We start from the raw sequence: 115343 nt of genomic DNA on the forward strand, positions 1-115343 counted from the left end.
GATTGACCTGCCCCCACGATTAGATACAACACTCAGTTAGTAACGTCGGAATCTTCATTCTCAGAATGACCCTTTCTCCAGCCCGCTGCAAATTCAGACGGTGTCTGATAATTCAGCGTGGAGTGCGGGCGGCATTCGTTATAATCCTGCCGCCAGTCATTAATAATTTTCCTGGCATGAACGATATCGCTGAACCAGTGCTCATTCAAACATTCATCGCGAAATCGTCCGTTAAAGCTCTCAATAAATCCGTTCTGCGTTGGCTTGCCCGGCTGGATTAAGCGCAACTCAACACCATGCTCAAAGGCCCATTGATCCAGTGCACGGCAAGTGAACTCCGGCCCCTGGTCAGTTCTTATCGTCGCCGGATAGCCTCGAAACAGTGCAATGCTGTCCAGAATACGCGTGACCTGAACGCCTGAAATCCCAAAGGCAACAGTGACCGTCAGGCATTCCTTTGTGAAATCATCGACGCAGGTAAGACACTTGATCCTGCGACCGGTGGAAAGTGCGTCCATGACGAAATCCATCGACCAGGTCAGATTGGGCGCCGCCGGACGGAGCAGCGGCAGACGTTCTGTTGCCAGCCCTTTACGACGTCTTCTGCGTTTTACGCCCAGGCCACTGAGGTGATAAAGCCGGTACACGCGCTTATGATTAACATGAAGCCCTTCACGGCGCAGCAACTGCCAAATACGACGGTAGCCAAAACGCCTGCGCTCCAGTGCCAGCTCAATGATGCGCCCTGATAAATGCGCATCAGCAGCCGGACGGTGAGCCTCATAGCGGCAGGTCGACAGGGATAAACCTGTAAGCCTGCAGGCACGACGTTGCGACAGACCGGTCGCATCACACATCAACATCACGGTTTCCCGCTTCTGGTCTGTCGTCAGTACTTTCGCCCAAGAGCCACCTGAAGCGCCTCTTTATCCAGCATGGCTTCGGCAAGCAGCTTCTTGAGTCTGGTGTTCTCTTCCTCAAGCGACTTCAGGCGCTTAACTTCAGGCACCTCCATACCGCCATACTTCTTACGCCAGGTGTAAAACGTGGCATCGGAAATGGCATGCTTGCGGCAGAGTTCACGGGCGGGTACCCCAGCTTCGGCTTCGCGGAGAATACTGATGATCTGTTCGTCGGAAAAACGCTTCTTCATGGGGATGTCCTCATGTGGCTTATGAAGACATTACTAACATCGGGGTGTACTAATCAACGGGGAGCAGGTCAAGATTACTGAAAAAATAGCGGTCGTAACGACCAAATTATCAAGGCAGTATTATTCACCTATTTATGAATATCAATTGTCCAAAGAAAATGATACCTGGTATCTATCTCAGATCTTTTTAGTTGATGACGATGGAAAATATCCGAGTTTGTAATAACAGTGTACTTGTACTCATTGTTTCCATACTGCCTGAGACTGTCAATCGCTGGACGACTCTGAGCGTGAAGCGGACCAGACTATCTGATGAAAAGTCTGATGAAAAGCTTCACTCATACTGTCGGGACAGCGATAAGCGAGGAACTCACGTTGTGCTTGCATCAGGATGACCTGGAATGATGGAGTTAACATCTCAATTGTTCATAGCAGCGCTGAGTGGATTCAGGATATCGCGGGGCGTATTGGACGTATAACGTTTATCGCGTACCTAAGAAGTTAAGGCCAGAGATTTTAATTATTACATTTTCTTTTTTAAGATAGTGGTTTTTATCTATTTTTTAGAATAAACATATCTGGCCAGACATTCTTCTTCATAACAACCCTATGAGTTAAAAAAATCTGCCATAATGACAGATTCTTTTAATCTATCATTAGAGATTTGCAACGTTATGATATACTTTTTGAACATCATCGTCATCTTCAAGGGCATCAACAAGCCCTGCAAAGACTTCTAAATCTTCTGGTGAAAGTTCAATTTCTGATTGAGCAATCATCTCTAATTCTGTGGTAGTGAATTCAGTAATCCCTGCGGCTTTTAAAGCTGCAATGCCTTTGTGAAGATCTGTAGATTCCGTATAAATAACGATGTTTCCTTCTTCTTCGGTTACATCACGAACATCTACTTCAGCATTAAGCAAAATTTCAAAAATGTGGTCAGGATCTGTCCCTTCAAATACAATCACTCCGGTATTGTCAAACATATAGCTGACAGAACCAGCCGCTCCGATATTCCCGCCTTTTTTATTAAAAATTGAGCGGACATTAGCAATCGTACGGTTAACATTTGAAGTCAATGTTTCAGCGATAATCAGTGAGCCACTGGGACCAAAGCCTTCATAACGCCCTTGCACGAACGTTTCATCGCTGCCGCCTTTGGCTTTATCAATAGCTTTATCAATAACGTGTTTTGGAACCTGCGCTTGTTTAGCACGTTCAATAACGAATTTTAAAGATGTATTTAATTCTGGGTCTGGTTCGCCTTGTTTAGCAGCAGCATAAATTTCTACACCGAATTTTGCATATACATTAGACGTTGCTCCGTCTTTAGCTGTTTTTTTAGCAACAATATTTGCCCACTTACGTCCCACTGGAATGATCTCCTCAAAAATTCATTTACATAGCCGACAAGTAAATAACCTAGCATTACATTATATCATGACGTATAAATCCTCGTCCATGAAAAATAAAATATCCAAATTTTACGATATGTTACTTTAATTTTATCAATAGTTAACATTTTGGATAAATTATCCCCTGACTATCTTCAGGTTTTTTGTGCGTAATAAATGAACCGCAACAATAATGCATAAGAGAAGAGAAACAAAAGTGATATTCCAGATAAACACACTTGCTATTAAAGTTAGCGCAGTACTGCTTATAGCGAGGTATCGACACACAAATTTTGTCAGGCCAGAGGCGCAAAATAATGGCCGTTCAAGACAACGACACGTGTGGAAAAGAATGGAAAAACTGGCCATTTGATGACCAGTTTTGCAGGGGGTTTGCAGAAAAACTTAAAAGCGATAACCCGCAGAGAACATAAACACCCACGGATCAAGGCGTACGCTGTCTCGCTGCTGTACACCGCCCATTTTATAGCTTGCGGTGGTGTCGATATCCATGTACCACACCGACATGTTAATCAGCCAGTCACGGTTAATCAGATAGTCCATACCAACTTGCCCTGCTGCGCCCCAGGAATCTTTCAGACTCAGGTCCGATAACCCCGCTTCTTTACCGTTATCGTTAAAGCCTTCATCGAAGAAGGTCGTGTAGTTCACCCCAACACCTACGTACGGACGCAGTTTACTGCTGGAGTCACCGAAGTACCACTGCGCCATTAGCGTCGGCGGTAAATGATGTACGGTGGCAATATCACCCGTTGCAGCAGTACCGATTTTATGGCGGAACGGCGTAGCTGCCAGTAATTCAACACCGATATTGTCGGTTGCCATGTAGGTAAATGTCAGACCCAACTGCGTGTTATTGCTGACATCAAAGCCACCTAAGCTGCCCAGCGTACCACCTGCACCTTCCGTCGGCCTGACGGTGGCAGAACCTGCACGAATAAAGAACTCTCCAGCTTCATGCGCAAATGCGTTACCAGAGAGAAGAGTTGTTAAAGCCAATGCTGCAACTGTTAATTTTTTCATGTCCGCTCCATCGTTATGGTTATAAAAGCGGAACGAATATACCCACATTGGAGTAATAAGTGATCTAACATTGATCACATTGACTTTGATAATTTAACATTTATTGATCCAGATTAAGTTAGAACTTGCATTCAAAATCCTGGTTAAATTAATTCAGATCAATTTTGATATATTTTCAATGTGCAAGTACCTCCAGCTCATTGCTGATGGGTGATGGATATCTGCTCGTGATGCGCAGATAACAAACAGCGTTCATGCACGACGCTGAAGTCATAGCCAAAAATTACTGCAGCTTTACAAAGATATGCTTTTCCATACATCGCGCGATGCTGCCACTGTAGAGTTATCCAGGGTACAATTGCCCGCAAATGAACACCTGCAAAACTCAAGGAGAGTGCATGTCTATCACGGCGAAATCCGTTTACCGTGACACGGGAAACTTTTTCCGTAATCAATTCATTACCATCTTGCTGGTATCGTTGTTGTGCGCGTTTATCACAGTGGTGTTAGGGCATGCCTTTTCCCCCACTGACGCACAAATTGCGCAACTCAGTGAAGGCGATCAGTTAACCAGCAGCGTGGGGCTGTTCGATCTGGTGCAAAACATGACCCCGGAGCAACAGCAAATTTTGCTACGCGCTTCCGCGGCGTCGACGTTTTCCGGTCTGATTGGTAATGCCATCCTCGCCGGGGGTGTCATCCTGATGATTCAGCTGATTTCAGCAGGTCATCGCGTCAGCGCATTACGTGCCATCGGCGCCAGTGCGCCAGTGTTACCGAAGCTGTTTATTCTGATTTTTCTGACTACTCTGCTGGTGCAAATCGGTATTATGCTGGTTGTTGTACCCGGTATTCTGCTGGCGATCCTGCTGGCACTCGCCCCTGTGATGTTGGTACAGGACAAAATGGGTGTCTTTGCCGCGATGCGCAACAGTATGCGTCTGGCGTGGTCGAATATGCGACTGGTTGCGCCGGCAGTGATCGGTTGGTTGCTGGCAAAAACGCTGCTGTTGCTTTTTGCGCCAAGTTTTGCAGTACTTACGCCGAATGTAGGCGCGGTATTGGCGAATACGCTGAGCAATATGATCTCCGCCGTGTTGCTGATCTATTTGTTCCGCCTGTACATGCTGATTCGCCAATAAACCCTGAACGCATTCCGGGCTTGTACCCGGTGCTTTTGATGACGGAATCGAAGAATGAAGCAGTTTCTTGATTTTTTACCGCTGGTTGTCTTTTTTGCTTTTTATAAGCTTTATGACATCTATGCGGCGACCTCGGCGCTGATTGTCGCGACGGCTGTAGTGTTGATTTACAGCTGGGTTCGCTATCGCAAGGTCGAGAAGATGGCGTTAATCACCTTTGTCCTGGTGGCCGTATTTGGTGGCCTGACTATTTTTTTCCACAACGATGAATTCATTAAGTGGAAAGTAACGGTGATTTACGGGCTGTTTGCTGGTGCTCTGTTGGTTAGCCAGTGGGTAATGAAAAAGCCGCTAATTCAGCGCATGTTAGGTAAAGAGCTGACCCTGCCGCAGCCGGTGTGGTCGAAACTTAATTTAGCATGGGCCGTCTTTTTCATCCTGTGTGGTCTGGCGAATATCTATATTGCATTTTGGCTACCGCAGAACATTTGGGTCAACTTCAAAGTGTTCGGCCTGACCGCCCTGACTTTATTCTTTACGCTGCTGAGTGGAGTCTATATTTACCGTCATCTGCCGCAAGAAGATAAATCGTAATACATGCTCGCCAGATCTGCGGATCTGGCGAATTTTTATCCCCTCGCGTTCCATTGTGCTGACAACCTGGCTTACATCTGCTCTGCACGCCGCATCCCCTCTATTCTCAACGCACAAATTCTAGTAGCATCGCGCCTGTAATCTTTCTCTATAGTCGGTTCTACAATGACAACAACGAATAACACTCCCCAGGGTGAACTGGTTTTACGTACTCTGGCCATGCCTGCAGATACCAACGCGAATGGTGATATTTTTGGCGGTTGGCTGATGTCACAAATGGATATAGGTGGCGCGATTCAGGCCAAAGAGATCGCACATGGTCGTGTGGTAACGGTGCGGGTTGAAGGAATGAGCTTTTTGCGGCCGGTCGCCGTTGGTGATGTAGTGTGTTGTTACGCGCGCTGTGTGAAACGCGGGACAACCTCAATCAGCATCAATATTGAAGTTTGGGTGAAGAAAGTCGCTTCTGAACCTATTGGGCAGCGCTATAAAGCCACCGAAGCTCTGTTTATCTACGTTGCCGTTGATAAAGACGGGAAACCGCGTCCAATTCCCACGTTGGCCTGATAGCACACGCCAGTAATGCTATCCGGCAATGATCAAGAGTGATGATTGCCGGACGGCCTGATGCTTACTCGATTTGCGTTGTGCCGTTTAATTTGAAAACAATATTCACCACGAGTCCGGAACCGGGTTTACCTGCCTCATAACGCCATCTACGCATCGCATTTTTCACTTCACGCTCAAACATATTGGCAGGCTGCGCAGACAGGATCTCCACATTTTCAACCCGACCATCCGGCGTTACGTTAAATTTGACCTTTACCCGTCCTTCAATGCGCAGCGCCTGAGCTCGCGCCGGATACTGAGGCTGATTACGGCTTAAAGCGCGTGGACCTGATGGCGCACTGACCACCGGTTTGCTGGTAGTTGCCGGCGCGGTATTGGTCATTGTGCGAGTAGGTGCCGTATTTTCCAGTGGGGAGGCCGGGCGCGGTTCTGCTGGTTTAACATCGCGTTTCGGTTGCTCTTCCACCTTTTTCACCGGTTTTGGCTTCGGTTTAGGCTTGGGCTTCGGTTTTTCAATCACCACCGGTGCCTCTTTTGGTGGCTCTGGAATCGGTTCTGGTTCCGGTTCAGGCTCGACAACGGGTTCCGGCGGCGGCTGAACGGCCTGAGGCGGTTCAAGGTCGGCAGGCGCGACCATCGTGACAGAGATCGGCTGCGCTGGCGCAGGCAGTTCAATAACCTGATGTACCGAGGTATACAGCAAACCAGCCACTACGGCACCATGAATGCCGACAGACAGTAACGTTGGCCAGGGAAAGCGACGAGGTAAATCAAGGGTCATTGAAGTCATAATCGTTTCAGTAAAAAAACCAGGCCCTGATTTTAAATGCAAATAGCAATCATATTCAATAAGCCCGTGGCGGTAACTGACATTTAAAACGCGATTTTATGATAAAAAACCGCTTTCAGAGTATGGCCTTAACATATCAGTTATCTTTCCGTTGCAGTTGTTAGGCCTTTCCAATAACGTTATTAACGACTTTTACCGTTCAAGGAGCTCTACCCGTGCTGTATGTTATTTACGCTCAAGATATTGCAGACTCTCTCGAAAAACGTCTCTCCGTGCGCCCTGCTCATCTGGCTCGCCTGCAACTCCTTCATGACGAAGGTCGTTTGCTCACGGCGGGCCCCATGCCAGCGGTCGATAGTAACGATCCCGGTGCGGCGGGTTTTACCGGCTCGACGGTGATTGCCGAATTTGAATCTTTGGAGGCGGCACAGGCGTGGGCGGAAGCCGATCCGTATGTCGCGGCGGGCGTGTATGCGCAGGTTTCAGTAAAACCTTACAAAAAAGTATTTTAAAAACAGAACGCAAAGCAGACATTGGGCACCGCCAGCGGTGCCCTTTTGGGATCAGATGCTGTGGATCGCAAACAACAACGAGTTACGCTGGTGGTTGAGAATGCACTTTCTGATAGTGTGGATACGCATATTACGACGCGATTGTCCTTCAAGCCAACGTGCTTTACGGCGGCTAGCCTGACGCAGCATCCGCCAACGTCCCACTTCCGTTCTACTACGCTTCATGTTTACTACTCTTTCAGTCACTGAGCGGCCATTATAACGCCAGACCGAATGCAGACCAGTGGTTTTCCCTTGTTTTTATTTGCCAGATTAATCCTGATGCGTAAACTCTTAACAATACGCTTTCAAAAGGATTTTTAAATTTATGACAACCTTCTACACCGTGGTGAGTTGGCTGGTCATTCTGGGTTACTGGGTACTCATTGCTGGCGTAACATTACGCATTCTAATGAAACGACGCGCAGTGCCCTCCGCAATGGCCTGGCTGTTGATCATCTATATTCTGCCATTGGTAGGGATCATTGCTTATCTGTCCTTTGGTGAACTCCACCTGGGTAAGCGACGTGCCGAACGCGCCCGGGCAATGTGGCCGTCAACGGCCAAATGGCTGAACGATCTCAAGGCCTGCAAGCATATTTTTGCCCAGGAAAACAGCAGCGTCGCCTCTTCGTTATTTAAACTGTGCGAGCGCCGTCAGGGAATAGCCGGGGTTAAGGGAAACCAACTGCAGTTGCTCACCAGTTCAGATGACGTGATGCAGGCGCTGATCCGTGATATTCAACTGGCGCGCCACAACATCGAAATGGTGTTCTACATATGGCAGCCTGGCGGTATGGCCGATCAGGTAGCCGAGTCGTTAATGGCTGCCGCGAGACGTGGCATTCACTGTCGGCTGATGCTGGACTCCGCTGGCAGCGTGGCGTTCTTTCGCAGCCCTTGGGCGGCGATGATGCGTAACGCAGGTATCGAGGTTGTAGAAGCGCTGAAGGTGAACCTGATGCGTGTATTTTTACGCCGTATGGACCTGCGTCAGCACCGCAAAATGATCATGATAGATAACTACATTGCTTATACCGGCAGCATGAACATGGTCGACCCGCGTTTCTTCAAACAGGATGCGGGTGTCGGGCAATGGGTTGATTTAATGGCGAGAATGGAAGGTCCTGTCGCCACTGCTATGGGCATTGTCTATTCCTGCGACTGGGAAATTGAGACCGGAAAGCGCATTTTGCCTCCGCCACCAGACGTCAATATCATGCCGTTTGAGCAGGCCAGCGGCCACACCATTCACACTATCGCCTCAGGTCCTGGTTTCCCTGAAGATTTGATTCATCAGGCGCTGCTTACCGCTGCTTATTCAGCGCGTGAATATTTAATTATGACCACCCCCTACTTCGTCCCCAGCGACGATCTGTTGCACGCGATCTGCACGGCAGCGCAGCGTGGGGTTGACGTCAGTATCATTCTTCCACGTAAAAATGACTCCCTGCTGGTTGGCTGGGCAAGCCGGGCCTTTTTCACCGAGCTGCTGGCAGCTGGCGTTAAAATTTATCAGTTCGAAGGTGGCTTGCTGCACACCAAGAGCGTACTGGTCGATGGCGAGCTGAGCCTGGTCGGGACGGTTAACCTGGATATGCGCAGCCTGTGGCTCAATTTTGAAATCACGCTGGTCATTGATGATGCCGGATTCGGTGGCGATCTCGCGGCAGTGCAGGATGATTATATTTCGCGTTCACGCCTGCTTGATGCCCGTTTGTGGGTAAAACGACCACTCTGGCAGAGGATAGCAGAGCGACTGTTTTACTTCTTTAGTCCGTTGCTGTAAAACGTGCCCATCAGACAGTAAACAGGTAGTCATTATGGATATGGATTTGAACAATCGCCTGACCGAAGACGAAACGCTTGAGCAGGCTTACGACATTTTTCTCGAACTGGCTGCGGACAATCTGGATCCAGCCGACATCATTCTGTTCAATTTGCAGTTTGAAGAGCGTGGCGGTGCCGAGTTGTTCGATCCGGCAGAAGATTGGCAGGAGCATGTTGATTTTGACCTGAACCCTGACTTCTTTGCCGAGGTGGTGATTGGTCTGGCAGATACAGAAGACGGCGAGATTAACGATATTTTTGCGCGCGTTTTATTATGTCGCGAAAAAGATCATAAGCTCTGCCATATTCTCTGGCGCGAATAATCAAACAAAAAAGCTGCTCTCGCAGCTTTTTTCATTTTTACCCCGGTAATTTGCTTCCGCAACGATTACAAAACTGCGCGCTATTTTCGTGCTGCGCCTGCTGACACTGGGGACATTTTCGTTGGTGCCCACGCTGCTGGAACGCACTGCTCATGTGCGTGGTAATCAACCCCGTCGGTATGGCAATCACCGAGTAACCAATCAGGATAAGCACGGACGCGACCATGCGCCCCAACGGTGTGTGCGGCGTGATATCGCCATAGCCGACGGTGGTTACAGTAACAATCGCCCAATACACCGACGCATTCAGCGTAGTAAACCCATATTTTGGCCCTTCAATCAGATACATCATCGCGCCAAAAACCACCATCAGGATGGCGATAAAGGAATAGAACAGCATCAGCTGATGTCGGGCGCTTTTTAACGCATTCCAGAACACCCGCAGAGAAGGCATGAAGCGCAGCAGCTTGAGAATACGCAGAACGCGCAGGACACGCATCGCTCGCCAGGCGAAAACATAGCTAAGACTGATTTCCGGCCATAGCCACATCACATACAGCGGCAGAATGGTGGCAAGGTCAATTATCCCCCAGAAGCTGAACACATATTTAGCGGGGTTGGCCCAGCAACATAAGCGCAGAAGATATTCGAGGGTGAAGACCAGAGTAATAAAGATCTCCAGCCAGACAAAAATGCGCCATTCCTCAAAGGTTAAATGGTATTGCGTCCCTACTCCGGACTCAATGAAGATAACGATAACGCTGAGCAAGGCAAATAGTGCGCACATACCTTCAAAGCGACGCCCTGAACGGGTATTTAAATCAAATAATTTGCGATAGAGCGCACGGCGGACAGAAGAGACTAAACCTGGCACAGAAACCTCACCAAAAAAAGGGCTGACCTTTGTCAGCCCTCAGGATTATAGCGGGTCTACTTTCAGGCAGGAAACTGCATGTCGGAAACTTCCTTCCAGAACCGGGCGCGTTTTTGCGCATTCCGGTCCAGCAATCGGGCAGCGCGTACGGAACACGCAACCGGAAGGAGGATTAATCGGGGACGGTAACTCGCCTTCCAGCAACTGAATAACCTTATTCCTTTCCTGATCCGGATCGGGGATTGGCACCGCAGACATCAGCGCTTTGGTATAAGGATGCAGCGGGTTATGGTACACCTCATCATAGGTCCCTAATTCCACCGCGTGTCCGAGATACATAACCAGCACACGGTCGGAGATATGTTTAACCACCGCGAGGTCGTGAGCAATGAAGATTAACGATAATCCCATTTCGCGCTGAAGCTGTTGCAGAAGATTAACCACCTGGGCCTGGATTGATACATCCAGCGCTGAAACCGGTTCATCGCAGATAATCAACTTCGGTTCGAGGATCAGCGCGCGGGCAATACCAATACGCTGACACTGGCCACCGGAAAACTCATGTGGGTAGCGGTTAATCAGGTTAGGCAATAGTCCAACCTTCATCATCATCGCCTTCACACGGTCGCGGACTTCCTGACCAGGAAGATTCGGATGATAAGTTCGCAGCGGTTCAGCAATGATTTCACCAATAGTCATGCGCGGGTTTAACGATGCCAGAGGATCCTGGAAAATCATCTGGATATCGCTGCGTACTTCCCGCCACTCATCGGGTTTCATGCCCAGTAAATCTTTACCCAGCCAGGCAACCTTTCCATCGGTGGCCTTCACCAGGCCGATAATCGCACGGGCAAAGGTCGATTTTCCGCAGCCTGATTCACCGACCACGCCCAGGGTTTCGCCCTCATACAGTCGCAGGGTTACGCCATCAACCGCCTTCAGGGTTTTAGTCGGTTGCCAGAACCACTGTTTGCCATCTTTAATATCAAAATGGACTTTAAGGTCGGCAATCTCAAGGAGCACTTTACGTTGTTCGGTCACCGCATTCATACCAGTTCCTCCACCGGCTTAAAGCAGGCACGCAGGCGGCCTGGACTAAATTCCTCCAGTGGCGGAGCACTGCTACAGATTTCCATCGCATGCGGGCAACGCGGCTGGAATGGACAGCCTTTTGGTAGACGCAGCAGGTTCGGTGGGTTACCCGGTATAGTGAGCATCTCTTCCCCTTCTGCATCCAGACGAGGTACGGCATTTAGCAAACCAATCGAATACGGATGAACGGGCTTATAAAAGACATCCCGCGCACTGCCGTATTCCATAGTACGTCCGGCGTACATCACCAGGACTTTATCGCAAATACCGGCAACAACCCCCAGATCGTGGGTGATCATGATAATCGCGGTGTTGAATTCGCTTTTCAGTTCATTCAGAAGCGTCATAATTTGCGCCTGTACCGTTACATCAAGCGCAGTGGTCGGTTCATCGGCTATCAGTAATTTGGGCCTGCACAACAGTGCCATGGCGATCATTACGCGCTGACGCATACCACCGGAGAATTCATGCGGATACATTTTCATACGCTTACGCGCTTCCGGCATCTTCACCGCATCCAGCATTCTGACTGACTCTTCAAAAGCTTCCGCTTTGCTCATGCCTTTATGCAGCATCAGAACTTCCATCAACTGCTCCCCGACCCGCATGTATGGATTGAGGGACGTCATCGGGTCCTGGAAAATCATCGAGATTTGCTCGGCGCGCAGTTTGTTCAGTTCACGTTCCGGTAAATTCAGAATTTCACGCCCGTTGAACGTTGCGGAGCCCCCGATACGACCATTTGCCGCCAACAGGCCCATCAGGGCAAAGGCCGTTTGCGATTTACCCGAACCGGATTCACCGACAATACCCAGCGTTTCTCCAGCTCGCAGAGAAAAGTTTAAATCGTTGACCGCAGTTACATCGCCGTCGGGGGTCGCAAACGTCACACGCAAATCTTTTACGTTTAGCAGTGCGTTAGCCTGTTGTTGCGCGAGCGGCGCGGTTGAGGTTTCAATTACGCTCATGGCTGCACTCCTTAACGGTCTTTCGGGTCGAGGGCATCACGCAGGCCATCGCCAATAAAGTTAAAACAGAACAAAGTGACCACCAGGAAACCAGCCGGGAACAGCAGCAGCCATGGTGAGACTTCCATAGAGTTGGCACCATCACTGAGCAACGCGCCCCAGCTACTTAACGGCTCCTGCGTACCTAATCCCAAAAAACTCAGGAAGGATTCAAATAGGATCATGCTCGGCACCAGCAATGAAGCGTAAACCACCACCACACCCAGCACGTTCGGCACAATATGGCGGATAACGATACGCACGGTAGACACCCCACCCACTTGCGCCGCTTCAATAAACTCTTTGCGCTTGAGACTTAGCGTTTGCCCACGCACGATACGCGCCATATCCAGCCAGGAGACCATCCCGATAGCGACAAAAATCAGCAGAATATTTTGCCCAAAGAAGGTGACCAGCAGGATCACGAAGAACATGAACGGGAAGGAGTTGAGGATTTCCAGCAGACGCATCATCACCGAGTCGATTTTTCCGCCGAGGTAGCCCGACAGAGAACCGTACAGCGTACCAACAACCACCGCGACTAACGCCGCCGCAATGCCGACCATCAGCGAAATGCGCCCGCCAATTGCCACACGCACCAACAGGTCGCGTCCCGACGAGTCAGTACCGAAATAGTGGCCTGATTCCGTATCCGGCGCACTGGACATCATGCCCCAGTCGGTATCGAAGTAGGTAAACTGCGACAACATCGGTGCCAGCGTTACGAACAGCGCAATAATTACCAGCACCACCAGGCTTGCTACCGCCGCGCGGTTATGCATAAAGCGTCGACGCGCGTCCTGCCACAGGCTACGGCCTTCGACCTCCAGCTTTTCACTGAAATTCTCCAGCGCCTCGCTGTTTTTCTTACTTAACATCATAGCGAGCTCCAGTATCAGTAACGAATTTTCGGGTCGATAACGGCATACAGCACATCGACAATCGCGTTAAACACGATGGTCAGCGTACCCACCAGTATGGTCAGACTAAGAACCAGCGAATAGTCGCGGTTTAACGCCCCATTGACGAACAACTGGCCAATACCCGGCAAACCATAAATGGTTTCAATAACCATCGAACCGGTGATAATGCCGACAAATGCCGGTCCCATATAGGACAGCACTGGCAACAGCGCTGGTTTTAACGCATGACGGAAAATAATCCGCCGCATCGGCAGCCCTTTAGCGCGCGCGGTACGAATAAAGTTAGAGTGCAGTACTTCAATCATCGAACCGCGAGTAATACGGGCGATACTGGCGATGTAGGCCAGTGACAAGGCCACCATCGGCAGGATCATAAATTTCAGCGCCCCGCCGTTCCAGCCCCCGCCGGGTAGCCATTTCAAGGTTATGGCAAATATCATGACCAATAAGGGAGCGACCACGAAACTGGGGATAACCACCCCGGTCATAGCCACCCCCATCACCGTATAGTCCCAACGTGTATTTTGCTTCAGCGCGGCTATCACTCCGGCGCTAACACCGACGAGTACCGCCAGAATAAAGGCTGCCGCACCCAGCTTCGCAGAAACCGGAAAGCTCGAGGCAACGAGGTCGTTAACCGTATAGTCTTTATATTTAAAGGATGGTCCAAAATCGCCGTGCGCCAGCTGTTTCAGATAGCTGAAGTACTGCGTCGAGATGGGATCGTTAAGATGATATTTCGCTTCAATATTCGCCAGCACCTCTGGCGGTAACGCGCGTTCCCCGGTGAATGGGCTTCCGGGCGCAAGGCGCATCATAAAGAATGAAATCGTAATAAGAATAAACAGCGTCGGAATCGCTTCCAGACAGCGACGTAATATAAATTTTAACATTGCCCGTACCTTCTGGCGTGTGCCTTTATACCCGTCATACTTCAAGCTGCAAGTGCGTTGGCTTTACTCGCTCACACCAGTCACTTACTTAAGTAAGCTCCTGGTTATTCGCTGCGTTGCCGCCTTCCTGCAACGTGAAGTATTTAGGGTATACCTCTCTTTGTCTAAAGAGGTATTTATAGTTCGAAGAAAAAGACACTGTGGGGCAACATGATTGCCCCACGTCTTGCCATTAATGCTTGATAATATACAAGTCTTTAACGTGGATATTATCCATCGGGTCTTTACCGGAGTATCCGCCAACCCATGGTTTCACCAGGCGGGCGTTAACATAGTAATAAACCGGTACAATCGCAGAATCTTTATCCAACTGCTGTTCCGCTTTCGAATACAGTTCGCTGCGCTGCGCTTCATCCGTCACTTTCAGCGTATCCGCAATCAGCTTATCAAATGCCGGGCTCTTATAGTGGACGGTATTATTGGAGCTGTCGGACAGCACCATATTCAGGAAGGACGTCGGTTCGTTATAGTCTGCACACCAGCCCGCACGCGAAACATCATAGTTGCCCTGATGGCGCGTATCGAGGAACGTTTTCCATTCCTGGTTTTCCAGCTTCACATTAGCACCCAGATTTTTCTTCCAGATAGATGCCGCGGCAATAGCCAGCTTCTTATGCAGGTCTGAGGTGTTATACAACAGATCAAAGGTCAGCGGTTTCTCAGCGGTATATCCGGCCTCAGCCAGCAGTTTCTTCGCTTCTTCATTACGTTTTTCCTGAGACCACTTGAACCACTCTGGCTCAACCAGTTTCGCACCATCAGTGTATGGAGGAGTAAAGCTATATGCCGGCAGGTCACCCTGGTTTTTCACTTTATTGACGATAATGTCACGATCCAACGCCAGCTTCAGGGCGGTACGAACACGAACATCGTTGAACGGTGCTTTCTGGTTGTTAATTTCGTAATAATAGGTGCACAGATAGGGGTCAACGTGGACTTCGTTCGGGATCTCTTTTTTCAGTTTCTGGAATAACTCAATCGGCATGTTGTTATAGGTCATGTCGATTTCACCGCTGCGATAGCGGTTAACGTCAGTCACTTCAGAAGAAATAGGCAGGTAGGTTACCTGGTTAATAACCGTTTTGGCGTTGTCCCAATAGTTGGTATTACGCTCAAGCACAATGCGCTCGTTGACAACCCAGTCTTTCAGTTTATACGCACCGTTAGTAACGATGTTAGCGGGCTGGGTCCACTTCTCGCCGAATTTTTCAACAGCAGCTCTAGGAACCGGTGAAACGGATGAGTGCACAAGCAGTTTGTAGAAATAAGGAACTGGTTCGCTGAGGGTGACTTCAAAAGTATGATCGTCGAGAGCTTTTACACCGAGATCGGTGATCGGCTTTTTACCGGCGATAATATCATCAATATTGACAATATGACCGTACTGCAAATAACTGGCATACGGTGATGCAGTATTTGGATTAGCCAAACGTTGCCAGCTATACACGAAATCTTGCGCGGTAACAGGCGTGCCGTCAGACCACTTTGCATCTTTACGCAGATGGAATGTCCAGACTTTAAAATCTTTATTTTCCCATTTTTCAGCCACGCCAGGCGATGGTTTGCCATCGACATCACTGATTAATAAACCTTCAAACAGGTCACGGTTAATGTTGGATTCAGGTACACCTTCGATTTTGTGGGGATCGAGTGACTGCACTTCCGAACCGTTATTGCGTACCAGAGTCTGCTTTTCAGCAAGCTGCACACCCGCTGGCACTTCTGCCGCCGTGGCAACATTTCCAGCGACTAGCGCAGTTAAGATCCCCGCAGCTACTAAACTTTTTTTAGTGATGTTAGTCATTGTGTTGTACTCCCTCATTATTATGGCTGGTTTTTTAACCAGACTGTTAATCCTGTCAGGATCCCTGTACGGCACCGGAGATTTTCTGCCGTCAGGTGGTTTATTGTTTTACTGCTTGCTATCACCGACTTTATTTATTCTGGCGATTCGTATGACCGCCTTGCGTCGATTCTCTACGTGCCTCCCCTGCCGGAAACACGCTATTACCCTGTTGAGAGAAACTAACTGCAAATGATTCTCATCAACGTGAATTCTTCTGCATATTATCTGGCCGGAAAGTATCAAATGCGTTTCTTAACCGCCAATACATTTTACAAATTTGTTAACCAATTCTCTTTTATTGGAAATAAATCTCACTTAAAAAGTCTTACGAATGAAGATTCGTTATGGGAAATTCACAAAAATCAATACATTATGTCGACTATGGTGTTAACCATCCTGTCCGAAGTCAACGCCATGTCAAAATGCACATAAATTTAACAATTGGTTATTAATTAGCACATTCATCTGAAATTAAGGCTGAAATAACTAATAACATTTCGATAATCCTTCAGCAAGCCCCAGAGTATGATGTTAATAAAATAACAGCAGTATCGGTCTTCACCGGGCGCACTGAGACGTGTTATATCTTTAGAATCAATGACTAACAGGAGAGTTAATCATCAGCATTTTTTATTATTGCTCTGCTGATTTTCAACTTTAGTGAGAAGTTTTACTGATAATGAAATGAAACGGAGCCGGACACGACTCCGTTTGCACAGAAGAGAGGTTTCAGGCCAGCAAACCAGGGAAAATGGATTTGATGCCTGTAACGATAAATTCGATACCCAAAGCCATTAACAGCAGCCCCATAATACGCGTAATGACGTTGATACCGGTTTGGCCCAACAGGCGCACTAACCATGGTGCCATGCGGAACAGCCCCCAGCAGCACAGGGCAAACAACGCAATCGCTACAAAAAAGCCAAACAGGTTAATCGCGCTATGATATCGCGTACCCCAAACAATAGTTGAGCTTATCGCCCCCGGCCCCGCCATCAACGGCAATGCCAACGGCACAACGCCGATACTTTCACGGATTGCGGTTTCTGATTTTTCCTGTTTGTTTTGTTTATCTTCCCCTAGTTTTCCGCTAATCATTGACATCGCGATAGTCACAACCAGAATGCCGCCAGCGATCCTGAACGAGTCAATTGAGATGCCGAAGAGTTGCAAAATACCATCACCAAGAAACAGCGAAGTCCACAGGATGATTGCGACAGAAAGGTTTGCCGTGAGGTTGGTTTTGTTTCGTGCTGCGGCAGTTTGATAGCTGGTCATACTGATAAAGACGGGGATGATCCCTACCGGGTTGACCAACGCAAATAACCCAATGAAAAATTTAAAATAGACAGGAAAATCAAATAGCGTTTGGATCACGGTTAGCTCCGAAGCGTTAGCCGGATAAAATGAGTCATAAAAATTGATAAAATCCGCGCTGAAGATACGCCTTTTGTCAGCATACTTCACCTTCTATCTGCGTATATCAATGTAAATACGCTACCAATACTCAGTGTTATTAATATGTATTAAATATGCTAATGTTATTAGCATTCATCACGCCAATTTATTAACACTTAACGAGAAACGCTAAAAGGGCCTGCTGAAAGGTGTCAGCTTTGCGAATTTTTGATCCAGATCACGCAATTACTACTCAGAAGTGAGTAATCTTGCTTACGCCACCTGGAGGTAACGCGTTAGAGTTAACAGGCGCTAGCGTATAAGCTCTTTTAGTAAATCAAAGTAAAGTGGACGTTAATTAACCGTTTGATTTTCAAACCATTACACAAATTTTCGTCGGTCTGTCTATACTCTCGTATCGAGCAGATGATTTACTAAAAAAGTTTAACATTATCAGGAGAGCATCATGGCTGTTACTAATGTCGCTGAACTTAACGCACTTGTAGAGCGCGTAAAAAAAGCCCAGCGTGAATATGCCAGTTTCACTCAAGAACAGGTTGACAAAATCTTCCGTGCCGCCGCTCTGGCTGCCGCAGACGCTCGAATTCCTCTCGCGAAAATGGCCGTTGCCGAATCCGGCATGGGTATTGTCGAAGATAAAGTGATTAAAAACCACTTCGCTTCTGAATACATTTACAACGCTTACAAAGATGAAAAAACCTGTGGTGTGCTGTCTGAAGACGACACTTTTGGTACCATTACCATTGCTGAACCGATTGGTATCATCTGCGGTATCGTTCCAACCACTAACCCTACCTCTACTGCGATCTTCAAATCACTGATCAGCCTGAAGACCCGTAACGCCATCATCTTCTCTCCGCATCCGCGCGCAAAAGATGCAACTAACAAAGCAGCTGACATCGTTCTGCAAGCAGCTATCGCTGCTGGCGCACCGAAAGATCTGATCGGCTGGATCGATCAACCTTCCGTTGAACTGTCTAACGCGCTGATGCACCACCCGGACATCAACCTGATCCTTGCGACCGGTGGTCCAGGCATGGTTAAAGCGGCATACAGCTCCGGTAAACCGGCTATCGGCGTAGGCGCAGGTAACACCCCTGTTGTTATCGACGAAACCGCTGATATCAAACGTGCTGTTGCATCTGTTCTGATGTCTAAAACCTTCGATAACGGCGTAATCTGTGCTTCTGAGCAGTCTGTCGTCGTGGTTGACTCCGTATATGATGCAGTACGTGAGCGTTTTGCGACTCACGGCGGCTACATGCTGCAGGGCAAAGAGCTGAAAGCAGTCCAGGACGTTATCCTGAAAAATGGCGCGCTGAACGCAGCTATCGTTGGTCAGCCGGCATACAAGATTGCTGAACTGGCAGGCTTCTCCGTACCAGAAACCACTAAGATTCTGATCGGTGAAGTGAAGGTTGTTGACGAAAGCGAACCGTTTGCTCACGAGAAACTGTCTCCGACGCTGGCAATGTACCGTGCGAAGGACTTCGAAGACGCAGTCATCAAAGCTGAAAAACTGGTTGCGATGGGCGGTATCGGTCATACCTCTTGCCTGTACACTGACCAGGACAACCAGCCAGAGCGTGTTGCTTACTTCGGTCAGATGATGAAAACCGCACGTATTCTGATCAACACCCCGGCTTCTCAGGGTGGTATCGGTGACCTGTACAACTTCAAACTCGCACCTTCCCTGACTCTGGGTTGTGGTTCCTGGGGTGGTAACTCCATCTCTGAAAACGTTGGTCCTAAGCACCTGATCAACAAGAAAACCGTTGCTAAGCGAGCTGAAAACATGTTGTGGCACAAACTTCCGAAATCTATCTACTTCCGTCGTGGCTCTCTGCCAATCGCACTGGATGAAGTGATTACCGATGGTCACAAACGTGCGCTGATCGTGACCGACCGCTTCCTGTTCAACAACGGTTATGCAGACCAGATCACCTCCGTTCTGAAAGCTGCTGGCGTTGAAACCGAAGTGTTCTTTGAAGTTGAAGCTGACCCGACTCTGACCGTTGTTCGCAAAGGTGCTGAGCTGGCTAACTCCTTCAAACCAGACGTAATCATCGCACTGGGTGGTGGTTCCCCGATGGACGCCGCGAAAATCATGTGGGTTATGTACGAGCACCCGGAAACTCACTTCGAAGAACTGGCACTGCGCTTTATGGACATCCGTAAACGTATCTACAAGTTCCCGAAAATGGGCGTAAAAGCGAAGATGATTGCAGTTACCACCACTTCCGGTACCGGTTCTGAAGTGACTCCGTTTGCGGTCGTTACCGACGATGCAACTGGGCAGAAATACCCGCTGGCAGACTACGCGCTGACTCCGGATATGGCGATTGTTGACGCTAACCTGGTTATGGATATGCCGAAGTCACTGTGTGCGTTCGGTGGTCTGGATGCCGTCACTCACGCTCTGGAAGCTTACGTTTCAGTACTGGCTTCTGAGTTCTCTGATGGTCAGGCTCTGCAAGCGCTGAAATTGCTGAAAGAAAACCTGCCAGCGTCTTACCATGAAGGTTCTAAGAACCCGGTAGCGCGTGAGCGTGTACACAGTGCAGCAACTATCGCCGGTATCGCGTTTGCTAACGCCTTCCTGGGTGTATGTCACTCAATGGCGCACAAACTGGGTTCTCAGTTCCACATTCCTCACGGTCTGGCGAACGCCCTGCTGATCAGCAACGTTATTCGTTATAACGCGAACGACAACCCGACTAAGCAGACTGCATTCAGCCAGTACGACCGTCCGCAGGCACGCCGTCGCTACGCTGAAATCGCAGACCATCTGGGTCTGAGCGCACCGGGCGACCGTACTGCCGCGAAAATCCAGAAACTGCTGGGCTGGCTGGAAGAAATCAAAGCTGAATTGGGTATTCCTAAGTCTATCCGTGAAGCTGGCGTTCAGGAAGCTGACTTCCTGGCACACGTGGACAAACTGTCTGAAGATGCGTTTGACGACCAGTGTACTGGTGCTAACCCACGTTACCCGCTGATTTCTGAACTGAAACAGATCCTGCTGGATACCTACTACGGTCGTGAGTATAGCGAAGGTCAGACCGCCGCTAAGACTGAAGCAGTAGCTGCACCGAAAGCAGAAAAGAAAGCGAAGAAATCCGCTTAATTTGCTCAGATAAGTTTTAGTTTCATCATAAACGGTCCCAATTGAATTGGGGCCGTTTTTTTTCGTCTTGTGTTATGAAAATCGGGGAATACACAATTTAACCATGTGAATAGAATGGCAGTGTAAGAGATGTATTCAGGAAGATGTGAGACTAGCCGTCAGAAGAGAGTCTGACAGGGTAGAGAACATTGACGAAGGTTCCGGCCTACCCTGTGTTTATAAGCGCTCAGAAGCGTACAGGGTTAATCGTGGCTGTGTCGTTCTTGTATCGCCGTCAGAGAGCCCTCAGACTGCGCTTGTTTGTAGTGTTTACGACATACCGACACATAGCGTTCATTCCCGCCGATAACCACCTGCTCGCCCTCGTTATAAGGTCTTCCAGCCTGATCAAGGCGTAATACCATGCTGGCCTTACGGCCACAGAAACAAATGGTCTTTAATTCAACCAGTTTATCTGACCACGCAAGCAGGTATTCGCTGCCACCAAATAACTCACCACGAAAATCAGTACGTAAGCCGTAACACAAAACAGGAATATCCAGTTGATCGACAACTTCAGATAATTCATAAACCTGTTGTCGGGTCAGAAACTGAGACTCATCGACCAGTACACAGTGAATTCTTTGCTGCGCATTCTCGGCGCGAATCTCTTCGAACAATGATGAATTTTGGTTAAACAATTTTGCAGGTGACGACAGACCTATACGTGAACTTACTTTTCCAGCACCAAAACGGTCATCAATTTCCGCTGTATATACAACGGCACGCATCCCACGTTCCTGATAATTGTACGAAGATTGCAACAATGCAGTCGACTTACCTGCGTTCATTGCAGAATAGTAAAAATATAGTTGTGCCATTGACCGAAGGCCCTCACCCGGGGAAATAAATATGGGCTGGATTGTATCATATTTCACGAACATGTCGGTGTAGCGTTGGCCGCCAAGGCGTATAAATGAGCGGGCAAGCTCGCACAGTGCCACCTGAATTTAAGTAACGGGTAGTGAGAGAGCATACAACCATCGACCAAACAGCCTGAGCTCGGACGCGTATATACACACTCTTTCACAAATAGTGCTCATGAAATTTATCAATGTCACTTATCATCATACGGCAATAAAGAACCCCTTCCCATATTGTTATTGAATCTACCTACTGTCGCCATGTATTAGCGAATTCACGTAAGCAAAACTAATACAAAAGGTTGAAATCACTGCAAAGAGATACTATTTGTACACCATAAAATGTGACCTGAATCTTGAATTTTTACTCTCAGCCGCTGAGAAGCCCCCTCGCCAATAAGCCTTTTTTATGCCCAACATCATGGGGAATTTAAGACAGGAGAATTAATTCTGATACTAAATAAAGCGCAATTTTGAATTCCTTACATTCCTGGCTATTGCACAACTGAATTTATCGCTCTATTATTAGCTCAACAAACCACCCCAATATAAGTTTGAGATTACTACAATGAGCGAAGCACTTAAAATTCTGAACAACATCCGTACTCTTCGTGCGCAGGCAAGAGAATGCACTCTGGAAACGCTTGAAGAAATGCTGGAAAAATTAGAAGTTGTAGTTAGCGAGCGTCGCGAAGAAGAAAGCGCTGCTGCTGCTGAAGTTGAAGAACGTACTCGTAAACTGCAACAATATCGTGAAATGCTGATCGCTGACGGCATTGATCCGAACGAATTGCTGAATAGCATGGCTGCTGTTAAATCTGGCACCAAAGCTAAGCGCGCTGCACGTCCGGCTAAATATAGCTATGTTGACGAAAACGGTGAAACTAAAACCTGGACTGGCCAGGGTCGTACACCGGCAGTGATCAAAAAAGCTATGGAAGAACAAGGTAAACAACTGGACGATTTCCTGATCAAGGAATAATTCAGAAATAGTTTGTTTAAAATCCCGCCACTGGCGGGATTTTTTTTACCGGTACTTCGCTCAAACCTACCCGGATTAGGTATAAAAAAACGGCGCTGTTAATACAGCGCCGTTCTGACCAGATAATACCAGAAGGTTACTTCTTAATACCCATCTCGTCTTCCAGCCAGGCTTTAAATTCGGCGCCGAGAGTATTATGGCGAATACCATATTCAACGAACGCCTGCATATAGCCCAGTTTATTACCACAGTCGTGGCTTTTGCCCTTCATGTGATAAGCTTCAACCGTCTCTTTTTCAATCAGCATATCGATAGCATCTGTCAGCTGAATTTCATCACCCGCTCCCGGAGGGGTTTTAGCCAGCAGAGGCCAGATATCGGCACTAAGAACGTAACGACCCACAACAGCCAGATTAGAAGGCGCAACATCAGCTTTTGGTTTTTCAACCACGCCAACCATCGGGACGCTTTCGCCCGGGGATAATTCAACGCCTTTACAATCCACAACGCCATAAGCCGTAACATCTTCTACCGGTTCAACCATAATCTGGCTGCTACCTGTTTCATCAAAACGATGAATCATTTCGGCAAGGTTGTCGCGGGATAAATCAGATTCGTATTCGTCAAGAATTACGTCCGGCAGGATTACAGCTACCGGTTCATCGCCAACCACAGGGTGCGCGCACAATACCGCGTGGCCCAGACCTTTAGCCAGCCCCTGACGCACCTGCATAATAGTCACATGTGGCGGACAAATAGATTGCACTTCTTCCAGCAGCTGACGTTTTACACGTTTTTCCAGCATCGCTTCAAGTTCAAAACTGGTGTCGAAGTGGTTTTCAATGGAATTTTTAGACGAGTGAGTTACAAGTACAATTTCAGTGATGCCCGCAGCAATACATTCGTTTACGACGTACTGAATTAATGGCTTATCAACCAACGGTAGCATCTCTTTCGGGATTGCTTTCGTAGCCGGTAACATCCTGGTTCCTAATCCCGCAACTGGGATAACGGCTTTTTTGACTTTTGAATTAAGGGCAGCCATTTAAAACTCTCCTGGACTGTTCATGTATTGAACGTGTTCATCATTCTGTATCGCATCCGAGTATATCAGTACAGCGACAAGCTTCTGGTCTGAAAAGGACGCGCGTCGGTATAATTAAGATAAATACGAATAAATCTGGCGCTGATAGTAGCACTCACAACATGGGGAGGGTGAACCAATTTCATTTGCACGCCTCTCAATTGTTCATTCCGCAGACAACATCAAGCGCAGGCGACCTCCCGCCCCCCAAATCTGGCATTGCCATGACTCACAATGTTGGCTCAGCTGATTAAGATACGTATTACCTAAGGTACCCAGCGGAACGCCATTGCTGATTTGCACTTGGTGGGAACCGGTATTTAATGTCGCATTCAGCCCTGCTGATACCAGAATTAGATTTTTTAATCCGCTGTGGTAATACCCTACCAGCAAGGGAAACTGCCCTGGTAAATTGGCTTGCCGCAACAAATGATTTACCTGTTTCAATAACGTACCTAGCTCTGGCAACCGTTGATTTTGTTGTGTCAGTTGCTCCTGCAGTAAACCATTAAATAGCGCTCGCAGTAATAATGCAGCCAGCACGCCATTATCCCCTGCCCGCGTCACATCAAGGCAATAGAATGCAAGGTCATGATCCGACAGCGGCGCAATATCCAACACCAGCCCCGGTTGGTCGGCTGCCACCAATTGTCGATAGTTAATGCGACAGTGCGAGAGCACTTGCGACACTGGAGGCTGTAATTCTTTTAGCAACTTCGCAGCAGCAGCAGGATCGTCCACCATCGCATCCCAGTCGCGAAACAGCCGTTCTTCTTCTTCCACGCGTGAATTAAACATGTTGGGATAAAGACAGGCAAAGACGGTTTCTCGCAAGCGATTAAGGTCTTTCACCGGCTTCAACAGGACATCATCCACACCGAGTCGTAGCGCTTTGGCTATGTCGGACATGTTTTCCGTCGCAGAAATCACCAGTATCGGGGTCTGATCGCCACGATTGCGTAAATACTCAACCAGTTTGAGACCGTTCATTCTTGGCATAGCCAGGTCGCAGATCATCAGGTCGGGTTTAAAATGCCCAAGCAAGTCCAATGCTTCAAGTCCGTCACCAGCTACCGCCGTTGTCGCTCCCAAAGAGGAAAACCATGAGTCCATGAGTGAGCGAAATACCGGCTCATCCTCAACGATAAGAATCTGTTTTCCGACCAATGGCTGCGTCATATTCTCCCCCCTGACTGGCTTTAATAAATAGTGGCATGCTATTGCCACTCACGCCTGTCAGAATTAGCTTAAGTGTTGATAAAAAATGCGTTAGACGTTGGTTTTCACCAGGGGTAGAAGCTCATCCATTTTCTTCTCGACCGCTAACTGCCCGGCAGCAATTGCCGCACTGGCGCGGTGAAAATCCAGCGTGGATATTTGTGGACAAAACGGCTGAATCAGAATGTCTGGAGGGTCACCGGCCATGCGGTTACGTTTCAGTCGGTTTTCCAGAACCTGAATAGACGTCGTCATAATCTCCATCGCCGTGGGCGCAGTTACTGCACGCCTGGCCGTAATGTTGCTCAAGCGTTCTTTCAGACGGGCATGCCATGAGAGTTCGTCACCATCATCACCCGATTCGGCATCGCTATTGACGTTGAAGGAGAGTAAATCTTGTTGCATGAGATGCGCATCGTGTTGCAGGTCGACCGCAATAACAATATCGGCCCCCAACGCGCGAGTCAGGGAGACAGGGACAGGATTCACCACCGCACCATCGACCAGCCAGTAACCATTGTGCGCCACAGGTGACATCAGGCCAGGAATACTGCAGGAGGCCCGGACAGCCAGATGTAAATCACCTTCGGTGAACCAAAGTTCCCGACCCGTACTCAGATTGGTGGCCACTGTTGCGAAACGGCGAGTACATTGCTCAATTGCTTCTACCGGCATCACATTACGGTACTGATTGAATACCCGTTCACCGCGCAGTAAACCTCCCCTGCGCCACGAGAGATCCATCAACCGCAAAACATCCCAATAGCTGAAAGAACAGACCCACTTTTCGAGAGCAGGCAGCTTATTGCAGGCGTAGGCAGCGCCAACCAACGAACCGATGGAGCACCCTGCCACGATATCAACATCAATACCCATATGCTTAAGGGCTTTAATAACGCCAATATGCGACCAACCTCGCGCCGCGCCGGAACCTAGCGCCAGCCCAATTTTTATTTTTCTCATTATACGTACAAACTTCCCCTGGCTTGCAGACGTAGCAACATCGCTACCGCTCAGTTAACATAGTGCCACTCTGGCGTTTTTACGCCGTTTTTATATTCCAGGGAGTACTTTGTGTCTCAGCTTTGTCCCTGTGGTAGCGCTGTCGAGTATAGCCTATGTTGCTACCGTTATGTGTCCGGCGCGCAAGTAGCACCTACGCCGTCACACCTCATGCGTTCTCGTTACTGTGCTTTTGTGATGAAAGACGCAGATTACCTTATCAGGACCTGGCATCCGAATTGTCATGCGGCCGAGTTTCGCGACGACATTATCGCAGGATTTACTCATACCGAATGGCTTGGACTGACCGTTTTTGAACAAGAGACGGCAGACACAGAAAATATCGGCTATGTCAGTTTTGTCGCACGGTTTTCTGAACAAGGTAAAACAGGTGCAATTATCGAGCGCTCTCGTTTTTTAAAAGAAAACGGTCAGTGGTACTATATAGATGGTACACGCCCTCAAATTGGACGAAACGATACCTGCCCTTGTGGCTCAGGTAAAAAATTTAAAAAGTGCTGCGGCTAATCAACGCCCGACAGTATCAATTTTGCAAACATTCTCAACAGGATCACCGCTGCAAATGCATTCATTACAACGAAAAGTGCTGCGTACTATTTGCCCGGACCAAAAAGGTCTGATCGCGCGCATTACGAATATCTGTTACAAGCATGAACTGAACATCGTGCAGAACAATGAGTTTGTGGACCACCGTACCGGACGCTTTTTTATGCGCACCGAACTGGAGGGCATTTTTAACGACGTCACGCTGCTTGCCGATCTGGACAGCGCCTTACCTGAAGGCTCGATTCGTGAATTAACCCCAGCAGGCCGCCGCCGCATCGTCATTTTGGTCACCAAGGAAGCGCATTGCCTGGGCGATTTATTAATGAAGGCCAATTATGGCGGGCTGGATGTTGAAATCGCCGCGGTGATCGGCAATCACGAGACCTTGCGTCCTCTGGTTGAACGGTTTGATATTCCGTTTGAGCTGGTGAGCCATGAAGGTTTAACACGTGACGAACATGATCAGAAAATGGCTGATGCTATCGACGCCCACCAGCCGGACTATGTCGTGCTGGCTAAATACATGCGCGTTCTGACCCCGACATTTGTTTCACGCTTTCCGAATAAAATTATCAATATTCACCATTCATTCCTGCCAGCATTCATTGGTGCTCGTCCGTACCATCAAGCTTATGAGCGTGGCGTGAAGATCATCGGCGCGACGGCCCACTACGTGAATGATAACCTCGATGAAGGCCCAATCATTATGCAGGACGTGATCCATGTTGATCACACCTATACTGCCGAAGATATGATGCGCGCGGGTCGCGACGTTGAAAAAAATGTATTAAGCCGTGCGCTGTATCAGGTTCTGGCTCAACGCGTCTTTGTTTACGGTAACCGAACGATTATTCTGTAATCGATTGATAAGTTAATTGGTTACCTTTACATCTTTACGTGTAAAAATCAGGCAACCAGTTCTTTTTTATCAACGGAATGCTTTACAGGGGCGCATCATTTGATATGATGCGCCCCGCTTCCAACGGAAGCAGGCCAGTAATTAGCATTACCCCGTGGTGGGGTTCCCGAGCGGCCAAAGGGAGCAGACTGTAAATCTGCCGTCATCGACTTCGAAGGTTCGAATCCTTCCCCCACCACCATCTTCTAGCACTGCCTACAATTTGAATTACCCCTGGTGGGGTTCCCGAGCGGCCAAAGGGAGCAGACTGTAAATCTGCCGTCATCGACTTCGAAGGTTCGAATCCTTCCCCCACCACCATCACTTCATAAAGCACCAACAGCAAATCAATCTCTAATGCCCCATATTCTGCCCATGCGGGAAGGATGAGAAGCTTCGACTAAGGTTCGATTCGAGCGAAGCGAGAAAGCGTTGCCGCAGGCAACGACCCGAAGGGCGAAGCGCACTGCGCTGAGTAATCCTTCCCCCACCACCATCACTTCATAAAGCAACACACTCAATTCCTCTGCAATGCCCTTTATTTGCCTGATGCGCTTCGCTTATCAGGCCTACGAACTCGACACGTGCCCGCTATTTGTCTGCTGCGCTGCGCTTATCAGGCCTACAAACTCGATACGTGCCCGCTATTTGTCTGCTGCGCTACGCTTATCAGGCCTACAGCACTCGCTGATACCTTCGTAGGTCGGATAAGGCGCTTGCGCCGCCATCCGGCAAACAGGCATAAAAAAACCCCGCCGAAGCAGGGTTTTGTCATTCTCAAATATACGATTAGTGACGCGCGCGAACAATCTGGTATTTGCGTGTCAGATATTCGACCGGGACGCTCCAGATGTGTACCAGACGCGAGAATGGGAACAACAGGAACAGCGTCATACCCAGCACCAGGTGCATACGGAAAATGAACGCAACACCATCCAGATATTGAGACGCTCCGCCCTGGAAGGTCACCACTGTCTGCGCCCAGTTCACCAGCTTCATCATCTCACTACCGTCCATATGCTGGGCGGAGAACGGAATGGTCAGCAGGCCCAGCGCACACTGGATCACCAGCAGTGAGAGGATCAGAATATCCGCTCCGGTGGTGGTGGCCCGCACGCGTGGGCTGAACAGACGACGTTTCAGCAGCAGTACGCCACCAATCAGACACATCAGGCCACTGGCACCGCCCGCAAACATTGCCATCTTTTGTTTCACTTCAAGCGGTAGCCAGGCTTCATACATCCAGTGCGGCGTCAACATGCCAAGGAAGTGCCCTGCAAAGATACCCAGGATCCCGATGTGAAACAGGTTTGACGCCAGATTCATCCCTTTGCGATCCAGCATCTGACTGGAAGCCGCACGCCATGTATATTGCCCATAGTCATAACGCAGCCAGCTGCCGATTAGAAAGACAGAACCCGCGATGTACGGATAGATGTCAAAGAAGAACGTATTCAGGAAGTGCATTATTGCTGTCCTCCGGTGGTGATATTCAGATACTGCGGCGCAACGGCCCCGGCAAAACGACGCTGGTGAGCGGAGATTTCCGACTCGCCACACCCCTGATCGGCGAAGAATTTCACCTGCTCTTCTTCCCAGACCGCATCCAGCGCTTGTGGAGTATCGTCACGGGCTTCATCCGCAATTTTTTCAGCCACTTTATCGCTGTCGATAACGGTATTCGCCAGTTTTAACAGCAGATCGAACAGCACCGCATAACGGCTTTCACGCTGTTGCAAACGAGCGCTGAGCAGCGCCAGAATCGGCGCAATATCCTGTAAGCCACCTAGCGCTTCGCTTTTCGGCAGTTGCGCAAGGTATTCCAGATACAGCGGCAGATGATCGGGAAGTTCGCGGCTGTCGAGCTGCAAACCGTGCTGCTCATACTGTGCCATCAGGTCAACCATAGCCTGACCGCGATCGCGGGATTCACCGTGAACATGTTCAAACAGCAGCAGCGATGTCGCGCGGCCACGGTCAAACAGTTCGCTGTAGGCGGCCTGCACATCCAGCATGTCCTGCGCGGTTAGATCGCGCAGGAAAACGCCCAGAGCCTGGGCATCCTCTTTATCCAGGTTCTCAGATGACGCGAGTGCATCGAAAAGTTCCTGCTGATGCTGCCACAAGGCAGCATCCGGGTACTCGAGCAGACGCGAAACAATGACGAGTTCAATCATTGGTGCGGCTCCGTTTTGCTGGTCACATCGACAGCGTCGATGCGGCGGCTGTTGAACAGATTGAATTTAGTATCAGAACCGTGGCAACCGTCGCCGAAGGTAAAGCCACAACCGCTTTTCTCCGGGAACGCGTCACGCGCCAGTTCACGATGGCTGCTCGGTACCACGAAACGATCTTCGTAGTTCGCGATTGCCAGGTAACGATACATTTCCTGTGCCTGTGCTTCGCTTAAGCCCACTTCTTCCAGCGCACGGGTATCAACTTTGCCGTCAACAGTTTCCGCACGTTTGTAGTGACGCATTGCCAGCATACGTTTCAGCGCCAACAGTACTGGTTGGGTGTCACCTGCGGTCAGCAGGTTCGCCAGGTACTGAACCGGAATACGCAGGCTGTCAACATCCGGCAGAATACCGTTGCTGCCCAGCTCGCCCGCATCAGCAGCTGACTGAATCGGTGACAATGGCGGCACGTACCAGACCATCGGCAGTGTGCGGTATTCCGGATGCAGCGGCAGCGCCAGCTTCCAGTCCATCGCCATTTTGTAAACCGGAGACTGCTGTGCGGCATCAATGACGCTCAGCGGAATACCATCTTTCAGCGCCTGTTCAATAACAGCCGGATCGTTCGGATCGAGGAACACGTCCAGTTGACGCTGGTACAGATCTTTCTCGTGCTCGGTGCTTGCTGCACTTTCGATCGCATCTGCGTCATACAGCAGTACGCCGAGGTAACGGATACGACCTACACAGGTTTCGGAGCAAACGGTCGGCTGACCGGCTTCGATACGCGGGTAGCAGAAGATGCACTTCTCAGATTTCCCGCTCTTCCAGTTGAAGTAGATCTTCTTGTACGGGCAGCCGGTGATACACATACGCCAGCCGCGGCACTTGTCCTGGTCGATCAGCACGATGCCATCTTCTTCACGCTTGTAGATAGCGCCGCTCGGACAGGTCGCCACACACGCCGGATTAAGGCAGTGCTCACACAGACGCGGCAGGTACATCATGAAGGTGTTTTCGAACTGACCGTACATCGCCTTCTGCATGTTTTCGAAGTTCTGGTCTTTGGCGCGTTTTTCAAACTCACCGCCCAGAATTTCTTCCCAGTTCGGACCGCTGGTGATTTTATCCATTCGCTGACCGGTGATCAGCGAGCGTGGACGAGCAATTGGCTGTGCTTTGCTGTCTGCCGGGGCGTTATGCAACGTCTGGTAGTCAAAATCAAACGGCTCGTAGTAATCATCCATGCCCGGCAGATGCGGGTTAGCAAAGATTTTACCCAACAGCAGCGCTTTGTTACCCATGCGCGGCTGCAGTTTGCCGTTGATTTTACGGATCCAACCGCCCTTCCATTTTTCCTGGTTTTCCCAGTCGTTCGGGAAGCCAACGCCAGGCTTACTTTCGACGTTGTTGAACCAGGCGTACTCCATACCTTCACGGCTGGTCCAGACGTTTTTACAGGTCACTGAACAGGTGTGGCAGCCGATGCACTTATCGAGATTCAGCACCATGCCGACTTGTGAACGAATTTTCATTTTACGCTCTCCTGTACCTGGTCATTGCCTTCGCCATCCAACCAGTTAATGTTCTTCATCTTACGTACAACTACGAACTCATCACGGTTTGAACCGACGGTACCGTAGTAGTTAAAGCCGTAGGCCAGCTGCGCATAGCCGCCGATCATATGGGTCGGTTTCGGCGTAATACGGGTCACCGAGTTGTGGATCCCGCCACGCTGCTGGGTGATTTCTGAACCCGGCAGGTTAACGATACGTTCCTGCGCGTGGTACATCATGGTCATCCCGGCCGGTACACGCTGGCTGACAACTGCACGTGCCGTCAGCGCACCGTTGCTGTTGAAGACTTCGATCCAGTCGTTATCTTCGATTCCCAGATCCTTCGCATCGACTTCGCTCATCCACACAATCGGGCCACCGCGTGACAGCGTCAGCATCAGCAAGTTGTCGCTGTAAGTGGAGTGGATACCCCATTTCTGGTGCGGCGTCAGGAAGTTGAGCGCTTTTTCCGGGTTACCGTTTGATTTCTCGCCGATCACCGCTTTCACCGAACGGGTGTCGATTGGCGGACGGTAAACCAGCAGGCTTTCACCAAAGTCACGCATCCACTGATGATCCTGATACAACTGCTGGCGACCAGACAGCGTACGCCATGGGATCAGCTCGTGAACGTTGGTATAGCCGGCGTTATAAGACACGTGTTCATCTTCCAGTCCTGACCAGGTCGGGCTGGAGATAATTTTGCGCGGCTGCGCCTGAATATCGCGGAAGCGAATTTTTTCGTCTTCTTTATTCAGCGCCAGATGCGTATGGTCACGACCGGTAAATTCACTCAGCGCAGCCCAGGCTTTAACGGCTACCTGACCGTTAGTTTCCGGCGCCAGCGTCAGGATCATCTCGGCTGCATCAATTGCGGTATCCAGCATCGGCTGGCCTTTTGCCGGACCTTCAGCCTTGGTGTAATTGAGCTTACGCAGCAGATCCATTTCGCTCTGGGTATTCCAGGCAATCCCTTTACCGCCGTTACCGATTTTTTCCATCAGCGGGCCGATGGAGGTGAAACGCTCGTAGGTTGCTGGATAATCACGCTCAACGGTCATGATGTGCGGTGCGGTAACACCAGGAATCAGGTCACATTCACCTTTTTTCCAGTCCTTCACGTCCAGCGGTTGTGCCAGTTCTGCGGCAGAGTCGTGCTGAATTGGCAGCGTAACGACGTCGGTTTCTTTACCGAGATGACCCACGCAAACTTCAGAGAATTTCTTGGCGATGGCTTTGTAGATTTCCCAGTCGCTCTTTGATTCCCAGGCCGGGTCAACGGCCGCAGACAGAGGATGAATAAACGGATGCATGTCCGAGGTATTCATATCGTCTTTTTCATACCAGGTTGCGGTCGGCAGCACGATGTCGGAATACAGACAGGTGCTCGAAAGACGGAAGTCCAGCGTAACAACCAGATCCAGTTTGCCGTCCAGGCCGTTATCCTGCCATTCCACTTCTTCAGGCTTCACGCCGCTCTGCTGGCCGAGATCTTTGCCCTGAATACCATGTTCAGTACCCAGCAGATACTTGAGCATGTACTCGTGGCCTTTACCGGAAGAACCGAGCAGGTTAGAACGCCAGATAAACAGGTTGCGCGGATGGTTTTTACCGTTTTCCGGCTGCTCTGCCGCAAAGCGAATTGAACCTTCTTTCAGGGATTTAACGGTGTAATCTACCGGCGTCATACCTGCTTTCTGCGCTTCTTCGGCGATACGCAGCGGGTTAGTCCCTAACTGCGGCGCAGATGGCAACCAGCCCATACGTTCAGCGCGAACGTTAAAATCAATCAAATGACCGCTGTAGCGGGATTTGTCTGCCATCGGGGAAAGCAGTTCCTGCGCAGTAACCGTCTCATAGCGCCATTGGCTGGAGTGGTTATAGAAGTAGGAAGTGCTGTTCATATGACGAGGCGGACGCTGCCAGTCAAGAGCAAACGCCAGCGGCTGCCAGCCGGTTTGCGGACGCAGTTTTTCCTGGCCGACATAGTGGGCCCAACCGCCGCCGCTCTGACCGATACAACCGCAGAACACCAGCATATTGATCAAGCCACGATAGTTCATATCGAGGTGGTACCAGTGGTTCAGGCCCGCACCGACGATGATCATCGAACGACCGTGTGTTTTATCGGCGTTATCCGCAAATTCACGGGCAATGCGCACGATCTGAGAGCGAGATACGCCAGTGATTTTTTCTGCCCATGCCGGCGTGTACGCTTTCACGTCATCGTAGCTGGTCGCGCAGTTTTCGTCGTTCAGACCACGTTCCAGGCCATAGTTAGCCATGGTCAGGTCGTAAACGGTGGTCATCAGCGCGGTAGAGCCATCGGCCAACTGCAGGCGTTTAACCGGCAGTTTGTGTAACAGAATATTTTCCAGCTCTACTTTACTGAAGTGCTCGGTGCCTTCGCCGCCAAAGTACGGGAAGCCCACTTCAGCGATATCGTCCTGGCTACCCAGCAGGCTGAGCTGCAGTTCAGTTTCATCACCGGACGTACCGTCGCGTTGCTCAAGGTTCCATTTGCCCTTTTCGCCCCAACGGAAACCAATTGAACCGTTTGGCGCAACCATTTCGCCGTTGCTGTTGATAGCGACGGTTTTCCATTCTGGGTTATTTTCCTGGCCCAGAGAGTCGACCAGATCCGCCGCACGCAGCATACGACCAGCAGCATAGTAGCCGTCACGCTCTTCGAGCATCACCAGCATTGGCATGTCGGTATAACGACGAACATAGTCGGTGAAGTACTGGCTCGGGTTATCGAGGTGGAACTCGCGCAGCATGACATGGCCCATCGCCATTGCCATCGCCGCATCGGTTCCCTGCTTCGGTGCTAGCCACAGGTCGCAAAGTTTGGCAATTTCTGCGTAGTCCGGAGTAATCGCTACCGTTTTGGTGCCTTTATAGCGAACTTCAGTAAAGAAGTGTGCATCCGGAGTACGGGTCTGCGGTACGTTAGAGCCCCATGCAAGAATGTAGCTGGAGTTATACCAGTCGGCAGATTCCGGTACGTCGGTTTGCTCGCCCCAGGTTTGCGGGGAAGCCGGCGGCAGGTCACAGTACCAGTCGTAGAAGCTCAGGCAGGTACCGCCAATCAGCGACATATAGCGTGCGCCGGAAGCATAAGAAACCATCGACATCGCTGGGATCGGAGAGAAGCCTGCAACGCGGTCAGGGCCATAGGTTTTGATGGTGTAAACGTTAGATGCAGCAATCAGTTCATTCACTTCCTGCCAGGAAGAACGAACAAACCCACCACGACCGCGCGCTTGTTTGAAGCTTTTTGCTTTGTCGGCGTCTTCGATGATGGATGCCCATGCGTCTACCGGATCGCTGTGCAGTCTTTTTGCTTCACGCCACATCTTCATCAGACGTTTGCGCATCAGCGGGTATTTCAGACGGTTAGCGCTGTAGAGATACCAGGAATAGCTTGCACCACGTGGGCAGCCGCGAGGCTCGTGGTTAGGCATATCTGGACGCGTGCGTGGGTAGTCAGTTTGCTGGGTCTCCCAGGTCACCAGACCATTTTTCACATAGATTTTCCAGCTGCATGAGCCCGTGCAGTTTACCCCGTGGGTTGAACGCACGATTTTGTCATGCTGCCAACGCTGGCGGTATCCGTCCTCCCAGTCCCTGTTGGTATTGAGAAGCTGGCCATGCCCATCGGCAAAGGTTTCGCCCTTCTGTTTGAAGTAGCGAAACCGGTCCAGGAATTTACTCATCGGTTTTCTCCTGTAGGAGCCTGACGGCTCTCTGATAAATCGACATTGCTTGATTGAGAGCGAAGGTAACGCTCTGAAAGGGCGTGAGAATTGATAACGATCAAGGCATGCAGGGATGAAAAATGAAGGTTGGTTTTTACATACCCCCAAAGTGGGATATTGTTTTTTAACGTAATATTTTGAATTTAAAGGATTTTAAATAATTCACTTATCATACAAATGTTAAATTCTTTATAAGTGGGTATTAAGGGGTATCCCCCCTGCTTAGCATATTGCGAGTACCGTTCTCACAGGCTGTTGTCATTTCACAATACCAAAGTATGTTGTAACTAATTACAGATAAAAAAAAGCGCGGTCTAACACCGCGCAATGGATAATCAACCTACACGTCATCATTCAAACGGCTTCTGCGTTGGCTGAGCTTGTTCTCCCCAGTCACATACTTCAGTAAGCTCCTGGGGAATCCTCACTTGCCGCCTTGATGCAGTTCGAATGATTTTGTGTATACAGCTTTTTTACTTTTTAGAATGACGTCCGTACACCGCCCAGGTGATGACCACACAAGCGACATAGAAGATCAGAAATACTTTCATCGCATCGACCGGCGAACCGGTTAACGCCAGAGACGTACCAAATGCTTTCGGGATAAAGAAGCCGCCAATCGCACCAATGGCTGAGATAAAGCCCAACGCTGCCGCAGTGTCTGTTGCTGCTTCGCGCATTGCTTTCTCTTCTGAACCGCCTTCAGCTTTCACTCTGTCCATCGTCAGCTTGCGGAAGATAACGGAGATCATCTGGAAGGTTGAACCACTCCCCAGACCAGCCGTCAGGAACAATGCCAGGAACACCGCGAAGAAGGCGATAAAGTTGCCGCCAACGCCGTTTGATGGCAGCGTCAGGAACAGTAAGGCACTGAAAATTGCCATCAGCACGAAGTTCACCAGCGTTACACGGGTTCCGCCCAGACGGTCAGAGATTGCGCCGCCCGCTGAACGAGCCAGCGCGCCAATCAACGGTCCAAAGAAGGCGTAATGCAGGATCTGTACCTCAGGAAACTGCGTTTTTGACAACATGGCAAAACCGGCAGAGAAACCGATGAATGAACCGAAGGTTGCCAGATACAGCAGGCTCATAATCCACAGATGCCCACGTTTCAGCACCGGCAATTGCTCTTTCAGCGACGCTTTTGAGGTTGCCAGTTCATTCATACCAAACCATGCAGCCAGCGTTAACACCGCAAGGAACGGTACCCAAATCCATGCGGCGTTTGCCAGATACAGCTGTGTACCATCCGGTTGTTCAACCCCGTGGCTACCAAATGCGGCAAAGATTGACAGTGAAACCACCAGCGGCGCAACCAACTGCATCACGCTGACGCCCATGTTGCCCAGGCCACCGTTCAGACCCAGCGCACCACCCTGTTTCTGTTTTGGAAAGAAGAAACTGATGTTTGCCATGCTGGACGCAAAGTTCGCACCGGCGAAACCGCACAACAGAGAGATAATAATAAAGGTACTAAACGGCGTGGAAGTATCCTGCACCGCAAAACCTAACCATACGCAAGGAATGATCAGGATACCGGTGCTAAACGCTGTCCAGCGACGTCCACCAAACAGGGGAACCATAAAGGAGTACGGAACACGCAGCAGCGCGCCGGACACAGAAGGTAATGCCGTCAGCATGAACAGCTGTTCAGTGGTGAAATCAAATCCGACTTTCGGTAAGTTCACCGCCACGGCGCTAAATAACATCCACACGCAAAACGCCAGCAGCAAGCAAGGGACGGAGATCCACAGGTTACGGCTGGCGATTCGTTGACCACGCTGCTGCCAGAAGGCGGGATCTTCCGGCCGCCATTCGGTAATTACAGCTCCAGATGCCCTTTCCGGGGCAGATGAGTGACTCATAGACACCTCTGATACTTGTTTCGATGCCTGCAACATTAGGGTTTACAGCTGGAGGTAAGTTGATATAAATCAAAGGAAAAGGTGTCATTATTCATGCCTAAAATTTATCATCACCCTAAATGAGTACATAACTTCGGTAAAAAAGATGTGGTTTTTCACGCTTCTGTCGCCCCCTACTCCCCCTCGGCCAGGATCTCTCCCTCCACTGGCAATTAAGAGGTAGCCCGTTTGAGGTATGGGTATACTCCAGTGTATCGCCGAGAATAACGCCACTGCCTGCAGCAGAATCGTCATTCAATAAGGTTTTCTGTTCGACGAAAACCCGAAGGAACAAGTCACCATGTTTAAACGTTGTCTCTCCCCGCTTACGCTGGTCAACCAGGTGGCGCTGATTGTTTTATTGTCCACAGCCATCGGCGTGGCGGGTATGGCTGTCTCCGGCTGGCTGGTTCAGGGCGTTCAGGGTAGCGCCCATGCAATCAACAAAGCGGGATCGCTGCGCATGCAGAGTTATCGCCTGCTGGCAGCCGTACCGCTGGACGCTAGCGATCAACCGCTTCTGGATGAAATGGAGAAAACGGCGTTTAGCCCGGAGTTGACGCGTGCCGCAAAGCGAGACGGACAACAGGCGCAGTTAAAAGCACTACAGGATTACTGGCACACTGAACTGGCGCCGGGGCTTGCGCATGCGCAAACGCCTGATGCGGTAGCGCAGGATGTGACGCGCTTTGTAGGCGGTCTGGATAAGCTGGTTACCGCCTTTGACCATACCACTGAATTACGCATTGAACGCGTCGTCCTGCTGCATCGACTGATGGCCATATTTATGGCATTGCTGTTGGTGTTCACCATTATCTGGCTGCGCGTGCGCCTGTTAGAGCCGTGGAAACAGCTGCTGGCAATGGCGCGAGCCGTCAGCCAACGTGATTTTACCCAACGCGCGCGTATCAGCGGGCGTAATGAGATGGCCGCTCTGGGCTCGGCACTGAATAATATGTCGGAAGAACTGGCCGAAAGTTACGCCGTGCTGGAACAGCGGGTACAGGAGAAAACGGCGGGTCTGGAGCACAAAAATCAGATCCTTTCTTTTCTGTGGCAAGCCAACCGCCGCCTGCACTCTCAGGTGCCGTTGTGCGAACGCCTCTCTCCGGTACTGAATGGTCTGCAAAATTTGACCTTGCTGCATGATATTGAACTCCGGGTTTACGACCTGGAAGATGAAGACAATCATCAGGAATTTACCTGTCAGTCCAATGCCAGCTGTGATGAGAAAGGTTGCCATCTTTGTCCTCGCGGAACGCTGCCCGCGATTGACGGCGGAATCACATTGAAATGGCGGCTGACCGACGCGCATACCCAGTATGGTATTCTGCTCGCCACCTTGCCGAACGGACGCCATCTCAGCCACGATCAGCAGCAACTGGTTGATACCCTGGTTGAGCAACTGACCGCAACGCTCGCGCTCGACAGACATCAGGAGCGTCAGCAGCAGTTGATCGTGATGGAAGAGCGTGCCACCATTGCACGCGAACTTCATGATTCTATTGCACAATCGCTCTCTTGTATGAAGATGCAGGTTAGCTGTTTGCAGATGCAGGGCGATGCGCTTTCAGATAACTGTCGCGAGTTGCTCAGCCAGATTCGTAACGAGCTGAATGCTTCGTGGGCACAACTGCGTGAGCTGTTAACCACCTTCCGTTTACAGCTCACAGAACCTGGATTACGGCCGGCGCTGGAAGCCAGCTGTCAGGAGTACAGCGCCCGTTTTGGATTTACGGTTAAGCTGGATTATCAGCTACCGCCACGCCTGGTCCCTTCGCATCAGGCGATTCACCTGCTACAAATTGCGCGCGAAGCCCTGAGTAATGCACTTAAACACTCTCAGGCCAATGAAGTGGTCGTGACGGTGGTGCAAAATGGCAAGCAGGTCAAACTAACAGTGCAAGATAACGGCTGCGGCGTACCGGAAAACGCCGAACGCAGTAACCACTACGGCATGATTATAATGCGCGACCGTGCGCAAAGCTTGCGCGGCGATTGCCGCGTACGCCGTCGCGAGACGGGCGGTACTGAAGTTGCTGTCACTTTTATTCCCGAAACAAACTTCACAGAAGTCCAAGGAGATACCCATGAGTAATCTGGAACCGGCAACCATCCTGTTGATCGACGATCATCCGATGCTGCGAACCGGTGTAAAACAGCTTGTCAGCATGGCGCCCGATATTACCGTTGTCGGCGAAGCCAGCAATGGTGAGCAGGGTATCGAGCTGGCTGAATCCCTTGATCCCGATCTGATCCTGCTTGATCTCAACATGCCCGGCATGAACGGCCTGGAAACTCTCGATAAGCTGCGTGAAAAGTCACTGTCGGGCCGTATCGTTGTGTTTAGCGTATCCAATCATGAAGAAGACGTAGTTACCGCACTGAAACGCGGCGCTGACGGTTATCTGCTGAAAGATATGGAGCCTGAAGATTTACTCAAAGCCTTACAGCAGTCAGCGGCCGGTGAAATGGTGCTGAGTGAAGCCTTAACACCGGTTCTGGCCGCCAGCCTGCGTGCTAATCGTGCAACGTCGGACCGTGATGTCACCCAACTGACACCGCGTGAGCGCGACATTCTCAAGCTCATTGCCCAGGGGCTGCCGAACAAGATGATCGCCCGTCGTCTGGACATCACTGAAAGTACGGTAAAAGTCCATGTGAAGCATATGTTGAAGAAAATGAAGCTCAAATCACGCGTCGAAGCCGCGGTATGGGTACATCAGGAACGCATTTTCTGATAACGCGTTGATGCTTCATTGCTAACGAGGATCATTTTCCGAAACGGTAATAAACGGTTCGGTCAGTGATAGCGTGATCTCATTGGAAGAGACACGCTGACCCTGCTCATCTTCTACCACCACAGACAACCGCCAGCGGTTTGTCGCGCCTTCGCTGCTGTCCCACTTCGGCATAATAATCGTCCAACCTTGCACGCTTCGGTTATCGCTACCCGCCGTTAAACTCAACGCCTGGGTATCACCCTGCCAGGTTAAATGGCGGATCCCATGCAAACTACGCACCTGCAGCTTCAGCGCCACCGACTCACCAGACTTGAGATCCCAGGGCGGCGTGGCCAAAAATACCGACAATGTTTTACGCTGACGATATTCCAGCGTCGGCAGATTGTTACGCTGCGGATCGTCATAACGACTGCCGCGCAGCGATCGGCTGTTTGCCACCTCGCTGACCATCAGTTGTTTTTTTAGCGGTACGCCAAATCGGTAATTCAGCGTTAAGCCGAGGTTATTCTGGCTGATTCCGCTTTCGCCCTGCTTATGTTGTGCCGTCACGGTAATCAACGGCACCGGCGTATAGCTCAATCCCAGATTCACCGCCACAGGATTGTGGTACCCGGTTCCGGAATGAAACAGATCCACCCGGTCGCCAAAATACTGTTCCACGCTGACGCTGGTATTGAGGTGTTGATAGAACGGCATGCGCATTTGCGCAGTCAGGTCGTAGCCGCGGGCCATCCGTTGTTCCTGGGTTGCGGAACGCTCCTGCCAGGAGGACAACGGTTGGTAATAGTTAGCGGATAAGCGCAAGTATTCGCCCCACGCCTCGGCGCCAAGGCCTCCCCGGGGCAGATTTTCATCCAACAGGTTGTCATAAAAGGTGTTGTAACCCAGAAACCAGCCGTCGCGTACCCAGCGCTGCCCAATCCCCGCATTGCTGACTAAACCTTCGTCCTGTTGCGTCAGCCCCAACTGGCTCCAGGTAAGATAACGTGGATTGTCCTGCCATGGGATAAACCAGCTTCCCCGACTTCCGGTAAAGCTGCCTTCGTTATCCACCTGCAATCCAACGCTGGCGTTTCCCCAGGGAGAGAGCCAGGATTCCAGTTGCTGATTAACCTGTTCGCTGACCGTGTCACGCACCTGACCAAATGCGAACTGCTTCGCCTGTTCACCCGTATCAAGCCCGTTATCGGTCATGCTGGCTTCACCAAACGCTTTGACCATTTCAGCAAAGTGCTTTTCGCCTGCCCGCGACTCCGGCGCCAGACCGAGATCGGGTAAACCATCACTATTGTTATCGAAAGGGTTTTCGGCCTGGTAAATAAAAGATGTCCGTGCGCTGGCAATACCGCCTGCCAATGGCAAGAGTAGGAGAAGAGAAAATCTGCAGCAAACAAAACGGCTCAAATCGTTACTGGCTTTTATATCATTGAATTTGGGGACCACAGCGTAAATCCTACCTGTCCGACGTCCCCTTTGCAGCTTTTTCTCAAATTTTCAGGAATATCCTTAATCATTGAGTGTAATTTTTTGTGCCAGTAATGTCTTCAGTTCCGGAATACACGAGCCGCAATTACTCCCGCAACGTAACGCTTTTCCCAATGCCTGAACCGTATCACAACCGTTAGCGATAGCCTGGGTAATGGCCTTTTCTCCTACGCTGTAACAACTACAAATAGTCGCGCCCTTATCAGCCGTAATACCACCGGGTTTCCCGCCCAACAGGGCATGACGAGTCTGAGCGTTTTCCGGCGTTTGCATGAATGCGCAGAGGATCGCCGCATCATCAATCTGCGGCAGCGTTGCCGCTGACCAGAGCCCAAGCATCAGCTTTCCTTCATGCCAGGCCAACAGATTCAGTCCCTGCTCCCATTTCGCCTGCTGAAGTTGCCAGCCTTGCGTCACACAATATTGTTGCAGCCACGCAGAAATATCGCTGTCGCCCGCCAGCGTATAACGCACGGCATTGTCAGCACTTTTGCGCCACCAGTGAACGAACCCCGGTAACGTCAGCGCGGAGCGACAAAACAGCTCTCCCTGCCACCGGGGCTGCCATGCCATAATGCGCACCGCTGTCTGTTTGCTTTCCGGCTGTCCAGAGTCAGGGTCACAAATCGGCGCCACCAATGCATTTACCCGTCCTTGACGGGCAAAATGATTATTCCAATGCATTGAAGTGAAGACGTTCCCTGGCCGCTGCCCACGGTGAATGGTCACCCTACCAACCATTACGCCGCGCGGGGAGTTAACCCGGCATAGCGCACCTTCATTCAGCTTTAAGCGATAGGCATCCTCTGGTGCAATTTCTACCAGCGGTTCATTGATGTGCTGCATCAGGCGTGAAATCGTCCCCGTCCGCGTCATAGTGTGCCACTGATCGCGAATGCGACCACTATTTAGCACCAATGGATAGAGGGCATCACAGGCAGTTTTCATCCCCTGTGGCGTAACAGATACCAGGCGTAAACGTTGGTTACCACGCCACCCCTGCCAAAAATTTAGCGTTGATGAGCCGGTACTCACTGGCCAGCGAACCGGCGTCATCTCATCCCACTGTTGATGCGTCAGCTCCGCTAACGCGCCGATATCAAATGCACGTTCCCCCCTGTTTTCATAACCGGAAAGCGCCGCATGTTCACAAAATACCTCCCATGCGCTTTGCCAGCCAAACGCATGGGCAAAACCCAACTGTTTCGCTATTTGCGCGACGATCCACCAATCCGCCCTCGTCTCACCCGGCGCTGGTAAAAATGCGCGCTGGCGCGAGATCCGTCGTTCTGAGTTCGTCACCGTACCGTTTTTTTCGCCCCAGGCCTGAGCCGGAAACCGAATATGCGCGTAGCGGCTGGTGTCTGTGTCTGCCACGACTTCAGAGACAATCACCAGTGGACAGGCTGCCAACGCCTGGCACACGGCATGGCTGTCCGGTAATGACACCGCCGGGTTTGTCCCCATGATCCATACCGCTTTAACGTCGCCTTTACCGATCGCTTCAAACAAATCTACGGCCATCAAACCAGGCGTCTGCGCCAACCTTTCAGTGCCCCAGAAGCGGGACAGGCGGGCAAGATCCTGGGGTTCAAAATTCATATGCGCCGCCAGCTGCGTCGCCAACCCGCCAACTTCCCGGCCGCCCATCGCATTGGGTTGCCCGGTCAGCGAAAATGGGCCGCACCCCTGTCGACCAAACTTACCGCTGGCCAAATGCACGTTAATAATCGCATTACACTTATCGCTACCGCTGGCAGACTGGTTAATGCCCATGGTGTATAGCGTGATGGCTGTTGGCGCGCGCATAAACCAGTCATAGAAGGTGACAATATCGGCAACATCCAGCCCGCAAAACTGCGCCACACGCGCGAGGCTCCAGTCGCGCGCAATAGCAAACGTTTCTGCAGCGTCATCAAATTCACTTTGCGCATTACCCTCAGCCACAATCCTGTTCAGTAAGCCAACAAACAGCCCAGCATCGCTACCGGGCAGCAGGGAAAGATGCAGATCGGCGATATCACAGGTTGCGGTGCAGCGAGGATCGATAACCACGACTTTCATCGACGGATTAGCATTACGCGCCTGCACCAGACGCTGATACAGCACCGGATGCGTCCATGCTGCATTCGATCCCACCAATACCACCAAATCACTGCATTCGATGTCCTCATAACTGCAGGGCACGACATCCGCTCCTAGCGCCCGCTTGTATCCGGTCACCGCAGACGACATACAAAGCCGCGAATTGGTATCAATATTGGCCGCGCCAATGAAGCCTTTCATCAGCTTATTCGCCGCATAGTAATCCTCCGTCAGCAGTTGCCCGGAGGCATAAAAGGCTACGGCATGCGGGCCATGCTGAGCGATGATAGCGCGCAGACGTTCACCGGCGGTGTCCAGCACCTGCGACCAACTCGCCGTTTCGCCATCCACCATCGGTTGCAACAACCTGCCGCTAAGTCCTGTGGTTTCAGCCAGCGCCGCGCCTTTGACGCATAAGCGGCCAAAGTTTGCCGGATGTTCGGGGTCACCTCTGACGGTGACGCCATTATTGTCTACCTGCGCAATCACGCCGCAGCCAACGCCACAGTACGGGCACGTTGTACGAGTCTCACTCATGATGCCTCCGCCCGCAGGATCAGCGCCTGAGTTCCCACCCACACTTTGCCCGCCTCCACTTTCACCGGCCAGGCGCGTACCGCCTGTTCTCCGCTGTCATACTGGCGGCCATCGCGCAGACGAATACGTTGTTTATACAGCGGCGAGATAACAATCGGCTCACCCTGCACATCCCCCAGAATACCGCGCGATAACACCTGCGCAGCGCTACCGGGTTCAAGGTTATCAAGGGCATAAATCGTCTGCCCAAAGCGGAATAATGCAATTTGCACATCTCCCAGACGTGCGCCAATACCCGCCTGCTCAGGGATTGCATCAAGGGTGCATATCTCCTGCCAGGGTTTTGTCGGTAATGACTCACGGCCCCTGGATGCAGGTTTAGCCAACTGCGGTTGCCCGCGTAAAGGCGCGCGGGCAACCGTCTCATCCGCCTCATCACTATTGATATATGAACGAAACAGCGCCAGACGCTGCGGGCTACTGAGCGTGGTTTGCCATTCGCACTGGTAGCTTTCCACAACCCGCGCCATCTCTTGTTCCAGTTCACTGGCAATCCCTAAACTGTCGTCGAGGATCACTTCACGCAAATACGCAATGCCCCCTTCCAGGTTATCCATCCAGGTGCTGGTACGTTGCAGACGATCCGCGGTGCGAATGTAGAACATCAGGAAACGGTCGATAGTGCGCATCAGCGCGGTATCATCTAAATCACTGGCAAACAAATCGGCATGGCGTGGTTTCATTCCTCCATTGCCGCACAGATAGAGATTCCAGCCTTTATCCGTCGCAATGACGCCCACATCCTTGCTCTGTGCCTCGGCGCACTCCCGGGTACAACCGGACACCGCCATTTTAATTTTGTGTGGTGCACGCAACCCTTTGTAGCGATTTTCAAGCATCACCGCCATTGCCGTTGAATCCTGTACGCCGTAGCGACACCAGGTCGAGCCAACGCAAGACTTCACCGTTCGCAACGACTTCCCGTACGCATGCCCTGTTTCAAACCCCGCAGCCACCAGTTCGCGCCAGATATCAGGTAACTGTTCCAGACGCGCGCCGAAAAGATCCACCCGTTGCCCGCCGGTGATTTTGCTGTACAGCTGGTAACGTTTCGCAATCTGTCCTATGGCGATCAGGCCGTCCGGTGTAACCTCTCCCGCAGGCATACGCGGGACCACAGAATAGGAACCGTCTTTTTGAATATTGGCAAAATAGCGATCGTTCGTGTCCTGCAGCGGTAAGTGCGCAGGTTTAAGCAGATACTCATTCCAGCAGGACGCCAGCACTGACCCCACCAGAGGTTTACAGATTTCGCAGCCGTGACCATGGCCGTAACGGCTAATCAACTGTTCGAAAGTATGGATATGGTTCACCCGTACAAGGTGATAAATCTCCTGGCGCGACCAGGGAAAATGTTCACAGATATCCTTTTTGACCTCAACGCCCTGGGCCGCAAGTTGGTGCTCCATCACTTGTTGCACCAGCGCGCTGCATCCGCCACAACCGGTCGCTGCTTTAGTGCACTGTTTGATGGCGCCAATGTCCGTCGCACCAGCACTTACCGCCCGGCATATATCGGCCTTACTGACGTTATGACAAGAGCAGATTTGCGCTGTATCGGGCAATGCCGCAACCCCAAGCGCTTTTGGCGCACCGCCCGCCAGCGCGGGCAGGATCAGCGATTCCGGCTGACCAGGAAGCGGCATCCCATTCAACATCATTTGCAATAGCGTGGCGTAATCGCCAGCATCGCCAACCAGCACTCCGCCCAACAGCGTTTTGCCCTCTGCGCTGACGACGATCTTTTTGTAGATCTGCTCAGGACCATGCGTCCATTGATAGCTTTTCGCGCCCGGCGTACGGGCATGCGCATCGCCAAAAGAAGCAACATCAACGCCCAGCAGCTTGAGCTTGGTGCTCATATCCGCCCCGCTAAAGCTGACATCTTCTCCGGCCAGCTGTGCGGCGACTACCCGCGCCATTTGATATCCCGGCGCGACAAGGCCAAAGACTCGCCCTTCCCACAGCGCACATTCGCCGATTGCAAAAATGGCGTCATCTGACGTGCGACAGTGGCTATCGATACAAATCCCACCGCGTTCGCCAATATCTAAACCGCTGCGACGCGCCAGCGCATCCTGCGGACGAATACCCGCAGAAAAAACCACCATTTCGGTTTCCAGCTTTTCGCCGTCGGCAAAGTGCAGTACCAGTCCGTCAGTGGTACTTTCAATTTCCGTGGTTGATTTTGCGGTGTGGACGCCAACGCCAAGCGCCTCTATCTTTTCTCGTAACATCGCGGCACCGGCGTTATCCAGCTGCACCGCCATCAGATTAGCGGCAAACTCAACAACATGCGTTTCCAGCCCAAGCTGACGCAGCGCGTTCGCAGCCTCCAGACCAAGCAGGCCACCGCCGATCACCACCCCGCGGCGCGCACTTTTCGCTTTCGCTGCAATGGCATCTAAATCGTCCAACGTACGATAAACAAAGCAGGCGGGTGAGTCCCCACCTTTCACAGGGGGGACAAATGGATACGATCCGGTGGCAAGCACCAGCGCATCCCAGTGGGTTTCATGTCCGTCGGCGTTGCGGATGACGTGCATCTCACGATCGATCTCGGTCACGCATTGCCCCAAACGTAGCTCTATGCCATTACGGGCAAAGAAATCATCAGCGACAAGCGAAAGTGATTGCGCGCTGCGCCCGGCGAAATACTCTGACAGATGCACCCGGTCATAGGCGGCATAACGTTCTTCGCCAAACACCACAATGTGATAATGCAAATGCAGATTACGGCTAACGCATTGCTCAAGAAAATGGTGGCCAACCATACCGTGTCCCACAACAGCCAGTGTCGGTTTTGTCATCGTCATCTGTCCTGCAGCCGATGGCTGCGTATCAAAGCGGTCGAAGAGCCAGTCGGAGTGTGCTGTCGCCCCCTGGGCCAGCAAATCGGTTAATGGCGCTGCGCTATGGCAATCGCCCATCAGCAGCACACCATGGAGTTTTCCATCACGCGTCAGCAAGCGGCGATAGTGCCCGCTGAGCGGATCGTATGTGCTCAGGGTGGCATCCGTCGCCGTCGTGTCCGTTACGCCTGCACTAAACAGATCAATTCCCGTCACCTTGAGGCGCGTTCCACTCGCCTGCCAACCAAATCCGGCACCGATAAAACCCGCTAGTCGCGCAGCCAACACCTCAGCCTGTTTCAGGCACGGCGCAACCAGTCCCCACGTCTGGCCGTTAATCTCGCAGCATTCCCCGACGGCGCTAATGCCGGGCATTGAGGTGCGAAGCTGTTCATCCACCACAATCCCCTGCTGACAAACAGCACCGCACTCCTGCGCCAGGGAGATATTGGGTTTAACCCCCGTGGCAATCACCACGCCATCCGCCGCAATACGCTGGCCATCCAGCAACGTTACGCAGTCGGCTTCGATACTGACGAGCCCAGAACTAAGCTCGCAGCGAATACCACGTCCTGTTAGTTGCGCCTGCAGCAGATCGCTGGCCTGTTGATCAAGCTGTTGTTCCATCAACCTTCCCGCGCGATGAATCAACGTGACATCGTCACCGTGAAGACGTAAGGCTGCCGCGGCCTCCACGCCGAGAACGCCACCACCCAGCACCACCTTTGGCCCAGACTGCTGGAGAATCGCCTCGACATCCTGCATCGTGCGAAAAGCATGAACATGCGGTTGTTGGACGCCTGGAATGGGCGGAATAAACGGATACGATCCGGTGGAAAATACCAGCTCATCCCAGAACAAAAGCCGTTTTGTGGTGGTCAGGCTGCGGCTGGTGGCATCAACGGCCAACACAGCTTCATCGCTCAGAACCGTCACGCCGTGATCGAGATACCACTGCGCCGGATGAAGCAAAGTTTGCGCAAAGGGCTTTTCTCCCCCCAGCACCGGTGAAAGTTGGATCCGGTTGTAGGCAAGCTGCGGCTCTTCACCAATAACGGTGACGGAAATGCCGCCGTTTTTGTACATAACAAGCGCCTCAATCAGACGAGTTGCCGCCATGCCATGACCCACAATGACCAGTCGCGTCATCTTCCCCTCCTTACGCCGCCTTCGGCTGTTTCTCATATAGAAAATGGAGAATGCGTTGTCGCAGGTGGTGGTATCGGCTGTCATCGGCAAGCTGGACCCGATTGCGTGGGCGCGGTAAATCAACCGTCAAGATCTCGCCCACCGTCGCCGCTGGCCCGTTGGTCATCATCAGAACCCGGTCGGAAAGTAGCACCGCTTCATCAACGTCGTGAGTGATCAGCACAATGGTGGTGTTCAGCGACTGTTGAATGTGCATCACCGTATCCTGCAGATGCGCCCTGGTGAGCGCATCCAGTGCGCCAAACGGTTCATCCATAAGCAGGACTTTGGGTTTCATCGCCAGTGCCCGGGCAATACCCACGCGTTGCTTCATCCCACCAGAGACTTCACCGGGGTGTTTGTGCATCGCGTGGCCCATCTGGACGCGATGCAGGTTGTGCTCGATCCACTCGCGTCGTTCGGCTTTGCTCATGGTGTGGCGGAAAACCTGATCGACGGCCAGGGCTACGTTGTCGAAACAGGTCAGCCACGGCAGCAGCGAATGATTTTGGAAAACGACCGCCCGCTCAGGCCCCGGCCCGGCGATTTCGCGGTTATCGCAAATCAGGCCACCTTCAGTTGGTAACGTAATGCCGGCAATCAGATTCAAAAGCGTCGACTTTCCGCAACCGGAGTGACCAATCAAACTCACTGTCTCCCCTTCATGGATATCAAAAGAGACATTGTGTAGCGCGAGGAACTCACCGCTGGCGGTCGAAAAACGTTGGCTGACCGCCTGGACCTGAATAATGGGTTTCATGTTGTCTCCTTATTTTTCCTGCCAGCTATAACGACGTGCCACCAGCATTAGCCCCTGCTCAAGCAGCAGACCGACAACGCCGATGATGACGATAGCGATGAGAATGTTTTCGACGTTAAGGTTGTTCCACTCATTCCAGATCCAAAAACCAATCCCTAACCCGCCGGTGAGCATTTCTGCTGCCACAATCACCAACCAGGCGATGCCAATCGACAGGCGTACGCCAGTGAGGATCGCCGGAAGCACGGCGGGGAAAAGTATCCGCCGCATCACCGTCCACTCAGAGAGTTGCAATACGCGAGCTACGTTGAGGTAATCGTCAGGGATTCTCCGCACCCCTTCGGCGGTGTTGATCACCATCGGCCATATAGAGCAGATAAAGATGGTCCAGCTCGATGCGGGTTCCGCTTTTTGAAACAACAGCAGTCCAATCGGCAGCCAGGCCAGCGGACTGACCGGGCGCAACAGCGCAATCAGCGGCGAAAACATGTGCGAAAAGAAGGTGAAACGCCCAATCAGAAAGCCCAGCGGAATACCCACCAGCGCCGCTAATCCGAAACCGATCGCGACCCGTTGCAACGACGCCAGCACGTTCCAGCCGATACCCATATCATTCGGCCCGCCGTTATAGAACGGATCGGCAAACAACGTCAGGGCTGAATCCAGGGTGCTCAGCGGCGTCGGAAATCCTTTGCTGTTGATGGCGGCAAGTTGCCAGCACACCACCAGCAAGGCAATCCCCAGCAGAGCGGGTACGGCGCGTCTTAGCCATGTACTAAGCCACATTGACCATGGCATTTTGCGCTTTCTGACCTTCATCGTTGATAGCGTGATGACCTCACCGACTACCGGCTCAGGGGATTTAAGCTGCGTATTTTGTTTCATCTCAGGCTCCTGTACGGTGGAGGGTAAAACTGTTGGCATAGGCTTCTGGATTGCGGCCATCCCATACGGAACCGTCCATCAGCGTACTGGTTCGTAGCAATTTCGCAGGAGGTGTTATCCCACCAACCGCCGCTGCCGCATCGCGCCAGATGTCGGTCCGGTTGATGCGCGCGGCAATGGCTGCATAATCCGGTTGCTGCTTCAACAATCCCCAACGGCAGAACTGGGTCAGAAACCACATGCCATCGGAATGCCAGGGGAAACTCACCTCGCCGTCGCGAAAAAAGCGGATGGCATGCGGATCCTGCCAGCGACGACCGGCACCGTTGTCGTACTCGCCCAGCATTCTCGCCGTCAGATAGCTTTCTTTGGTATTGAGCCAGGCCCGGCGCGCCAGAATTTGTGCTGTTTCGCGTTTATTGGCTTCACTGGCGTCTATCCAGCGCGATGCCTCAAGCAGCGCGCTAACCAGTGCCCGGGCAGTATGTGGATATTTTTCTACCCACTCCCGGCGCGTACCGAGTACTTTTTCCGGATGGTCGGGCCAGATATCCTGGGACGTCGCCGCGGTAAAACCAATGCGGTCGTTGATCGCCCGCGCATTCCACGGCTCGCCGACGCAGAAGCCACTCATATTGCCAATGCGCATGTTCATCACCATTTGCGGAGGCGGTACCACAACGGTGCGAACATCGGTGAAAGGATTGATGTCAGCGCTGGCCAGCCAGTAATAGAGCCACATGGCATGTGTGCCTGTGGGAAAGGTGTGCGCGAAGGTATAGGTTCCGGGCGCCTGCGAGACGATCCGTTTCTTCAGCGCAGACGCATCGGTAATGCCCTGCTCCAGCAGCGTTGCGGAGAGCGTGATCGCTTGACCGTTCTGATTGAGCGTCATCAGATTGGCCATGGGCTGCGCTTTACTGGCAATACCCAGTTCCAGGCCATACAACAGGCCGTACAGAACATGAGCCGCATCCAGCTCTCCAGAGACCAGTTTGTCACGCACTGCAGCCCAACTGGCCTCTTTGGTCGGCACCAGCGTAATGCCGTATTTTTTATCAAAACCTTTCAACGTGGCGATAACCAGCGGCGCGCTGTCGGTTAGCGGAATAAAACCGACCCGAACGGTAGTCATCTCCGGCGCATCAGACCCTGCCGCCCAGACCGAAGACATCAGTCCTGGAATCAGCGAGCTGGCCCCCATCACGGCACTTGCCTGTAAAAACCGCCGCCGCGTTAACGAAACTGTTCTGTCACCCATACATGCTCCCCATAAAAAAAGGCGTCCAACAATGCCTAAGCATTGCGGGACGCCTTTATCCTCAAAACAGTCAGACCGCCGTTGGCCTGCTGCTAAATTGTCTGTATGAGTGAATGCAATTCAGATGCCAGAATTACACTGGCGGTATTAGCGGGTTCGACGCGTACCAGACGCCGCGGTGCACCCAAATATGGCAGACACTGCCCGCCTGTTGTGCAGTCGCTATCCCTGCATCAGGGATTTAACGGTAAGCAATGCCCGGGCGATATCGACCATCCGTTGGTTTTTATCCATCGCCATTTTTCGCAATAGCTGCCACGCCTGTTCTTCGCTGACCTGCTGGTGATTCATCAGGATGCTTTTTGCTTTATCAATCACCTTGCGCTCCTCTAAGGCGTCCTGCAATGAGGCAAGTTGGGCGCTCATTTGCTCCAGCTGGCGAGCCTGCTGGCGAACAACCCGCAATAATTGTTTATCCCGGCGCAGCGAGAGGGGTTCGTCAGCACGGTCGTCAAGCCAGTTGTCGAGCGGCAAAGCGTAGGTTTCTTCCGCCAGCCGACGCGCCACGACATTCAGCAATTCGGTAATCAACATCTCTTCGAGATGTCGTAATTGTTCAAGCCGCTGCGTTTGCAGGGTAAACCAGCGTAGCGCGCGTTCACCGTTATCGAGTTGGGGTTGTCGCGTACAGGCCTGGCGTCGTAGTTGTTCGATGGCGCCCGATGCCTCGCATTGCTGACGAAAATGCTGCACCAGTACAGGCGAAGCCAGGGAGATAAAGGTATCAAAGCACGGCAGCTGCCCGTCTATTCTGTCCACCAGTTCCTGGCGCATTTGAGGGTTAAATTCGCCCTGGGTAAAGCCAATGGCCCCTAACGCCCGCTCTTGTCCTACCAGCTCTTTACCCTGCATAAAACTGTACAGCGCCACCAGCCCACCTGCGACATGGGGATAATCAATGCTGTCGTTAAGCTGCGGCACAATACCCAGCAGATGGCGTAACGTCCGGCTGTACTGCTCCATCGCCTGCTGTGCATCGATAGTCTGCCCGCTGACAGACTCACGCAGCGTCGTTAGCTGATCGAGGCACCAGACGGTGCCAGCAATACGGTGGCACAACGCGCTGCCCGCCACCGGCATAATGTGCTGGAAAAGGATATGCAGTTGCCGACACTCTTCATCCACCAGCGCCCGACTGGCACGGACCTCCCGATCATAAAGCGTACCTTGAGAACACAACCAGATATTGGATGCACCGCGTTCGCACTGTAGCATATGCACCAGATGGCTAATGCGCATCACCAACTTACCGGACTGTGCCAGTTGGCGAAGCTGGGTGTTCTCAAGCTGGCGGGCATGGCGAAACCATTGCGTCGCGCCGAAATTTTGTGCATTTGTCATCATCTCTGCCCTCACCGATAACGGGTTATCCCTGAGGACAAGCAATATCCATGCCCCCCTGACAACAGGAGTAAAAATGCAAAAGATAGTGATCGTCGCGAACGGTGCGGCCTATGGAAGCGAATCGTTATTTAACAGCCTGCGTCTGGCCATCGCCCTGCGCGAACAGGAAGCGGATCTCGACCTGCGTCTGTTTTTAATGTCGGACGCGGTAACCGCGGGATTACGAGGTCAGAAACCTGCAGAAGGATACAATATTCAGCAAATGCTGGAGATCCTGACGGCGCAAAATGTGCCGGTCAAACTGTGCAAAACCTGCACCGATGGCCGTGGGATCACGACGCTGCCGTTAATTGACGGAGTAGCCGTCGGCACGCTGGTAGAACTGGCTCAATGGACGCTGGCTGCAGATAAAGTGCTGACCTTCTGATACACCGCTTCAGGCAAGCTCACTGAAAGTGTCGATAATTTCCGGATTTAATCGTAGATGGGCGCGGTTTCGTTGAACGTTAGCACGCCCTTTCAACCCTCTTGAGGGATTTTGTCACTTTTGTTTAATCGTTATGCCATTTTTTGATCAAAATCAGCATCCTGTTGCTCCCCCTTTGGTGTTATGCAATGAGTGAAATGTGAACAACATCACGCAGCACTTTCGACAGAAAGTACGTTGTTTTCAAGAACGGGGTGAAAAATGGCATTAGTGAAGGCGAGTTTAAAGTTATTTGGTGGCGATACGGTGGTTGTGCGCTGTTCCGAGCGCTGTCACATCCATCTGATGAGCGAGAAAAATCACGTCAAAGACACGCAGTCCGACATTTTAAGCGTGCAGGATCGTGATAACGCATGGTTAACCGTACCGTATACCGGCGTATGGAATGTGCTGATCGACTGCCATAGCCAGTCGCTCGAGCATTCAATAAGTTATATTGCAGCCTAAGCGTTAATTGCCCGAAAAGCGCCTGGCTTTCGGGCATTCAGTTCCTGGCTGGATTCAGGCAAACCCTGGACGCATAACACCTTCCGGCAGATTCTCTCCCAACAATCGTTTGACCGTGATCACCAGATCGTTAAGACAATCATCCTGCATCCCCAACTTGACCAGCTCTTGTTCCAGTGAGAACAGATACTGGGCGTTGGTGCCTAAAGGTCCGCTCGCCGTGGCGATAAGCGGCGCAATCACCTGCGCGCGCGTGTCTGACTCAAACAGCGGATGACGCGGATCCATAATAAAGACCAGTGCGTTCACCGTCCTGCCGTCATCAAGCGCCAACTGACACCAGGTCGGCAGATAACAGCCGGTGATCATTTCTCGCTTCCACAGCAGTGAAAGCTCTTGTTCCAGGGACGCGTCCGGCAAACGGTAGGCCACACCGGTGGTGCGTCCGCCTTCTTTCAGGGCCAGCATACGTCCTGGCTGACACGCCGTTCCTCGCCCCGCCGTCAGACGCAGGCAAAAGGCACGGTGCCAGCCGACTAACGTCCCGGTACAAGACTCTTCAAATTCTAAGGCCGGGTTCCACATCAATGATCCATAACCGAAGATCCACACCGGTCCATCATCTGGTCGGCAAGCGAGCGTGGCAGCCAGTGAGGCTGCACGTTGTTCCGCTGACCAGAGTAGTGATTCTTCAATAGCACCAAATGCCGTCTTACAGTCGGCATTCAATAAAAAATCACGCGTTAACACCTTACACCTCCGCCACTGCAGCTTCCCTGCGACAACTTTTTTGACGCCTTCCGGGCTTTTTTACTGCTCATTTTGAAACCAATAGCTGGACAATAGGCAATTCACCGCTCGCTTGCAAGGGAACAAAGTGTCAACGGCACTTTATATCCTCTCGCGGTGGTACGTCCTGCACTATCATTTGTATCAGTACGATCATCAATTTTTGTGGATGCTAAAATCTAATGTGTTGTTATTTAAATATTCTCTAAACAAGATATGCAATTTCATTCGCTCGGATGCAAAAAATGGTCCATGCCGTAAAATTACGTAAAATCAGATCGGAAATACCGAAAGTTCTGTTATTTTTTACATTCTTTAATACTTTTATAATTATAAATACCTGCAGAGATGGAGAATTAGTTCAATGACACACGTACATGAGGCGGTAAAAACCCGCCACAAGGAGACCTCTCTCGTCTTCCCGATTTTGGCGCTGGTAGTACTGTTCTTCTGGGGGAGCAGTCAGTCACTACCAGTGGTCATCGGTATTAATGCGCTGGCCCTTATTGGTATATTAAGCAGCGCATTCAGCGTTGTCCGTCATGCGGATGTATTAGCACATCGACTTGGCGAACCCTACGGGTCGCTGATCCTCAGCCTGTCCGTTGTTATTCTTGAAGTCAGCTTAATCTCCGCATTAATGGCGACCGGCGATGCAGCGCCTACGCTCATGCGCGATACGCTATATTCAATCATTATGATCGTAACCGGCGGCCTGGTCGGTTTTTCATTACTGTTAGGTGGCCGTAAATTTGCCACTCAGTATATGAATCTGTTTGGTATTAAGCAGTATTTAATCGCCCTGTTTCCGCTGGCCATTATTGTACTGGTGTTCCCGATGGCTTTACCGGGTGCAAATTTCACTACCGCGCAGGCGCTATTAGTGGCATTAATTTCTGCGGCGATGTACGGCGTATTTTTGCTGATACAAACTAAAACGCATCAGAGCCTGTTCATTTATGAGCATGAAGACGAGGGTGACGATGACGATCCGCATCACGGTAAACCGTCAGCCCACAGCAATATGTGGCATGCCGCCTGGCTTATCATTCATCTGATCGCTGTTATTGCCGTGACCAAAATGAACGCCAGCCCGCTGGAGACATTGCTGACTGAACTGAATGCCCCAGTGGCATTTACCGGTTTCCTGGTCGCATTGCTGATCCTCTCCCCTGAAGGTCTGGGTGCGCTGAAAGCGGTTCTGAGCAACCAGGTACAGCGGGCGATGAATTTGTTCTTCGGTTCAGTATTAGCCACCATTTCACTGACCGTTCCGGTAGTGACCCTGATCGCATGGGCAACCGGGAATGATTTGGTCTTTGCGCTGGGCGCGCCAGAGATGATTGTGATGGTTTCATCACTGGTACTGTGCCACATCTCTTTCTCCACCGGACGCACCAACGTGCTTAACGGTGCGGCGCATCTGGCGCTGTTTATCGCCTATCTGATGACGATATTTGCCTGATTAGTTTTTCTGGTAGAACCCACGGCCCTTCGCAGGGCCGTTTTCTTTTACCGCTCACTGCTCCGGATAAACCTGTTGGCCATCGACAAACATTAATAACGACTCCGTTTGGTGCAATTTATCTGCCGGAATAGCCATAATATCCTGATTAAGCACCGCAAAATCGGCGAGCTTACCTACCCGCAAACTACCCTCTGCTGTTCTGCAAAAGCTATCCAGGCGGCATTTAGAGTATACATTTTTAACGCATCTTCTCGGCTTAACTGGCGCGCATTATGGCGTACCGTGCCGTCGAGCGCTTTAGCTGTTACATGATATTCAATGGCATGCCATACTCCTGCTACGCCAATCCGCGTCGCATCAGTACCACCTACAACGATAACCCCCTGCTCTGATGCGGGTTGATATGAGGCACCGCCTGATTAAGTTCCCATTTTCCCCATCATATTTATCTACCTTATCATGTGATGATCATCTGGAAAGCTGATGCCGCACCGCTACGCTGGCGATTCGCGCGCTGGCTAGCAGACGTTCGAACGAATGCCCGCAACGCGCTTTTCCCGACAGGCCAAGCATTGTGGTACTGACGTAATCAGTCAGGCTGTCAGCCTCTTTAGGATGCCGCTGTGCGATAAAGTCGTGAATTTTATATTCGGCAGCCGAGTAGAAATTCCACGCGACCTTCCTCGCCTGCGGATCGTTACTGTGCGTGCCCTCCAGGACCAAACATCCCGGCGCATGCGGATCTGCGGCATAACGTCGCGCCGCCTCTTCAAGCAGATCGGTAAGACATTCAGAAACCGGTTTGTCGGGACGCAGAATGTCATCAAAAGGGATTGCCTCAGTTTGTACGTAGCGGTCAAGAACACGTTTATAAAGACCGATTTTGTTCCCAAAAGCAGCATAGAAACTGGGGGGCTTGATCGACAACGCCGCGGTGACATCCGCCACGCTAACTGCGTCATAGCCATGTGCGTGAAACAAGGGTTGTACTTTGGCAACGGCCATTTCTGGATCAAAATTACGTGGGCGTCCAGGTGCACGAGTGCATTTTGTAGTGCTCATTACAAATCCATTGACAGAAAACTGTGCACCTATTATATATCGATCACTACATAATTGTTCAAGGAGTACCTCATGTCTTCTTTTAACGGCAAGTCAGTTCTGGTTCTTGGCGGCAGTCGTGGGATTGGCGCGGCTATCGTGCGCCGTTTTGCCGCGGATGGCGCATCGGTTACCTTTACCTATTCAGGCTCCCCTGACGCTGCCAAAGCGCTTGCTGATGAGACGGGTACCCAGACAGCGCAAACCGATAGCGCCGATCGTAACGCCGTCATCAACCGGGTACGCGAAAGCGGCCCGCTGGACGTGCTGGTAGTTAATGCAGGCATTATTCTGTTTGGTGATGCGCTGGAGCAGGATCCGGATGACGTTGAGCGCCTGTTCCGAATTAACATTCACTCCCCATACTATGCGGCCGTGGAAGCGGCACGACAGATGCCTGACGGCGGACGCATTATCATTATTGGCTCTGTGAATGGCGACCGTATGCCTCTTGCTGGCCTGGCCTCTTATGCAGTGAGCAAATCAGCGCTGCAAGGGCTGGCCCGGGGGCTGGCACGTGATTTTGGCCCGCGCGGTATTACGGTAAACGTGGTTCAACCGGGTCCTATTGATACCGATGCCAACCCGGAAGATGGCCCACTGAAAGAGGTGATGCACAGTTTTATGGCGCTAAAACGACATGGCCGTCCAGAGGAAGTTGCGGGAATGGTTGCCTGGCTTGCAGGCCCTGAGGCTGGGTTTGTGACGGGGGCAATGCATACAATTGACGGTGCGTTTGGCGCCTGACGGCCACCCTTAACACTTTTCTCAAACAGCAGTCCGAAGAGATATCTCTCCGGACTGCAATACTTTCTTAGTTCTCGGTATCCAGCTCGTCGAAGCTTTTTACCAGGTCATCAATCGCTTTAATCTGGGTCAGGAACTGTTCCAGTTTCGCCAGCGGCAGCGCGGATGGACCATCGCATTTCGCATTGGCTGGATCCGGATGCGCTTCAATAAACAGACCGGCCAGACCTACCGCCATACCTGCGCGCGCCAGTTCGGTAACCTGCGCACGACGACCGCCGCTTGCTGCTCCAAACGGGTCACGGCATTGCAGCGCATGGGTAACGTCAAAAATCACCGGCGAGTTGCCAGAAACTTTCTTCATCACGCTGAAGCCCAGCATATCCACAACCAGGTTGTCATAACCAAAGTTCGCGCCACGGTCGCACAGAATTACTTTGTCGTTGCCGCCTTCATGGAATTTATCCACGATATTGCCCATCTGGCCCGGGCTTACGAACTGCGGTTTTTTCACGTTGATAACGGCACCGGTTTTCGCCATCGCTTCCACCAGATCGGTCTGACGAGCGAGGAAGGCCGGCAGCTGAATCACATCCACCACGTCAGCAACAGGCTGAGCCTGGCTGGCTTCGTGAACGTCGGTGATCACTTTTACGCCAAAAGTCTGCTTCAGTTCCTGGAAGATTTTCATCCCTTCTTCAAGGCCCGGTCCACGGTAAGAGTGGATGGAAGAACGGTTGGCTTTATCAAAGGAGGCTTTGAACACGTAAGGGATACCCAGCTTTTGAGTAACGGTTACGTAGTGCTCACAAATGCGCATCGCCAGATCGCGGGATTCCAGCACGTTCATTCCGCCAAACAGCACGAACGGCAGGTCATTTGCCACGTTGATGTCGCCAATGCTAACCACTTTTTGTTTCATAGGATCGCCTTAAACGGTAGGTAAAGTGTCATTAATCAATGCAATACAATTTGCTTGTGCGAAATAGTATTAATCTGCGCACGAATCATTTCGCTGATCGGGTCTTCCGGACACTGTTCAACGAAATAACTTAAATCGGTCAGCGCAACATGTTCACACTCCAGTTGCGCGTAAATTAATCCACGATCGCGTATTTCATACGGATCTTCAGGATTAAACTGTAATAGTGCTTCGCTGGCACGCAGCGCCAGCTCCATTTGCCGCTCTTCCATCAGCGATGATTTCAGCGTATCGAGCAGCTTACGAATTACTTCTGCATTATCCGCCTCATCCAGGTCTTCGTTAAACAGCTCCGCGACCGGGCTGATATTCCCCTTCAGCCACACTTCCAGCGTGTGCTCATTTAACGTTTCGCCATTGAACGGATTGATTAGCCACATTTCGCCATCGAGCGATTCAATACGCAGGATGAGTTGTGTCGGGAAAATCACCGGCACCAGCGGCAGTTCCAGTCGGTTGGCAATCCACAATAAGATCGCGCCCAGGGATACGGCACTGCCCTGACGATTTTTCAGTACCTGATCAAGCCATAGTGCATCAGAAAGACGATAGACGCCGTGGGTATCCGTAAACCCCCATTCGCCGTAAAAAAGTGCCAGCAGTTTTTCCAGTTGCTCATCCTGAGACAGGAGCTGGCTAATTTCTTCTTGCGCCAGACTGACCAGACGTTCCAGTTCGTCATAGACAGTTTGTGTTGGAAAATCCAGACGGATAGACTCCGACGCCAGGATCATCCCATCACACAATGGCGCTTTATTAAATTCGAAATCAGCTAACGACCTCATGCTTACCCCAGTAACGGTATTTTTGTGGTGGCGAGTTTAATGATGATGTACAGCACCACCAGCGCCAGCGGAAAAGCGATTAATCGCGCCTGCTGACTGCGCGCCCGACGATAATCGAGCGCAATAAAACCCAAAACGATGTAAATGATAACCCCAAACAGCTTTTCAGTCAGCCATGTCCCGTGCTCAGTGAATGGCAGGACGTGCGCTTTAACCATTAACGCTACGCCGCTGAGTAATAAAACGGTATCGACAACCGGCGGCACGATGCGCGTCCAGCGCGCGCAGGCAAGGCGCGAGTCGGTGTAACGCCACCAAAATCGCAGCGTCAGCAAACCAACCGAAAGCGCAATGCTGATGAGATGGACGTTGAGTAACACACCGAAGGTACTCATGATGGGATGCGTCCAAGCGTAATTCGCTCGTTGCCGCCATAGTCACGACAGGTTTCAACCGCCAGGTAACCTGCACGAGTAAAAGCGTCACGGACGGCCTCGCCCTGTTGCCAACCATGTTCCAACAACAGATAGCCGCCGGGCGTTAATACGCGCTGAGACTGGTCAATGATATGCACGATATCCGCCAGCCCCTGATCGCTCGCCACCAGTGCCGACAGCGGTTCAAAGCGAACGTCGCCTTGTGCCAGGTGCGGATCCTGCTCGTCGATATACGGCGGATTGCTGACAATCATGTCAAACTGCTGTCCCTGCAATGCGCTGAACCAGTTGCTTTGCAGCACGCAAACATTGTCGATGCCCAGTTGCTGCTTGTTGCGAATAGCCAGTGCCACGGCATCAGGCATGCGGTCTACAGCAGTCACTGCACAATCCGGACGCTCGGTTGCCAGCGCCAGCGCAATGGCACCCGTGCCGGTTCCTAAATCAAGAATACGACACGCTGAGGCCGGCAGGCGAGCCAGCGCCTGCTCCACCAGACACTCGGTATCCGGACGCGGAATAAGCGTGGCTGGAGACACAAATAGCGGCAGCGACCAGAACTCACGCACGCCGGTTAAGTGCGCCACCGGCTCTCCCCGCTGACGCCGCTCCAGTAACGTATCAAGCTGTTGACGCTGCGCCTCGGTTAACTCCGTTTCGCCGAAAGCCAGAATAAAGGTGCGCCCTTTGCCAGTAACAAACTCGAGTAAAATCTCGGCGTCACGGCGCGGGCTTTCGCTTGCCTGTAATTGGCTAATTGCTTCACGTAGCCAGTGCTGATAATCCATTAATCCTGCTCGGACAACGCCGCCAGTTGGTCGGCCTGGTATTCCTGGACAATCGGCTCAATGAGCATATCCAGTTTGCCTTCCATCGCTTCATCCAGACGGTAGAGCGTCAGGTTAATGCGGTGATCGGTCACACGACCCTGCGGGAAGTTATAGGTACGGTTACGATCGCTGCGATCGCCACTTCCCAACAGGTTACGACGTTCAGAGGCTTCCGCCTGTTGACGTCTTGCCACTTCGGCGGCACGAATTCGCGCCCCCAGCACCGACATCGCTTTGGCTTTGTTTTTATGCTGTGAACGTTCGTCCTGGCATTCCACTACAATACCGGTCGGTAAGTGGGTAATACGGATTGCGGAGTCGGTGGTGTTAACGTGCTGACCGCCCGCGCCTGATGAACGGAAGGTGTCAATACGCAGATCGGCCGGGTTGATGTCCGGCAGTTCGGCATCCGGCAGTTCCGGCATAACCGCGACCGTACAGGCAGAGGTATGAATACGCCCCTGCGATTCCGTCGCAGGTACGCGCTGCACGCGATGGCCGCCAGACTCAAACTTCAGTCGCCCGTAAACGCCTTCGCCGCTAATCTTGGCAATGACTTCTTTAAACCCGCCATGCTCGCCTTCGCTGGCGCTCATGATCTCAACCCGCCAGCGACGCGATTCAGCGTAGCGGCTGTACATGCGGAACAGATCGCCGGCAAACAGCGCCGCTTCATCACCACCGGTTCCCGCGCGCACTTCGAGGAAGGCGTTACGTTCGTCATCGGGATCTTTAGGTAATAGCAGGACCTGCAGATGCTGTTCCAGCTGCTCACATTTCTCTTTTGCTTCGCGCAGTTCATCCTGCGCCATTTCACGCATTTCAGGATCGTCGAGCATCATCTGAGCCGTCTCGATATCTTCCTGAACCTGTTGCCAGTCCGTAAAACAGCGAGATACATCGCTTAATTGCGCATATTCGCGCGACAGCGCACGAAAGCGATCCTGGTCTGCGATAGTACCCGCATCACCGAGCAGCGCCTGAACTTCTTCATGGCGTTCATGCAGGGCTTCCAGTTTGGCAACGATAGAAGGCTTCATAGGCGTAAATGCACCCTGTAAAAAATAAGATTGGTGTGCTGCTACTCCAGCCCGAGGCTGTCGCGCAGAATATTCAGGCGTTCACTATCCCCGTCACGGGCGGCCTGTTGAAGTGATTTGGTTGGTGCATGAATCAGGCGATTGGTCAGTTTCCAGGCCAGATCCTGCATAATGGCTTGCGCATCACCGCCCTGTTGAAGAGCGGCCAACGCTTTGGCGGTCAGTTCATCACGGATCTGTTCTGACTGACTGCGATACTCGCGGATAGTGTCGCTTGCGCCCTGGGCGCGTAGCCAGGCCATAAACTCGCTGGCTTCCTGCTCCACTATCGTTTCGGCTTCCACCGCCGCCGCTTTGCGCTGGGCCAGGTTATGCGAAATAATGCTTTGCAGGTCATCAACGCTGTACAGATAGGCGTTAGACAATTTACCCACTTCCGGCTCGACATCGCGCGGTACGGCGATATCCACCAGCAACATAGGCTGATTGCGGCGGTTTTTAAGCGCACGTTCCACCATTCCTTTGCCGATAATCGGCAGCGGACTGGCGGTAGAACTGATAATGATATCGGCATCCTGTAAACGCGCGTCTATATCACTCAGTGAAATCACCTCGGCGCCGACTTCATCCGCCAGCACCTGCGCACGCTCGCGAGTGCGGTTGGCGATGATCATCTTCTTGACTTTGTGCTCGCGCAGATGTCGCGCTACCAGCTCAATGGTTTCGCCCGCACCGACTAACAGCACGGTTACCGTGGAGAGCGATTCAAATATCTGCCGCGCCAGGGTACAGGCGGCAAACGCCACCGACACGGCGCTGGCGCCGATGTCAGTTTCTGTACGTACACGTTTTGCGACAGAGAATGATTTCTGGAACATGCGTTCCAGCGCACTGGCGTTCAGGTGACCTTTTTGCGAATCCGCAAACGCTTTTTTCACCTGCCCCAGAATTTGCGGTTCACCGAGCACCAGTGAATCCAGACCGCTGGCAACACGCATCAAATGACTGACTGCGTCGTTGTCCTGGTGCCAGTACAAGCTGTTGCGCAGATCTTCTTCATTGAGGTTATGGTATTCACACAGCCAGCGAACCAGCGCTTCTTGCAGGTTATCCTGCTCTTCAACGCTGAGATACAGCTCCGTGCGGTTACACGTCGACAGCACTACCCCGCCCTGCACCATTGGCTGCGCGAGCAGGCTGTCCAGCGCCTGATCGAGCGTATCCGGCGAAAACGTTACGCGTTCTCGCAGCGATACAGGTGCCGTTTTATGGTTAATACCAAGCGCTAAAAGGGTCATGTGTGCGGGAATAGTACCAGCGTTGATAAGGTTAGACTAGGTGCATCATACAGGATGCGTGCGGTCAATAAAAGAGACTGACCCCTTTTGGAGTAATAGCTTAGTGCACAAATTTAAGCGATTTAAGATAACTTGAACGTAGACGATGTCTGATGGCGGCGCTAGCATTAAGAGTTATAACTGCAACGTATCTCAAGGATTTGTCATCATTATGACCCTGCCTGATTTTCGCCTGATTCGCCTGCTGCCGCTGGCGGCCCTGGTTCTTACTGCCTGTACGCTCAACGCGCCTAAAGGTCCCGGTAAAAGCCCCGATTCTCCGCAGTGGCGCCAGCACCAACAGGAAGTTCGCGCCCTGAACCAGTATCAGACGCGTGGTGCGTTTGCCTATATTTCCGATCAACAGAAAGTGTATGCCCGCTTTTTCTGGCAGCAAACCGGTCAGGATCGCTATCGTCTCCTGCTGACCAACCCACTGGGCAGCACGGAACTGGAACTTAATGCGCAGCCTGGCAACGTCGAACTGGTCGATAACAAAGGCAAGCATTACACCGCCGACGACGCTGAAGAGATGATTGGCAAACTGACCGGCATGCCTATCCCATTAAACAGCTTGCGCCAATGGATCCTTGGTCTGCCAGGTGACGCCACCGATTATAAGCTCGACGACCAATATCGTCTGAGTGAAGTGAGCTACAGCAAAGACGGTAAAAACTGGAAAGTGGTCTATAGCGCCTACGACAGCAAAACCCAGCCTGCGATGCCAGCAAACATGGAGCTGTCCGACGGTTCCCAGCGTATTAAGCTGAAAATGGATAACTGGATTGTGAAATGATGACCCATTGGCCCTCTCCGGCAAAACTGAATTTGTTTTTATACATCACCGGACAGCGTGCGGACGGTTACCACACGCTGCAGACCTTATTTCAGTTTCTTGATTATGGCGACACGATAGATATTACACCGCGTAGCGACGGCGAAATTCACCTGTTAACCCCAGTGGAAGGCGTTGCGCATGAAGACAATCTGATCGTCCGTGCGGCACGTTCGCTGATGAAAGCGGCATCTGAAAGCAATCGCCTTCCCAAAGGGAGTGGTGCGGACATCAGTATCGACAAACGCCTGCCGATGGGCGGCGGTCTTGGCGGAGGTTCGTCTAATGCGGCAACCGTTCTGGTGGCGCTGAATCATCTCTGGCAGTGCGGACTTTCGGTTGATGAACTGGCGGCACTCGGCTTAACGCTGGGGGCGGATGTTCCCGTATTCGTGCGCGGCCATGCGGCCTTTGCCGAAGGTGTTGGCGAAATTCTGACGCCGGTCGAGCCTGAGGAAAAGTGGTATCTGGTTGCACATCCGGGAGTCAGTATTCCGACACCGGTGATTTTTAACGATCCCGACCTCCCCCGCAACACGCCAAAAAGGTCAATAAAAACGTTACTAAAATGTGAATTCGGCAATGATTGCGAGGTTATCGCAAGAAAACGTTTTCGCGAGGTTGATGCGGCGCTTTCCTGGCTGTTAGAATACGCGCCGTCGCGCCTGACTGGTACAGGGGCTTGTGTCTTTGCTGAATTTGACACTGAGTCTCGTGCTCGCCAGGTGCTTGAGCAAGCCCCGGAATGGCTCAAAGGCTTTGTGGCGAAAGGCGTCAACCTCTCCCCATTGCACAGAGCGTTACTCTAAATCCTTCGGATTTCAGGAAGATGGCGAAATGACGAATCGCCAGATGCATACAATATCAGTATGTAACTGGTGTGAGGAATTGATGCCAGCGCAAATGAAACGCGAAAGATAAAGAGTAAGCCGGGCAAGCTGAGTTGCGGTGACAACGTCACCCTGTTCCAGACGTTGCATCGCGCTCTTTAATACACCGCATGGAGAGGATACTGCCTGGCCCGCACAGTTTTCGGCAGATTCTTTCCACCAATGGACGCATGCCTGAGGTTCTTCTCGTGCCTGATATGAAGCTTTTTGCTGGTAACGCCACCCCGGAACTAGCACAACGTATTGCCAACCGCCTGTACACTTCACTCGGCGACGCCGCTGTAGGTCGCTTTAGCGACGGCGAAGTCAGCGTACAAATTAATGAAAATGTACGCGGTGGTGATATTTTCATCATCCAGTCCACTTGTGCCCCTACTAACGACAACCTGATGGAATTGGTCGTTATGGTTGATGCGCTGCGCCGTGCTTCCGCAGGCCGTATCACCGCCGTTATTCCTTACTTCGGCTATGCACGTCAGGATCGTCGCGTACGTTCCGCTCGTGTACCGATTACCGCTAAAGTCGTCGCTGATTTCCTGTCCAGCGTTGGCGTTGACCGCGTCCTCACCGTTGACCTGCATGCTGAACAGATCCAGGGCTTCTTTGACGTACCGGTTGATAACGTATTCGGTAGCCCGATCCTGTTAGAAGACATGCTGCAGCTGAACCTGGATAACCCGATTGTGGTTTCTCCAGATATCGGTGGCGTCGTGCGTGCCCGCGCTATCGCTAAACTGCTGAACGATACCGACATGGCTATCATTGACAAACGTCGCCCGCGTGCGAACGTTTCTCAGGTGATGCACATTATTGGTGACGTTGCAGGTCGTGACTGTGTTCTGGTTGATGACATGATCGATACCGGCGGTACGCTGTGCAAAGCAGCAGAAGCACTGAAAGAACGTGGTGCTAAACGCGTATTTGCTTACGCTACTCACCCGATCTTCTCAGGTAATGCGGCAAACAACCTGCGCAACTCAGTGATTGATGAAGTCGTTGTCTGTGACACTATTCCACTGACTGACGAAATCAAAGCACTGCCAAACGTGCGTACATTGACCCTGTCGGGTATGCTGGCCGAAGCGATTCGTCGTATCAGCAACGAAGAATCCATCTCTGCTATGTTCGAGCATTAATCGAGCCCGGCTCAAAAACCCGCTGCGGCGGGTTTTTTTATCTGCAATACTTATTTGTATGACTTATGCCTCCTTCACCTGCCATTTAGTTGACAGATGATGCGCTCATGGATGAAACATTATTGTGAACAGATTATTTTCCTCACATGTGATGCCTTTCCGCGCCCTCATCGACGCTTGTTGGAAAGAAAAATATACTGCCTCTCGCTTTACCCGTGACCTGATCGCCGGGATAACCGTTGGGATCATTGCCATTCCGCTGGCGATGGCCCTGGCAATAGGCAGTGGCGTTGCGCCACAGTACGGCCTGTATACCTCAGCCGTCGCTGGGATTGTTATCGCCCTGACCGGCGGTTCACGCTTTAGCGTATCTGGCCCGACCGCCGCCTTCGTGGTCATTCTGTATCCGGTGTCGCAACAGTTTGGGCTGGCAGGCCTGCTGGTTGCCACGCTGATGTCCGGGATATTCCTGATCCTTTTCGGCCTCGCTCGTTTTGGCCGCCTGATCGAATATATCCCCGTGTCGGTAACGTTAGGTTTTACATCGGGTATTGGTATCACCATCGGTACCATGCAGATTAAAGATTTTCTTGGCCTGCAGATGGCCCATGTCCCGGAGCACTATCTGCAGAAGGTTGGCGCGCTGTTTATGGCCTTGCCAACCATTAACTTCGGTGATGCCGCCATTGGCGTAGTGACGCTAGGGATCCTGATTTTCTGGCCGCGCCTGGGGATCCGACTGCCGGGCCACCTTCCCGCGCTGCTGGCTGGCTGTGCGGTAATGGGTATCGTGAACCTGACCGGCGGCCATGTCGCCACCATTGGTTCGCAGTTCCACTACATTCTGGCTGACGGCTCACAGGGTAACGGTATCCCACAACTGCTGCCGCAGTTGGTCCTGCCGTGGAATATGCCGGAATCAAACTTTACCCTGAGCTGGAGCTCGTTACAGGCGCTGTTACCGGCAGCCTTCTCGATGGCGATGCTGGGGGCAATTGAATCTCTGCTGTGCGCCGTCGTACTCGATGGGATGACCGGCACCAAGCATAAAGCTAACAGCGAGTTGATTGGCCAGGGGCTTGGTAACATCGTGGCACCGTTCTTTGGCGGCATCACCGCCACAGCAGCAATTGCCCGCTCTGCGGCAAACGTCCGCGCTGGGGCGACCTCGCCAATCTCTGCGGTTATCCACGCGATTCTGGTGATCCTCGCCCTGCTGGTACTTGCACCGCTGCTTTCCTGGTTACCGCTTTCCGCCATGGCCGCCCTACTGCTGATGGTGGCATGGAACATGAGTGAAGCGCATAAAGTGGTGGATTTGCTGCGTCATGCGCCGAAAGACGACATCATTGTCATGCTGATGTGTATGTCGCTGACGGTGCTGTTCGACATGGTTATTGCCATCAGCGTCGGTATTGTTCTCGCTTCTCTGCTGTTTATGCGTCGTATTGCGCGCATGACGCGTCTGGCGCCGGTCAACGTAGACGTACCGGACGATGTGCTGGTGCTGCGCGTTATTGGTCCGCTGTTCTTTGCCGCGGCGGAAGGATTATTTACCGATCTCGAGTCGCGTATTGAAGGTAAACGCATTGTAGTCTTGAAGTGGGACGCAGTCCCGGTACTGGATGCCGGTGGTCTGGACGCCTTCCAGCGCTTTGTAAAACGTCTGCCGGAAGGTTGTGAATTACGCATCAGTAATCTGGAATTCCAGCCGCTACGTACCATGGCGCGCGCGGGTATTCAGCCGATTGCCGGGCGTCTGACGTTCTTCCCGAATAAAGATGCTGCGCTAGCAGATATCCGCTAACGTGTAGCCCGGCCAGGCGAAACACCGCCGGATTACAAATGACAGACAAAAAAATGGCTCCCGTACGTGGGAGCCATTTTTTATAATAAGCTTATTGCTTACGCGTTCAGCAGTTGCTCAGCCGTTGCCTTCACGCTTGCCAGCAGGACTTTGACATCCTCCAGGCACACGGTAGGGTTCAGCAGCGTCAGCTTCAGGCATGTGACACCATCGGCTTCGGTCACGCCGACGTTGGCGCGACCAGAAGCCAGCAGAACGTCGCCAATACGCTGGTTCAGCAGCGCGACAAATGCCACGTCGTCACTTTGCGGGCGGAAGCGGAACAGCACGCTTGCCAGCTGTGGTTCCATCACCAGTTCAAGATGCGGCTGGGTTTTGACAAACTCAGCAACATCACGCGCCAGCGTCACACCGTTATCAATGATCTCGGCATACTGCTTTTTGCCCAGCGCTTCGAGGCCCATCCACAGCTTCAGCGCATCGAAACGACGCGTGGTCTGCAGCGACTTCGATACCAGGTTTGGTACGCCAGCCTCTTCATCGAAATCAGAGTTCAGATACGCCGCCTGGTAACGCATCAGCTCGTAGTGGCGCGCATCTTTTAACAGGAACGCACCGCAGCTGATGGTCTGGAAGAACTGCTTGTGGAAATCCAGCGTCACGGAATCGGCCAGCTCAAGGCCGTTCAGGAAGTCACGGTACTTCTCAGAAAGCAGTAACGCCCCGCCCCATGCTGCATCCACGTGCATCCAGATCTGATGTTCTGCCGCCAGCGCTGCAATATCCGCTAACGGATCGATTGCGCCCGCATCGGTAGTACCGGCAGTGGCGACAATTGCCATCACCTGCTCGCCGTTGACTTTCGCCTGGGCCAGCTTGTCTTTCAGGTCAGTCAGATCCATGCGTGAAAACGCATCGGTCTTCACCTGGGTGACGGAACGGTAGCCCAGCCCCATCAGCGCCATGTTCTTCTGCACAGAGAAGTGCGCGCTTTCAGAGCAGAACACTTTGATTTTACTCAGATCACCGGTCAGACCATCCTGCTGAATGGAGTGCCCCTGGCGAGCGAAGAAAGCATCACGCGCCAGCATCAGGCCCATCAGGTTACTCTGTGTACCGCCGCTGGTGAATACGCCCGCATCGCCTGCCGGGTACCCAACCTGCTCACGCAACCACTCGATCAGCTTGATCTCTATGATGGTGGCCGACGGGCTCTGGTCCCAGGAGTCCATACTCTGGTTGGTGGCGTTGATCAGCACTTCCGCCGCCTGGCTTATTACCAGGCTCGGGCAGTGCAGATGCGCCACGCACTGCGCATGGTGAACCAACAAGCTGTCTTTGAGAAAGTATTCAACCGCACGCTCAATAGCGGCCTGGTTGCCCAGGCCCTGAGACGTAAAATTCAGGTTGATACGTTCACGCAGTTGCTCAACGGTTTTACCCTTATACATCTCAGGCTGCTTCAACCATTCAACGACCGCTTGCGTACTCTGCTCGATAGCGTCCTGATAAGCTGCAATGCTTTGCGCCGAGCCGGACAGAATCGGGTTTACGTCTGACATTCGATCCAACTCCGTTTAAACCGGCTTCACGCCAGCGCCCAGCAGGGCGTTTTCGAATTTATCGAGGAAGATTTCCAGCTCAGCGTTGGTGATCAGCAGTGACGGCAACAGGCGCAGCACGCAACCATTGCGGCCACCACGCTCCAGAATCAGCCCATTTTCGAAGCATTTTTTCTGCAGCAACGCGGACAGCTCGCCATCGGCCGGGTAGCAGCCCATGTGATCCTGCGCTTCGTTCGGCTTCACGATTTCCAGACCGATCATCAGACCCAGACCGCGCACCTGGCCGATAACCGGGTAGCGTTTCTGCAGGTCAGCCAGTTTGCCTTTCAGCCACTCGCCCTGGGCAGCAACTTTATCGGCAATCTTGTCGTCTTTGAGGATCTTCAGCGTTGTCAGACCGGTCGCCATCGCCAGCTGGTTGCCGCGGAAGGTGCCAGTGTGGTGGCCCGGAGCCCACGCATCGAACTTCTTCTTAATACCCAGCACCGCCAACGGCAGACCGCCGCCAACCGCTTTGGACATAACGATGATATCTGGCTCAATACCGGCATGTTCGAAGGCGAACAGTTTACCGGTACGTGCAAAACCAGCCTGAACTTCATCGATGATCAGCAGAATGCCGTGTTCCTGCGTCACTTTACGAATGCGCTGCAGCCACTCGACCGGAGCCGGATTCACGCCACCTTCTCCCTGCACCGCTTCGAGGATCACGGCAGCCGGTTTACGCACGCCGCTTTCAACGTCGTTGATCAGGTTTTCGAAGTAGTAGGTTAATGCTTTGACGCCAGCGTCGCCGCCGATACCCAGCGGGCAACGGTACTGATGCGGATACGGCATAAACTGCACTTCCGCCATCATGTTGCTGACCGCTTCTTTCGGCGACAGGTTGCCGGTCACGGACAGCGCGCCGTGGGTCATCCCGTGGTAGCCGCCGGAGAAACTGATGATGCTGGAACGGCCGGTGACTTTCTTCGCCAGCTTCAGCGCGGCTTCAACGGCATCGGCACCGGACGGCCCGGTAAACTGCAGGCAATATTCTTTGCCCTGACCCGGTAATAAAGAAAGTAAATATGATGAGAATTCATCTTTTAACGGCGTGGTAAGGTCAAGCGTATGTAACGGTAAGCCGCTTGTGATGACACTTTGAATGCTCTGCAGCACTTCAGGATGGTTATGACCAAGCGCCAGGGTTCCGGCACCTGCCAGGCAATCAAGATATTGATTATTTTCTACATCAGTAATCCAGACGCCCTGCGCTTTAGCGATCGCTAATGGCAGTTTACGTGGATAGCTGCGGACATTAGATTCAAACTCAGCCTGTCTTGCTAAAAAGGTATCATTGCTCTGTGGTAATGAATTAGCACTTAAAGTATCAATACGGACTTTATCCGTCATCATATCACTCCTACAACCAGGTGTAGATTAACACCTGATTGAATAAATGGTTATAAGGATTACCTGTAAAAAAGCGCGGCTAATATATGTTGTTTTAGCTTAGGACTCAATCATTTATTTTTCGGCATTAAAAATAACAACTTTCCCCTTAAAATTCAAAGCGTAACAACCATTTGCCATTACTAAATCCTAAAGAAATATATCTATTTAATTAACAATGTTGTAGCTAATTGCAACGCAGACAATCTAATAAAAACCATGAGATTTTCGTGTTTTTATTATTTTTTTACACGTTTTTACCATTAATGATGCTCGCGATATCTTGTGATGACATGATTTTTCACTTATTTGTCGATAAATCGAATAAAAAAGTCGATCCCTAAATATAAATCACTTAGTATGGCGCGCTTATTTACAGGCTATGTAGATAAAATTAATGCGCAGCACCCGATAACGCGTACAGGCGACACGCGTTATCGACAACAGGTATTCCCTGGGTTGTCAGCAGAAATGTTCGCGGGCGGACATTTCGTAAGGCGAACTTCGTTCCCTTATGCCGAGAATGAAAATTTTCTAGCCATACTTTTATGGCGCCCTGATATGAGATTGTTATGACTCGCATTTATCCACCATCCGTCGTTGCCAAATTTGGCGGCACCAGCGTCGCTGATTTTGATGCGATGAATCGAAGCGCCAGCATTGTCCTTGCTGATCAAGATGTCCGTTTAGTCGTTTTGTCTGCTTCAGCAGGCGTGACAAACTTACTGGTTGAGCTTTCTGAAGGTCTGGAAACACATCAACAATTAGATAAGATTGAGACTTTACGCGCCATTCAATACAACATTATTTCCCGCCTGAAGCAGCCGTCCGTTATCAGCACGGAAATCGATAATCTTCTCAACAACATACGTCGTCTTGCACAAACGGCGATGGTTTCGCCGTCTGATGCGTTAAGCGATGAATTAGTCAGCCATGGCGAGCTGATGTCCTCGCTACTTTTTACTGAAGTCTTACGTGAACGGCATGCCGAGGCTGGGTGGTTTGACGCCCGTAGTGTGATGCGTACTAACTCGAACTTCGGCTGTGCCGAACCCGAGCTTGGCACACTGCACCACCAGGTGGAGACTCACCTGCGTCCTCGTCTTGAGCAAGCGATTATGGTGACTCAGGGATTTATCGGGCGTGATGCCGCAGGACACACCACAACGCTTGGACGCGGCGGTAGTGATTACACGGCAACACTTCTCGGTGAGGCACTTCACGCCGCACGCGTTGACATCTGGACCGACGTCGCAGGGATCTACACCACCGACCCACGCATTGCGCCGCGGGCCAAACGAATCGACCATATCTCATTTTCCGAGGCCAGCGATATGGCCGCCTACGGTGCGAAGGTCCTCCACCCGGCGACACTGCTCCCGGCAATGCGTAAAAGCATTCCGGTCTTTGTTGGCTCAAGTAAGGATACTGCCGCCGGAGGTACGCTGGTGCACAACACCACCGATAATCCACCTCGCTATCGTGCGCTCGCAGTTCGTCGTAAACAGACGCTGTTGCGGTTACACAGTCTGGAGAAGCAACCTTCCTGTTCTTTCCTGGCGCAGTCCTTCGCCATTTTAGCTCGCCATGCGGTCGCGGTGGATTTGGTTACAACCTCAGAGAATAGTATTGCGCTGGCGCTGGACGCCACTCATGCAACCTCAGGTGAAGACCATGTGCTGACCACCGCATTGTTTACCGCCTTGTCCTCCCACTGTCGTGTGGAAGTGGAAACCGGACTGGCGTTGGTCACTTTGGTGGGGAATCAACTCACACAGGCTGCGGGAGTTTGCAAAGACGTTTTTGCCTGGCTTGAAGAGCATACGGTACGAATGATTTGCCATGGGGCGTCAAACGACAACCTGAGCATCCTGTTACCGGCTGACAATGCAGACAGCGCGATCAAAGCGTTACATTATCGGTTATTCGAATAACGTTTCTTTGTAGTATGCCACCAAAGGTAGAAGTCGTTTAATCCAGTACTGACGAACAAGCAGAGCCCTGGTTTTTAAACCAGGACTTTGTGTTCAAACAACCGCACTCCGAGTTGGGAGAGCTATTTAGTTATGCCGATGATTGGTATCACCGCGACGGCAGCGTTTGTCATAGTGGCGCACCCACCAGTAACGATCGCTGATTTGTTCGTGCCCCCCCACTCTGGCACCCGCCAACCAGAGGACACCACCAACAAAAATACTGAGCACGGCACCATGTGCGAAAAACTGTGGCAGATTAAATTGCGGCAGTTGGTTTAAAATAGAGTAACCAACACCACCCACCATCACCACCAACCCTAAAGCCATGAGCACGTTACCGAGTAACGAAGCGTTTTTGCGTTTCATGTGTCACCTCCGGAACTTTGGGTTGTTACAGGGAATACCCCTAATCCTTATGTGTAAAGTATAGACAACACTGCCGTTCGCAAGTGCGGGAGCGATCACAATTACAAACACTCACGCAACAAAACTTTACAAATAAGCCACTGAACATACTCATTTTCTAATAGTCCATTCGTGCAATTATTCAGCTTTTGGCGATAAGCACGCAGTTTTTTGTCAACAGCAGCGTCAGACAGTAAACTACACGTCGTTTATCGAAACACTCAGGACAAAACACGTGGCGATTAAATTGATTGTCGGCCTGGCGAACCCCGGCGCAGAGTATGCGGCAACGCGACACAATGCAGGCGCATGGTATGTCGATCTGCTGGCAGAAAGATTACGCGCTCCCCTGCGCGATGAGCCGAAATTCTTCGGCTACACCTCCAGAGTTACGCTTGAAGGTGAAGACGTCCGTCTGCTGGTGCCAACCACATTTATGAATCTGAGCGGCAAGGCTGTCGGTGCGATGGCCAGTTTTTATCGTATTAACCCCGATGAAATTTTGGTCGCACACGATGAGTTAGACCTGCCCCCTGGCGTGGTCAAATTTAAGCTTGGCGGCGGTCATGGCGGACATAATGGCCTGAAAGACATCATCAGCAAGTTAGGTAATAACCCCAACTTTCATCGTTTACGCGTTGGAATTGGCCATCCGGGCGATAAAAACAAAGTTGTCGGATTTGTTTTAGGCAAACCGCCTGTTTCAGAACAGAAGTTAATTGATGAAGCAATTGACGAAGCGGCACGTTGTACCGAGATATTGTTCAAAGACGGCCTGACCAAAGCGACGAGCCGGTTACACACCTTTAAAGCGCAATAAGCAGCGATGTGCGGCATTTTTCTCGCGTGCTGTGTATAATAGGCAAAGTTATTTACATTTCTACAATCTGTTTTCCATAACAGATTGAATATCAAAAGATTAAGGTGATTTAAACATGGGATTCAAATGCGGTATCGTCGGTTTGCCAAACGTAGGCAAATCCACCCTGTTCAACGCGCTCACAAAAGCGGGTATTGAAGCGGCAAACTTCCCGTTCTGTACTATCGAGCCGAACACCGGTGTTGTCCCGATGCCCGATCCGCGTCTGGATCAGCTGGCCGAAATCGTCAAACCGCAGCGTATCCTGCCAACAACGATGGAATTCGTCGACATCGCCGGTCTGGTAAAAGGTGCGTCCAAAGGTGAAGGTCTGGGTAACCAATTCCTGACCAACATCCGTGAAACCGAAGCTATCGGCCACGTGGTGCGTTGCTTTGAAAACGACAACATCATCCACGTTAATAACAAAGTGGATCCGGCTGATGACATTGAAGTTATCAATACCGAGTTGGCGTTGTCCGACCTCGACACCTGTGAGCGCGCTATCCATCGCGTACAGAAAAAGGCCAAAGGCGGCGACAAAGACGCTAAAGCAGAACTGGCTGCGCTGGAAAAATGCCTGCCACAGCTGGAAAACGCTGGCATGCTGCGCGCGCTGAAAACGCTGACTGACGAAGACAAAGCGGCCATCAAATACCTGAGCTTCCTGACGCTGAAGCCAACAATGTACATCGCCAACGTCAACGAAGACGGTTTTGAAAATAACCCGTACCTCGATAAAGTGCGCGAAATCGCGGCTGCCGAAGGTTCTGTTGTGGTTGCCGTTTGCGCAGCCGTTGAAGCTGACATCGCAGAACTCGATGATGCTGACCGTGAAGAATTCATGGCTGAAATGGGTCTGGAAGAGCCGGGCCTGAACCGCGTTATCCGTGCTGGCTACGAATTGCTGAACCTGCAGACCTACTTCACTGCTGGCGTGAAAGAAGTCCGTGCCTGGACCATTCCTGTCGGTGCCACGGCTCCGCAGGCAGCCGGTAAAATCCATACCGACTTCGAGAAAGGCTTTATCCGCGCACAAACCATCGCGTTTGAAGATTTCATCACCTATAAAGGTGAGCAAGGTGCGAAAGAAGCTGGGAAAATGCGTGCCGAAGGTAAGGACTATATCGTCAAAGATGGCGATATCATGAACTTCCTGTTCAACGTCTAAATAAAATTTGTTGTCTCATGAGGTTTCACTGAATCTCATGACAACTGTAAAACTCTATAAAATCCACGCAATTGCGTGGATTTTTCATTTCATAGCATCTCAGAGGCTCCCGCTGCTGCGCATCTGAAAGTTGGCACCAAACACGATGACCAAAAAGGCTGAGCTATTTTGGCAAAACAGCAGTAGCCACGTGAGCGTACTCATATTGAGGCGCGCGGAAGCCAGGGGCTGTCTACCCGCACTGTATCCCGGTGATCGAGCCCCTGGATAAGATGCAGCGCGCTAAGACGACCGATTTCATAGTGCGGCAGCTGTACCGTTGATAGCGGCGGCAAAAATAGCTCGCCGGTGCCCACCATATTGTCATAGCCCAGCACAGCGACGTCCTGCGGAATGCGCAGCCCTCGCCCCAGCAAGAGCTGGTAGATAACAAAAGCCACGCGGTCGTTACCGCACACCACCGCATCGAACATCGGGCACGCGCCTCTCAGGTAATGCCCGGCAATCTCCGCCGCATCAATATGGTGGCGCTCGCCCGGCGGAAGATAGTGGTGGAACATTGCATCAGGGTCGACACCCGCTTCACGACAAGCCCTCTCCATTCCCGCCCGACGGCGATCGGTCGCCACAATTCCTTTCGGCAGGTGGATGCACAGCAGTCGGCGATAGCCTGCGGCCAACAGCGCTTTCACGCCAAGATATTGCCCTTGTTCATCATCGGGAATATAGGTGGGAAAAGGGCCGCTTGTGCTTTCGCAGTTCGCCAGCACGCAGCGATACTTATGCAGCTTTTCCGGTACCGGTACCCGGCGCAGTCCCATCGCGGTGTAGATAATACCGTCCGGGCGATGTGCCAACAGCAGATCAACCATTTTCTCTGGCTTGTCATTGCTGAACATATTCACCACAAAGCTATTCCAACCGTGCGCCCGCGCGGTCTCTTCGATAGAGAGCGTTATCTCCACGGAAAATGGCGTAGTCATGGTGTCCAGCGCCAGCACCCCAATCGTGTTAGCCGTGGTTTTCGCACCACGAATTTTTTTAGCGGAGAGATCGGAGACATACCCCAGCGCATCTACCGCTTCCATCACCTTTTTATAGGTTTCAGGCCGTAGTCGTTCGGGCTCGTTAATCGCCCGCGATACGGTCATTAACGAGACGTTAGCCCGCTGCGCCACATCCTTTAAAGATGCCATACCCTCTCCTTCGCCGATGTTCACTTTGCCGGGGTCTGAAAATGCGATCTCGATAACGCCCGCAAAATGTTAACGTTAACTTTTGTGATTAACATCGATATTACCATCAAATCTGCGAGAAAACCGAGAATGTTAACGTTATCTTTTGATCAATTCACTTACAGGGACAAGCAAATGACGTCACTACTTTCCAAAGCCAACGAAGCCTTAAGCCAGCAGAAAGACCTTGTAAACCCGCGCTGGTATCCACGCTATCACCTGGCGCCACCGGCGGGTTGGATGAATGATCCCAACGGTCTGTCCTGGTTCGATGGTTACTACCATGCGTTCTATCAGCACTATCCGTGGCAGCCGGTCTGGGGACCAATGCACTGGGGCCATGCGCGCAGCCGCGATATGGTGAACTGGGAGCACTTGCCCATCGCACTGGCACCAGAAGGGCCGGAAGATAAAGACGGCTGTTTTTCCGGTTCAGCGGTGGTTGAAGGCAATAAGCTGGCCCTGATCTACACCGGACACAAGTTTGACGGCGAGGCGAATGAGGAAAACCTGTATCAGGTACAGTGCCTGGCCACCAGCACCGACGGGATTCACTTTGAACGCCAGGGCATGATTCTGGATACCCCGCGAGGCGTACACCATTTTCGCGATCCGAAAGTCTGGCAAGAGGGAGACAGCTGGTACATGGTGGTGGGCGCCCGGGTCGATGACGTGGGCGAAGTGCAGCTCTATCGCTCGCAGGATCTACAGCACTGGCAGTTTGCCAGCACGCTCGGCAGGGCCGATGACGGCATGGGCTACATGTGGGAGTGCCCGGACCTCTTCCCACTCAACGATAAGCTCGTCTTCATGTTCTCGCCGCAGGGCATCGCCGCAGACGGATACGATTGCCGTAACCTGTTCCAGAGCTGCTATATGGTCGGCGAATGGCAGGATAATCTCCATTTTCACGTCACCCACGCCTTCCAGGAGATGGATCACGGGCATGATTTTTACGCCCCCCAGTCATTTACCACCCCGGATGGGCGCCGCATCGTGATTGGCTGGCTGTCGATGTGGGAATCGCCAATGCCAGAACAAGCCGACGGCTGGGCGGGCATGCTTACCCTCCCCCGCGAGGTGACGCTCGATACCGATCAGCGGCTGCGTATGAACCCAATTAAAGAACTGGAATCATTGCGCGGTCCGCTCCATGTCTGGCCAGTTAGCGAACTGCACAATCGCACCCTGATGGTAGAGGAGCAGGCGCTCGCTATTGAAGTCGAACTGAGCCTCGATATCGCCCGCAGCAGTGCTGAAGAATATGGTATCGCGCTGGGTGACGGGATGCGCATCTACGTCGATAGCCAGGCACAGCGTCTGGTACTGGATCGTCGCTACCCGCAGCATGGTCTCTCTGGTTATCGCAGCGTGCCGCTGCCAGTTGGTGACCGGCTGGATCTGCGCTTATTTATCGACAGCTCCTCGGTAGAGGTATTTGTCAATCATGGTGAATATACCCTTAGCAGTCGTATTTATCCTGAACCGGACGATCGCCAGCTGACCTTATTCAGCCAGAACGGACACGCCATTTTTAATCAAGGGCAGGCCTGGCCGCTCAGCGCCAAATAAACACCCGTCTTACTGCTTTGGGGAAAAATAATGACTATCTGGACGCTCGGAGACGCCGTGGTGGATTTATTGCCGCGCGACAATATGCAGTTTGAAGCCTGTGCGGGAGGCGCTCCCTTCAATGTGGCAATCGGCGTCGCTCGCCTTGGCCGCGCCAGCGGTTTTATTGGCCGTGTGGGCAATGACACTTTTGGTCGCTTTCTGCATCAGACGCTGGAAACAGCGCAGGTGGATACAGGAAGTCTGGAGTTTGATGCACATCAGCACACCAGTACCGTACTGGTTTCACTGGCTCCCAACGGCGAGCGGCAGTTTGAGTTTTTGGTCAATCCGTCTGCCGATCAATTTCTCAGCCCGGCGAGTCTGCCCGACTTTGGTGCCGATATTCTGCACTTCTGCTCGCTGGCGCTGGTTGCCCCTGACTGCCGCGCCACCCTCGCCCAGGCAATGGCCGCATTGCGACAGACCGGCGGTACTCTGAGCTTTGACATCAATCTGCGTCCGCAGATGTGGAGCAACGAGATGCAGATGTTTGACCTTGTCAACGAGTTTGCCCGGCGGAGCGACATTCTGAAGATGTCAGAAGAAGAGCTGCTGTGGCTAACACAGACCAACTGTCTCAGTAGCGCCTGCGAACGTCTGGTTGATTTTCCTGCACGCCTGAAAATCGTCACCCGCGGTGCCGACGGCGCTATCGCTTTCTGGCAAAACAGCAGGCTAACTTTAAGCGGCTATAACGTCGAAAGTATCGATACCACTGGCGCCGGTGATGCCTTTATGGCCGGGCTGCTGGCGGCACTCGCCGAGGAAGGCTGGCCCACATCGACGTCAACGCTACTTCCACTTATCGAGCAGGCCAGCGCTTGTGGTGCTCTGGCGACCACCCGGCGTGGCGCGCTAAGCGCGTTTCCCGACAGCCAACACCTGAGCAGCTTTATTCAGTCACAACCATCGCTACGGAGAACGATTACCCCGTAATAAAGCGAACTCGTTACGTCGTATCAGAAAGACCTTACAATGACCTGATCTGGATTGGAAAAATCATGAAGATAAATATGCCGTTCAGTAATGACAAATATCGGTACTCATCCGGGTACCTGCTTTTTTTCTTTGCCGCCTGGTCGTTGTGGTGGTCTTTTTATGCGATATGGCTAAAAAATAAACTTGGCCTGTCCGGAACGGAGCTGGGAATGCTGTATGCCGTAAACCAGTTCTTTAGCATGCTGTTTATGCTGGTCTACGGTTTTCTGCAGGATAAGCTCGGCACCCGCAAACACCTTATCTGGTTGATGGGGATAGTCATCACGCTCAGCGGCCCGTTCCTGATTTATGTTTACGAACCGCTGCTGACCTCCAACTTCAAGCTTGGTATGGCGCTGGGAGCCATTTTCTTTGGCCTTGGCTACCTCGCGGGTTGTGGTCTGGTAGAAAGCTTCGTCGAAAAAGTGAGCCGCAAATTCAACTTTGAATTCGGTACCGCCCGCTTGTGGGGATCGCTTGGCTACGCCGCAGGGACATTTGTTGGTGGCATCTTCTTCAGCATCAACCCACACATTAACTTCTGGTGCGTATCGGTAATGGGGGTATTATTCCTGTTGATTAACGTGTTGTTCAAAACCAACTCACCCGCCCCATCTTCTGTAAAAACGCGCTCTCCTGAACCCGACGCGCTGACCCGAAATGATTTTCTCACTATCTTTAAAGATACGCAGTTCTGGTTTTTTGTCATCTTTGTCGTCGGTACCTGGTCGTTCTATAGCATCTACGATCAGCAGATGTTCCCGGTGTTTTACGCCAGCTTATTTGACGATCCCGAACTGGCACCACGCGTATACGGCTACCTCAACTCGGTACAGGTCTTTATGGAAGCCGTCGGTATGGCGCTGGTTCCATTCCTGATTAACCGCATCGGGCCTAAATCCGCATTGCTGCTGGGCGGCACAATCATGACCTGTCGAATCCTGGGTTCAGCACTGTTCACCGATATCTATATTATCTCCTTGATTAAAATGCTCCATGCGCTGGAAGTCCCACTGTTTGTTATTTCAGTGTTTAAATTCAGCGTAGCGAATTTTGATAAACGCCTGTCGTCAACGATATACCTTATTGGCTTCAATATCGCCAGTTCCATCGGCATCATCGTGCTGTCACTGCCTGTCGGTAAGTTGTTTGATAAAGTGGGCTATCAGGAAATCTTCCTGATTATGGCCAGCATTGTGGTAATAACGCTAATATTTGGCTACTTCTCGTTGAGCAAAAAGCATCATCAGCAGAAGATGGGAAATGAACTGGTGACAGAGTAGCGAAGTTTAAAATATACCGGACAGGGCCATTGGCCCTGTCGTATCCCCCAACAGTAAGTACGAACTGTCGATTTACTCAGGCATGTTCCAGCCAGTTACGGAATATTTTCGCTCGCAGTATTCCCTGAAAATCAATCAGCCCAGAACAACCAAGCTTCTTGATCAGATTCTGCCTGGCCTGGTAAATCGTTTTTAAATGTAGATTTAACAAGGCGGATATCTCAACAATAGTTCGCCCCTCCCCTAACTGCGTTAAAATATATTTATCTCGCGCAGTTAGAGAAATATTTAGTTCCGACTGATTGTCGTGTATACCGCCAGAACGAGTAATATCAATAATAAATTGTTTGAATGTGGCAACGCTAACATCTATTGGCAGTCTGTAAAGTGATAAATCATTGAGATATCTGTACAGATGACCATCAATCAGCAGTACCAGACGATGCGTACTCAGATCGTAATTTTGTCTTTTTACCGCGTTAAAGTGATTCGCGGTAAAGAACACCAGTCGCGCCTTATCATCTTCAAAAACGATATCTGCAAGAATATTCTTTAACCCTTGCCTGATAAAAATATCATCAATCCATAACTCTGCGTTTCCAGTGTATTCCTGAACGATGTTCATCATTATGGCCTCAATGAAAAATCACAATTGTTCTAGAGAAGGTGCTATGTATAGTCTTAATCAAAAAATGCTCAGCATGAGTGCTTTCAGCATATAACAAAGGTGCTGTACATATTATATTAATATGAAGACTTTTTAGACATCGTCAGCTGTGTAGCGTAACACTATTTCCAGGGTCTTTCTGATAATATCGGCCTGAACAACGTCAACTGTTGACTCCAGAGAACCAATCAGGCTTAAAATGATGTTTTTATTATTAACATTATCACCTGCAAGAATTACATTTGTTACCGCCTGCCCCAATACCGCAGACTCATCTGCTAATAGCTCACCTGCATTATGGAAGTAACTTGATAAAGCTTTATCCGTCATTACACTGTGGACATTAATTTCATTAAGCATGGTAACCTCGCTTGTATAGTCTGGAAGATTATCTTTAATGTAATTTAGGGTTTTTGCTGGCACTGAAAGCACTCTCATCTCTGGTTTTATCCGGTTTTCTACTTATCTTCCCCGGATTAATGTTTGTAAAATCATTGATAACGCTGTCAATTAATTGCTTGCGTGTGCTATCTATTTCACTGGCCTGCATAAGTCGCAATTGCTTAATCACTGCAGCTAACGAAACGTCTGTATGCATTCGCAAAATTTCTAGCACAGCCAAACCTGTAATTTCATGTTTCAGGCGTTCACTATCAGTTTTCTTCATAACTCCTTCACTACTTACCCCTATAAGTAAGGGGTTTGTTTTATTCAAAAAGCAGGCCAATTAACGCATTGTAATGTTTCTGTTCTTTCTCCCCGGATGCTTTTTCAAGACGACACAGAAGCTTGGTGCAAAGTGATTTGCGGTTCAGATTTCGTCCATCCTTGAGTATCTCAGTGACGATTTCTCCCAATGTTTCCTGTTGAGTTGGCAGATGCGCCTTCGCAAAGTAACGAGAAATCGCGCTTGCAGTATCAGTGCGAACGGTATGCTGCTGCATGTCATGCTCCTGTAACAAAATGCTGGTGAATATTAAGTTTTATAACAGTAGCAAAGTTGTACCAAAAATGTGTACAACACGAACCATCAATTTTTATCAAAAAGTGCTAAATCAATATAATCAACAACTTGCATTAATATACAACCACATAAAATCAAATTCATTTGTACAATTCACTTCTTTTAACAAATGAATTCGATCTGTTTAAGGACCTTTGTTTGTAAAAATAAAGTTAGAATAATGTATTAGAATCAGGACATAAGCTGGTTTGTTTGATACTGTACATAGCTCTTCCCTTCCCTTGATCCCGGACTGCCCATGCTCACGACCATTATTTACCGTAGCCATCTACGTGATGACGCCCCCCTCAGAGCGCTTGAGGATATGGTGACAGCCGCAAATCTAAAAAACCGGCGATCCGATGTTACGGGGATTTTACTCTTTAATGGCCGCCACTTTTTCCAACTGCTTGAAGGTCCTGAGGAGCAGGTAAAAGAGATTTATCGTTGTATATGTAACGATCCACGGCACCACAATATCGTTGAGCTGATGTGTGATTACGCGCCTGCGAGAAGATTCGGAAAGGTGGGGATGGAGTTATTTGATTTACAAAAACATGAACGCAATGACGTCCTGCAAGCGGTACTTAACAAGGGAACATCAAAATTTCAGCTCACCTATGATGACCGGGCATTACAGTTTTTCCGCACATTTATCCTTGCGACGGAAAAATCGAGTTATTTTGAAATACCTGCTCCTGATTACTGGAGTTTTATTGCCGACAACTCTTGTACTCTCCTGGATGAAAGCACACTCCCGTCCAATATCGATTTCAGCTTTGCTTTTCAACCCATTATCGATCCTATGTCGCAGCGCGTCATTGCTCTGGAAGCACTTATTCGTGGTAGAGACGGTGAAACGCCCGCAACTTATTTTGGCAACTTAAATCCTGAAGAACTGTATACCGCGGATCTGCAAAGCAAAAAGACTGCTTTTGCAATGGCAAGCGCGCTGGGACTTAACGACAAAATGCTGTCAGTCAATCTGCTCCCCATGACCCTGGTAAACAAACCCGATGCAGTCAGCTTTCTGATAAACGAAATCGCGGCGCACGGACTGGTGCCTGAACAAATCATTGTAGAGTTTACCGAAAGCGAAGTTATATCGCGCTTTGATACGTTCGCGCAGGCCGTAAAGTCACTCAAGGCTGCGGGGATCTGTGTGGCGATAGATCATTTTGGGGCAGGTTTTGCCGGGCTTCAGCTTCTGTCTCGTTTTCAACCCGACCGAATTAAGATAAGCCGCGAGCTGATCACGGATGTTCATAAAAGTGGACCAAGACAGGCCATCATTCAGGCAATTATCAAATGCTGCACTTCACTGGAAATCATGATTTCCGCTGTCGGCGTTGAAAAACCTGAAGAGTGGATGTGGCTTGAGTCCGCAGGTATTGAAATCTTCCAGGGTAACCTTTTTGCACAAGCCTGCCTGAATGGTATTCCGTCTGTTGCATGGCCAGAGAAAAATGATTTCTCAGCGTCAAAATAACTAACGCATTGTTATAAATAAACAATCACCACAACCGCCCTCATGCTGAACATAAAAATTCAGCATTTACTCCCTGCGTGATAGTAAAGTAAATCTTATTTTTGCTAGAATCCTCTGTATGTTTTGTACAATTTGATGCATGTTGTACAAAGTAACAGGAACCGCATATCGGTGACGGAGAATCAGGAGTGTCCGGGGGAACTATGGCTTATTACAGCATTGGGGATGTCGCAGAACGTTGCGGGATAAATCCTGTCACCCTTCGGGCATGGCAACGACGTTACGGTTTACTCAAACCTCAACGCAGTGAAGGTGGCCACCGACTCTTTGATGAAGAAGATATTCAGCGTATTGAAGAAATAAAACGTTGGATTAGCAATGGCATACCTGTTGGGAAAGTTAAGGCATTGCTGGAAACCAGTACCCGTCAAGCTGACGACGACTGGAATCAATTACAAGAAGAGATGATGAGCATTCTTCGCATGGCGCATCCACCGAAGCTGCGAGCCAAAATTACCGCACTCGGTCGTGTTCACCCTGTAGATGCGCTGATCGATCACGTTTATCTCCCCGTACGTCAACGGCTGATACTTGACCATAATACATCCCGCATAATGAACAGCATGCTTGATGGCGCATTGATTGAATATGTTGCCACACTGCTGTCTGAAACACGGCGCAAGTCAGGAAAGGATGCCCTCCTGATGGCCTGGGATGTTGAAGACAGAACCCGTCTGTGGCTCGAAGCCTGGCGCTTATCGCAATCTGGTTGGCACATTGCCGTTCTGGCTGAACCCATTGAATCGCCAAGACCCGAACTTTTCCCTGGGCAAACCCTTTTTGTCTGGACCGGTATTACGCCAACCCGCAGACAAAATGAACTGCTCCAACACTGGAATGAACAAGGTTATAAGGTCATTTTCCACAGCCCATAACCTACACGTAATACGTGTAAGATAAATCATACAACTCTCATTTTGTGGGTGGTTATTTTGAGTACCATCCAAGGAATATGTTGCCCTCTATCCTCCTGACTTAACCTCGGCCATAGCATAAAAACAAAACAATATACTAACCCATTGGTATTATTTTTTTGCAGACGATATCACCTTTTTCCTAAGTAAAATTCATTAGATCAACTGGCGTACGTCTAATACTTATTCTAGGGTTAAATTATGTCTTCTTGTGCCACATTATTGTTTTTCTAAAGTAATAAATGTGGTTATTTGAAAAAGGTAAAGGATATGGCTCTAGTCTTAGACAAACGCTTAATTCTTTGTTGCTGCGCCTTTTCCATTAATTCTGTGGCAAATGCAGCAACCGTTAACGGAACATTTCAGGTGCTGATGACGATTCAAAAGGCCTGTACCGTGACTGCCGGATCGGCTTCAAATATTACACTTGGTCCGGTGAATACCACGGCGACAAATACCAGTGCAAGCAACACTATTTCAATTAATTGCTCAAAAACCACACCCTATTTTATCGGTCTGGCACCGTCGGCTGCCAATGGAGGGACGACAACGGGTTCGGGCGCCATGTCCTCCGTAGCTAACGCTGCCACCAATACCGATAAAGTGCCCTATCAGCTAAATCGTACGTCAGCAACAGGTCCGGTGTGGGGGAATACCGCCACCGACACCGCACCAGGGAATGGGGTAGCGGCGACGGGTACAGGTCTGGCGCAAACGTATACTGTTTATGCCACCGCACCGAGCGCCAACTTCACTCCTGACGACTATGCCGATACGGTAACGGTTAACGTTAACTACTAACTTCTGGAAGCCATATGAGAGTAAAACTGCCTGTAAAGCAGTGTGCCTGCGCATGCCTGCTAGGGATGGTTGCGAGCGTCAATCTAGCCACCGCCAGCGGACTGCAAATAGCCCCGGTCACGTTAACGTTGCAAGCGACGCAAAATGCCGATGGTATCTGGCTGAGTAACGCGGGTGAAAATGTGCTCAATGCCCAGGTTCGGGTTTTTCGCTGGAGTCAAAGCGCTTATGACGACAAACTTTCCCCCTCTCAGGGGCTGGTGATTAGCCCGCCGATGTTGGCATTAGCCCCAGGAGAACGTCAGTTGATTCGAGTTATTCGCACAAGCCCTCCCTCGGCACATGCCGAAGACGCTTATCGTTTATCGATAGATGAGTTACCGCCTGCAAAAGTCGAAAAAAACAAGCTTCAGTTTGTGCTGCATTATTCTGTTCCTGTTTTCATTCAACCAACATCAGCGGCACAAACGCAGGCAAAACTACAATGGAAATTACAACAACTGGATGGCAAAAAATTTATTGAAGTCAGTAATCAGGGAAATGGGCATGCACAGTTATCTGCTGCAACATTTATAAGCCCTGATGGTACTAAAAAAGTCATTACACCCGGACTATTAGGCTACGTTTTACCCGGCTCAACAATGCGCTGGATAGTCTCCCCGTCAGCCAGGAATAATCATTATGGCGGGAAAGTTGAAGTCACAATCAATGGCCAAAAAACAGTACAAGATCTGTAACAGATCCTGGCTTCTGGTGAAATATTGCTTTCTCAATGGAGTATTAATATCGGGAATGGTTTGCGCACAAACGCTGAATAATAACCAGAATGAAAGTGGTGTTATTAATAGCGCTTCGCAGATTACGGGTGTCGATTTGTATCTCGACGTCACCTTAAATGGAAATCCCGTTGGGCTGGTACATTTTGGCTACGATAATGGAAAGCTTTATGCAGGAGCAGATACTCTGCGTAAAATGGGCTTTCGCTTTGCTCCAGACGCCACTAACGCCGTCGGCCTGAACGATATCCCCCAGCTAACCATTGACTACAACGTTCAGTTGCAAACGCTCTCGCTTACTGCGCCACTCAGTTCACTCGATCTTGCGACCACGCAGCTTAACTCGCCCACCGAAACCGTGCCAACGGCAACAACATCACGCGGGGCGCTGCTCAATTATGATATCTATACGCAACAGGGGGATGAAAGTGCAATCAATACCTTCAGCGAAATTCGCGCCTTCAATGCGGCCGGCGTGCTCAGCACCACCCAGTTGACGCAGTACTCTACCGAGGAATATGCCGATAACAGCGTTGAGCGCCTTGATACCAGCTGGCGTACGTCATTTCCTGATTCGATGTTGGCGTTAACCGTTGGCGATACCCTGACAAGTTCACTCATCTGGTCCCGACCGACGCGAATCGGCGGCATTCAGATAGGCACCGATTTTGGGTTGCAGCCCTATATGCCAACCACCCCGCTTCCAGCATATCTGGGATCCGCGACGTTACCGTCAAACGTTGAGCTGTACGTCGACGGCGTCAGGTACTACAACGGAGAAGTCCCCGCAGGTAGCTTTCAGATCAACACAATGCCTAACATCAGCGGCGCGGGAACGGGTCAGGTAATGATGACAGATGCGCTGGGCAGAACGAGCGTACAAAATTTCTCGTTCTACAACGATCAGCAACTCCTGCGGGAAGGATTAACCGCCTGGTCGGCAGAATTAGGCACGGTACGCGAAAATTATGGTTACTCCTCTTTTGATTATGCCAGCGCACCAGTATTGAGCGCTACGTGGCGTCGCGGGTTTCGCAATACGTTCACCGCCGGGACTCATGCGGAAACCAGCGATGGACTGATTAACGCGGGCTTCAGTAACGACTGGATCCCGGGAACCCGCAGCGGCACGTTTTCGACCTCACTTGCCGCAAGTACCGACTCAGGAAAGAACGGTTATTTGTACAGTTTTGGTTACCGTTGGTCCGGTGAACGGTTTAATTTCAGTACCAGTACCACGGCAACTTCCGGCGATTATCGCGATGTCGCCACCCATTACGGCGAGCCGCCCCCCACGCTTAACAGCAACACTGTTATTGGCTATTCGCTGGAAGCAGCCGGTAATGTCAGCCTGAGCTATTTGCAGTTTCGTTATCCACACGAAAATGCGGTGCGCTACGCCAACGCCAGCTGGTTTAAGTCTGTTACAGACAACATCTCACTGAATGCCGGATTCAATCAGAACATTGACGATAACCGCGATCGCAGTCTCTATTTGATGGTGACGATCACGACCGACAACAATCTGAGCGCCAGCAGCACCCTACAACGTACCAACGACGAAACCGGCTACCAGCTCAATGCCAGCCTGACGCCCCCTGCCGACGGCGGCTGGGGCTGGAATCTGGCCGCCAGTCAGCAGGCTTCCCGGCAAAGTGGCCAGGGAGAAGTGGGATATCTGGGACGTTATGGTAAAGCGTACGCGGGATTCAGCCGTTTACCGGATAACCATTACGGTTATGCCGGCGCAACCGGATCGCTGGTGACCATGGGAGGCGGCCTGTTTGCAGCAAGAGAAATCAATAATGGTTTTGCCGTGGTTTCAACTGACGGCGTGCCTGATGTTCCGGTCAAATTGCAAAATAACCTGATTGGTCGCAGCGATGACCAGGGACTACTGTTGGTCACGCCGCTCAACAGTTATCAAAAAAACCTGATCAGTATTGACCCGATGGATCTCCCCAGCAATGTGCGGATCGCACGCGTTGAGACGAATGCCACGCCAGCCGATCGTTCCGGTACTTTGGTTAGCTTTGGCATCACCCCCGTCCGCGCTGCGCAGATTATCCTCGTCGATAATCAGGGTAAGCCAATTCCTGAAGGCAGCATGGCTTACGCCATCAACGGAAAAGGACAATCGTCTGTCGTTGGCTTTGATGGAATGACATGGTTCGACACCCTGGAGCAGCACAACACGCTGCGCGTTGAGACGGACACCGGTAGTTGTCGCGTGCAATTTGACTATCCCGCGTCAGCAAAGGGGATTACGCAAATAGGCCCACTGGTTTGTCGCCCACACTAACAGGAGTGCGCTCATGAGGTTAAGACATCAGCTACTCATCGCTGCCGTACTTTTTTGTCCGGCAATTAGCCATGCGGTAACCTGTTCGGTGAGCAATGTGCAACCCATAAATTTAGGTTCGGTCAATCCACTGTCTGCGACAGGCGCAACGTCATCAATGACGTTCAGTTACACTTGCACCAAAGAGCTTGGTGACGTGCTGGCAGGGATCAATCTCTGTTTTAATATTGGCGCCTCGGCCGTCAGTGGCCAGGTGACACCGCGAAATATGTCGTTAAGCGGAAACCCCGCCAGAACGCTGGCATACCAGCTTTACCAGGATCCCGGACACAGCAAAATTTGGGGGAGCCAATACCAGACCGGAACCACTTTTCCGATGGTACAGCTTAACCTGCTGAATCTGACGCCAGTGACGGGTTCACTCACGGTATCGGTGCAGATCGTCACGCCACAAATCGCCGCCGTCCCCGGAAACTATCAGGATAGCTATACGGCGGCGACAGCCCTTGTCACCCTTAATCCTGGATTGCTTTTCCCGCCGACCACCTGTGGTGATACCGTTGCCGCCAGGTTTCCTTTCACCGTCACAGCTGCTGTCAGCAAACAGTGTAATATCACCTCCGCGACTAACATCAGCTTTGCTCCCACCAGCGGAACGGGTCGTAATCTCACGGCGTCAAATAACGTAGGCGTAGCCTGCTCTAATAACACGCCTTACACCATCGGACTTCAACCCTCCAACGGCAATACGGCAGGCAGCGGCGTGATGGCAGGCACGGGGTCAAATACGGATAAAGTTCCCTACCAGCTTAGTTCGACGCCAGGTCCTTCCGGTACGATCTGGGGCAATACTGCGCTTAATACCGTTGCGGGCAGCGGCACGGGGACAACGACTACCTACCCGGTTTACGCCACCGTTCCCAGCGCGAACTACACGCCAGACAACTATGCCGATACTGTCACCATCGCCGTGACCTACTGACGCCCAGCTTAACAGCAATAAAGCAAACACATTTTATTATCATATTATTTACTTTTAGAGGTGCGTCATAAATCTGACAAATTGCGATTTTTACAAGTTATGCATATTAAACTACATAAACCGCAAAAAAACCGCAATTACAGCCAAAATAAAGAATAAATATTCACCACCAAGCCAAAACCCACACTAATCATACCGATAATCCGTGTTAGCCAGGCAGGCCGTTCTATGAAAAAAATGTTAAATTTAGGTTTATATGGTGAGATTCACTGTATACCACGGCCAAATTAAGAACATATTACTTTTATAACTAAGGTTTATCATGGATAAGTTATCTTACGCTTCAGATAGCAGCACATCTGCCTGGAATACCTACCTGCAACAAATCGAGCGTGTGGCCCCTTACCTGGGCGAACTTTCCCATTGGGTGGACACCCTGCGCCACCCAAAACGCGCGCTGATTGTCGATATCCCGGTGCAGATGGATGACGGCACTATCCGTCATTTTGAAGGGTATCGCGTGCAACATAACCTCTCCCGCGGTCCGGGCAAAGGCGGTGTGCGTTATCATCCTGATGTTGATCTTAATGAAGTGATGGCCCTGTCTGCATGGATGACCATCAAATGCGCAGCGTTGAATCTGCCCTACGGCGGAGCCAAAGGCGGTGTGCGCGTCGATCCGTTCTCACTTTCTGAAGGTGAACTGGAGCGTTTAACCCGCCGTTATACCAGCGAAATCGGCATTATCATTGGGCCGCAGAAAGACATTCCTGCGCCGGATGTAGGTACGAACGGAAAAGTCATGGCCTGGATGATGGATACCTACTCCATGAACCACGGCACCACCGTGACCAGTGTGGTCACCGGTAAACCTATTCACCTCGGCGGCTCGTTAGGCCGTGATAAAGCCACCGGTCGCGGCGTTTTCGTCAGCGGTCTGGAAGTTGCGCGTCGTGCGAACATTGAAGTTGAAGGCGCTCGCGTGGCGGTACAAGGTTTCGGTAACGTCGGCAGCGAAGCCGCCCGCCTGTTCGCCGCAGCGGGTGCGCGTGTCGTCGCAATTCAGGATCACACCGCAACGCTGTTTAACTCCACGGGTATCGACATGACCGCGCTGTCTGCCTGGCAGTTAGAGCACAAACAGATTGCCGGTTTCCCAGGCGCTGAAACCATCGCCAGCGAAGCCTTCTGGAGCGTGGAGATGGATATCCTGATCCCTGCCGCGCTGGAAGGACAGATTACCCGTCAGCGTGCAGAAATACTGACCTGCAAACTGGTACTTGAGGGCGCTAACGGCCCGACTTACCCGGATGCCGATGATATGCTGGCAAGCCGCGGTATCATCGTGGTACCTGACGTCGTATGTAACGCAGGCGGCGTAACCGTCAGCTACTTCGAATGGGTCCAGGACATGGCAAGCTTCTTTTGGAGTGAAGAAGAGATCAACAATCGCATGGACAAAATCATGACTGATGCGATGGTGCACGTATGGGAAAAAGCAGCTGAGAAATCCTGCTCCCTGCGTACCGCAGCCTACATTGTTGCCTGCGAACGCATTCTGCTGGCACGTAAAGATCGCGGAATTTATCCGGGCTAATACGACGTCAGATACGCCAACGTTTTTGACCGACGATAAACGCCAGTCGTGAGTTACGCCAATAATGCTGCATTATTTGTGGCATTATTGGCGTGTAGTAGCCTGATTCATCTGCCCCGCTTTCTGCATTTTACTTACCCAATATCTGCGCATTTTGTTAGCCAATAAACATTAAATTCCATCGCTGCAACCATAATTTGCGTTAAGAACCCATAGCAACGCATTATTGGTTGCAATGTCTACTACCAATATTACGCCCCCCATATATATTGACGAACTGATTAAAAATCCCGAATAATTGTCGAATTATGGCATTCTGGCTGCAGGGAAAGTTGCCTGACACAGTGCGATTAGATCGGGCCGGGAAAACTCAGCGAATAACCACGTGAGAATATAATGGTCGATCATTCATCTGCTTCTGAGCACAACGATTTTACTCGTTGCCTGTCTCTTTTCGACAGCGCATTTCCACAAATCTTATCCCTGCTGGGTATGCCAGCCCCCACGCAACTTTCGCCTGATACGTTTTATTATTCACTTGATAAAGCCCGAGAGAGATTGGGCAACTGGAGCAGTGTAGCGGCCCGGTTTAACTATAATGAGCAGGAAATGGCGAGCTTTCTTGCGGCATTACGCACCTTGAACAAATGGCTCGGCAGAAATACAGATGGCCAGCCTGCCGACAGAAATCTGACCATTGCCGCGTTGCGTTTTTTGTGGCAGCTCGAATATTTGCGAGAAAAACAGCCTCAATTAACTTATTCAACGACGCTGCATAACGAAGGCGAAGAAAAGCAGTTACGTAGTTTGCAGCAGGTACGAGCATTAGAGCTGACCATTCGTAGTTTAATTAATGAAGCGTACAATAACCAACAAGCCCTACTTGAGCACCTAAACAAACTATTTGGTCAGGAACGTGTAAAAAAATGGCTCAACGTTGCCGATCGTGATGACGTATTGAGCGGTACCCTTTTCAGTGAACTCGCCTCACTATTTATTGATAAAGACGAATATCCCATCCACTACTCTCCACTTTATCAATATACCCCTTTGCTCAGCTTTGTTAACGATAAACGTAGAACACTGAATACCTTTCTTGACGATATTCGCGTAATTCGCAACCGTCTGGCGCATCATAAGCGGGTAACCTCCGTCCAAACAACATTGGTGAATTACTATTACCAAGAAATTACTGAGCCGGTACAGGAGGCCTTCGACGAAGGCCGGGTAAAAGTTAACCCTGATCGCTTTTTTGATGACAGCAATGCTGAGGTTGCTCACTATTTCGAACAGACAGCCCAAAAAATTGAAGATCTCGGCGGTGACGTTCAGGAAATAAAGGATGATCTGGTGGCTCAGGCTCAGGATATTGGAAAAATCAAAATTGATACGCGCATCATTCGCAATCGAGTAGCCTGGGTGCTGGGCGGTATCGTCGTCATTATTGTTGGCTCAGTACTGACTTTCGGAACCTCAACCAAGACGCTGGTGAATACGGAGTCCATCCGTAGCGATCTCGGGGAAGTGGGTAAAACGGTTGCTGGGGCGAAAAAAGAAACCAGTAACGATCCGCGTAAAGAACTGGCGAATATCGGCATTGCCTGGGATGAAAAAAATCTTCGCGCCGCTATCGATCGCGGTGATACCCAGGTTGTCAATCTGTTTCTTGCCGGAGGCATGCGCTGGAAACTGTATTATGCCGAAGCCGCATTACTGGAAGATCGCCAGGAAACGTTGAATGCCCTATTACAATCAGCATCGTTGATGGATGAAAAAAACGGCTGCCTCAGAATGGCCGGTAAATTACGTCAGCAAGCGGACCACAATGGCACGCTGACCCCCATACAGATTCGTTATTTAAAAACATTCTGTTCTTCTGCCAAGGATGTTCAGGGTATTAAAGCGGAACTCGACAGAGCGCTTAATTTTGAGAAAGCCCAGAAGAAAGCTTACGATGAAGAAATGGCCAAAAATGAACCTGCAGGTCGCTGTGAGCGCCGTCTGATGGCCGATAATGCGCGTGAGTTACTGGCTGACGCGGCGCAATTTTCACTGCAAAGACCGACCACTTATTCACTCCATGATGTGTTATTGAAAGAACTGAATACGCGTCTGATGTTCGGCACACTCAACGAGGCAGAGTTAAAAAGCCTGGTTAAGAACTACTGCGTAAAACAAGAAAACCATGAACCCAATATTGCGATTGGCGATAACTGGAGTCGCTCACAACGGGTCATTTATAACGTAGTCAAATAATGAGCGATCCAACAACACATTCATCGAAAGAGAATTATATGTTCGCATTCAATAATGCATGGCCGCTGTTTACTTTCGAGTTCAATCCGTCGCAGCGTGATGCACCGGCAGGCAGCCTACTGATCGGATTGGGCGACGGCAATGATACGGAAAGCCATAAGGGTGTCGCGCTCAATAACAAAGGATACCGTGCAGGTCACTACAATTCGGTGAGTGAACTGGTGGCAAATGCCGACGATCGTCAATGGTCTATATGGCGCAGTAAACTCTCAAGTGTCCAGGGAATACAACGAATCGTTATCGAAGATTTCTCTCTGGATACCTGTTTTACGCTGTTGCTGTTTTTGAACCATCTCGATGCCGCTGGTTCGCTGTCGCTATCAACACATCCGTGGCTGGAATACGTCACCGCATGGGAAAGCGGTATTTATCTGGACGGTGATGATACAACTCGTTCTGCCGCTTGCTTGTTATCCGCACTCGCGCATAGCAGCCTGTGCGAGCAATCCATGGATGATACTGTCGTTGTTCGCCACAACATGCTGGCCTGCCTTCGCCTGTTGAGCGATATGATGATAGCCAACCCAGACCCCACCGCAGGCATTATGCCCATGCACACGCAATGTTATGCAAGTGCGGTCGCAAGTCTGGCGTATGAGCAACAGATTTACCAACACGTGATCAAGCGTTCGGTTACCTGCCAACTCCTGCTGGATCTCGGCACAGGCCGGCGGCAAACGGTGGTTGATGCATTGTTTATTACCGAAACGCTCCCTTCTGGGATGTTGAAAATTCTCGCGCGCTGCGATAAAGAACGCAGTTGGACGCACAATGGATTTGGGTTGCTGGCCATTTATCGACCGCGAGAAGCGGGTACGGGAAATGATATCGTTATTTCGCTCAACCCGATTCAGGGGACACGCCTTGATGCCCTGTGGTCCGCTCTGGAACAACGTGAAGATGTGGCCTGGCAAGGACTACGCCCGCACGATACTCCGCGTTTTCTCGAAAGCTATCGCCTGGCCGGAAGCGATAAATTGATCCCAGGCGCACCGAACCAACCCTGGTACGACGATCAAGGCAGAATGACGCTAATTGCGGCACCGAAGCAGCTTGCGCCCGGAGAGCCCGCCTCGAAACTGACCTGGCAAAAAGACGTTTTGCCCGCAATCTGGGAAAATTATTTTACCCGTTATCTTGATAACGCCATTGTGCCAATAGCTTTACCCGAACTTGATTGCCGCACAAAAGGTAAATGCATTCGTGTCTATCAGCATCGCATCCCGGAGGGTGGTGATATTACGATCGTCCCGCTGATGCGAATGATCGATACCCCCACCTTTCATGCGTGGCTGGCAGCACAGAGCGATAGCACGCGCGTCGTTAGGAGTCCTGCGGATCTCCCCCCCACCAGCGAGTACCACTGCCAATGGTACAGCAATATTCTGGTTGTCGCTCACCGTCATGGCGTCACAATCTTCTGTCGCGAAGAAGAGGATAAACATCTGGCGATACTGATTAAAGCGGCCATTTCTGTAGCGGATGTAAGCCATGAGTATGAAAATTTTCTGGCGAACTCTGCCCAACAGATTGAACAGTGGCTCAAGGATCTGCTCGAGTCGCAGCAAAAACACAACCGAAAGGGAAAAATTCGTCGTCTATCTGACTGGTCCGAAATGATGCTGGAAACCAAAGCCCAGGCGCTAAAAGCCATGAATAAAGGTGCTTTAGTCGGCAACGATGCCCTACATAACCAGCTGAGTGAAGATCTCTCTCGGCAGTGGGGATTGTCTGAGCAACGTCAGGAGCTCATGACGCAGATAGAGCAATTGGATCAGCTCATGCGCCAGGCTATTAGTCAGCGTCAGGAAAAACGCCAACGTATTTACGGCGCACTGTTTTCTGCTTTAGCACTCGGCGCGGCGGCTAACCATATTTGGGAACCGATTAAAGAGATAAAAACAACAAACCTTTATGAATGGCAACTCATGCTATTCAAAGAGCAGCCAGCCCCAGCAATGGACAAGTTACAGGCGATTGCTGCAGATGCCGCGCGATATGAAGTCTATACCCTGGCTATTCTGCTAATTTTTGGTTTTATTGGTTTTATCTTGTTCTGGTTTTTCGATTTTAATGGCAAAGAAGAGTAAGGGATAACGTTTTACTCATGATGCCGTCAGCATAAACTTTGCCGCATCTCTCACTTCCGCTGTTTTATGCACCACCACGTTTCAATATGGAACATTAAAAGATGCTAATGTTCCGTATTGAAACGCCCTTCACAGCAATTTTCTTTTGCGTACCCGTGTGCAAAATTACCTTATCGGCAGCGAGCGGTCGCCGTGACGTTGAACCAACCGATACCCTACATCAGATGCCTGCCCGAATTTGGCAGCCATCCAGGACTGTCTGCGGAGCATAAATAATGAAAAAATTGATCAACCGTGTTGAAGACGTACTGAATGAACAACTCGCCGGACTGGCGAAAGCGTATCCTTCCCTGGCATTGCATCAGGATCCGGTATATGTCACCCGCGCAGATGCGCCGGTGATGGGCAAAGTGGCACTGCTTTCCGGTGGCGGCAGCGGACACGAACCTATGCACTGCGGCTACATTGGTCAGGGCATGCTCTCTGGCGCCTGCCCGGGTGAGATTTTTACCTCACCCACGCCGGATAAAATGTTCGAATGCGCCATGCAAATTGACGGTGGCGAAGGCGTGCTGCTGATAATCAAAAATTACACCGGCGACATTCTTAATTTCGAAACCGCTACCGAGCTGCTGCACGAAAGCGGTGTCAAAGTCACCACCATGGTGGTGGATGACGACGTGGCGGTGAAAGACAGTTTGTATACCGCCGGTCGACGTGGCGTGGCGAATACCGTATTGATCGAAAAACTGGTCGGCGCGGCCGCCGAACGTGGTGATTCGCTGGAAGCCTGTGCGGCGTTGGGCCGTAAGCTGAATAACCAGGGCCACTCCATTGGCATAGCCATTGGTGCCTGTACCGTTCCAGCCGCCGGACAACCGTCTTTCACGCTGCAGGATAACGAAATGGAATTTGGCGTAGGTATCCACGGGGAACCGGGCATAGACCGTCGCCCCTTCACCTCTCTCGATCAGACCGTTGATGAAATGTTCGATACCCTGCTGGAAAACGGTAACTACAGCCGTACACTCCGCCACTGGGACAACGTCCAGGGCGCGTGGCAGGAAGGTAAAGAAAGCAAGCGGGCGTTACAGAGTGGCGATCGCGTTATTGCGCTGGTCAATAATCTCGGCGCGACGCCGTTGTCTGAACTCTTCGGCGTATATAACCGCCTCGAAAGCCGTTGTCAGGATGCAGGCATTGTCATTGAGCGCAACCTGATCGGCTCTTACTGTACCTCTCTGGATATGACCGGTTTCTCAATCACCCTGTTACAGGTAGATGACGAAACGCTGAGCTTATGGGATGCACCGGTTCACACCCCTGCTCTCAACTGGGGTAAATAAGGAGATTTATGATGTCCCTCAACAGAACGCAAATTGTTAACTGGCTCTATCGTTGCGGCGAGATCTTCACCACAGAAAGTGATTTTCTCACCGGACTTGACCGGGAGATCGGCGATGCCGACCACGGTCTGAACATGCATCGTGGTTTCAGCAAAGTCGTTGAAAAGCTGCCGTCCATCGCAGACAAAGACATCGGCTTTATTTTGAAAAACACCGGTATGGTGCTGCTCTCAAGCGTCGGCGGGGCCAGTGGACCGCTGTTTGGCACCTTTTTTATTCGCGCCGCTCAGGTGACTCAGGCTCATCAAAGCCTGACGCTTGAAGAGCTGTATCAAATGATGCGTGATGGCGCAGAAGGTGTGATTAGCCGCGGTAAGGCTGAACCTGGCGACAAAACCATGTGCGACGTCTGGCTGCCAGTAGTCGAGTCCTTACGCCAGTCCTGCGAGCAGAAACTGAGTGTACAAGCAGCGCTGGAAGCGGCAAGCCAGCAAGCGGAAGCCGCAGCACAAAGCACCATCACCATGCAGGCTCGCAAAGGCCGTGCCAGCTATCTTGGTGAGCGCAGTATTGGGCATCAGGATCCCGGCGCAACGTCGGTGATGTTTATGATGCAAATGCTGGCTCAGGCGTCCAGAGAGTAAGGATAAAGCGATGGTAAACCTGGTTATTGTTTCTCACAGCGCCCAACTGGGCGAAGGCGTCGGTGCGCTGGCCCGGCAGATGTTAATGGGCGGTGATTGCAAAATCGCCATTGCCGCAGGCATTGATGATCCTGAGAATCCGATTGGCACCGATCCGATCAAGGTGATGGAAGCCATCGAGTCCGTGGCCGATACGGACCACGTGCTGGTGATGATGGATATCGGTAGTGCATTACTGAGTGCGGAAACCGCGCTGGAACTGCTCGACCCTGGCATTGCCGCCAAAGTGCGTTTGTGCGCAGCGCCACTGGTTGAAGGCACACTGGCCGCGACGGTTAGCGCCGCCGCGGGTGCTGATATCGATCGGGTCATCCGTGATGCCATGAACGCCCTCGACGCCAAATGTGAGCAACTGGGTTTACCTTCGCCATCCGCAGCGAAACCCGCATCTGCTGTACAGTCTCCCGATGCAGATGCCCGTTCTGTTGCCATTGTGGTGAAAAACCCTAACGGCATCCACGTTCGCCCGGCTTCGCGGCTGGTTTCCGCGTTGTCTGGTTTTAACGCCGACATGTGGCTGGAGAAAAACGGCAAGTGTGTGGTTCCTGATAGCCTGAATCAGATAGCTCTGCTGCAGGTTCGCTGTAATGACACGCTGCGCCTGATTGCCAAAGGCGAACAGGCAGAGGATGCGCTAGCCGCATTTAAACAGCTGGCAGCAGAGAATTTTGGTGAATCGCTCGAGTCCGCTAATGCTGATAACAAGGCAGCTCAGGCTCCCTCAAAAGTCACGGGGACGGCATTCTGTTACACGCCGTTCTCACCCGAGGTAAACCCGCAGTTAGCCGCATCACTCCAGGCTGAGCAGCAGCGATTACAGACCGCCATCCAAAGTACGCTGAACGATCTGAGCGAACTCACCGCACTTGCTGAAGAACGATATTCCGCAGATATCGCTGCCATCTTCTCCGGTCACCACACGCTGTTGGACGATCCTGAACTTTTTGAAATGGCCTGCGATGTAATGCGCGAAAAGCAGTGCAGCGCCGCCTGGGCCTGGCATCAGGTGCTGAGCGATCTCAGCCAGCAGTATTTACAGCTCGATGATCCTTATCTGCAGGCGCGATACATTGATATTGAAGATTTGCTGTCTCGTTCACTGCAGCATTTGACGGGAGAGAGCGCACAAATTCCCGCATTTTTGCGCCCCACTATCCTGGTCGCTGATGTCATTTATCCGTCTACGGTACTGCAACTCGATCCGAAGACCATCAAAGGTATCTGCCTGCGGGACGGCAGCGAAGCCTCGCATCCGGCGATTATCGCTCGTGAAATGGGTCTGTGCTGGATGTGTCAGCAAGGCGCGGCTCTCGATAGCATCAAGATGGGCGATACTCTGACCATTGACTGTGTCACACAGCGGATAACCCGCGCAAACTGATTCCGAAGCACACCCTTTCCAACAAAGGGTGTGCTTCTTCTCTATTCACGTCGGGAAATGTCTGTTTATTCGCAAAATGGGGAGCCGATCACGCGCAACGGTCATTCCTGAACTAAGGTTTTCTCATGGTAAATGCCGCTACTTCGGCACGCCGCTAAGGAGATTAACCGATGATAACGCCAGCAACTCGCCATCCTGGCCTGCTCTCTGTTGCAATAAAACTGACGCTCGCAAGCACCTTTTTTGCCCTTTCCTCTTTTACCGTCAACGCCGAGGACGCACCAGCCGCTACGCCTGCGCCGCCTGATATTCTGCTTGGTCCCCTGTTTAACGATGTACAAACAGCCAAACTGTTTCCTGACCAGAAAACCTTTGCCGACGCGGTGCCAAACAGCGATCCATTAATGATCCTTGCCGATTACCGGATGCAGAAAAACCAGTCCGGATTCGACTTACGCCATTTTGTGCAAGTGAATTTCACCTTGCCGAAAGACGGCGAGAAATACGTGCCCCCGGCCGGGCAATCACTACGCGAACATATTGACGGACTGTGGCCAGTACTCACTCGTTCGACCACCACCGCTGAAAAATGGGATTCGCTGCTGCCGCTCCCGGAGCCGTATGTGGTACCTGGCGGGCGTTTTCGCGAAATATATTATTGGGACAGCTATTTCACCATGCTGGGGCTTGCCGAGAGCAATCACTGGGATAAAGTCTCGGACATGGTGGCAAACTTCGCTTACGAGATTGATTCCTGGGGACACATTCCTAACGGTAACCGCACCTACTACCTGAGCCGTTCGCAACCGCCGTTCTTTGCCTTTATGGTTGAACTGCTGGCGCAGCACGACGGGAATGATGCGCTGAAAAAATACCTCCCGCAGATGCTCAAAGAGTACAGCTACTGGATGGAAGGCATCGAAACACTCCAGCCCGGTCAGCAAAATAAGCGCGTGGTTAAACTGGATGACGGCACCATTTTGAACCGCTACTGGGATGAGCGCGATTCGCCTCGGCCAGAGTCGTGGGTAGAGGATATTGCCACCGCTAAAAGCAACCCAAACCGCCCGGCCACAGAAATCTACCGCGACCTGCGTTCAGCTGCCGCGTCCGGCTGGGATTTTAGTTCCCGCTGGATGGACAATCCTAATCAGCTGGGCACTCTGCGCACCACCAGCATCGTTCCGGTCGATCTCAATGCGTTGATGTACAAAATGGAAAAAATGATCGCCCTCGCCAGCAAGGCTGCCGGTGATGATGCCAAAGCGGCGCAGTACGATGGCTTCGCTAATGCCCGACAAAAAGGGATCGAGAAGTACCTGTGGAACGACAAAGAAGGCTGGTATGCCGACTACGATCTGAAAAGCCACAAAGTACGCAACCAGCTCACGGCCGCCGCTCTGTTCCCGCTGTATGTCAATGCGGCGGCAAAAGATCGCGCCAGTAAAGTCGCCACGGCCACCCAGGCACATCTGCTGCAACCGGGCGGCCTTGCTACCACATCAGTGAAAAGCGGCCAGCAGTGGGATGCCCCCAACGGCTGGGCTCCGCTCCAGTGGGTCGCCGCATCCGGGTTACAGAATTACGGTCAGGATAACGTCGCCATGGACGTAACCTGGCGATTCCTCACCAATGTTCAACACACCTACGATCGCGAGAAAAAGCTGGTTGAGAAGTATGACGTGAGCACCACTGGAACCGGCGGTGGTGGCGGTGAGTATCCGTTGCAGGATGGTTTCGGCTGGACCAACGGCGTAACGCTGAAAATGCTCGACCTGATTTGCGCCAAAGAAAAGCCCTGTGACAACGTACCCGCGTCGCGACCTACCCCTGCAAGTACAGCGCCAGTCGAGTCTAAAAAACAGACTCAACCGACGCCATAACATCATAGCCTGAGCCGTTTTACTTCCTGAATCCGCGCTTCGTCGCGGATTTTTCTTTCTTATATTTCCCCCTTCCAGCTGTCTCTATGGCCTCTAGCCCTTATGGGGTATCCGGGGTTTTCATCCGTGATAAATTGATTCCGAACATGTTTTTATTCGCTGTATATGTAAATATATAGCGAATTTGTAACCTTCAGGATAACAATAATGCCACTGACAAGACGGATGTTTGCCCAACTCGTGGCATCTGCACTGCTGCTCCGCCATCTTCCCGCGTTTGCTCAAACCTCGCTGACTGTGGCTATTGGAGACTCTCCGAAGCCAGAAATGACCCAACGCGTGGTCAGCGCGGGCGCACCTGCTGACATGCTGCTGCTGGCCGTCGCACCGGAAAAACTGGTGGGGCTTTCCTCCTTTGATTTCTCTCGCCAGACCGCCATCCCGTTTAACGATAACATTCGGACTTTGCTGAAACTCGGCAGGCTGGCGGGGCGCGCCAGCACACTCTCGCTTGAAGCACTCCTGGCGCTCAAACCTGACCTGGTTATTGACTGCGGTAATGCCGATGAAACATGGCTTTCTCAGGCCAGACAAGTGAGCGCACAAACACACATTCCCTGGCTGCTGATTAACGGCGAATTGCGCCATACCCCAGAACAGCTGCGCGCAGTCGGTGAAGTATTGGGCGTCGTCTCGCGAACCGCAATGCAGGCCGCGCTGGCCCGTCGATTTATCGATGATGCAATAGCTTTCTCGCATTCACCCGCGGCGAATCTGCGTTTTTATGCCGCGCGCGGTGCCAGAGGACTGGAGACTGGTTTACAAGGTTCTCTGCATACCGAAGCAGCAGAACTATTGGGGTTGCACAATGTGGCGCACATCCCCGGACGACAGGGGCTCACACAGGTCTCAATGGAAAATCTGCTCAGCTGGCAGCCGGATATTATCCTGGTACAGGATGCGGTGACAGCGCAGTTCCTACGAGAAGATCCGGTCTGGCAAGGAGTCAAAGCGGTTGCTGACCGGCGCATTCTGTTTCTCAGCGGTCTGCCGTTTGGCTGGCTGGATGCACCTCCCGGCATCAACCGTTTACTGGGGTTACGCCGCCTGCACGCCTGGCTTGATCCTCAGGTTAACGCGAGCTTTAAAGCTGATATGCAGCGCTACAGTGAGTTGTTCTGGCACACCACGCTAAGCGACGCACAGTATCAAAGGTTGGTGGCAGTCTGATGAAAACATCAACCCTCGGTTTTCTGATGATTGCTGCGGTGGTGCTTTGCGGGAGCGTCGCCGCGGTATCAGGCGCGTATCACCTGGATGCACAGCAGGTTCTGAATCTCGTGGCCGGTACAGATGGCGTTCCAATGCAGGACAAAATCGTCTTCTGGCAAATCCGCCTGCCGCGCATACTGGCTGCATTGCTGCTCGGCGCGGCGCTGGCGGGCGCAGGAACCACCTATCAGGGTATGTTCCGCAACCCGCTGGTCTCACCGGATATTCTCGGCGTGGCGGCGGGTGCGGGTTTAGGTGCCTGTTTAGCAATCCTGTTAGGTTTACCGATCCTGTTCATTCAGCTGTATGCGTTCATGGGCGGTTTATTCGTGGTCGCCGGTGTCTGGTTAATTACCCGGCGAGTCAAGCGACACGACCCGGTGTTAACACTGGTGCTGGTCGGGATTGCGCTGGGTACGGTATGCGGTGCGGGAATTTCACTCATCAAAACGCTGGCCGACCCGTATACCCAACTCCCCTCTATCACCTTCTGGCTGCTTGGCGGTTTATCGACGATCACGCTGCACGGCCTGTGGTTCTCGGCACCGCTGATCTTCGCAGGACTCGTCCCGCTATTGCTGCTGCGCTGGCGCATGAACCTGCTCACCCTGTCGGATGATGAAGCACGATCGCTTGGGATCAACGTCTCGCGATTGCGGCTGGGACTGATCGTCTGCGCTACGTTAATCACCGCCTGTACCGTTGCCATCGCGGGCATTATCGGCTGGATTGGGCTGGTTGTACCGCACATCGGCAGACTCCTCAGTGGCAATAACCACCAGCAGTTGCTGCCGGTTTCCATGGGGGTCGGTGCCATTTTGCTACTGCTCACCGATACTCTTGCCCGCACGCTGAGCAGCACAGAAATCCCGCTGGGGATCCTGACGGCATTTATTGGCGCACCGTTCTTTTTGCTGCTTTTGCTACGGGGAAATCGCCCATGACGCTTCTGACCCTCCGCCATGCGTCGTTGGGATACCACAGTCACCAGCCCGTGTTACGCGATGTCTCATTTCAGGTTTCGCCCGGCTCCGTCTGTTGTCTGATTGGGGCCAACGGCAGTGGAAAAACCACCCTGATGCGCACCATTCTCGGCGTTCTTTCGCCGCTTCACGGTGACATTCTGCTTGATGGCGTCGCCATAAATCATCTCAGCGATCGGCAACGCGCCGCCGCTATCGCCTGGGTTCCTCAGGCACATGACGGCGCGTTTGCCTTCACTGCGCTGGACATGGTGATGATGGGGCTGGCCCCGCAATTGGCGGCATTTGCGGTTCCCGGCGCTAAAGAGCGTGAAAATGCGCACCAGCAGATGACGATGCTGGGAATCTCTCACCTGGCGCCCCGACGCTGGAACACGCTGAGCGGCGGAGAGCGGCAACTGGTGTTAATAGCCCGCGCGCTGGCGCAGCGTCCGCGTCTTTTGTTGCTGGATGAACCCGCTTCCAGCCTGGATTTTGGGCATCAAATCCGTCTGCTCGACACGCTAGTGACGCTGAAAAACTCGGGTATGGCCCTGCTGATGTCGACCCATCATCCGTTGCACGCCCGGGCAATCGCCGACAGCGTGGTACGCGTTGAACCGAACGGTGCAGTGTCGCAGGGGCTTCCTGAACAGCAGCTCGCCACCGATCGTCTGGCAGCGCTGTATCGCGTTACACCGTCACAAATCGCCCATCACCTCTTTGGCTCACACAACTAAGGAATAAGAATGCTCATTGACGACATTGATTTTGCCGATCTTTACCGTAAACAGTTACAGCTGGCGAACAGAACCGAGAAAAAACCGGAGCACTGGGATAAGCGTGCGGAAAAAATGGCAGAGAATTGCGCCTCATTAACCGACAGCTATCTGCTACAGCTGTTGGGAAAAATCGACCTGAAAGGGGCGGAGTCGCTGTTTGATATGGGCTGCGGTCCCGGTACGGTTTCGCTGGCGTTGGCTAAAAAGATGCCAATAGTTTACGGAGTAGATTACAGCCAGGGAATGCTGAGCGTAGCTGCCCGCCGCGCTGCGCAAATGAACGCCCGTCACGTACAGTGGGTGCAGCGGGCCTGGGAGGAACACTGGGATGATTTACCCCAGTGCGATATCGCCGTCGCTTCGCGCTCTACGCTGGTTGCCGATATGCGCCAGGCGATGACCAAACTGAATAATCAGGCCCGACTGCGGGTTTACACCACTCATCTCGTCAGTTCATCTTTCGTTTCCCCCACCATTCAGCGTGCACTGGGCCGCGAAGTGATTGAGCTTCCCAACTATATCTATGCGCTTAATGTCCTGTATCAGATGGGGATCCACGCGCATGTTGATTTTATCCGCGGACCCAACTGCCAGCAGGACAACAGTACCTGGACGCGTTTTCTGGAAAACGTGCGCTGGAGTATGGGTGAACTAAGCGCCGACGAGGTCGAACGTCTGGAAACCTGGTATCAACAGCAGGATCCACGCACGATTGCCCCCGCCAGCCGTGACTGGGCGCTTATCTGGTGGGACAGCGTTCCGCGGGAGGCACTGCAATGATCTACTTTTCGCAGGCGCAAACCGACGCGCTGCTGCTGGAAGATATTCAGGGCGGCGACCTGACTACCCGCGCGTTGGGTATTGGCGCACAGCCGGGCGTTATGGAATTTTACCATCGCCAGGGCGGGTGCGTTAGCGGCACCGCAGTTGCCAGGCAAATGCTCGCCTCATTAGGGCTGACCATCAGCGACATGGTTGCCGATGGTGAACAGGTAAGTGCAGGACAGCGATTGATTTGCGCACATGGGAATGCGGCGGCGCTGCACCAGGGCTGGAAAGCGGTACAAAATGTCCTGGAGTGGAGCTGCGGGGTTTCGGGCTATCTTGAGAGCATGTTGAGCCAACTGCGCCAACGCTATCCTGATGGGCAGATTGCCTGCACCCGCAAAGCCATTCCCGGCACGCGTTTGTTGGCGACTCAGGCAATACTCGCCGCGGGAGGCATTATCCATCGCGGAGGATGCGCCGAAACGGTACTGCTGTTTGCTAATCACCGTCATTTTCTTACCAACCCAAACGACTGGTCAGGTGCGATTGCGTGCTTACGCAGCCATGCGCCAGAAAAAAAGATCGTGGTTGAAGCAGATACACCAGATGAGGCATTAGCCGCGCTTCGCGCCGCGCCTGATGTCCTGCAACTCGACAAATTTACCCCTGAGCAAGCAACAGAAATTGTCCGCCAGGCACCTTTTCTGGCCCCCCATTGCACGCTGGCGCTGACTGGCGGCATTACCCTCGCCTCGCTGGCGAGTTATCTCGACTGTGGCATCAGACTTTTCATCACTTCCGCGCCTTACTACGCTCCGCCTGCGGATATCAAAGTTAGCCTGAGCCCGGACGCACGTGGCATATAACATTAATAAATGGACTAAAAATAATGAATTTCAACAAAAGTTGTCTTTACACAGCCCTGTCGTTTGCTTTCGCGCACAGTGCTTTTGCTGGGCAGGAAAGCGAAACCATGACCGTCTGGTCAAGCCCGGCCTCCGCGGCAACCACTACGGTTCTCGGCCAGGAAACGATGCAGCAACTGGATAAGCAAAACGTGGCGCAGGCGCTGAGCGTTGTCCCCGGCGTCGTGCTGCAAAAGTCAGGCAACCGCAATGAGCAGCAGGTGAAAGTCCGCGGTTTTGACAGCCGTCAGGTTCCCGTCTATTTTGACGGCGTGCCGGTATACATCCCCTATGACGGCAACCTCGATTTAGGCCGTTTTCTGACCTCCGATATCGCTTCGGTTGAAGTCTCCAAAGGCTACTCGTCTCTGCTACAAGGGCCGAACCAGATGGGCGGCGCCATCAATATCACCACCAAAAGACCTACCAAACCGGTTGAAGGCAGCATTGGCTATCGCCAGGGCTGGAGTCGTAGCAAAGACAACGCCCACGATATGCATGCTTCATTTGGCGCCAGCAACGATCTCGGTTACATCCAGCTCAGCGGCAGTCAGTTGAAGCAGGATTTCCTTGGCCTACCGCATGGCGTGGACAACCCTATTGCGGGCAGCAACGGCAAGATTGCCAACTCCTCCGCCGATGATAAACGCGGCATCGTGAAGCTGGGCTTTACCCCACGTGGTGATGACGAATATGTGCTGACCTATATTAATCAGGACGGTGAAAAAGATAACCCTCCGTACGCTGGAACCAGCAGTCAGAAATCACGCTACTGGCAATGGCCACAGTACGATAAAGAGAGCTATTACTATCAGGGAACGACCCATCTGGGCGACCGTTTTACCCTGAAAAGCCGTCTGTATCGCGACACATTTGAAAATACGTTGATGATGTACAACTCGCTTGCCGATCTGAAAAACAAAAAAGGCAGCTACAGTCATTATTCAGACTATAGCGATGGGGCTGGTCTGCAGCTCGCTGCGGATATGCGTGAGAACGACCAGCTCTCTTTCGCGGTGAACTGGAAGGATGATGTTCACCGCGAGAAAGGCGCACCTAATGCGGCTTACGACCGTTACGAAGACCGCACCTGGTCTGTTGCCAGTGAATATCAGTGGGCAGCGGCGGATAATGTCGATGTAGTGGCGGGAATAAGCTATGACTGGCGCGACAGTCTGGAAGGCATGAAGCACGAGAAAAATGGCAGCGTCACCCACTATGATGACAACAATCAGTCGGCCTTCAACTGGCAGATGATGACCAAATATCACTTTGAAAATTCAGACACATTAGCGCTGTCCTACTCTGACAGAACGCGTTTCCCGACGTTGAAAGAGCGCTACACAACCTCGAAACCGGCCTATAACCAAGTGGCGCTGGTCAATCCGCAGCTTAAACCGGAACGCGCCCGCAGCGTGGATCTGACCTGGAATGGTTCACTTGGCAAAGACTGGGGATTCGAAGCCAGCGTCTATTACAACCGCATCAGAGATGCCATTCTTTCGCACAATATTGATGCCGATACCATCCAGAATCAGAACAGCGGCCGGGTGGATTACACCGGTCTGGATGCAGGCGTTAAAGGTAAAGTCTTTGATATGCTGGATGTTGGGCTGAGCTATGGCCTGATTCATGCGGATGTCAAACGCAGCGACATCGGCAAAATAACCGATTTGCCGACGCAAACCCTCACCGCATGGATGACGCTGAAACCGTGGGATCCGCTGAGCATTACGCTGTCTGAAGAGGCCCGCTCATCGAGCTATAGCAATAGCGACGGCTCGCAGAAAGCCGCAGGTTTCGCCATTACCCATTTACGCGCCGACTACGCCATCGGTCACGGGTTTAGCGTCAACGCTTCGGTCAATAACCTGTTCGATACACAATACGTGTACAGCGAAGGATTTATCGAAGAAGGCCGTAATTACTGGGCTGGGATTGAGTACCAGTTCTGACTTAGCCATATAGAGAAACGGCCCCGCTCGGGGTAATGCTGTTCAGTTAACGCCTCAGTTTCAGAAAGTATCACCTGTGAGGGTAGAAGTTATGAATATGCACTCTCAGAGAAAGGGTTCCGTTCACCTCATGTTCATCGCTTCTCTGAAACGCCGGCTCCTGTGAACGTGTAAAGGGCGTTCTCCGCCACGCCCTTTACAATCTCGGCTCCCGGCGGGAAAATTGCCACTTCGTGGTTCCCTCCGCTTTTTCCTTCAGGCTACCGGGTCGGGCGCGAGGTAGCATCCCTGCAAAACGCGCCCTGAGCCAGCATCCATGCTGGCTCTCCCGGCCTTACGGAAACACGTCGGCAATTTTCAGCCGGACCAGCCCGCACCTCACCTTCTGCGTTTTTGTTTAAACAGCAAAACAGATTTAACTGGAAGTCAGAGAGTTGAAGCGATGACTCTGGTTCCGGCTGAAAATCGATGAGGCGTTGACGGCTGACCGGGGCTGTCCGCAGGGATGCGGACAGAGGGGACGGCCTGCATGGATGCAGGCTCGGCCCCGACCCGACAGGCAGACGGCATAAGACGAATGAATCGCGTTGCGACGACTTTCCCGCCGGGAGCCTAGGATGCAAGGGAGGCGGCGGTGAGCCTCCCTTGCACGTTCACGGGTATCTGCGCTTCAGAGAAATGACACAACTAAGGTGAACGGAACTCTGAGCAAGAATCACATGTTCACCAGACATGCTTAACTGAACGGCATTACTGCTCGGGCGCCGTTCGATTAATCTCGTCGTACAAGCCGGAAGACACCCAGCACAACAATCGCGCCGACCACGGCCACCAGGAAGCTGTGGAGATTAAACCCGCTGACATCGCCGCCAATACCAAACATCGTTGCCAGCCATCCACCGACCACAGCACCAACGACACCCAGAATACAGGTCAGGATAAATCCCCCGCCATCGCGCCCCGGCATAATCAGTTTGGCGATAACCCCCGCAATCAGACCAAAAATAATCCAGGCAATAATTCCCATTTTCAGGCCCTCTTTCCAGTGAACGCACGCGCAAGACATTCCTGCGCCAGCACTTAAAGTATAGGCAAGCCGTCGCGACATGCTTTTATCACGCAGACTTAATTCATTGGGTTTGGTAAAAAATTTCATCCATTTGTATTAAGTTCCGTCGATTGATGCCGATAACCCAACGACAAACCAGGCATCCAGGAGTCATTAGGTGTGAGTAACTACAATGAGCAGTTCCTGAAGCAAAATCCGTTAGCGGTGTTAGGTGTACTTCGGGACTTAAAGTCGCAGCAGGTTCCACTGCGTATCTCCTGGTCGGGCGGCCAGTTCATCAGCAAAGTTCTGGCCGTCAGCCCGGACGAGCTGGTCATGGATTTTGGCAGCCAGGAATATGAAAACCAGGCCGTACAGCGGGCCAGCCAGATCTCGATTATCGCCGAAACGCAGGGAGCCAAAGTAGAATTCACCCTGCCACAGTTGAAAAAAGGCGAGTATCAGCAACTGCCGGCGTTTATTTCATCCTTGCCGCCTTCTCTGTGGTTTGTGCAGCGTCGCGAATATTTCCGCATCGGCGCTCCGCTGCACCCTCCCTATCGCTGCACGGCAAAAATGCCGGACAACAGCACGCTGTGCTTTCGCTTATTCGATTTATCGCTTGGCGGTATGGGCGGGCTGTTAGAAACGGCAAAACCAGAAGGACTGGTAGAAGGTATACGCTTCGCGCAGGTTGAACTGAATATGGAGCAATGGGGGGTGTATCACGTTGACGCCCAGCTCATTTCCATTAGCGAGCGCAAAGTTATCGACAGCAAAAACGAAACCATTACCACTCCCCGCCTGAGCTTTCGTTTTCTCAACGTCGGCCCGGCGGTGGAGCGGAACTTACAGCGGATTATTTTTTCCCTTGAACGCGAGGCCCGGGAAAAATCGAATAAGGTGCGCGAGTAAACTCACACGAACTACATCACATCCAGCGCTTGTTGAAGCTTCCAGATATAGCGCGGGGCCTGCGGCGCCGGATGATTGTCCGCAACATGTTCAATAAATTCATCCGGGCTGAGATCGTTGATCTTATTGATGGCTTTCTTCCTGTCGGAAGAGAACGTTCGCAGCAATGCGCCCGCGCCGTTGGCGTACGATACTACCAGCGCATACTGCATCACCTGCGGATCTTCAATCCCGGCCAGCGGCCCGGTTTCGAGAATACTCAGGTATGCGGCCCCCATGGAGATATTGCGTTCGGGGTTTTTCAACTCGCTGGTCGACGGCTCTCCGCTCCAACCCATGCGGCGATAAACATCGCGTCCTGAAGTTGAGGCTTTCAACTGCATCAGACCAATCGCATTGGACTTACTGACCGCATTCGGATTTCCGCCTGATTCAATGGCAATAATAGCGGTAATCAATTGTGGACTGACACCCCAGGCCGCACCGGCTTTTTCACTGATCGGCATCCATTGCATTGCGCGTTTAACCGGAACTTCAGCATTCCACGGCGGGTTTTTGTAATCATGTTTTGAACTACAGCCCGCAAGTAATACAACCAAAAAAGCAAACCATCTCAATTTCACGTCATCTATCCTTATAGCCGGAACCTGTCGCTGAGGTGACAACGACATACCTACGCGGCATGATATACATTTGGTTTTAGTTGTAGCAAGGAAATGCCATGTCCCGGTTTCACTTAATTGCCCCGTCGGGCTACTGTATCAATCAGCAGGCTGCCTTACGTGGGCTTGCGCGTCTTACTGAGGCCGGTCATCAGGTCGACAATTCAGCAGTCATTGCGCGCCGCTGCCAGCGTTTTGCAGGTACAGAGGCAGAAAGGCTTGCTGATGTTAACTCGCTCGTTAATCTGAAAACCCCCGATACTATTGTGATGGCGGTACGCGGCGGCTATGGCGCGAGCCGTTTACTGGCAGAAATTGACTGGCAGGGGCTGGCAGCCCGCCAGCAACAAGATCCGTTGCTGCTGTGCGGACACAGCGATTTTACGGCGATCCAGTGTGGTCTGCTGGCACAGGGGAATGTGATTAGCTTCAGCGGCCCGATGCTGGCGGCGAACTTCGGCGCCGAAGAAATGAACGCATTCACCGAGCACCATTTCTGGCAGGCTTTGCGTAATGCCCAATTTACCCTCGAATGGCAGGGTGAGGGTCCGCAGTGCGCAACTGAAGGTACACTGTGGGGCGGAAATCTGGCGATGATCATTTCGCTGATGGGTACACCGTGGATGCCGGCTATCAAAAACGGCATTTTGGTGCTGGAAGACATTAACGAGCATCCATTCCGTGTCGAGCGTATGCTGCTGCAGCTATACCACGCCGGAATACTGGCCCAGCAAAACGCCATTATTCTTGGCAGTTTTAGCGGTAGCGCACCCAATGATTACGATGCCGGTTACAATCTTGATTCAGTTTGTGATTTTCTGCGCGCCAGATTATCAGTACCGTTGATCTGCGGCCTCGATTTTGGCCATGAACAACGCACTGTCACCTTGCCTTTGGGAGCCAATGCGGTGCTGAAAAATGATAAAAACGGCACTCAGCTCACCTTAAGTGGGCATCCGGTACTAAAATCGTAAAAAAAGCGGCTAATAGGGCTAAGTAAAACGCTGTTTCTGTCGTTATTATGGTAGGGTTTATTAATACGAAACAGCGTAATTCAGGAGTAACCGAACGTTGGATGCCGCAGCAATTATTAGCCTTTTTATTTTGGGTTCCGTTCTCGTCACCTGCAGTATCTTACTCAGTTCATTCTCATCACGTCTCGGTATCCCAATTCTGGTGATATTTCTCGCTATCGGTATGTTAGCGGGCGTGGATGGTATAGGCGGCATACCTTTCGATAACTATCCATTCGCCTACATGGTGAGTAACCTGGCACTGGCGGTTATCCTGCTCGACGGCGGGATGCGCACCCAGGCCAGCTCTTTTCGCGTTGCGTTAGGCCCGGCGCTATCGTTGGCGACGGTCGGTGTGCTGATTACTTCCGGACTCACCGGCATGATGGCCGCGTGGCTGTTTCATCTGGATCTTATCGAAGGACTCCTGATTGGCGCGATTGTTGGTTCAACCGACGCCGCGGCGGTCTTTTCCCTGCTTGGCGGTAAGGGGCTTAACGAACGCGTTGGCTCTACGCTGGAAATTGAATCCGGCAGTAATGACCCGATGGCCGTGTTTTTGACCATCACGCTCATCGCCATGATCCAAAACCACGAGACCGGTTTAAGCTGGATGTTCGCGGTGCACATTATCCAGCAGTTTGGCTTAGGCATCATTATCGGTCTTGGCGGTGGATATATGCTCCAGCAGATGATTAACCGCATTTCGCTGCCTGCCGGACTGTATCCGCTATTGGCGTTAAGCGGTGGGATCCTGATTTTTGCCCTGACCACTGCGCTGGAAGGCAGCGGTATTCTGGCGGTTTATCTGTGTGGTTTCCTGCTGGGTAATCGCCCTATTCGCAACCGGTTTGGCATTCTGCAAAACTTCGACGGTCTGGCCTGGCTGGCGCAAATCGCCATGTTCCTGGTGCTCGGACTGCTGGTTACGCCATCCGACCTGCTGCCTATCGCAATCCCGGCACTGATTTTGTCTGCGTGGATGATATTCATTGCCCGCCCGCTTTCGGTCTTCGCGGGACTGCTGCCGTTTCGTGGCTTTAATTTGCGAGAGCGCATTTTCATCAGTTGGGTGGGTCTGCGCGGTGCGGTACCCATCATCCTCGCCGTCTTCCCAATGATGGCGGGTCTGGAGAACGCGCGCCTGTTCTTTAACGTCGCCTTCTTCGTGGTACTTATCTCGTTGCTGTTTCAGGGAACGTCGCTTTCATGGGCTGCTAAAAAAGCCAAAGTGGTGGTCCCTCCCGTCGGCTGGCCCGTGTCGCGCATTGGTCTGGATATTCATCCGGATAACCCGTGGGAGCAGTTTGTTTATCAGCTCAGCGCGGATAAGTGGTGTGTGGGCGCCGCACTGCGCGACCTGCATATGCCGGAAGAAACGCGAATAGCCGCCCTGTTTCGTGACAACGTGCTGTTTCACCCCTCCGGCAGTACGCGTCTTCGCGAAGGCGATGTATTGTGTGTTATTGGCCGCGAGCGCGATCTCCCGGCTCTTGGCAAGCTGTTCAGCCAGTCGCCACCTGTGTCGTTAGACCAGCGCTTCTTCGGTGATTTTATTCTTGAAGCCAGCGCAAAATATGCCGATGTGGCGCTGATTTATGGCCTGGATGATGGCACCGAATATCGTGATAAGCAGCAAACGCTGGGTGAAATTGTCCAGCATCTGCTTGGTGCCGCGCCGGTCGTCGGTGACCAGGTGGAATTCGCTGGTATGATCTGGACGGTGGCCGAGAAAGAAGATAATGCAGTGCTGAAGGTTGGTGTTCGCGTTGCTGAAGATGAGGATGAGTAAAGCGGATGTTTTTGCCGGGTGGCGGCTGCGCCTTACCCGGCCTACAAAATGCACTAAATAAAGTTACACCGTCACAACTGGCACGCGCAGCGCCAGAGAACACATTAACTCGTAGCCTACCGTACCTGCGGCGGTGGCCACATCGTCAATTTTAATCTCTTTGCCCCACAGCTCTACCGGCGTCCCGATCCCTGCCTGCGGGCACGGTGTCAGATCTACCGCCAACATATCCATTGAGACTGTCCCCACCGTCCCGGTACGTACACCATCCACCAGCACAGGCGTTCCGCTTGGCGCATGGCGTGGATAACCGTCTGCATAGCCGGTCGCTACAATGCCAATGCGCTGCTCGCCGCTGGCAGTGTAACGTCCACCGTAGCCCACCCGATCGCCAGCTTTCAGCGTTTGTATGCCTATTATCTCGCTGCTCAAAGTCATCACTGGCTTCAGGCCGGTGTTAGCGATGTCTCGCCATTGTCCCGAAGGCGATGCGCCATACAAAATAATGCCCGGACGAACCCAGTCATAATGCGCTTCAGGGTGCCACAGCGTGGCGGCCGAATTCGACAGCGATCGTCTGCACTCCAGCCCTTTAGTTGCCTGCGCAATACGCGCCATAGCTTCCTGAATACCTTCCGGGTGCTCTGCATCGGCAAAATGCGACATCAGCGTCATTTCACCGACGTTGGGCATCGCCCGCAGCTGTTGCCAGACCGTGGGAACTCTTTCCGGTAAAAACCCAAGCCGGTTCATACCACTGTTCACCTTCAGGTAAACATCGAGCGGCGCCTTCAGGCGCGCATTCTGCAATGCTTTTAGCTGCCAGTTACTGTGTACACAGGTGGTTAGTCGATAATTGTCATATACAGTCAGGTCTTCAGCGTGGAAAAAACCCTCCAGCATGAGTATCGGGCCTTTCCATCCACGCTCGCGTAGGGTTATCGCCTCTTCAAGATTGAGCATGGCAAAACCATCGGTTGTGCCCAACGCATTCCAGACGCGTTCAATACCGTGTCCATACGCATTGGCTTTTACCACCGACCAGACGCGGGCGTCCGGCGCGGCCTGGCGGGTAATGGTCAGATTTTGTTTCAACGCCTGCAGGTCAATGCTGGCCAGTATCGGGCGGGTCATCTCACGTCCTTATCAGTTATGTGCGCCATGTAAATGCCGTGGACGAGAGGGGGTAAACCCCGGACTGTAACGCGCCACGCTCAGATCGTCATAAGGTATGGCTGGCGTGCGACCAGAAAGGATATCGCTCAGCAGCTGACCGGAGCCGCAGGCCATGGTCCAACCCAGCGTGCCGTGGCCGGTATTGAGCAGCAGATTCTTAAAGCGGGTGCGCCCCACCACCGGCGTTCCGTCCGGCGTCATCGGACGCAGTCCGGTCCAGAAGGTTGCCTGCTCCACATGACCGCCGCGCGGGAAGAGATCGCGTACGACCATTTCCAGCGTTTCACGACGAGGTTGTAGCAGTTCTGTATTAAAGCCGACAATCTCCGCCATACCGCCTACGCGAATACGATTGTCAAAGCGGGTAATAGCGATTTTGTAGGTTTCATCAAGGATAGTAGAAACCGGCGCACCGTCATCTTGCGCCACCGGAATGGTCAACGAATAGCCTTTGAGCGGATAGACCGGGATATCAACGATCCCTTTCAGCATTGCCGTGGAGTACGAACCAAACGCCATCACATAGGCATCGGCTTTAACTATCTCTTCGCCGCACTGGACGCCATAAATCTGCTCACCATCGCTCAGCAGCTTATCGACCGGGGTATTAAAGCGAAACTTAACGCCTGCCTGCTCCGCCATCTGCGCCAGACGCTGGGTAAACAGCTGGCAGTCGCCGGTTTCATCATTCGGTAAGCGCAGACCACCGGTCAGTTTGTGCGCCACTTCTGCCAGTGCGGGTTCGACTTCCGCCAGACGGTTTGCTTCCAGCAGTTGATATGGCACGCCAGCGTCTTCGAGCACGGCGATGTCGCGAGTGGCGTTCTCATACTGTTGGGCAGTACGGAAAAGTTGCAGGGTTCCGCCCTGACGTCCTTCGTACTCGATACCGGTAGAGGCGCGCAGCGCTTTCAGGCAATCACGGCTGTATTCCGCCAGCCGCACCATGCGTCCTTTATTTTCCATATAGTGGCTGGTGTCGCAGTTGCGCAGCATCTGCCACATCCATTTCAACTGGAACTGGGTTCCGTCAAGACGGACGGCCAGCGGAGCGTGGCGCTGAAACATCCACTTAATTGCTTTTAGCGGTACGCCTGGTGCCGCCCATGGTGCTGCATAACCTGGAGAGATTTGCCCCGCGTTCGCCGCACTGGTTTCCAGTGCCGGACCGGGCTCACGATCAATGACGGTGACATCGTGTCCAGCCTGACTTAAGTACCAGGCGCTGGTCACGCCAACGACACCACTTCCCAGTATGACAACTCGCATAGCCACTCCGTTAACAGTAAAAGAACAATCATCTAATTACATCTTGATAACTCAGTTGAAAATATTATTCAACATATGGCTTTTTTATGGTGACTTACCTCACATATAACGGTGATGGCTGGGGACTCTCCGCTTTGGCATCTCCTGCTGTGCGTTATTTTTATCCAGCATAAAATTTTGCGGCCATGCCATTTTTCGACGCCTCGCTAACGTGAAATCGCAAAGAAAAAATTTCTGCCGCAGCACGTTTTTTAACACCATGATCTATGCTTGACATGAGGTACTCCAGACAGAGAGTGCCGCCAACAATGAGGGTGCGCGAATGGCTACGATTGATTCCATGAACAAGGACAGCACACGGTTAAGCGATGGACCCGACTGGACGTTTGATCTGCTGGATGTCTATCTGGCAGAGATAGACCGCGTGGCGAAACTCTACAAACTGGACACCTACCCGCACCAAATCGAGGTGATCACCTCCGAACAGATGATGGACGCTTACTCCAGCGTCGGGATGCCGATCAACTATCCTCACTGGTCGTTTGGTAAAAAGTTTATTGAAACCGAGCGCTTGTATAAGCATGGTCAGCAGGGACTGGCCTATGAGATTGTTATCAACTCCAATCCGTGTATCGCGTATCTGATGGAGGAGAACACCATCACCATGCAGGCGCTGGTGATGGCGCATGCCTGCTACGGACACAACTCCTTCTTCAAAAACAACTACCTGTTCCGAAGCTGGACGGATGCCAGTTCCATTGTCGATTACCTGATCTTCGCGCGAAACTATATAACCCAGTGTGAAGAGCGTTACGGCGTGGATGAAGTCGAAAAGCTGCTCGACTCCTGCCATGCGCTGATGAACTACGGCGTTGACCGTTACAAACGCCCGCAAAAAATCTCCCTACAGGAAGAGAAAGCCCGTCAGAAAAGC

The 115343-nt window shown here is 51.7% G+C and carries 96 protein-coding genes, 2 tRNA genes, 1 other RNA gene and 4 pseudogenes (1 of these 103 running past the window's edge); 53 read left to right on the forward strand and 50 right to left on the reverse strand.

The genetic code is table 11. The features are described 5' to 3' along the window. Nucleotides 1-32 precede the first annotated feature (32 nt). The 3 genes from OGX89_RS04230 to ompW form a co-directional block, all read right to left on the reverse strand. Nucleotides 33-1153, reverse strand: a protein-coding gene (locus OGX89_RS04230) for an IS3-like element ISSen4 family transposase (RefSeq protein ID WP_136754148.1) whose coding sequence is annotated in 2 segments (ribosomal slippage) — nt 33-895 and nt 895-1153 — 1122 coding nt in all. Because the reading frame shifts where the segments join, the coding sequence is not laid out codon by codon here. 656 nt (nt 1154-1809) lie between these two features. Next, nucleotides 1810-2526: a YebC/PmpR family DNA-binding transcriptional regulator gene (locus OGX89_RS04235; protein ID WP_063940825.1), complete on the reverse strand. Its 717-nt coding sequence runs from the start codon at nt 2524-2526 to the stop codon at nt 1810-1812. Between the two features lie 426 nt (nt 2527-2952). Further along, nucleotides 2953-3591 carry an outer membrane protein OmpW gene (gene ompW, locus OGX89_RS04240; protein ID WP_126957511.1) on the reverse strand — a complete coding sequence of 213 codons (639 nt, stop codon included), beginning with the start codon at nt 3589-3591 and terminating at the stop codon, nt 2953-2955. A gap of 292 nt (nt 3592-3883) precedes the next feature. Between ompW and OGX89_RS04245 the strand changes: the two are divergent. The 4 genes and pseudogenes from OGX89_RS04245 to yciA all read left to right on the forward strand — a co-directional run. Further along, nucleotides 3884-3961, forward strand: a pseudogene (locus OGX89_RS04245) (YkgJ family cysteine cluster protein); the annotation flags it as partial. A gap of 28 nt (nt 3962-3989) precedes the next feature. Further along, nucleotides 3990-4733: a YciC family protein gene (locus tag OGX89_RS04250; protein ID WP_003020663.1), complete on the forward strand. Its 744-nt coding sequence runs from the start codon at nt 3990-3992 to the stop codon at nt 4731-4733. A 54-nt stretch (nt 4734-4787) separates the two neighbouring features. Then, nucleotides 4788-5327 (forward strand): septation protein A, encoded by a 540-nt coding sequence (locus OGX89_RS04255; RefSeq protein WP_003020667.1) that lies wholly within the window; start codon nt 4788-4790, stop codon nt 5325-5327. A gap of 165 nt (nt 5328-5492) precedes the next feature. Continuing rightward, nucleotides 5493-5894: an acyl-CoA thioester hydrolase YciA gene (gene yciA, locus OGX89_RS04260; RefSeq protein WP_003020670.1), complete on the forward strand. Its 402-nt coding sequence runs from the start codon at nt 5493-5495 to the stop codon at nt 5892-5894. A gap of 64 nt (nt 5895-5958) precedes the next feature. Here the strand turns inward: yciA and tonB are convergent, their stop codons facing one another. Continuing rightward, complete coding sequence (gene tonB / locus OGX89_RS04265) at nt 5959-6687, reverse strand: TonB system transport protein TonB (RefSeq protein ID WP_168150127.1); 729 nt, start codon at nt 6685-6687, stop codon at nt 5959-5961. Nucleotides 6688-6902: 215 nt separating this feature from the next. On the opposite strand from tonB, the gene OGX89_RS04270 reads away from it, so the two are divergent. After that, the gene (locus OGX89_RS04270; RefSeq protein WP_003020675.1) at nt 6903-7199 is read left to right on the forward strand and encodes a YciI family protein; all 297 of its coding nucleotides are present in this window, start codon (nt 6903-6905) and stop codon (nt 7197-7199) included. A gap of 51 nt (nt 7200-7250) precedes the next feature. On the opposite strand, the gene OGX89_RS04275 is transcribed toward OGX89_RS04270, so the two are convergent. Further along, on the reverse strand, nt 7251-7424 hold the full coding sequence (locus OGX89_RS04275) for a YciY family protein (protein ID WP_003020684.1): 174 nt from the start codon (nt 7422-7424) through the stop codon (nt 7251-7253). Between the two features lie 142 nt (nt 7425-7566). Between OGX89_RS04275 and cls the strand changes: the two genes are divergently transcribed. Together cls and OGX89_RS04285 are read left to right on the forward strand one after the other, a co-directional pair. Continuing rightward, nucleotides 7567-9027 (forward strand): cardiolipin synthase, encoded by a 1461-nt coding sequence (gene cls, locus OGX89_RS04280; RefSeq protein WP_003020687.1) that lies wholly within the window; start codon nt 7567-7569, stop codon nt 9025-9027. 34 nt (nt 9028-9061) lie between these two features. Beyond that, nucleotides 9062-9391, forward strand: coding sequence for an HI1450 family dsDNA-mimic protein (locus OGX89_RS04285; RefSeq protein WP_003020691.1), 330 nt, complete (start codon nt 9062-9064; stop codon nt 9389-9391). A 37-nt stretch (nt 9392-9428) separates the two neighbouring features. Here the strand turns inward: OGX89_RS04285 and OGX89_RS04290 are convergent, their stop codons facing one another. From OGX89_RS04290 to ychE, 7 genes are all read right to left on the reverse strand, one after another. Further along, nucleotides 9429-10265, reverse strand: coding sequence for an ion transporter (locus OGX89_RS04290; RefSeq protein WP_063940827.1), 837 nt, complete (start codon nt 10263-10265; stop codon nt 9429-9431). A gap of 45 nt (nt 10266-10310) precedes the next feature. Further along, nucleotides 10311-11315, reverse strand: coding sequence for a murein tripeptide/oligopeptide ABC transporter ATP-binding protein OppF (oppF, locus tag OGX89_RS04295; protein ID WP_003833363.1), 1005 nt, complete (start codon nt 11313-11315; stop codon nt 10311-10313). Next, on the reverse strand, nt 11312-12325 hold the full coding sequence (gene oppD, locus OGX89_RS04300; RefSeq protein ID WP_003833364.1) for a murein tripeptide/oligopeptide ABC transporter ATP-binding protein OppD: 1014 nt from the start codon (nt 12323-12325) through the stop codon (nt 11312-11314). The genes oppF and oppD overlap by 4 nt, the downstream gene beginning before the upstream one ends. An 11-nt stretch (nt 12326-12336) precedes the next feature. Beyond that, the gene (oppC, locus tag OGX89_RS04305) at nt 12337-13245 is read right to left on the reverse strand and encodes an oligopeptide ABC transporter permease OppC (RefSeq protein WP_003020701.1); all 909 of its coding nucleotides are present in this window, start codon (nt 13243-13245) and stop codon (nt 12337-12339) included. Nucleotides 13246-13259: 14 nt separating this feature from the next. Then, nucleotides 13260-14180 (reverse strand): oligopeptide ABC transporter permease OppB, encoded by a 921-nt coding sequence (gene oppB / locus OGX89_RS04310; protein WP_003020708.1) that lies wholly within the window; start codon nt 14178-14180, stop codon nt 13260-13262. Between the two features lie 232 nt (nt 14181-14412). Next, a complete protein-coding gene (oppA, locus tag OGX89_RS04315; RefSeq protein ID WP_003833370.1) occupies nt 14413-16044 on the reverse strand; it encodes an oligopeptide ABC transporter substrate-binding protein OppA in 1632 nt (543 codons plus the stop codon). A gap of 771 nt (nt 16045-16815) precedes the next feature. Then, nucleotides 16816-17463, reverse strand: a complete 648-nt coding sequence (gene ychE, locus OGX89_RS04320) for an NAAT family transporter YchE (RefSeq protein WP_003020714.1) — start codon at nt 17461-17463, stop codon at nt 16816-16818. Between the two features lie 487 nt (nt 17464-17950). On the opposite strand from ychE, the gene adhE reads away from it, so the two are divergent. Beyond that, the gene (gene adhE / locus OGX89_RS04325) at nt 17951-20629 is read left to right on the forward strand and encodes a bifunctional acetaldehyde-CoA/alcohol dehydrogenase (RefSeq protein WP_003833375.1); all 2679 of its coding nucleotides are present in this window, start codon (nt 17951-17953) and stop codon (nt 20627-20629) included. Between the two features lie 242 nt (nt 20630-20871). Here the strand turns inward: adhE and tdk are convergent, their stop codons facing one another. Further along, nucleotides 20872-21489, reverse strand: coding sequence for a thymidine kinase (tdk, locus tag OGX89_RS04330; RefSeq protein WP_008784954.1), 618 nt, complete (start codon nt 21487-21489; stop codon nt 20872-20874). A 610-nt stretch (nt 21490-22099) separates the two neighbouring features. Here tdk and hns point away from each other — a divergent pair. Continuing rightward, complete coding sequence (hns, locus tag OGX89_RS04335; RefSeq protein WP_003020723.1) at nt 22100-22513, forward strand: histone-like nucleoid-structuring protein H-NS; 414 nt, start codon at nt 22100-22102, stop codon at nt 22511-22513. A 136-nt stretch (nt 22514-22649) separates the two neighbouring features. On the opposite strand, the gene galU is transcribed toward hns, so the two are convergent. From galU to rssA, 3 genes are all read right to left on the reverse strand, one after another. Further along, nucleotides 22650-23558, reverse strand: coding sequence for a UTP--glucose-1-phosphate uridylyltransferase GalU (gene galU / locus OGX89_RS04340; protein WP_003020727.1), 909 nt, complete (start codon nt 23556-23558; stop codon nt 22650-22652). Between the two features lie 204 nt (nt 23559-23762). Further along, a complete protein-coding gene (gene rssB / locus OGX89_RS04345) occupies nt 23763-24776 on the reverse strand; it encodes a two-component system response regulator RssB (protein WP_003833382.1) in 1014 nt (337 codons plus the stop codon). 90 nt (nt 24777-24866) lie between these two features. Further along, nucleotides 24867-25778, reverse strand: coding sequence for a patatin-like phospholipase RssA (gene rssA, locus OGX89_RS04350; protein ID WP_003833384.1), 912 nt, complete (start codon nt 25776-25778; stop codon nt 24867-24869). 111 nt (nt 25779-25889) lie between these two features. Here rssA and OGX89_RS04355 point away from each other — a divergent pair, with 111 nt between their 5' ends. The 5 genes from OGX89_RS04355 to OGX89_RS04375 all read left to right on the forward strand — a co-directional run bounded on the left by OGX89_RS04355 (nt 25890) and on the right by OGX89_RS04375 (nt 27778). Continuing rightward, nucleotides 25890-26345, forward strand: coding sequence for a YchJ family protein (locus OGX89_RS04355; protein WP_003833385.1), 456 nt, complete (start codon nt 25890-25892; stop codon nt 26343-26345). 55 nt (nt 26346-26400) lie between these two features. Continuing rightward, nucleotides 26401-27243: a formyltetrahydrofolate deformylase gene (gene purU / locus OGX89_RS04360; RefSeq protein ID WP_003020737.1), complete on the forward strand. Its 843-nt coding sequence runs from the start codon at nt 26401-26403 to the stop codon at nt 27241-27243. A gap of 156 nt (nt 27244-27399) precedes the next feature. Further along, nucleotides 27400-27484: transfer RNA gene (locus OGX89_RS04365), tRNA-Tyr, on the forward strand. A 34-nt stretch (nt 27485-27518) separates the two neighbouring features. Continuing rightward, a tRNA-Tyr gene (locus OGX89_RS04370) sits at nt 27519-27603 on the forward strand. 44 nt (nt 27604-27647) lie between these two features. After that, nucleotides 27648-27778, forward strand: a non-coding RNA gene (locus OGX89_RS04375) — RtT sRNA. A gap of 293 nt (nt 27779-28071) precedes the next feature. Here OGX89_RS04375 and narI read toward each other — a convergent pair. The 5 genes from narI to OGX89_RS04400 form a co-directional block, all read right to left on the reverse strand. Next, nucleotides 28072-28749 carry a respiratory nitrate reductase subunit gamma gene (gene narI, locus OGX89_RS04380; RefSeq protein ID WP_003833386.1) on the reverse strand — a complete coding sequence of 226 codons (678 nt, stop codon included), beginning with the start codon at nt 28747-28749 and terminating at the stop codon, nt 28072-28074. Continuing rightward, nucleotides 28749-29459, reverse strand: a complete 711-nt coding sequence (gene narJ / locus OGX89_RS04385) for a nitrate reductase molybdenum cofactor assembly chaperone (RefSeq protein ID WP_063940832.1) — start codon at nt 29457-29459, stop codon at nt 28749-28751. Before narJ ends, narI begins: the two co-directional genes overlap by 1 nt. Further along, nucleotides 29456-30994 carry a nitrate reductase subunit beta gene (narH, locus tag OGX89_RS04390; protein ID WP_003833388.1) on the reverse strand — a complete coding sequence of 513 codons (1539 nt, stop codon included), beginning with the start codon at nt 30992-30994 and terminating at the stop codon, nt 29456-29458. The genes narJ and narH overlap by 4 nt, the downstream gene beginning before the upstream one ends. Next, nucleotides 30991-34734 (reverse strand): nitrate reductase subunit alpha, encoded by a 3744-nt coding sequence (locus tag OGX89_RS04395; protein WP_126957239.1) that lies wholly within the window; start codon nt 34732-34734, stop codon nt 30991-30993. The genes narH and OGX89_RS04395 overlap by 4 nt, the downstream gene beginning before the upstream one ends. Nucleotides 34735-35249: 515 nt before the next feature. After that, nucleotides 35250-36641: a NarK family nitrate/nitrite MFS transporter gene (locus tag OGX89_RS04400; RefSeq protein WP_003833390.1), complete on the reverse strand. Its 1392-nt coding sequence runs from the start codon at nt 36639-36641 to the stop codon at nt 35250-35252. A 340-nt stretch (nt 36642-36981) separates the two neighbouring features. On the opposite strand from OGX89_RS04400, the gene narX reads away from it, so the two are divergent. Further along, entirely contained in the window at nt 36982-38778 is a 1797-nt protein-coding gene (gene narX, locus OGX89_RS04405) for a nitrate/nitrite two-component system sensor histidine kinase NarX (protein WP_003833391.1), read from the forward strand. Further along, on the forward strand, nt 38771-39421 hold the full coding sequence (narL, locus tag OGX89_RS04410) for a two-component system response regulator NarL (protein ID WP_003833392.1): 651 nt from the start codon (nt 38771-38773) through the stop codon (nt 39419-39421). Before narX ends, narL begins: the two co-directional genes overlap by 8 nt. Nucleotides 39422-39442: 21 nt before the next feature. Here narL and OGX89_RS04415 read toward each other — a convergent pair whose 3' ends face one another. From OGX89_RS04415 to nasR, 7 genes are all read right to left on the reverse strand, one after another. Continuing rightward, nucleotides 39443-40828 carry a YchO/YchP family invasin gene (locus OGX89_RS04415; protein ID WP_050542097.1) on the reverse strand — a complete coding sequence of 462 codons (1386 nt, stop codon included), beginning with the start codon at nt 40826-40828 and terminating at the stop codon, nt 39443-39445. Between the two features lie 102 nt (nt 40829-40930). Beyond that, on the reverse strand, nt 40931-43531 hold the full coding sequence (locus OGX89_RS04420) for a nitrate reductase (RefSeq protein WP_126957241.1): 2601 nt from the start codon (nt 43529-43531) through the stop codon (nt 40931-40933). After that, nucleotides 43528-47592 carry a nitrite reductase large subunit NirB gene (gene nirB, locus OGX89_RS04425; RefSeq protein ID WP_126957243.1) on the reverse strand — a complete coding sequence of 1355 codons (4065 nt, stop codon included), beginning with the start codon at nt 47590-47592 and terminating at the stop codon, nt 43528-43530. The genes OGX89_RS04420 and nirB overlap by 4 nt, the downstream gene beginning before the upstream one ends. Before the next feature lie 10 nt (nt 47593-47602). Beyond that, on the reverse strand, nt 47603-48391 hold the full coding sequence (locus OGX89_RS04430) for an ABC transporter ATP-binding protein (RefSeq protein WP_003833396.1): 789 nt from the start codon (nt 48389-48391) through the stop codon (nt 47603-47605). Between the two features lie 9 nt (nt 48392-48400). Then, complete coding sequence (gene ntrB, locus OGX89_RS04435) at nt 48401-49276, reverse strand: nitrate ABC transporter permease (protein WP_008784966.1); 876 nt, start codon at nt 49274-49276, stop codon at nt 48401-48403. A gap of 1 nt (nt 49277) precedes the next feature. Then, nucleotides 49278-50537, reverse strand: a complete 1260-nt coding sequence (locus OGX89_RS04440; protein WP_126957245.1) for a CmpA/NrtA family ABC transporter substrate-binding protein — start codon at nt 50535-50537, stop codon at nt 49278-49280. 222 nt (nt 50538-50759) lie between these two features. Then, a complete protein-coding gene (gene nasR / locus OGX89_RS04445; RefSeq protein ID WP_126957247.1) occupies nt 50760-51941 on the reverse strand; it encodes a nitrate regulatory protein NasR in 1182 nt (393 codons plus the stop codon). A 73-nt stretch (nt 51942-52014) separates the two neighbouring features. Here nasR and OGX89_RS04450 point away from each other — a divergent pair, with 73 nt between their 5' ends. Together OGX89_RS04450 and OGX89_RS04455 are read left to right on the forward strand one after the other, a co-directional pair. Further along, nucleotides 52015-52368, forward strand: a complete 354-nt coding sequence (locus OGX89_RS04450) for a DsrE/DsrF/TusD sulfur relay family protein (RefSeq protein ID WP_003833402.1) — start codon at nt 52015-52017, stop codon at nt 52366-52368. A 261-nt stretch (nt 52369-52629) separates the two neighbouring features. Continuing rightward, nucleotides 52630-52875 (forward strand): DUF1883 domain-containing protein, encoded by a 246-nt coding sequence (locus tag OGX89_RS04455; protein WP_126957249.1) that lies wholly within the window; start codon nt 52630-52632, stop codon nt 52873-52875. Between the two features lie 54 nt (nt 52876-52929). Here the strand turns inward: OGX89_RS04455 and OGX89_RS04460 are convergent, their stop codons facing one another. Continuing rightward, nucleotides 52930-53625 (reverse strand): gamma-glutamylcyclotransferase, encoded by a 696-nt coding sequence (locus OGX89_RS04460; protein WP_003833406.1) that lies wholly within the window; start codon nt 53623-53625, stop codon nt 52930-52932. Between the two features lie 403 nt (nt 53626-54028). On the opposite strand from OGX89_RS04460, the gene chaA reads away from it, so the two are divergent. Continuing rightward, the gene (chaA, locus tag OGX89_RS04465; protein WP_003833407.1) at nt 54029-55129 is read left to right on the forward strand and encodes a sodium-potassium/proton antiporter ChaA; all 1101 of its coding nucleotides are present in this window, start codon (nt 54029-54031) and stop codon (nt 55127-55129) included. 54 nt (nt 55130-55183) lie between these two features. Here the strand turns inward: chaA and OGX89_RS04470 are convergent. Together OGX89_RS04470 and OGX89_RS04475 are read right to left on the reverse strand one after the other, a co-directional pair. Further along, nucleotides 55184-55509 (reverse strand): annotated as a pseudogene (locus OGX89_RS04470) (amidohydrolase family protein). A gap of 91 nt (nt 55510-55600) precedes the next feature. Continuing rightward, nucleotides 55601-56194, reverse strand: coding sequence for a TetR/AcrR family transcriptional regulator (locus tag OGX89_RS04475; protein WP_126957251.1), 594 nt, complete (start codon nt 56192-56194; stop codon nt 55601-55603). A gap of 72 nt (nt 56195-56266) precedes the next feature. Here OGX89_RS04475 and bdcA point away from each other — a divergent pair, with 72 nt between their 5' ends. Continuing rightward, a complete protein-coding gene (bdcA, locus tag OGX89_RS04480) occupies nt 56267-56980 on the forward strand; it encodes an SDR family oxidoreductase (protein WP_048216243.1) in 714 nt (237 codons plus the stop codon). A 67-nt stretch (nt 56981-57047) separates the two neighbouring features. Here bdcA and kdsA read toward each other — a convergent pair whose 3' ends face one another. The 6 genes from kdsA to hemA are packed head-to-tail and all read right to left on the reverse strand — an operon-like array spanning nt 57048 to nt 62352. Then, nucleotides 57048-57902: a 3-deoxy-8-phosphooctulonate synthase gene (gene kdsA / locus OGX89_RS04485; RefSeq protein ID WP_003020772.1), complete on the reverse strand. Its 855-nt coding sequence runs from the start codon at nt 57900-57902 to the stop codon at nt 57048-57050. Nucleotides 57903-57937: 35 nt separating this feature from the next. Then, nucleotides 57938-58747: an invasion regulator SirB1 gene (gene sirB1 / locus OGX89_RS04490; protein ID WP_003020775.1), complete on the reverse strand. Its 810-nt coding sequence runs from the start codon at nt 58745-58747 to the stop codon at nt 57938-57940. Between the two features lie 2 nt (nt 58748-58749). Continuing rightward, nucleotides 58750-59142: an invasion regulator SirB2 gene (gene sirB2, locus OGX89_RS04495; RefSeq protein WP_003833414.1), complete on the reverse strand. Its 393-nt coding sequence runs from the start codon at nt 59140-59142 to the stop codon at nt 58750-58752. Then, nucleotides 59139-59972 carry a peptide chain release factor N(5)-glutamine methyltransferase gene (prmC, locus tag OGX89_RS04500; RefSeq protein ID WP_003833416.1) on the reverse strand — a complete coding sequence of 278 codons (834 nt, stop codon included), beginning with the start codon at nt 59970-59972 and terminating at the stop codon, nt 59139-59141. Before prmC ends, sirB2 begins: the two co-directional genes overlap by 4 nt. Next, nucleotides 59972-61054, reverse strand: a complete 1083-nt coding sequence (gene prfA / locus OGX89_RS04505; RefSeq protein WP_003020786.1) for a peptide chain release factor 1 — start codon at nt 61052-61054, stop codon at nt 59972-59974. Before prfA ends, prmC begins: the two co-directional genes overlap by 1 nt. A gap of 41 nt (nt 61055-61095) precedes the next feature. Next, nucleotides 61096-62352: a glutamyl-tRNA reductase gene (gene hemA, locus OGX89_RS04510; RefSeq protein ID WP_003833420.1), complete on the reverse strand. Its 1257-nt coding sequence runs from the start codon at nt 62350-62352 to the stop codon at nt 61096-61098. Between the two features lie 211 nt (nt 62353-62563). Between hemA and lolB the strand changes: the two genes are divergently transcribed. The 4 genes from lolB (at nt 62564) to dauA (ending at nt 67059) form a co-directional block, all read left to right on the forward strand. Continuing rightward, nucleotides 62564-63187 (forward strand): lipoprotein insertase outer membrane protein LolB, encoded by a 624-nt coding sequence (gene lolB / locus OGX89_RS04515; RefSeq protein ID WP_126957255.1) that lies wholly within the window; start codon nt 62564-62566, stop codon nt 63185-63187. Next, nucleotides 63184-64035, forward strand: a complete 852-nt coding sequence (ispE, locus tag OGX89_RS04520) for a 4-(cytidine 5'-diphospho)-2-C-methyl-D-erythritol kinase (RefSeq protein WP_003833423.1) — start codon at nt 63184-63186, stop codon at nt 64033-64035. Before lolB ends, ispE begins: the two co-directional genes overlap by 4 nt. A 269-nt stretch (nt 64036-64304) precedes the next feature. Then, the gene (prs, locus tag OGX89_RS04525) at nt 64305-65252 is read left to right on the forward strand and encodes a ribose-phosphate diphosphokinase (RefSeq protein WP_001518537.1); all 948 of its coding nucleotides are present in this window, start codon (nt 64305-64307) and stop codon (nt 65250-65252) included. Nucleotides 65253-65376: 124 nt separating this feature from the next. Beyond that, on the forward strand, nt 65377-67059 hold the full coding sequence (gene dauA, locus OGX89_RS04530; protein ID WP_071692414.1) for a C4-dicarboxylic acid transporter DauA: 1683 nt from the start codon (nt 65377-65379) through the stop codon (nt 67057-67059). Nucleotides 67060-67157: 98 nt separating this feature from the next. On the opposite strand, the gene OGX89_RS04535 is transcribed toward dauA, so the two are convergent. Together OGX89_RS04535 and OGX89_RS04540 are read right to left on the reverse strand one after the other, a co-directional pair. Next, nucleotides 67158-68621 (reverse strand): pyridoxal phosphate-dependent decarboxylase family protein, encoded by a 1464-nt coding sequence (locus tag OGX89_RS04535; protein WP_126957257.1) that lies wholly within the window; start codon nt 68619-68621, stop codon nt 67158-67160. A 15-nt stretch (nt 68622-68636) separates the two neighbouring features. After that, nucleotides 68637-70022: a diaminobutyrate--2-oxoglutarate transaminase gene (locus OGX89_RS04540; RefSeq protein ID WP_126957259.1), complete on the reverse strand. Its 1386-nt coding sequence runs from the start codon at nt 70020-70022 to the stop codon at nt 68637-68639. 608 nt (nt 70023-70630) lie between these two features. On the opposite strand from OGX89_RS04540, the gene lysC reads away from it, so the two are divergent. Further along, the gene (gene lysC / locus OGX89_RS04545) at nt 70631-71992 is read left to right on the forward strand and encodes a lysine-sensitive aspartokinase 3 (RefSeq protein WP_126957261.1); all 1362 of its coding nucleotides are present in this window, start codon (nt 70631-70633) and stop codon (nt 71990-71992) included. 126 nt (nt 71993-72118) lie between these two features. On the opposite strand, the gene ychH is transcribed toward lysC, so the two are convergent. After that, nucleotides 72119-72400 carry a stress-induced protein YchH gene (gene ychH, locus OGX89_RS04550; protein ID WP_003833480.1) on the reverse strand — a complete coding sequence of 94 codons (282 nt, stop codon included), beginning with the start codon at nt 72398-72400 and terminating at the stop codon, nt 72119-72121. Nucleotides 72401-72674: 274 nt separating this feature from the next. Between ychH and pth the strand changes: the two genes are divergently transcribed. Next, the gene (pth, locus tag OGX89_RS04555) at nt 72675-73259 is read left to right on the forward strand and encodes an aminoacyl-tRNA hydrolase (protein WP_126957263.1); all 585 of its coding nucleotides are present in this window, start codon (nt 72675-72677) and stop codon (nt 73257-73259) included. A 115-nt stretch (nt 73260-73374) separates the two neighbouring features. Next, entirely contained in the window at nt 73375-74469 is a 1095-nt protein-coding gene (gene ychF / locus OGX89_RS04560; RefSeq protein WP_003020818.1) for a redox-regulated ATPase YchF, read from the forward strand. A 200-nt stretch (nt 74470-74669) separates the two neighbouring features. Here the strand turns inward: ychF and OGX89_RS04565 are convergent, their stop codons facing one another. Next, nucleotides 74670-75665, reverse strand: coding sequence for a LacI family DNA-binding transcriptional regulator (locus OGX89_RS04565; RefSeq protein WP_126957265.1), 996 nt, complete (start codon nt 75663-75665; stop codon nt 74670-74672). Nucleotides 75666-75839: 174 nt separating this feature from the next. Here OGX89_RS04565 and OGX89_RS04570 point away from each other — a divergent pair, with 174 nt between their 5' ends. The 3 genes from OGX89_RS04570 (at nt 75840) to OGX89_RS04580 (ending at nt 79579) form a co-directional block, all read left to right on the forward strand. Next, the gene (locus OGX89_RS04570) at nt 75840-77276 is read left to right on the forward strand and encodes a glycoside hydrolase family 32 protein (protein WP_286560002.1); all 1437 of its coding nucleotides are present in this window, start codon (nt 75840-75842) and stop codon (nt 77274-77276) included. Nucleotides 77277-77306: 30 nt separating this feature from the next. Next, nucleotides 77307-78254 carry a PfkB family carbohydrate kinase gene (locus OGX89_RS04575; protein WP_126957269.1) on the forward strand — a complete coding sequence of 316 codons (948 nt, stop codon included), beginning with the start codon at nt 77307-77309 and terminating at the stop codon, nt 78252-78254. A gap of 65 nt (nt 78255-78319) precedes the next feature. Next, nucleotides 78320-79579 carry an MFS transporter gene (locus OGX89_RS04580; protein WP_003833490.1) on the forward strand — a complete coding sequence of 420 codons (1260 nt, stop codon included), beginning with the start codon at nt 78320-78322 and terminating at the stop codon, nt 79577-79579. Between the two features lie 76 nt (nt 79580-79655). Here the strand turns inward: OGX89_RS04580 and OGX89_RS04585 are convergent, their stop codons facing one another. The 4 genes from OGX89_RS04585 to ycgZ form a co-directional block, all read right to left on the reverse strand. Then, the gene (locus tag OGX89_RS04585; protein WP_003833493.1) at nt 79656-80207 is read right to left on the reverse strand and encodes a LuxR C-terminal-related transcriptional regulator; all 552 of its coding nucleotides are present in this window, start codon (nt 80205-80207) and stop codon (nt 79656-79658) included. Between the two features lie 132 nt (nt 80208-80339). Next, the gene (locus tag OGX89_RS04590; RefSeq protein ID WP_003833495.1) at nt 80340-80606 is read right to left on the reverse strand and encodes a biofilm/acid-resistance regulator YmgB/AriR; all 267 of its coding nucleotides are present in this window, start codon (nt 80604-80606) and stop codon (nt 80340-80342) included. 34 nt (nt 80607-80640) lie between these two features. Next, complete coding sequence (locus OGX89_RS04595; RefSeq protein ID WP_003833498.1) at nt 80641-80913, reverse strand: hypothetical protein; 273 nt, start codon at nt 80911-80913, stop codon at nt 80641-80643. A 40-nt stretch (nt 80914-80953) separates the two neighbouring features. Further along, nucleotides 80954-81190 carry a regulatory protein YcgZ gene (gene ycgZ / locus OGX89_RS04600; RefSeq protein ID WP_003833500.1) on the reverse strand — a complete coding sequence of 79 codons (237 nt, stop codon included), beginning with the start codon at nt 81188-81190 and terminating at the stop codon, nt 80954-80956. A gap of 318 nt (nt 81191-81508) precedes the next feature. On the opposite strand from ycgZ, the gene OGX89_RS04605 reads away from it, so the two are divergent. The 19 genes from OGX89_RS04605 (at nt 81509) to OGX89_RS04695 (ending at nt 106534) form a co-directional block, all read left to right on the forward strand. Further along, nucleotides 81509-82738 (forward strand): diguanylate phosphodiesterase, encoded by a 1230-nt coding sequence (locus OGX89_RS04605; RefSeq protein ID WP_286560004.1) that lies wholly within the window; start codon nt 81509-81511, stop codon nt 82736-82738. A 203-nt stretch (nt 82739-82941) separates the two neighbouring features. Then, nucleotides 82942-83673 (forward strand): MerR family transcriptional regulator, encoded by a 732-nt coding sequence (locus OGX89_RS04610; protein ID WP_008784993.1) that lies wholly within the window; start codon nt 82942-82944, stop codon nt 83671-83673. A gap of 309 nt (nt 83674-83982) precedes the next feature. Beyond that, a complete protein-coding gene (locus OGX89_RS04615; protein WP_126957271.1) occupies nt 83983-84513 on the forward strand; it encodes a Csu type fimbrial protein in 531 nt (176 codons plus the stop codon). 14 nt (nt 84514-84527) lie between these two features. Next, nucleotides 84528-85250: a fimbrial biogenesis chaperone gene (locus OGX89_RS04620; RefSeq protein WP_003833508.1), complete on the forward strand. Its 723-nt coding sequence runs from the start codon at nt 84528-84530 to the stop codon at nt 85248-85250. A gap of 55 nt (nt 85251-85305) precedes the next feature. Continuing rightward, the gene (locus tag OGX89_RS04625; RefSeq protein WP_126957273.1) at nt 85306-87591 is read left to right on the forward strand and encodes a fimbria/pilus outer membrane usher protein; all 2286 of its coding nucleotides are present in this window, start codon (nt 85306-85308) and stop codon (nt 87589-87591) included. Nucleotides 87592-87604: 13 nt separating this feature from the next. Beyond that, nucleotides 87605-88573 (forward strand): Csu type fimbrial protein, encoded by a 969-nt coding sequence (locus OGX89_RS04630; protein ID WP_126957275.1) that lies wholly within the window; start codon nt 87605-87607, stop codon nt 88571-88573. Nucleotides 88574-88895: 322 nt separating this feature from the next. Next, nucleotides 88896-90170 (forward strand): Glu/Leu/Phe/Val family dehydrogenase, encoded by a 1275-nt coding sequence (locus OGX89_RS04635; RefSeq protein ID WP_032943729.1) that lies wholly within the window; start codon nt 88896-88898, stop codon nt 90168-90170. Between the two features lie 396 nt (nt 90171-90566). Then, a complete protein-coding gene (locus OGX89_RS04640) occupies nt 90567-92426 on the forward strand; it encodes an STY4199 family HEPN domain-containing protein (protein ID WP_126317872.1) in 1860 nt (619 codons plus the stop codon). A 38-nt stretch (nt 92427-92464) separates the two neighbouring features. After that, the gene (locus tag OGX89_RS04645) at nt 92465-94576 is read left to right on the forward strand and encodes a hypothetical protein (protein WP_126957277.1); all 2112 of its coding nucleotides are present in this window, start codon (nt 92465-92467) and stop codon (nt 94574-94576) included. 275 nt (nt 94577-94851) lie between these two features. Beyond that, complete coding sequence (gene dhaK, locus OGX89_RS04650) at nt 94852-95922, forward strand: dihydroxyacetone kinase subunit DhaK (RefSeq protein ID WP_003833521.1); 1071 nt, start codon at nt 94852-94854, stop codon at nt 95920-95922. Between the two features lie 11 nt (nt 95923-95933). Continuing rightward, nucleotides 95934-96566, forward strand: coding sequence for a dihydroxyacetone kinase subunit DhaL (gene dhaL, locus OGX89_RS04655; RefSeq protein ID WP_020996617.1), 633 nt, complete (start codon nt 95934-95936; stop codon nt 96564-96566). A gap of 10 nt (nt 96567-96576) precedes the next feature. Continuing rightward, entirely contained in the window at nt 96577-98007 is a 1431-nt protein-coding gene (dhaM, locus tag OGX89_RS04660; RefSeq protein ID WP_063940851.1) for a dihydroxyacetone kinase phosphoryl donor subunit DhaM, read from the forward strand. Nucleotides 98008-98177: 170 nt separating this feature from the next. Continuing rightward, the gene (locus tag OGX89_RS04665; protein WP_126957279.1) at nt 98178-99890 is read left to right on the forward strand and encodes an alpha,alpha-trehalase; all 1713 of its coding nucleotides are present in this window, start codon (nt 98178-98180) and stop codon (nt 99888-99890) included. A gap of 207 nt (nt 99891-100097) precedes the next feature. After that, the gene (locus OGX89_RS04670) at nt 100098-101120 is read left to right on the forward strand and encodes an ABC transporter substrate-binding protein (protein ID WP_126957281.1); all 1023 of its coding nucleotides are present in this window, start codon (nt 100098-100100) and stop codon (nt 101118-101120) included. 26 nt (nt 101121-101146) lie between these two features. Further along, nucleotides 101147-102106: a FecCD family ABC transporter permease gene (locus OGX89_RS04675; RefSeq protein ID WP_323848232.1), complete on the forward strand. Its 960-nt coding sequence runs from the start codon at nt 101147-101149 to the stop codon at nt 102104-102106. Beyond that, nucleotides 102103-102864 carry an ABC transporter ATP-binding protein gene (locus OGX89_RS04680; protein WP_003833537.1) on the forward strand — a complete coding sequence of 254 codons (762 nt, stop codon included), beginning with the start codon at nt 102103-102105 and terminating at the stop codon, nt 102862-102864. Before OGX89_RS04675 ends, OGX89_RS04680 begins: the two co-directional genes overlap by 4 nt. A gap of 9 nt (nt 102865-102873) precedes the next feature. After that, complete coding sequence (locus tag OGX89_RS04685; RefSeq protein WP_063940854.1) at nt 102874-103686, forward strand: class I SAM-dependent methyltransferase; 813 nt, start codon at nt 102874-102876, stop codon at nt 103684-103686. Continuing rightward, a complete protein-coding gene (gene modD / locus OGX89_RS04690; RefSeq protein WP_126957285.1) occupies nt 103683-104540 on the forward strand; it encodes a ModD protein in 858 nt (285 codons plus the stop codon). The genes OGX89_RS04685 and modD overlap by 4 nt, the downstream gene beginning before the upstream one ends. A 23-nt stretch (nt 104541-104563) precedes the next feature. Next, on the forward strand, nt 104564-106534 hold the full coding sequence (locus OGX89_RS04695; protein WP_286560014.1) for a TonB-dependent receptor plug domain-containing protein: 1971 nt from the start codon (nt 104564-104566) through the stop codon (nt 106532-106534). A 772-nt stretch (nt 106535-107306) separates the two neighbouring features. On the opposite strand, the gene OGX89_RS04700 is transcribed toward OGX89_RS04695, so the two are convergent. Next, nucleotides 107307-107561 (reverse strand): GlsB/YeaQ/YmgE family stress response membrane protein, encoded by a 255-nt coding sequence (locus OGX89_RS04700; protein WP_003020908.1) that lies wholly within the window; start codon nt 107559-107561, stop codon nt 107307-107309. A gap of 201 nt (nt 107562-107762) precedes the next feature. On the opposite strand from OGX89_RS04700, the gene ycgR reads away from it, so the two are divergent. Continuing rightward, on the forward strand, nt 107763-108497 hold the full coding sequence (ycgR, locus tag OGX89_RS04705; protein WP_003833545.1) for a flagellar brake protein YcgR: 735 nt from the start codon (nt 107763-107765) through the stop codon (nt 108495-108497). A gap of 11 nt (nt 108498-108508) precedes the next feature. Here the strand turns inward: ycgR and emtA are convergent, their stop codons facing one another. After that, the gene (gene emtA / locus OGX89_RS04710) at nt 108509-109120 is read right to left on the reverse strand and encodes a membrane-bound lytic murein transglycosylase EmtA (protein WP_003020914.1); all 612 of its coding nucleotides are present in this window, start codon (nt 109118-109120) and stop codon (nt 108509-108511) included. Nucleotides 109121-109218: 98 nt separating this feature from the next. Between emtA and ldcA the strand changes: the two genes are divergently transcribed. Both ldcA and OGX89_RS04720 read left to right on the forward strand, forming a co-directional pair. Further along, nucleotides 109219-110133 carry a muramoyltetrapeptide carboxypeptidase gene (gene ldcA / locus OGX89_RS04715; RefSeq protein WP_126957289.1) on the forward strand — a complete coding sequence of 305 codons (915 nt, stop codon included), beginning with the start codon at nt 109219-109221 and terminating at the stop codon, nt 110131-110133. Between the two features lie 130 nt (nt 110134-110263). Next, nucleotides 110264-111898 (forward strand): annotated as a pseudogene (locus OGX89_RS04720) (potassium/proton antiporter); the annotation flags it as partial. A gap of 6 nt (nt 111899-111904) precedes the next feature. Here the strand turns inward: OGX89_RS04720 and OGX89_RS23820 are convergent. The 3 genes and pseudogenes from OGX89_RS23820 to OGX89_RS04730 all read right to left on the reverse strand — a co-directional run. After that, a pseudogene (locus OGX89_RS23820) lies at nt 111905-112018 on the reverse strand (hypothetical protein); the annotation flags it as partial. 9 nt (nt 112019-112027) lie between these two features. Next, nucleotides 112028-113098, reverse strand: coding sequence for a catabolic alanine racemase DadX (gene dadX / locus OGX89_RS04725; RefSeq protein ID WP_126957291.1), 1071 nt, complete (start codon nt 113096-113098; stop codon nt 112028-112030). Between the two features lie 12 nt (nt 113099-113110). After that, entirely contained in the window at nt 113111-114409 is a 1299-nt protein-coding gene (locus OGX89_RS04730) for a D-amino acid dehydrogenase (RefSeq protein ID WP_003833553.1), read from the reverse strand. Between the two features lie 322 nt (nt 114410-114731). On the opposite strand from OGX89_RS04730, the gene OGX89_RS04735 reads away from it, so the two are divergent. Next, nucleotides 114732-115343, forward strand: partial view of a SpoVR family protein gene (locus tag OGX89_RS04735; RefSeq protein ID WP_126957293.1) — the 5' portion only. It continues 921 nt past the right edge of the window; only the first 612 of its 1533 coding nucleotides appear in the window; the start codon lies at nt 114732-114734; its stop codon lies beyond the right edge, outside the window.

Origin of the sequence: Citrobacter sp. Cpo103 (assembly GCF_030332605.1) — a bacterium.
Lineage (GTDB): Bacteria > Pseudomonadota > Gammaproteobacteria > Enterobacterales > Enterobacteriaceae > Citrobacter > Citrobacter portucalensis.

Coding starts and splice junctions, on each gene's coding strand:
- ompW (WP_126957511.1), bottom strand. CDS start 3,591: ATGAAAAAATTAACAGTTGCAGCATTGGCTTTAACAACTCTTCTCTCT.
- OGX89_RS04250 (WP_003020663.1), top strand. CDS start 3,990: ATGTCTATCACGGCGAAATCCGTTTACCGTGACACGGGAAACTTTTTC.
- OGX89_RS04255 (WP_003020667.1), top strand. CDS start 4,788: ATGAAGCAGTTTCTTGATTTTTTACCGCTGGTTGTCTTTTTTGCTTTT.
- yciA (WP_003020670.1), top strand. CDS start 5,493: ATGACAACAACGAATAACACTCCCCAGGGTGAACTGGTTTTACGTACT.
- tonB (WP_168150127.1), bottom strand. CDS start 6,687: ATGACTTCAATGACCCTTGATTTACCTCGTCGCTTTCCCTGGCCAACG.
- OGX89_RS04275 (WP_003020684.1), bottom strand. CDS start 7,424: ATGAAGCGTAGTAGAACGGAAGTGGGACGTTGGCGGATGCTGCGTCAG.
- cls (WP_003020687.1), top strand. CDS start 7,567: ATGACAACCTTCTACACCGTGGTGAGTTGGCTGGTCATTCTGGGTTAC.
- OGX89_RS04285 (WP_003020691.1), top strand. CDS start 9,062: ATGGATATGGATTTGAACAATCGCCTGACCGAAGACGAAACGCTTGAG.
- oppF (WP_003833363.1), bottom strand. CDS start 11,315: ATGAATGCGGTGACCGAACAACGTAAAGTGCTCCTTGAGATTGCCGAC.
- oppD (WP_003833364.1), bottom strand. CDS start 12,325: ATGAGCGTAATTGAAACCTCAACCGCGCCGCTCGCGCAACAACAGGCT.
- oppC (WP_003020701.1), bottom strand. CDS start 13,245: ATGATGTTAAGTAAGAAAAACAGCGAGGCGCTGGAGAATTTCAGTGAA.
- oppB (WP_003020708.1), bottom strand. CDS start 14,180: ATGTTAAAATTTATATTACGTCGCTGTCTGGAAGCGATTCCGACGCTG.
- oppA (WP_003833370.1), bottom strand. CDS start 16,044: ATGACTAACATCACTAAAAAAAGTTTAGTAGCTGCGGGGATCTTAACT.
- adhE (WP_003833375.1), top strand. CDS start 17,951: ATGGCTGTTACTAATGTCGCTGAACTTAACGCACTTGTAGAGCGCGTA.
- tdk (WP_008784954.1), bottom strand. CDS start 21,489: ATGGCACAACTATATTTTTACTATTCTGCAATGAACGCAGGTAAGTCG.
- hns (WP_003020723.1), top strand. CDS start 22,100: ATGAGCGAAGCACTTAAAATTCTGAACAACATCCGTACTCTTCGTGCG.
- galU (WP_003020727.1), bottom strand. CDS start 23,558: ATGGCTGCCCTTAATTCAAAAGTCAAAAAAGCCGTTATCCCAGTTGCG.
- rssB (WP_003833382.1), bottom strand. CDS start 24,776: ATGACGCAGCCATTGGTCGGAAAACAGATTCTTATCGTTGAGGATGAG.
- rssA (WP_003833384.1), bottom strand. CDS start 25,778: ATGAGAAAAATAAAAATTGGGCTGGCGCTAGGTTCCGGCGCGGCGCGA.
- purU (WP_003020737.1), top strand. CDS start 26,401: ATGCATTCATTACAACGAAAAGTGCTGCGTACTATTTGCCCGGACCAA.
- narI (WP_003833386.1), bottom strand. CDS start 28,749: ATGCACTTCCTGAATACGTTCTTCTTTGACATCTATCCGTACATCGCG.
- narJ (WP_063940832.1), bottom strand. CDS start 29,459: ATGATTGAACTCGTCATTGTTTCGCGTCTGCTCGAGTACCCGGATGCT.
- narH (WP_003833388.1), bottom strand. CDS start 30,994: ATGAAAATTCGTTCACAAGTCGGCATGGTGCTGAATCTCGATAAGTGC.
- OGX89_RS04395 (WP_126957239.1), bottom strand. CDS start 34,734: ATGAGTAAATTCCTGGACCGGTTTCGCTACTTCAAACAGAAGGGCGAA.
- OGX89_RS04400 (WP_003833390.1), bottom strand. CDS start 36,641: ATGAGTCACTCATCTGCCCCGGAAAGGGCATCTGGAGCTGTAATTACC.
- narX (WP_003833391.1), top strand. CDS start 36,982: ATGTTTAAACGTTGTCTCTCCCCGCTTACGCTGGTCAACCAGGTGGCG.
- narL (WP_003833392.1), top strand. CDS start 38,771: ATGAGTAATCTGGAACCGGCAACCATCCTGTTGATCGACGATCATCCG.
- OGX89_RS04420 (WP_126957241.1), bottom strand. CDS start 43,531: ATGAGTGAGACTCGTACAACGTGCCCGTACTGTGGCGTTGGCTGCGGC.
- nirB (WP_126957243.1), bottom strand. CDS start 47,592: ATGACGCGACTGGTCATTGTGGGTCATGGCATGGCGGCAACTCGTCTG.
- OGX89_RS04430 (WP_003833396.1), bottom strand. CDS start 48,391: ATGAAACCCATTATTCAGGTCCAGGCGGTCAGCCAACGTTTTTCGACC.
- ntrB (WP_008784966.1), bottom strand. CDS start 49,276: ATGAAACAAAATACGCAGCTTAAATCCCCTGAGCCGGTAGTCGGTGAG.
- OGX89_RS04440 (WP_126957245.1), bottom strand. CDS start 50,537: ATGGGTGACAGAACAGTTTCGTTAACGCGGCGGCGGTTTTTACAGGCA.
- nasR (WP_126957247.1), bottom strand. CDS start 51,941: ATGATGACAAATGCACAAAATTTCGGCGCGACGCAATGGTTTCGCCAT.
- OGX89_RS04450 (WP_003833402.1), top strand. CDS start 52,015: ATGCAAAAGATAGTGATCGTCGCGAACGGTGCGGCCTATGGAAGCGAA.
- OGX89_RS04455 (WP_126957249.1), top strand. CDS start 52,630: ATGGCATTAGTGAAGGCGAGTTTAAAGTTATTTGGTGGCGATACGGTG.
- chaA (WP_003833407.1), top strand. CDS start 54,029: ATGACACACGTACATGAGGCGGTAAAAACCCGCCACAAGGAGACCTCT.
- OGX89_RS04475 (WP_126957251.1), bottom strand. CDS start 56,194: ATGAGCACTACAAAATGCACTCGTGCACCTGGACGCCCACGTAATTTT.
- bdcA (WP_048216243.1), top strand. CDS start 56,267: ATGTCTTCTTTTAACGGCAAGTCAGTTCTGGTTCTTGGCGGCAGTCGT.
- kdsA (WP_003020772.1), bottom strand. CDS start 57,902: ATGAAACAAAAAGTGGTTAGCATTGGCGACATCAACGTGGCAAATGAC.
- sirB1 (WP_003020775.1), bottom strand. CDS start 58,747: ATGAGGTCGTTAGCTGATTTCGAATTTAATAAAGCGCCATTGTGTGAT.
- sirB2 (WP_003833414.1), bottom strand. CDS start 59,142: ATGAGTACCTTCGGTGTGTTACTCAACGTCCATCTCATCAGCATTGCG.
- prmC (WP_003833416.1), bottom strand. CDS start 59,972: ATGGATTATCAGCACTGGCTACGTGAAGCAATTAGCCAATTACAGGCA.
- prfA (WP_003020786.1), bottom strand. CDS start 61,054: ATGAAGCCTTCTATCGTTGCCAAACTGGAAGCCCTGCATGAACGCCAT.
- hemA (WP_003833420.1), bottom strand. CDS start 62,352: ATGACCCTTTTAGCGCTTGGTATTAACCATAAAACGGCACCTGTATCG.
- lolB (WP_126957255.1), top strand. CDS start 62,564: ATGACCCTGCCTGATTTTCGCCTGATTCGCCTGCTGCCGCTGGCGGCC.
- ispE (WP_003833423.1), top strand. CDS start 63,184: ATGATGACCCATTGGCCCTCTCCGGCAAAACTGAATTTGTTTTTATAC.
- OGX89_RS04535 (WP_126957257.1), bottom strand. CDS start 68,621: ATGTCAGACGTAAACCCGATTCTGTCCGGCTCGGCGCAAAGCATTGCA.
- OGX89_RS04540 (WP_126957259.1), bottom strand. CDS start 70,022: ATGATGACGGATAAAGTCCGTATTGATACTTTAAGTGCTAATTCATTA.
- lysC (WP_126957261.1), top strand. CDS start 70,631: ATGACTCGCATTTATCCACCATCCGTCGTTGCCAAATTTGGCGGCACC.
- ychH (WP_003833480.1), bottom strand. CDS start 72,400: ATGAAACGCAAAAACGCTTCGTTACTCGGTAACGTGCTCATGGCTTTA.
- ychF (WP_003020818.1), top strand. CDS start 73,375: ATGGGATTCAAATGCGGTATCGTCGGTTTGCCAAACGTAGGCAAATCC.
- OGX89_RS04565 (WP_126957265.1), bottom strand. CDS start 75,665: ATGGCATCTTTAAAGGATGTGGCGCAGCGGGCTAACGTCTCGTTAATG.
- OGX89_RS04570 (WP_286560002.1), top strand. CDS start 75,840: ATGACGTCACTACTTTCCAAAGCCAACGAAGCCTTAAGCCAGCAGAAA.
- OGX89_RS04575 (WP_126957269.1), top strand. CDS start 77,307: ATGACTATCTGGACGCTCGGAGACGCCGTGGTGGATTTATTGCCGCGC.
- OGX89_RS04580 (WP_003833490.1), top strand. CDS start 78,320: ATGAAGATAAATATGCCGTTCAGTAATGACAAATATCGGTACTCATCC.
- OGX89_RS04585 (WP_003833493.1), bottom strand. CDS start 80,207: ATGATGAACATCGTTCAGGAATACACTGGAAACGCAGAGTTATGGATT.
- OGX89_RS04590 (WP_003833495.1), bottom strand. CDS start 80,606: ATGCTTAATGAAATTAATGTCCACAGTGTAATGACGGATAAAGCTTTA.
- OGX89_RS04595 (WP_003833498.1), bottom strand. CDS start 80,913: ATGAAGAAAACTGATAGTGAACGCCTGAAACATGAAATTACAGGTTTG.
- ycgZ (WP_003833500.1), bottom strand. CDS start 81,190: ATGCAGCAGCATACCGTTCGCACTGATACTGCAAGCGCGATTTCTCGT.
- OGX89_RS04605 (WP_286560004.1), top strand. CDS start 81,509: ATGCTCACGACCATTATTTACCGTAGCCATCTACGTGATGACGCCCCC.
- OGX89_RS04610 (WP_008784993.1), top strand. CDS start 82,942: ATGGCTTATTACAGCATTGGGGATGTCGCAGAACGTTGCGGGATAAAT.
- OGX89_RS04615 (WP_126957271.1), top strand. CDS start 83,983: ATGGCTCTAGTCTTAGACAAACGCTTAATTCTTTGTTGCTGCGCCTTT.
- OGX89_RS04620 (WP_003833508.1), top strand. CDS start 84,528: ATGAGAGTAAAACTGCCTGTAAAGCAGTGTGCCTGCGCATGCCTGCTA.
- OGX89_RS04625 (WP_126957273.1), top strand. CDS start 85,306: ATGGTTTGCGCACAAACGCTGAATAATAACCAGAATGAAAGTGGTGTT.
- OGX89_RS04630 (WP_126957275.1), top strand. CDS start 87,605: ATGAGGTTAAGACATCAGCTACTCATCGCTGCCGTACTTTTTTGTCCG.
- OGX89_RS04635 (WP_032943729.1), top strand. CDS start 88,896: ATGGATAAGTTATCTTACGCTTCAGATAGCAGCACATCTGCCTGGAAT.
- OGX89_RS04640 (WP_126317872.1), top strand. CDS start 90,567: ATGGTCGATCATTCATCTGCTTCTGAGCACAACGATTTTACTCGTTGC.
- OGX89_RS04645 (WP_126957277.1), top strand. CDS start 92,465: ATGTTCGCATTCAATAATGCATGGCCGCTGTTTACTTTCGAGTTCAAT.
- dhaK (WP_003833521.1), top strand. CDS start 94,852: ATGAAAAAATTGATCAACCGTGTTGAAGACGTACTGAATGAACAACTC.
- dhaL (WP_020996617.1), top strand. CDS start 95,934: ATGTCCCTCAACAGAACGCAAATTGTTAACTGGCTCTATCGTTGCGGC.
- dhaM (WP_063940851.1), top strand. CDS start 96,577: ATGGTAAACCTGGTTATTGTTTCTCACAGCGCCCAACTGGGCGAAGGC.
- OGX89_RS04665 (WP_126957279.1), top strand. CDS start 98,178: ATGATAACGCCAGCAACTCGCCATCCTGGCCTGCTCTCTGTTGCAATA.
- OGX89_RS04670 (WP_126957281.1), top strand. CDS start 100,098: ATGCCACTGACAAGACGGATGTTTGCCCAACTCGTGGCATCTGCACTG.
- OGX89_RS04675 (WP_323848232.1), top strand. CDS start 101,147: ATGATTGCTGCGGTGGTGCTTTGCGGGAGCGTCGCCGCGGTATCAGGC.
- OGX89_RS04680 (WP_003833537.1), top strand. CDS start 102,103: ATGACGCTTCTGACCCTCCGCCATGCGTCGTTGGGATACCACAGTCAC.
- OGX89_RS04685 (WP_063940854.1), top strand. CDS start 102,874: ATGCTCATTGACGACATTGATTTTGCCGATCTTTACCGTAAACAGTTA.
- modD (WP_126957285.1), top strand. CDS start 103,683: ATGATCTACTTTTCGCAGGCGCAAACCGACGCGCTGCTGCTGGAAGAT.
- OGX89_RS04695 (WP_286560014.1), top strand. CDS start 104,564: ATGAATTTCAACAAAAGTTGTCTTTACACAGCCCTGTCGTTTGCTTTC.
- OGX89_RS04700 (WP_003020908.1), bottom strand. CDS start 107,561: ATGGGAATTATTGCCTGGATTATTTTTGGTCTGATTGCGGGGGTTATC.
- ldcA (WP_126957289.1), top strand. CDS start 109,219: ATGTCCCGGTTTCACTTAATTGCCCCGTCGGGCTACTGTATCAATCAG.
- dadX (WP_126957291.1), bottom strand. CDS start 113,098: ATGACCCGCCCGATACTGGCCAGCATTGACCTGCAGGCGTTGAAACAA.
- OGX89_RS04730 (WP_003833553.1), bottom strand. CDS start 114,409: ATGCGAGTTGTCATACTGGGAAGTGGTGTCGTTGGCGTGACCAGCGCC.